The sequence below is a fragment of the Gibbsiella greigii genome (assembly GCF_039540155.1).
GTDB classification, from domain to species: Bacteria; Pseudomonadota; Gammaproteobacteria; order Enterobacterales; family Enterobacteriaceae; genus Gibbsiella; species Gibbsiella quercinecans.
Genome location: NZ_BAABEM010000006.1, coordinates 1 through 115,343, shown reverse-complemented (window position 1 = coordinate 115,343; position 115,343 = coordinate 1). Strand labels below are relative to the sequence as shown.

General features: G+C 57.1%; 101 protein-coding genes, 2 tRNA genes and 1 pseudogene (1 of these 104 running past the window's edge). 64 read left to right on the top strand and 40 right to left on the bottom strand.

Annotated elements, in window-relative coordinates; translation table 11 throughout:
- Window positions 1–644: the 3' portion of an arginase family protein gene (locus AC559G_RS03790; RefSeq protein ID WP_498911425.1), read on the top strand. It extends 301 nt beyond the left edge of the window; the window shows 644 of its 945 coding nt (coding positions 302–945); its start codon lies off the left edge, out of view; the stop codon is at window positions 642–644.
- 216 nt (window positions 645–860) lie between these two features.
- Here AC559G_RS03790 and AC559G_RS03785 read toward each other — a convergent pair whose 3' ends face one another.
- Window positions 861–1,109: a hypothetical protein gene (locus tag AC559G_RS03785; RefSeq protein WP_498911423.1), complete on the bottom strand. Its 249-nt coding sequence runs from the start codon at window positions 1,107–1,109 to the stop codon at window positions 861–863.
- A gap of 195 nt (window positions 1,110–1,304) precedes the next feature.
- On the opposite strand from AC559G_RS03785, the gene AC559G_RS03780 reads away from it, so the two are divergent.
- Together AC559G_RS03780 and AC559G_RS03775 are read left to right on the top strand one after the other, a co-directional pair.
- Entirely contained in the window at window positions 1,305–2,426 is a 1,122-nt protein-coding gene (locus AC559G_RS03780; RefSeq protein WP_498911421.1) for a PLP-dependent aminotransferase family protein, read from the top strand.
- Between the two features lie 231 nt (window positions 2,427–2,657).
- On the top strand, window positions 2,658–4,427 hold the full coding sequence (locus AC559G_RS03775; protein WP_498911419.1) for a sensor domain-containing phosphodiesterase: 1,770 nt from the start codon (window positions 2,658–2,660) through the stop codon (window positions 4,425–4,427).
- 34 nt (window positions 4,428–4,461) lie between these two features.
- On the opposite strand, the gene AC559G_RS03770 is transcribed toward AC559G_RS03775, so the two are convergent.
- Window positions 4,462–6,030 carry a sensor domain-containing diguanylate cyclase gene (locus AC559G_RS03770; protein ID WP_498911417.1) on the bottom strand — a complete coding sequence of 523 codons (1,569 nt, stop codon included), beginning with the start codon at window positions 6,028–6,030 and terminating at the stop codon, window positions 4,462–4,464.
- Between the two features lie 497 nt (window positions 6,031–6,527).
- On the opposite strand from AC559G_RS03770, the gene lpxL reads away from it, so the two are divergent.
- Window positions 6,528–7,451 carry a lysophospholipid acyltransferase family protein gene (gene lpxL / locus AC559G_RS03765; protein WP_498911414.1) on the top strand — a complete coding sequence of 308 codons (924 nt, stop codon included), beginning with the start codon at window positions 6,528–6,530 and terminating at the stop codon, window positions 7,449–7,451.
- A gap of 39 nt (window positions 7,452–7,490) precedes the next feature.
- On the opposite strand, the gene AC559G_RS03760 is transcribed toward lpxL, so the two are convergent.
- The 4 genes from AC559G_RS03760 to AC559G_RS03745 form a co-directional block, all read right to left on the bottom strand.
- Window positions 7,491–8,093 carry an alpha/beta hydrolase gene (locus AC559G_RS03760; RefSeq protein WP_498911412.1) on the bottom strand — a complete coding sequence of 201 codons (603 nt, stop codon included), beginning with the start codon at window positions 8,091–8,093 and terminating at the stop codon, window positions 7,491–7,493.
- A gap of 18 nt (window positions 8,094–8,111) precedes the next feature.
- The gene (locus AC559G_RS03755) at window positions 8,112–9,062 is read right to left on the bottom strand and encodes a glutathione S-transferase family protein (protein ID WP_498911410.1); all 951 of its coding nucleotides are present in this window, start codon (window positions 9,060–9,062) and stop codon (window positions 8,112–8,114) included.
- A 50-nt stretch (window positions 9,063–9,112) separates the two neighbouring features.
- Complete coding sequence (locus tag AC559G_RS03750; protein WP_498911408.1) at window positions 9,113–9,520, bottom strand: DoxX family protein; 408 nt, start codon at window positions 9,518–9,520, stop codon at window positions 9,113–9,115.
- A 90-nt stretch (window positions 9,521–9,610) separates the two neighbouring features.
- Window positions 9,611–10,540, bottom strand: coding sequence for a LysR family transcriptional regulator (locus AC559G_RS03745; RefSeq protein WP_498911406.1), 930 nt, complete (start codon window positions 10,538–10,540; stop codon window positions 9,611–9,613).
- A 498-nt stretch (window positions 10,541–11,038) separates the two neighbouring features.
- Here AC559G_RS03745 and AC559G_RS03740 point away from each other — a divergent pair, with 498 nt between their 5' ends.
- The 3 genes from AC559G_RS03740 to actS all read left to right on the top strand — a co-directional run bounded on the left by AC559G_RS03740 (window position 11,039) and on the right by actS (window position 15,268).
- A complete protein-coding gene (locus AC559G_RS03740; protein ID WP_498911404.1) occupies window positions 11,039–13,255 on the top strand; it encodes a TonB-dependent receptor in 2,217 nt (738 codons plus the stop codon).
- A gap of 63 nt (window positions 13,256–13,318) precedes the next feature.
- The gene (locus AC559G_RS03735) at window positions 13,319–14,320 is read left to right on the top strand and encodes an ABC transporter substrate-binding protein (RefSeq protein WP_498911402.1); all 1,002 of its coding nucleotides are present in this window, start codon (window positions 13,319–13,321) and stop codon (window positions 14,318–14,320) included.
- A gap of 195 nt (window positions 14,321–14,515) precedes the next feature.
- The gene (gene actS / locus AC559G_RS03730; protein WP_498911400.1) at window positions 14,516–15,268 is read left to right on the top strand and encodes an amidase activator ActS; all 753 of its coding nucleotides are present in this window, start codon (window positions 14,516–14,518) and stop codon (window positions 15,266–15,268) included.
- 51 nt (window positions 15,269–15,319) lie between these two features.
- Here actS and lldD read toward each other — a convergent pair whose 3' ends face one another.
- The 5 genes from lldD to AC559G_RS03705 form a co-directional block, all read right to left on the bottom strand.
- A complete protein-coding gene (gene lldD, locus AC559G_RS03725; protein WP_438596747.1) occupies window positions 15,320–16,462 on the bottom strand; it encodes an FMN-dependent L-lactate dehydrogenase LldD in 1,143 nt (380 codons plus the stop codon).
- 478 nt (window positions 16,463–16,940) lie between these two features.
- The gene (locus AC559G_RS03720; protein ID WP_498911398.1) at window positions 16,941–17,861 is read right to left on the bottom strand and encodes a LysR family transcriptional regulator; all 921 of its coding nucleotides are present in this window, start codon (window positions 17,859–17,861) and stop codon (window positions 16,941–16,943) included.
- 417 nt (window positions 17,862–18,278) lie between these two features.
- Window positions 18,279–20,021 carry an ABC transporter ATP-binding protein/permease gene (locus AC559G_RS03715; RefSeq protein ID WP_498911396.1) on the bottom strand — a complete coding sequence of 581 codons (1,743 nt, stop codon included), beginning with the start codon at window positions 20,019–20,021 and terminating at the stop codon, window positions 18,279–18,281.
- 199 nt (window positions 20,022–20,220) lie between these two features.
- Window positions 20,221–20,871 (bottom strand): DsbA family protein, encoded by a 651-nt coding sequence (locus tag AC559G_RS03710; RefSeq protein ID WP_498911394.1) that lies wholly within the window; start codon window positions 20,869–20,871, stop codon window positions 20,221–20,223.
- A 31-nt stretch (window positions 20,872–20,902) separates the two neighbouring features.
- Window positions 20,903–21,784: an MBL fold metallo-hydrolase gene (locus tag AC559G_RS03705; protein WP_498911393.1), complete on the bottom strand. Its 882-nt coding sequence runs from the start codon at window positions 21,782–21,784 to the stop codon at window positions 20,903–20,905.
- Between the two features lie 106 nt (window positions 21,785–21,890).
- Here AC559G_RS03705 and AC559G_RS03700 point away from each other — a divergent pair, with 106 nt between their 5' ends.
- Window positions 21,891–22,799 carry a LysR family transcriptional regulator gene (locus AC559G_RS03700; protein WP_498911391.1) on the top strand — a complete coding sequence of 303 codons (909 nt, stop codon included), beginning with the start codon at window positions 21,891–21,893 and terminating at the stop codon, window positions 22,797–22,799.
- Between the two features lie 313 nt (window positions 22,800–23,112).
- Window positions 23,113–24,276: an MFS transporter gene (locus tag AC559G_RS03695; RefSeq protein ID WP_498911389.1), complete on the top strand. Its 1,164-nt coding sequence runs from the start codon at window positions 23,113–23,115 to the stop codon at window positions 24,274–24,276.
- Here AC559G_RS03695 and AC559G_RS03690 read toward each other — a convergent pair.
- Window positions 24,273–25,196: a LysR family transcriptional regulator gene (locus AC559G_RS03690; protein ID WP_498911387.1), complete on the bottom strand. Its 924-nt coding sequence runs from the start codon at window positions 25,194–25,196 to the stop codon at window positions 24,273–24,275. The two genes, AC559G_RS03695 and AC559G_RS03690, sit on opposite strands and share 4 nt — an antisense overlap.
- A gap of 121 nt (window positions 25,197–25,317) precedes the next feature.
- Here AC559G_RS03690 and lysA point away from each other — a divergent pair, with 121 nt between their 5' ends.
- Window positions 25,318–26,574, top strand: a complete 1,257-nt coding sequence (lysA, locus tag AC559G_RS03685; RefSeq protein ID WP_498911385.1) for a type III PLP-dependent enzyme domain-containing protein — start codon at window positions 25,318–25,320, stop codon at window positions 26,572–26,574.
- A gap of 38 nt (window positions 26,575–26,612) precedes the next feature.
- On the opposite strand, the gene AC559G_RS03680 is transcribed toward lysA, so the two are convergent.
- Entirely contained in the window at window positions 26,613–27,626 is a 1,014-nt protein-coding gene (locus tag AC559G_RS03680) for a LacI family DNA-binding transcriptional regulator (protein ID WP_498911382.1), read from the bottom strand.
- Window positions 27,627–27,687: 61 nt separating this feature from the next.
- Window positions 27,688–28,701 (bottom strand): HTH-type transcriptional regulator GalR, encoded by a 1,014-nt coding sequence (galR, locus tag AC559G_RS03675; protein ID WP_438596738.1) that lies wholly within the window; start codon window positions 28,699–28,701, stop codon window positions 27,688–27,690.
- A gap of 588 nt (window positions 28,702–29,289) precedes the next feature.
- On the opposite strand from galR, the gene aas reads away from it, so the two are divergent.
- Together aas and lplT are read left to right on the top strand one after the other, a co-directional pair.
- Window positions 29,290–31,446: a bifunctional acyl-ACP--phospholipid O-acyltransferase/long-chain-fatty-acid--ACP ligase gene (gene aas, locus AC559G_RS03670; protein ID WP_498911380.1), complete on the top strand. Its 2,157-nt coding sequence runs from the start codon at window positions 29,290–29,292 to the stop codon at window positions 31,444–31,446.
- The gene (gene lplT, locus AC559G_RS03665) at window positions 31,443–32,642 is read left to right on the top strand and encodes an MFS transporter (protein ID WP_498911378.1); all 1,200 of its coding nucleotides are present in this window, start codon (window positions 31,443–31,445) and stop codon (window positions 32,640–32,642) included. The genes aas and lplT overlap by 4 nt, the downstream gene beginning before the upstream one ends.
- Window positions 32,643–32,664: 22 nt before the next feature.
- Here the strand turns inward: lplT and AC559G_RS03660 are convergent, their stop codons facing one another.
- From AC559G_RS03660 to mutH, 4 genes are all read right to left on the bottom strand, one after another.
- Window positions 32,665–33,705, bottom strand: coding sequence for an NADP(H)-dependent aldo-keto reductase (locus AC559G_RS03660; RefSeq protein WP_121525538.1), 1,041 nt, complete (start codon window positions 33,703–33,705; stop codon window positions 32,665–32,667).
- A 187-nt stretch (window positions 33,706–33,892) separates the two neighbouring features.
- Window positions 33,893–34,111, bottom strand: coding sequence for a YgdI/YgdR family lipoprotein (locus tag AC559G_RS03655; protein ID WP_095847409.1), 219 nt, complete (start codon window positions 34,109–34,111; stop codon window positions 33,893–33,895).
- 129 nt (window positions 34,112–34,240) lie between these two features.
- Window positions 34,241–34,957 carry a TerC family protein gene (locus AC559G_RS03650; RefSeq protein WP_095847410.1) on the bottom strand — a complete coding sequence of 239 codons (717 nt, stop codon included), beginning with the start codon at window positions 34,955–34,957 and terminating at the stop codon, window positions 34,241–34,243.
- 96 nt (window positions 34,958–35,053) lie between these two features.
- Window positions 35,054–35,740 (bottom strand): DNA mismatch repair protein MutH, encoded by a 687-nt coding sequence (gene mutH, locus AC559G_RS03645; protein ID WP_498911374.1) that lies wholly within the window; start codon window positions 35,738–35,740, stop codon window positions 35,054–35,056.
- A gap of 697 nt (window positions 35,741–36,437) precedes the next feature.
- On the opposite strand from mutH, the gene rppH reads away from it, so the two are divergent.
- The 12 genes from rppH (at window position 36,438) to recD (ending at window position 55,114) form a co-directional block, all read left to right on the top strand.
- Window positions 36,438–36,965, top strand: a complete 528-nt coding sequence (rppH, locus tag AC559G_RS03640) for an RNA pyrophosphohydrolase (protein ID WP_095847413.1) — start codon at window positions 36,438–36,440, stop codon at window positions 36,963–36,965.
- 12 nt (window positions 36,966–36,977) lie between these two features.
- Window positions 36,978–39,224 carry a phosphoenolpyruvate--protein phosphotransferase gene (gene ptsP, locus AC559G_RS03635; protein WP_498911372.1) on the top strand — a complete coding sequence of 749 codons (2,247 nt, stop codon included), beginning with the start codon at window positions 36,978–36,980 and terminating at the stop codon, window positions 39,222–39,224.
- 233 nt (window positions 39,225–39,457) lie between these two features.
- On the top strand, window positions 39,458–40,321 hold the full coding sequence (lgt, locus tag AC559G_RS03630; RefSeq protein ID WP_438596995.1) for a prolipoprotein diacylglyceryl transferase: 864 nt from the start codon (window positions 39,458–39,460) through the stop codon (window positions 40,319–40,321).
- A gap of 16 nt (window positions 40,322–40,337) precedes the next feature.
- A complete protein-coding gene (thyA, locus tag AC559G_RS03625) occupies window positions 40,338–41,132 on the top strand; it encodes a thymidylate synthase (protein ID WP_498911369.1) in 795 nt (264 codons plus the stop codon).
- Between the two features lie 227 nt (window positions 41,133–41,359).
- Entirely contained in the window at window positions 41,360–41,845 is a 486-nt protein-coding gene (locus tag AC559G_RS03620) for a prepilin peptidase-dependent protein (protein ID WP_498911367.1), read from the top strand.
- Complete coding sequence (locus AC559G_RS03615) at window positions 41,839–42,414, top strand: prepilin peptidase-dependent protein (protein WP_498911365.1); 576 nt, start codon at window positions 41,839–41,841, stop codon at window positions 42,412–42,414. Before AC559G_RS03620 ends, AC559G_RS03615 begins: the two co-directional genes overlap by 7 nt.
- Window positions 42,411–42,854 (top strand): YgdB family protein, encoded by a 444-nt coding sequence (locus AC559G_RS03610; RefSeq protein WP_498911363.1) that lies wholly within the window; start codon window positions 42,411–42,413, stop codon window positions 42,852–42,854. The genes AC559G_RS03615 and AC559G_RS03610 overlap by 4 nt, the downstream gene beginning before the upstream one ends.
- Window positions 42,832–43,218, top strand: coding sequence for a prepilin-type N-terminal cleavage/methylation domain-containing protein (locus tag AC559G_RS03605; protein WP_413541328.1), 387 nt, complete (start codon window positions 42,832–42,834; stop codon window positions 43,216–43,218). Before AC559G_RS03610 ends, AC559G_RS03605 begins: the two co-directional genes overlap by 23 nt.
- Window positions 43,219–43,245: 27 nt before the next feature.
- Window positions 43,246–46,626, top strand: coding sequence for an exodeoxyribonuclease V subunit gamma (gene recC, locus AC559G_RS03600; RefSeq protein ID WP_498911361.1), 3,381 nt, complete (start codon window positions 43,246–43,248; stop codon window positions 46,624–46,626).
- A 201-nt stretch (window positions 46,627–46,827) separates the two neighbouring features.
- Window positions 46,828–49,716 (top strand): pitrilysin, encoded by a 2,889-nt coding sequence (ptrA, locus tag AC559G_RS03595; RefSeq protein WP_498911945.1) that lies wholly within the window; start codon window positions 46,828–46,830, stop codon window positions 49,714–49,716.
- Window positions 49,713–53,261, top strand: a complete 3,549-nt coding sequence (gene recB, locus AC559G_RS03590) for an exodeoxyribonuclease V subunit beta (protein ID WP_498911359.1) — start codon at window positions 49,713–49,715, stop codon at window positions 53,259–53,261. The genes ptrA and recB overlap by 4 nt, the downstream gene beginning before the upstream one ends.
- Window positions 53,258–55,114 (top strand): exodeoxyribonuclease V subunit alpha, encoded by a 1,857-nt coding sequence (gene recD / locus AC559G_RS03585; RefSeq protein WP_498911357.1) that lies wholly within the window; start codon window positions 53,258–53,260, stop codon window positions 55,112–55,114. Before recB ends, recD begins: the two co-directional genes overlap by 4 nt.
- 23 nt (window positions 55,115–55,137) lie before the next feature.
- On the opposite strand, the gene argA is transcribed toward recD, so the two are convergent.
- Window positions 55,138–56,463 carry an amino-acid N-acetyltransferase gene (gene argA / locus AC559G_RS03580; protein ID WP_462614293.1) on the bottom strand — a complete coding sequence of 442 codons (1,326 nt, stop codon included), beginning with the start codon at window positions 56,461–56,463 and terminating at the stop codon, window positions 55,138–55,140.
- A 226-nt stretch (window positions 56,464–56,689) separates the two neighbouring features.
- On the opposite strand from argA, the gene amiC reads away from it, so the two are divergent.
- The gene (gene amiC, locus AC559G_RS03575) at window positions 56,690–57,946 is read left to right on the top strand and encodes an N-acetylmuramoyl-L-alanine amidase (RefSeq protein WP_498911355.1); all 1,257 of its coding nucleotides are present in this window, start codon (window positions 56,690–56,692) and stop codon (window positions 57,944–57,946) included.
- A gap of 91 nt (window positions 57,947–58,037) precedes the next feature.
- Here the strand turns inward: amiC and AC559G_RS03570 are convergent.
- A tRNA-Met gene (locus AC559G_RS03570) sits at window positions 58,038–58,114 on the bottom strand.
- Window positions 58,115–58,179: 65 nt separating this feature from the next.
- Window positions 58,180–58,256, bottom strand: a tRNA-Met gene (locus AC559G_RS03565).
- A 213-nt stretch (window positions 58,257–58,469) separates the two neighbouring features.
- Between AC559G_RS03565 and mltA the strand changes: the two genes are divergently transcribed.
- Together mltA and tcdA are read left to right on the top strand one after the other, a co-directional pair.
- The gene (gene mltA / locus AC559G_RS03560) at window positions 58,470–59,609 is read left to right on the top strand and encodes a murein transglycosylase A (RefSeq protein ID WP_438598139.1); all 1,140 of its coding nucleotides are present in this window, start codon (window positions 58,470–58,472) and stop codon (window positions 59,607–59,609) included.
- A gap of 101 nt (window positions 59,610–59,710) precedes the next feature.
- On the top strand, window positions 59,711–60,517 hold the full coding sequence (gene tcdA / locus AC559G_RS03555) for a tRNA threonylcarbamoyladenosine dehydratase (RefSeq protein ID WP_498911352.1): 807 nt from the start codon (window positions 59,711–59,713) through the stop codon (window positions 60,515–60,517).
- Here tcdA and csdE read toward each other — a convergent pair.
- Window positions 60,508–60,942 (bottom strand): cysteine desulfurase sulfur acceptor subunit CsdE, encoded by a 435-nt coding sequence (csdE, locus tag AC559G_RS03550; protein WP_498911350.1) that lies wholly within the window; start codon window positions 60,940–60,942, stop codon window positions 60,508–60,510. The two genes, tcdA and csdE, sit on opposite strands and share 10 nt — an antisense overlap.
- Before the next feature lie 16 nt (window positions 60,943–60,958).
- The gene (gene csdA / locus AC559G_RS03545) at window positions 60,959–62,164 is read right to left on the bottom strand and encodes a cysteine desulfurase CsdA (RefSeq protein ID WP_498911348.1); all 1,206 of its coding nucleotides are present in this window, start codon (window positions 62,162–62,164) and stop codon (window positions 60,959–60,961) included.
- Between the two features lie 193 nt (window positions 62,165–62,357).
- Here csdA and AC559G_RS03540 point away from each other — a divergent pair, with 193 nt between their 5' ends.
- The 4 genes from AC559G_RS03540 to rlmM all read left to right on the top strand — a co-directional run bounded on the left by AC559G_RS03540 (window position 62,358) and on the right by rlmM (window position 65,415).
- Window positions 62,358–62,582: a YgdI/YgdR family lipoprotein gene (locus tag AC559G_RS03540; protein ID WP_498911346.1), complete on the top strand. Its 225-nt coding sequence runs from the start codon at window positions 62,358–62,360 to the stop codon at window positions 62,580–62,582.
- Window positions 62,583–62,960: 378 nt separating this feature from the next.
- Window positions 62,961–63,878 carry a transcriptional regulator GcvA gene (locus AC559G_RS03535; RefSeq protein WP_095847431.1) on the top strand — a complete coding sequence of 306 codons (918 nt, stop codon included), beginning with the start codon at window positions 62,961–62,963 and terminating at the stop codon, window positions 63,876–63,878.
- Window positions 63,879–63,926: 48 nt separating this feature from the next.
- A complete protein-coding gene (locus tag AC559G_RS03530) occupies window positions 63,927–64,322 on the top strand; it encodes a DUF423 domain-containing protein (RefSeq protein ID WP_438598150.1) in 396 nt (131 codons plus the stop codon).
- On the top strand, window positions 64,315–65,415 hold the full coding sequence (gene rlmM, locus AC559G_RS03525; RefSeq protein ID WP_438598142.1) for a 23S rRNA (cytidine(2498)-2'-O)-methyltransferase RlmM: 1,101 nt from the start codon (window positions 64,315–64,317) through the stop codon (window positions 65,413–65,415). Before AC559G_RS03530 ends, rlmM begins: the two co-directional genes overlap by 8 nt.
- Before the next feature lie 236 nt (window positions 65,416–65,651).
- On the opposite strand, the gene xni is transcribed toward rlmM, so the two are convergent.
- From xni to queF, 3 genes are all read right to left on the bottom strand, one after another.
- Window positions 65,652–66,410, bottom strand: coding sequence for a flap endonuclease Xni (gene xni, locus AC559G_RS03520; RefSeq protein ID WP_462614289.1), 759 nt, complete (start codon window positions 66,408–66,410; stop codon window positions 65,652–65,654).
- A gap of 94 nt (window positions 66,411–66,504) precedes the next feature.
- The gene (gene ppnN / locus AC559G_RS03515; protein ID WP_498911343.1) at window positions 66,505–67,872 is read right to left on the bottom strand and encodes a nucleotide 5'-monophosphate nucleosidase PpnN; all 1,368 of its coding nucleotides are present in this window, start codon (window positions 67,870–67,872) and stop codon (window positions 66,505–66,507) included.
- A 196-nt stretch (window positions 67,873–68,068) separates the two neighbouring features.
- The gene (gene queF / locus AC559G_RS03510) at window positions 68,069–68,914 is read right to left on the bottom strand and encodes an NADPH-dependent 7-cyano-7-deazaguanine reductase QueF (RefSeq protein ID WP_438598145.1); all 846 of its coding nucleotides are present in this window, start codon (window positions 68,912–68,914) and stop codon (window positions 68,069–68,071) included.
- 62 nt (window positions 68,915–68,976) lie between these two features.
- Here queF and syd point away from each other — a divergent pair, with 62 nt between their 5' ends.
- From syd to AC559G_RS03490, 4 genes are all read left to right on the top strand, one after another.
- On the top strand, window positions 68,977–69,528 hold the full coding sequence (gene syd, locus AC559G_RS03505; protein ID WP_498911341.1) for a SecY-interacting protein Syd: 552 nt from the start codon (window positions 68,977–68,979) through the stop codon (window positions 69,526–69,528).
- Between the two features lie 800 nt (window positions 69,529–70,328).
- A complete protein-coding gene (locus AC559G_RS03500; protein WP_498911339.1) occupies window positions 70,329–70,790 on the top strand; it encodes a helix-turn-helix domain-containing protein in 462 nt (153 codons plus the stop codon).
- Window positions 70,791–70,861: 71 nt separating this feature from the next.
- A complete protein-coding gene (locus AC559G_RS03495) occupies window positions 70,862–71,032 on the top strand; it encodes a hypothetical protein (RefSeq protein WP_498911337.1) in 171 nt (56 codons plus the stop codon).
- Between the two features lie 96 nt (window positions 71,033–71,128).
- Entirely contained in the window at window positions 71,129–71,365 is a 237-nt protein-coding gene (locus tag AC559G_RS03490) for a VapC50 family PIN domain-containing toxin (RefSeq protein WP_498911335.1), read from the top strand.
- A 10-nt stretch (window positions 71,366–71,375) separates the two neighbouring features.
- Here the strand turns inward: AC559G_RS03490 and AC559G_RS03485 are convergent.
- Window positions 71,376–71,927 (bottom strand): annotated as a pseudogene (locus AC559G_RS03485) (LysE family translocator); the annotation flags it as partial.
- A gap of 189 nt (window positions 71,928–72,116) precedes the next feature.
- Here AC559G_RS03485 and AC559G_RS03480 point away from each other — a divergent pair.
- Window positions 72,117–72,626, top strand: coding sequence for a GNAT family N-acetyltransferase (locus AC559G_RS03480; protein ID WP_498911333.1), 510 nt, complete (start codon window positions 72,117–72,119; stop codon window positions 72,624–72,626).
- A 90-nt stretch (window positions 72,627–72,716) separates the two neighbouring features.
- Here the strand turns inward: AC559G_RS03480 and AC559G_RS03475 are convergent, their stop codons facing one another.
- Window positions 72,717–73,955: an MFS transporter gene (locus AC559G_RS03475; protein WP_498911331.1), complete on the bottom strand. Its 1,239-nt coding sequence runs from the start codon at window positions 73,953–73,955 to the stop codon at window positions 72,717–72,719.
- A gap of 441 nt (window positions 73,956–74,396) precedes the next feature.
- Here AC559G_RS03475 and AC559G_RS03470 point away from each other — a divergent pair, with 441 nt between their 5' ends.
- Genes AC559G_RS03470 through AC559G_RS03460 form a run of 3 tightly spaced genes read left to right on the top strand, consistent with a single transcriptional unit; the run spans window position 74,397 to window position 75,979 of the window.
- A complete protein-coding gene (locus AC559G_RS03470) occupies window positions 74,397–74,726 on the top strand; it encodes a YqcC family protein (RefSeq protein ID WP_183096509.1) in 330 nt (109 codons plus the stop codon).
- Window positions 74,726–75,499, top strand: coding sequence for a tRNA pseudouridine(65) synthase TruC (gene truC / locus AC559G_RS03465; RefSeq protein ID WP_498911328.1), 774 nt, complete (start codon window positions 74,726–74,728; stop codon window positions 75,497–75,499). Before AC559G_RS03470 ends, truC begins: the two co-directional genes overlap by 1 nt.
- 30 nt (window positions 75,500–75,529) lie before the next feature.
- Window positions 75,530–75,979, top strand: a complete 450-nt coding sequence (locus tag AC559G_RS03460) for a flavodoxin (protein WP_279029793.1) — start codon at window positions 75,530–75,532, stop codon at window positions 75,977–75,979.
- A gap of 57 nt (window positions 75,980–76,036) precedes the next feature.
- Here the strand turns inward: AC559G_RS03460 and AC559G_RS03455 are convergent, their stop codons facing one another.
- The 4 genes from AC559G_RS03455 to map all read right to left on the bottom strand — a co-directional run bounded on the left by AC559G_RS03455 (window position 76,037) and on the right by map (window position 81,084).
- Window positions 76,037–76,423 (bottom strand): DUF3461 family protein, encoded by a 387-nt coding sequence (locus AC559G_RS03455; RefSeq protein WP_279029787.1) that lies wholly within the window; start codon window positions 76,421–76,423, stop codon window positions 76,037–76,039.
- Between the two features lie 186 nt (window positions 76,424–76,609).
- Window positions 76,610–77,434, bottom strand: a complete 825-nt coding sequence (gene dapD, locus AC559G_RS03450) for a 2,3,4,5-tetrahydropyridine-2,6-dicarboxylate N-succinyltransferase (protein ID WP_095847449.1) — start codon at window positions 77,432–77,434, stop codon at window positions 76,610–76,612.
- A 42-nt stretch (window positions 77,435–77,476) separates the two neighbouring features.
- The gene (glnD, locus tag AC559G_RS03445) at window positions 77,477–80,155 is read right to left on the bottom strand and encodes a bifunctional uridylyltransferase/uridylyl-removing protein GlnD (RefSeq protein ID WP_498911325.1); all 2,679 of its coding nucleotides are present in this window, start codon (window positions 80,153–80,155) and stop codon (window positions 77,477–77,479) included.
- Window positions 80,156–80,289: 134 nt separating this feature from the next.
- Window positions 80,290–81,084: a type I methionyl aminopeptidase gene (map, locus tag AC559G_RS03440; protein WP_498911323.1), complete on the bottom strand. Its 795-nt coding sequence runs from the start codon at window positions 81,082–81,084 to the stop codon at window positions 80,290–80,292.
- 407 nt (window positions 81,085–81,491) lie between these two features.
- Here map and rpsB point away from each other — a divergent pair, with 407 nt between their 5' ends.
- The 21 genes from rpsB (at window position 81,492) to AC559G_RS03335 (ending at window position 105,938) form a co-directional block, all read left to right on the top strand.
- Window positions 81,492–82,217, top strand: a complete 726-nt coding sequence (gene rpsB, locus AC559G_RS03435; RefSeq protein ID WP_279029098.1) for a 30S ribosomal protein S2 — start codon at window positions 81,492–81,494, stop codon at window positions 82,215–82,217.
- A gap of 180 nt (window positions 82,218–82,397) precedes the next feature.
- Complete coding sequence (gene tsf / locus AC559G_RS03430) at window positions 82,398–83,249, top strand: translation elongation factor Ts (protein ID WP_279029102.1); 852 nt, start codon at window positions 82,398–82,400, stop codon at window positions 83,247–83,249.
- Between the two features lie 147 nt (window positions 83,250–83,396).
- Window positions 83,397–84,122, top strand: a complete 726-nt coding sequence (gene pyrH / locus AC559G_RS03425; RefSeq protein WP_279029103.1) for a UMP kinase — start codon at window positions 83,397–83,399, stop codon at window positions 84,120–84,122.
- A gap of 174 nt (window positions 84,123–84,296) precedes the next feature.
- Window positions 84,297–84,854, top strand: a complete 558-nt coding sequence (gene frr, locus AC559G_RS03420) for a ribosome recycling factor (RefSeq protein WP_279029104.1) — start codon at window positions 84,297–84,299, stop codon at window positions 84,852–84,854.
- Between the two features lie 158 nt (window positions 84,855–85,012).
- Window positions 85,013–86,209 (top strand): 1-deoxy-D-xylulose-5-phosphate reductoisomerase, encoded by a 1,197-nt coding sequence (ispC, locus tag AC559G_RS03415; protein ID WP_438599739.1) that lies wholly within the window; start codon window positions 85,013–85,015, stop codon window positions 86,207–86,209.
- 279 nt (window positions 86,210–86,488) lie between these two features.
- Window positions 86,489–87,247: a (2E,6E)-farnesyl-diphosphate-specific ditrans,polycis-undecaprenyl-diphosphate synthase gene (gene ispU / locus AC559G_RS03410; protein WP_279029257.1), complete on the top strand. Its 759-nt coding sequence runs from the start codon at window positions 86,489–86,491 to the stop codon at window positions 87,245–87,247.
- Window positions 87,248–87,256: 9 nt separating this feature from the next.
- Window positions 87,257–88,105, top strand: coding sequence for a phosphatidate cytidylyltransferase (cdsA, locus tag AC559G_RS03405; protein ID WP_498911319.1), 849 nt, complete (start codon window positions 87,257–87,259; stop codon window positions 88,103–88,105).
- 29 nt (window positions 88,106–88,134) lie between these two features.
- A complete protein-coding gene (gene rseP / locus AC559G_RS03400; protein WP_498911317.1) occupies window positions 88,135–89,490 on the top strand; it encodes a sigma E protease regulator RseP in 1,356 nt (451 codons plus the stop codon).
- 35 nt (window positions 89,491–89,525) lie between these two features.
- Window positions 89,526–91,931, top strand: coding sequence for an outer membrane protein assembly factor BamA (bamA, locus tag AC559G_RS03395; protein ID WP_438599737.1), 2,406 nt, complete (start codon window positions 89,526–89,528; stop codon window positions 91,929–91,931).
- 214 nt (window positions 91,932–92,145) lie between these two features.
- Complete coding sequence (gene skp / locus AC559G_RS03390; RefSeq protein WP_095847460.1) at window positions 92,146–92,643, top strand: molecular chaperone Skp; 498 nt, start codon at window positions 92,146–92,148, stop codon at window positions 92,641–92,643.
- Window positions 92,644–92,646: 3 nt separating this feature from the next.
- Window positions 92,647–93,675 (top strand): UDP-3-O-(3-hydroxymyristoyl)glucosamine N-acyltransferase, encoded by a 1,029-nt coding sequence (lpxD, locus tag AC559G_RS03385; protein ID WP_498911314.1) that lies wholly within the window; start codon window positions 92,647–92,649, stop codon window positions 93,673–93,675.
- A gap of 355 nt (window positions 93,676–94,030) precedes the next feature.
- The gene (gene fabZ / locus AC559G_RS03380; protein ID WP_145957819.1) at window positions 94,031–94,486 is read left to right on the top strand and encodes a 3-hydroxyacyl-ACP dehydratase FabZ; all 456 of its coding nucleotides are present in this window, start codon (window positions 94,031–94,033) and stop codon (window positions 94,484–94,486) included.
- Window positions 94,487–94,489: 3 nt separating this feature from the next.
- On the top strand, window positions 94,490–95,278 hold the full coding sequence (gene lpxA, locus AC559G_RS03375) for an acyl-ACP--UDP-N-acetylglucosamine O-acyltransferase (RefSeq protein WP_438599734.1): 789 nt from the start codon (window positions 94,490–94,492) through the stop codon (window positions 95,276–95,278).
- Between the two features lie 3 nt (window positions 95,279–95,281).
- A complete protein-coding gene (gene lpxB / locus AC559G_RS03370) occupies window positions 95,282–96,430 on the top strand; it encodes a lipid-A-disaccharide synthase (RefSeq protein WP_498911312.1) in 1,149 nt (382 codons plus the stop codon).
- Window positions 96,427–97,023 (top strand): ribonuclease HII, encoded by a 597-nt coding sequence (gene rnhB, locus AC559G_RS03365; RefSeq protein WP_462614282.1) that lies wholly within the window; start codon window positions 96,427–96,429, stop codon window positions 97,021–97,023. Before lpxB ends, rnhB begins: the two co-directional genes overlap by 4 nt.
- A gap of 74 nt (window positions 97,024–97,097) precedes the next feature.
- On the top strand, window positions 97,098–100,586 hold the full coding sequence (gene dnaE, locus AC559G_RS03360; RefSeq protein ID WP_498911309.1) for a DNA polymerase III subunit alpha: 3,489 nt from the start codon (window positions 97,098–97,100) through the stop codon (window positions 100,584–100,586).
- Between the two features lie 12 nt (window positions 100,587–100,598).
- Window positions 100,599–101,558: an acetyl-CoA carboxylase carboxyl transferase subunit alpha gene (gene accA / locus AC559G_RS03355; RefSeq protein WP_279026771.1), complete on the top strand. Its 960-nt coding sequence runs from the start codon at window positions 100,599–100,601 to the stop codon at window positions 101,556–101,558.
- A gap of 154 nt (window positions 101,559–101,712) precedes the next feature.
- Entirely contained in the window at window positions 101,713–103,875 is a 2,163-nt protein-coding gene (locus AC559G_RS03350) for a lysine decarboxylase LdcC (protein ID WP_498911307.1), read from the top strand.
- A gap of 22 nt (window positions 103,876–103,897) precedes the next feature.
- Window positions 103,898–104,290: a VOC family protein gene (locus tag AC559G_RS03345; RefSeq protein WP_438599729.1), complete on the top strand. Its 393-nt coding sequence runs from the start codon at window positions 103,898–103,900 to the stop codon at window positions 104,288–104,290.
- Between the two features lie 11 nt (window positions 104,291–104,301).
- Window positions 104,302–105,624, top strand: a complete 1,323-nt coding sequence (tilS, locus tag AC559G_RS03340; protein ID WP_498911304.1) for an adenine nucleotide alpha hydrolase family protein — start codon at window positions 104,302–104,304, stop codon at window positions 105,622–105,624.
- The gene (locus AC559G_RS03335) at window positions 105,621–105,938 is read left to right on the top strand and encodes a c-type cytochrome (protein WP_438598725.1); all 318 of its coding nucleotides are present in this window, start codon (window positions 105,621–105,623) and stop codon (window positions 105,936–105,938) included. The genes tilS and AC559G_RS03335 overlap by 4 nt, the downstream gene beginning before the upstream one ends.
- A gap of 64 nt (window positions 105,939–106,002) precedes the next feature.
- On the opposite strand, the gene rof is transcribed toward AC559G_RS03335, so the two are convergent.
- Window positions 106,003–106,266, bottom strand: a complete 264-nt coding sequence (gene rof / locus AC559G_RS03330) for a Rho-binding antiterminator (RefSeq protein WP_095847471.1) — start codon at window positions 106,264–106,266, stop codon at window positions 106,003–106,005.
- On the bottom strand, window positions 106,253–106,453 hold the full coding sequence (locus AC559G_RS03325) for a YaeP family protein (protein WP_095849075.1): 201 nt from the start codon (window positions 106,451–106,453) through the stop codon (window positions 106,253–106,255). Before AC559G_RS03325 ends, rof begins: the two co-directional genes overlap by 14 nt.
- Before the next feature lie 205 nt (window positions 106,454–106,658).
- On the opposite strand from AC559G_RS03325, the gene AC559G_RS03320 reads away from it, so the two are divergent.
- From AC559G_RS03320 to nlpE, 3 genes are read left to right on the top strand one after another with little or no spacing between them, the layout of a single operon-like run.
- Window positions 106,659–107,207 (top strand): YaeQ family protein, encoded by a 549-nt coding sequence (locus AC559G_RS03320; protein WP_498911301.1) that lies wholly within the window; start codon window positions 106,659–106,661, stop codon window positions 107,205–107,207.
- 3 nt (window positions 107,208–107,210) lie between these two features.
- On the top strand, window positions 107,211–107,624 hold the full coding sequence (gene arfB, locus AC559G_RS03315) for an aminoacyl-tRNA hydrolase (protein WP_498911299.1): 414 nt from the start codon (window positions 107,211–107,213) through the stop codon (window positions 107,622–107,624).
- Between the two features lie 38 nt (window positions 107,625–107,662).
- Window positions 107,663–108,349, top strand: coding sequence for a copper resistance protein NlpE (nlpE, locus tag AC559G_RS03310; RefSeq protein ID WP_498911297.1), 687 nt, complete (start codon window positions 107,663–107,665; stop codon window positions 108,347–108,349).
- 78 nt (window positions 108,350–108,427) lie between these two features.
- On the opposite strand, the gene proS is transcribed toward nlpE, so the two are convergent.
- The 6 genes from proS to metN all read right to left on the bottom strand — a co-directional run bounded on the left by proS (window position 108,428) and on the right by metN (window position 114,168).
- Window positions 108,428–110,146 carry a proline--tRNA ligase gene (gene proS / locus AC559G_RS03305; RefSeq protein WP_498911295.1) on the bottom strand — a complete coding sequence of 573 codons (1,719 nt, stop codon included), beginning with the start codon at window positions 110,144–110,146 and terminating at the stop codon, window positions 108,428–108,430.
- 120 nt (window positions 110,147–110,266) lie between these two features.
- Window positions 110,267–110,974, bottom strand: a complete 708-nt coding sequence (tsaA, locus tag AC559G_RS03300) for a tRNA (N6-threonylcarbamoyladenosine(37)-N6)-methyltransferase TrmO (RefSeq protein ID WP_416260807.1) — start codon at window positions 110,972–110,974, stop codon at window positions 110,267–110,269.
- Entirely contained in the window at window positions 110,971–111,384 is a 414-nt protein-coding gene (rcsF, locus tag AC559G_RS03295; protein ID WP_498911293.1) for an envelope stress sensor lipoprotein RcsF, read from the bottom strand. Before rcsF ends, tsaA begins: the two co-directional genes overlap by 4 nt.
- Window positions 111,385–111,498: 114 nt before the next feature.
- Entirely contained in the window at window positions 111,499–112,314 is an 816-nt protein-coding gene (locus AC559G_RS03290) for a MetQ/NlpA family lipoprotein (protein WP_438598719.1), read from the bottom strand.
- Window positions 112,315–112,490: 176 nt separating this feature from the next.
- Entirely contained in the window at window positions 112,491–113,144 is a 654-nt protein-coding gene (locus AC559G_RS03285; protein WP_095847479.1) for a methionine ABC transporter permease MetI, read from the bottom strand.
- Window positions 113,137–114,168 carry a methionine ABC transporter ATP-binding protein MetN gene (metN, locus tag AC559G_RS03280; protein ID WP_095847480.1) on the bottom strand — a complete coding sequence of 344 codons (1,032 nt, stop codon included), beginning with the start codon at window positions 114,166–114,168 and terminating at the stop codon, window positions 113,137–113,139. Before metN ends, AC559G_RS03285 begins: the two co-directional genes overlap by 8 nt.
- 187 nt (window positions 114,169–114,355) lie before the next feature.
- Between metN and gmhB the strand changes: the two genes are divergently transcribed.
- Entirely contained in the window at window positions 114,356–114,919 is a 564-nt protein-coding gene (gmhB, locus tag AC559G_RS03275) for a D-glycero-beta-D-manno-heptose 1,7-bisphosphate 7-phosphatase (RefSeq protein WP_462614275.1), read from the top strand.
- Window positions 114,920–115,343 lie beyond the last annotated feature (424 nt).

Genomic DNA, 115,343 nt, shown 5'->3' with positions numbered 1-115,343 from the left:
CCACCAATCTGCTGCAAACCCTGGAAAATATCTCGCAGATGACTCGCCAGCTACGGCGTAAAGGGGTGATACCGGTGGCGATAGGCGGGGATCATTCCGTCTCGTATCCGTTGATTCGTGGTATTGAAGAACCGATACATGTGATTCAGTTTGACGCACACCTGGATTTTGCGCCGGTGCAAAAACAGATGCACTATACCAATGGTCAGCCTTTCCGCCATATAGCAGCCCTGCCGCAAGTGAAAAGCCTGACCCAGGTCGGTATCCGCAGCCTGCGTGTTCGCCCGGAAGAAGTCGCCGATGCCCGTGCGCAAGGCAGTTGCATCGTTCCCATCAATGATTTCCGTAAAAGCAGCCCGCAACAGATCGCGTCATTATTACCCGCCGGTGAGAAATGCTACGTCAGCATTGATATCGACGTGCTGGATATGGCGCTGGTACCCGGCTGCGTTTCCGCCGAGCCTGACGGCATGAGCTATGCACAGTTACGCAACACATTGTGCGCGCTGGCGGAGCGGATGGAGATTATTGGTTTTGACCTGGTCGAGGTTAACCCGTTGCTGGATGTCGGTACGGGCATGACTTCCTATCTGGCGGCCCATACGATGGTGGAGTTTATCGGCCATATTTTTGCTCACCGTTGAGGTAGCCACCCGCCGTCAAAAAGCGGATTGACGATGCGGCCAGCAACTCTGTGTTCCAACGTGATGGCAGCCAGGCAAAATCTTCCGGGCTCCTTTCCCCCAGCCGCTGTTGCCCCCATAAAAGTGGGGCAGCGGGGCGCTGCACCCAACGCGCCGCATTCCCTCATCATGCGGCGCTCTTTTGCTGCTATTGCTAAGAAAAACCGGCGTTTTCCTTTATGCGGGATAAAATACGTTCAGATCGCAATGCCGAGGGAAAAATTCATTTAGATCGTCCTGATGGGTAATGGCGATGACCGTACAGCCGGGTAGCGCCGTTTTTATCAGCGTCAGCATCGCGGCGGCGGCCGCCGGATCGAGATTGCTGGTGGCTTCGTCAAGATACAGCGTATCAGGCTGGACGATCAGCGCGCGGAAATCCGCCTCAACACGCTGTTGATGATAATTGAAGAAGAGGCGGCGCACTTGCAGCTTAATACCGGCCTGTTGCGGATGCGGTCACGAGTGTTCAACACCGAGCCTAGAGGAAGAAGATTGAGGCGATCTCTGCGTTCTTCATGATGTGCATTCGCTGGAAGACGCCGGCGTTAGTGATATTCTGTTGCCACGACGTATCTTGATGCTGGCGTTTCGCCATCCGTTTTAACCAAGGAGATTTCTGTGAAACTAACCCCACCGGCAGAACTGCTGCCGGGCGATCCCCGCTTTGGCTGCGGCCCGTCGTTGATCCACCTGGACGATCTGTCCGCCCTAAAGGATTTTGGGCCGCATCTGCTGGGTACCAGCCACCGTAAGGCGCCAGTGCGTGCGCTGTGCGGCAGCATTCAACAAGGGCTGCGGGAACTGTTGTCCGTTCCGGAAGACTACAGCATTGTGCTTGGCAACGGCGGCGCGACGGCGTTGTTCGACATGGTTGGGCTGGGGATGGTGAAATCCCGCATTGTTCATCATGTTTGCGGCGAGTTTTCCGATAAGTGGTTTAAAGCGTCCAAACGCATCCCGTGGATCAGCGCGGAGGCACAGCGGGTTGAGTATGGCCAGGGCTTTCATGAGTTCGTTACCGCCGGTGCAGACGTGGTGACGACGACACTGAACGAAACGTCCACGGGCGTAATGAATACCGCATTGCCGCAGGTGGGGGACGATTGCCTGTTGGCGGTGGATGCCACCAGCGGCGCCGGGCAAATTCCCTGCGATCTTTCCCGCGTCGATCTGTTTTTCTTTTCGCCGCAGAAGGTTTTCGCCAGCGAAGGCGGATTATTCGTGGCGATATTGTCACCGAAAGCCAAAGCGCGCATTGCGGAGATTGCCAGCGACAGCACGCGCTATATCCCGGCCTTCGCCGACTGGACGTTAGCGCTCAGCAACAGTGAGCAACAACAGACCTATAACACACCGGCGGTGGTCACCCTGTTCTTGTTTGCAGAACAGTTGAAACGTATGAATGCGCTGGGCTTTGCGGAAGTGCAGCGCCGGGCCGCGCGCAAAGCTGAACTGCTGTATCAGTGGGCGCAGGAGCGGGAATATCTCAGCGCCTATGTGGCGGAGCCGGGCTTGCGCTCAACCACCGTCGCCACCATCGATGTGGACGCGCGGATTTCCGCGAGCAAACTGATCGCTTACCTGGACGCGCAGGGCTATGCTCACGGCATTGATGGCTACCGGGTATTGGGCCGCAATCAGTTGCGCATTGCGTTATTCCACAATATAGCTTTTGACGATCTGCAGAAGCTCACCGCCCTGATCGATTTTCTGGTCGCCAGCGGTGAATTCGCCGCTTAAACTCCCCGTGGCACAGCAATGTGCCGCCTTTTCTCCGCGGCTGCCATGTTCAGCACGCCGCGGCAACCGTCGAATGTCTTCCCAAACTGGCCCAGCGCATCGGCCAAACACTCCGCGCTTTATCTTTTGCAGATAGCGTGCACAGTGGCATAAAACCATTACACTAGAATGGACTTCTTTTTTTCATAAGCGCAGATTGACCATAACGTCTGCAAACGGATAAAAATCAACGTGTTTACTGGCCTGAACAAAAACGAAGAAAAAAAACTGGCAACACTTGAGCTGCTCAAGGCCGAAGACAGCGTGCGCGATCGGGCTCTGGGGGAGTTTGCATGGCTGGCGAGCAAGGTCATGGGCGTGCCGGGTTATTTCGTGACGATTTTTGATAATGCCTATCAAAATATCAAATTTGCAAAAAATGTGCCTTTCTCCGTTGGCCGGCAGCCGATGGCCAAAGCCCTGTATCAGCAGGCGCCGGCGGCGGACGGCCCCGTTATCTGCCCAGATACGCGTACCGATCAGCGGTTCAAAAACCACCGCGTGGTTAACGATGGCTCCGTTATTTTTTATGCGGCGGCGCCGTTGCGCACGCGGGATGGCTATGTGCTGGGTTCGCTCTGTGTGGTTGATCGCTGCCCGCATCATCCGTCGCCAGAGGATATCGACAGCTTTCTGCGCATTGCTGCGCTGGCCAGCGTTTATCTTGAGTCCCGCTACTCGGTTGGCCGTATCGATGCCTTTACCGAGTTACCGAACCGGCGGCAACTGCATCTGGACATCGAAAAATTGGTAGAAGAAGGGGGGCATACCTCTTACAGTTTGATCCTGTTCGACTGTATCGACATGCCCACAGCCTATGAACTTTCCCGTTATCTTGGCGTTGCAGCGGTGGAACGAATGTTGAAAGACTTCAGTTCATTACTGCGCCTGCGGCTTAATCTGCGGAAAAAAACGGTGTTATATGCCTTCGCCACCGGCAGGTATGCGGTATTGGTTAAATCGCGCAGTGCCAAACGGCTTATTCAAAAAGCGGCATCGCTAGTGTCAACGGATGCAAAAATCACCACCGACGTGAATGTCACGCTTTATATTCATGCCGGTTATGTTTCGTTTAAACCGGTTCAGGCTTCGGTGCATGAGGTGTTTCGCCATGCGATCAGCGCCCTGCATGAAGCCATCAGGCAGAGGCAGCCTGTTCAGCCCTTTGATATTGAACTGGATAAAAGAAGAAACGATGAGTTCAGGCTGCTGTACGATCTCGGTGAGGCGATAAAATCCGAAGGGCAGATTTACCTGGTCTACCAGCCGAAAGTCTCACTGGCGGATGGCCATATGGAGGGCGTGGAAGCCCTGTTGCGCTGGCAACACCCGGCCAGGGGGAATATCTCCCCGGCAACGATCATTGCGCTGGCGGAGAAAACCAGCGTGATGGCCGATATTACCAAATGGGTTATCGCCAGGGCGCTGGCGCAACTTAAAGAATGGCGCGCAATGGGCATTCGCATCCCTATTTCGATCAACGTGAACGTCAGCGATTTATCGCAGCCCGGCTTTGCCGGCCGGCTGGAAGAACAGGTGCACGCCGCCGGCCTCATCCCCGCCGATCTGCGCATTGAGTGCCTGGAAACGGAAAAGGTGCTGGAAAGCACTGTCGCCCTGCATGAACTGGGGTTGCTAAGGCAAATAGGTTTCTGGATTTTGCTGGATGATTTCGGTGCCGGGTATAGCAATATCAACTATTTGCGCCGTATACCATTGGATATTATCAAGCTCGACAGCTCGTTAATCAGCCGGATCACCACGGATCCCGGCAGCCGTATTATTGTCAGAAATGTCATCGTGATGCTGAAAGAGTTGGACTATATCGTGCTTGCCGAAGGGGTTGAGGATGAGGAAACGGCGCTGATGCTCAAGGAATTCGGCTGTGATGAGGCGCAAGGCTATTATTTTTCCAAACCGGTTTCACCCAAGCAAATCCAAGCCTTGCTGTTAGGCCCGTAGTCAGCGGGCGCTATCACGTTTTCTCACACGGCGTTTAGATGGCCGGCAATCGACTGTAGACGATCACGCGGTTACGCCCGCCAGCCTTGGCACGATACAGTGCCTGATCGGCATAGTTGAGTACGTCGTCGGGGGTGGCGTTATCCTGGCTGAATGCCACGCCGACCGAGATGGTGACCGTGTGCCCGGCGATCAGGCTATTCGCTTCGATTCCGGCGCGCAGGCGCTCCGCGATATCATGCCCCTGAGCCGGAGCAGCGTTTGGCATCAGCACCAGGAATTCCTCTCCCCCCAGGCGGAACACCATATCTTCTTCACGGCAATAGCGGGTCAGCAACTGCGCCACCTTTTTGATGGTTTCGTCGCCGGTTTCATGGCCCCAGGTATCGTTAACCTGTTTGAAATGGTCAATATCTATCGCCAATGCGGTGAAGTCTTGCTTGATAACCTGCCACTGCTCCAGCTTGAACTGCAGCCCCCGCCGGTTCAACAAGCCGGTCATGGGATCGGTCAGCGTTTCTTGGCGTAATTCGTTCATATTTTTGTTCAGCAGCGTCAGGCCGACAAGCAGCGCACGTTTAATCTCGCGGGACTCGAAATACCATGAGCGAATAATACTGATGTTTTCAATCGTCTTCGGCGAATTCATTTGCCGGGCCTGTACGGCAAGCTGCCATAACGGTCTTGCCAGGAACAGCGAGATGATCAGCGCCAAAATGGTGGTGAGGATGCCCCAGGGCGCGGCGTTCCAAATCACGCGCTGTTGTAAAATGGTGAGTGGATGCAGGGTGGTCGATACGGGTTTATCCACCAGCACCGTCCAGCCGGATGAGGGGATCAACGCAAAGCCGGCCAGCGTTTGCTCCTGTGTCGAGCTGCCAAGCAACGCTGAACCGCTGGTTTCGTGGTCAAACAGGCCAGAGGACCACGGTTCCAATTTTCCGCCCTTTTTATCGTTGTCATACAATACGTTGCCGTTGGCATCCATCACGCGCAGGCGCGTGCCGTCGCGGTAGTATTGCTGGCCGAGCAGCAGGTTCAAAATACTGTTCTTTTCAAGATAAATAGAGCCGCCAACCAAGCCAAGCCTTTCCCCATTCTTATTCTTTATTGGGGCGGTGATCAGTACCACATAGTTATGATTTGCGGTGACAAACGGCGGGCTGACTGCCGGTGCGTCTAAATGGAGCGCCTTATCCAGCGCATCGTTGGCCGCCACTCTTCCTTTGGCATTCAAATTTTCCGGCGCAATGGTGCGAACCAACCTGTAGTTATTCAGCACCAACACCGAATTGAAACTGCTGGTTTGCCCGTGTAGCCGGCGGACTTCGCTTTCCAGCAGTGCGTCATTATTAAAGTCGTTACCGAGTATTTTTGCGCTCCAGCTAAGCTGTGCGAAGGCGTTTTGCAAGAACAGTTCGGTGGTATTAGCCAGCTTTACTGCCGCCACGCGGTTTGATTCCTGCGTGTTGTTAAACATCACCTCGCGCTGCACGTGAAATGCCGCCAGCAGTATGTTCAGTGCAGTGATGATAATGCTGGCAATAACCAGGCAGGTGATGAGATAGCGGAGATCAATCCGTGGCAACAGCTTATGGAACATAATGATCGCCTCTGACTGGTGGGTAAACGTGAAGCGATATGGCGGTTTGCTGCCGTATCCGCATGCCATGGTGTGGGCCGAGAGGCGTGTAAGGATGACCGTAAATGGCATCTGTCTCGGGCTGGCTGATAAATGCTTCGGATGATCTTAGGATCGCAATCTTCTGTCAATGAAAAACGGCTTAATGTTACCCACTATCGCCGCGGTGTTTGGCGCAGTTTTCTATGTGCGGTGATTGGGTTATTGGGCTGCAAGAGAAGCGGCATTCGCCCACACGGCGGGCAGGAATAAATATTTCTGACGAAAACCGGCGGTGTCACGATAAATATGGGGGAAGTGTGCCACACTGTGCGTGGCAAAACTGCACAAATTTTCGCCGGGTGAAAGGTTGTGTTCTGGCGATGAATCACAGAAGTTGGCTTGCATCGCCCAATACCACGGCTGCGACCGGAACCTGTGCTCATATTGAACATTATCCATCACAGAGATAAATAATTATGGCTCGATGGCCTGCGTTGCAGCTGTGTCATTTCCATCCCCGCTATTGGAGCCTGTGGTTTGGGCTGGCGGTTCTCTTTTTACTGGTTCAATTGCCTTATGCGTTTTTACTGGCGTTAGGTTGCCGTCTGGGGCGCCTTTCCATGCGCTTTATGAAGCGCCGCGTCGCGATTGCCAAACGCAATCTGGCATTAAGTTTCCCCCATCGTTCCGCCAGCGAGTTGGAAACGCTGCTAATGGATAATTTTTCTTCACTGGGTATAGCGTTGATGGAAACCGGGATGGCCTGGTTCTGGTCCGATCGGCGCATCAAAAAGTGGTTCAGCGTTACGGGGGCGGAGCATTTGGCGTCCGCTAGCGCTTGCCAGCGTGGCGTGATCGTCATCGGCGTGCACTTTATGACGCTGGAGCTGCATTTCAGGCTGCTTGGGCATTGCCGGCCGATGACGGTCATGTACCGGCCGCATAATAACGCTGTGTTGGAAATCATGCAGAAATGGGGGCGTGAGCGTTCCGGCAACACGTTGATTAACCGTAAAAACCTGATCGGCATGGTGCATCTTTTGCGCAACGACGGCGTTGTCTGGTTTGCCCCCGATCATGACAATGGGCCGAAAGGCAGCGTGTTCGTGCCGTTTTTTGCCGTCAAGCAAGCGGCCACCAGCAACGGGACGTTCACCATCGCCAGGCTGGCAAAACCGGCGTTGATCAGCGCCGTGGTGGTGCGTAACGCCGACGGCTCTGGGTATCAGCTCAGTATCTCGCCGGAGCTACATCATTTCCCGTATGACGATAATCTGGCGGCGGCAAACTATGTGAACCGCGTTATCGAGCAGGAAATTATGAAAGCGCCGGAGCAGTATCTTTGGCTGCATCGCCGTTTCAAAACCCGCCCGCCCGGCGAGGCTTCTTGCTACCCGTAAAACATGCGCATCGCTCGCCACATAGCGGGCGATGCGCCGTCAGTGGCCAACGCGGGTAATAAACGTTTCCGCCAGGCTAACGCCGGTGGCGGACAGGCTATGGCCAAGCCCTGGCAGCACGTGCAGTTCGCTGTCTACGCCCGCCTGTTGCAGTGCATGCTGCGCCCGTTCGCTTTCCTGCCACGGGATCACGTTGTCTGCGTCGCCATGGATCAACGCGACCGGCGTATCCAAGGCGAACTGGGCGGCGGCAGGCGGCACCAGCCGGCCGGAAAAGGCCACAATGGCTCCGTAGCGGCTGCGGCCAGACGCGACGGTATCCAGCGCCATAATCGATCCCTGGGAAAAGCCCACCAGTACCACCTGCCGGGGGCGATCGGCCAGGCCGTGCTGGGCTATGATCTGGGCAATGGTCTGGTCGAATGCCGCACGGGCGGCTACGATGCGCTCCAGGCGGTTGTTTTCGGTCACGCCGTCGACGCTAAACCATTGGTAGCCGCCGCCGTAATTGAACGGCCACGGCGCATTGGGCATGGCGAAACGGGCATTGGGCCAGCGCTGCTGCCAGATCTGCGCCAGTTGCGTAAAATCGTCGCCCCGGCTGCCAACGCCGTGCAAAAAGATGATCAATGATGGGGTCATCGGTTTTCCTCGTTGCCGTTATTCAGCCAACATCGGCCCGATGGGCACGATGCCATTCGGGTTCAGCGCCTTGATGGAATAATACCCCTGCTTGATGTGATCAATATTGACCGTCTCTTTAACACCGGGGATAGCCAGTATCGCCATCATATAGCGATGCAGCGCAGGGTAGTCTTTGAGCTGGCGCAGGTTGCATTTAAACAGGCCGTGATAGGCCACATCGAAGCGCACCAGGGTGACGAACAGGCGAATATCCGCCTCGGTAAACTGTGTGCGCAACAGCCAGGGGCCGGCCTGTGTCAGCCGCGCTTCCAGTTCGTCCAACATGGCGAATACGCCGTTGGCCGCTTCCTCGTAGGCCGCCTGGGTTGTCGCAAAGCCCGCGCGATAGACGCCGTTGTTCAACTGCGGGTATATGCGCGCATTCAGTGCGTCAATTTCCGGCGCCAACGCGGCCGGGTAAAGCGAGTAGTCATCGCTGGCCAGCGGGCCGAACCCGCTGTCCAGCATGCGCAAAATATCGGCCGATTCATTATTGACGATGGTTTGGCGCTTTTTATCCCATAGCACCGGCACCGTGGCCCGGCCGGTATAGTGGGCGTCCGCGCGGGTATAAAGTTCGTGAATATAATCGGCACCGTTCAGGGTATCGCGAGTGGCACCCGGGTAGTCGCCGAAGCGCCAGCCCTGATCGCCCAGATAGGGCTCCACCACCGAAACGGTGATCGCCTGTTCCAGCCCTTTCAGTTTCCGCACCATCAGGGTACGGCTGGCCCAGGGGCAGATCAGCGCCACATACAGATGATAACGGCCCGGCTCCGCCTGGAAGCCGGCATCGCCGGTTGGGCCAGCGCTGCCATCAGGCGTGACCCAGTGGCGAAAGCTTGATTGTTGGCGCAGAAAGCGCCCTTGCTCATCTGAAGCCTGCACTGGGTGCCATTCCGCCGTCCACTTACCGTCAACTAACATGGTTTCCTCCTGCCTGGGCCACAGCGGGCGATGCAGCCTGCCTGCATGGGTTATTTGCGTTTGCAGCTTGGTTTCAGAGCATAAGGGCCGTCGCCAATCAGCGCCAGGGAAATCAGGCCGACAATCCACAGCGCCGGGAATTCCCAACCGCCGTTCGGGTTATTGAAGAAGAACCCTGCGTGAATGTGCACGCTGAAAATCGCCCCAAGCAGGATCGGGATCGAAAGCAGCGCGGTAATGCGGCTCCAGATGCCGAGCAGCAGCGTTACGGCGGTAAACAGTTCCCACAAAATGGTCACGTAAGCCAGCCAGCCCGGCAGGCCGATGGAACCAAAGAAAGCCGCGGTGCCGCTTGGCGTAAAGACAAAAATCTTCATCCCGGCGTGGGCAAAAAACAGAATGCTTAATGCTACACGCAGCAGCAGGGCGGCATACGGGGCGGTTTTGCTGTCGATCATGTTGGTATCCTCAAATTAACGTCATTGCTGTAGGCAACAAGATACTCTCTTTCCTGTATTCGCATTAATCCGCCAAAATGAGATTTATTATTACGTTTTTGGTAACAATGGCTGCCAGCCTTGGTCCCATGCCGGCTCCCCACGGTAATGTTCAACCAGAAAGTTGATCAGTGCACGCACTGTGCCGGCCAACGAACGGGCCGCCGGGTAAACGGCATAAATACCGAGCGCGGGCGATTCCATGGTTTGCAACACGGCGGCCACTTCACCGCGCTGCAGGCTAGGGCCGGCGATAAAGCTGGGGATACGGGTGATGCCCAGCCCCTGTTTGGCTGCGACCAGGCAGGCTTCGGCGTTGGAAAAGTGCAGGCGGCCGGGAATGGTCACCGTTTGCTCTTTGCCCGCCAGGGTGAATTTCCAGCTAAAGGGATCGTGGAAGTTGGTATCGATAATGCAACTGTGCTCCAGCAGCGCCTGCGGGGTTTGCGGCACCCCGCAGCGGGCCAGATAGGCCGGGGAGGCCAGGTAAACGATGCGCGCATCGCATAGCCTGCGGGCGATCATGCTGCTGTCGGCCAGATTGCCGATGCGTATTGCCAGATCATACCCCTCATCGACCAGATGCACCAAGCGATCGGAGAAGTTCACATCCAGATGGATATCTGGGTACAGGCTGGCAAACGTGGTCAGCGCCAAGGTTAACTGCGCGGAGCCGAACGAAATGGGGGCGGAAAGGCGAAGGCGGCCAGAGGGCATCGCCGCTTCGTTGCGGATCGCAATATCCAGCGTGTCCAATTCTTCCAGCAGCAGCTTGATGCGCTCATAATAGGCTTTGCCCACGTCGGTTGGCGCCAGCGCGCGGGTGGTACGTTTGAATAACTGCACGCCAAGATAGGCTTCCAGGCGGCTAACCAGCCGCGAAGCCTGGGCTGCGCTGGTATTCATCCGCTCAGCGGCCTTGGCAAAACTGCCGAGTTCATAGATCGCGACAAACATGCGATCGCAGCTCAAGCGCTCCATCTTGATTCCACCCCGTTTATTTACCCGCGATTACTGTAACACAGGCGTTCATCTGCGCGTGAAATTGAGATTACGGCTTCGAGTAAATAAATATACCCTTCATACTTCGAGCCGCAGGTGCATTGGCTTTCCTCGCTCACCCCAGTCACTTACTGGAGTAAGCTCCTGGGGATTCGCTGCGTTGCCGTATGATTCGGCCATACGGCCTCACCCCTTCGGGGCCAGCGCTAGCGCTGTTCAAAAACGCTTTTGCGTTTTTGTCCTGCAACTCGAATTATTTTCGGTATAGCGTTATATATAATTTAATCGGTCTCCTTTATATTGATTATATAAATACTACTTTGTGGTTATTTAATTTAAGGCCGTTGAGTAATACCGATAAATTAATTCCCATGCCGGTGTGAATAATAATTTATGGATAAAAAAAGCATGATCGCGATCATTAAAATAAGCGTTTGCCAAACGTAGTATAATATTTTATACAACGCTGGGTGGGATATGAATAATAATCAAAGGAAGGCGCTCTTATTATGTGCGCTGGCCAGTCTGCTATCGCCTTTAGCACTGGCTGAAACAGCTAAAAAAAATGCCGATCAGAAAGTGGCTGCCGGCAGTGCGAACCAGGAAGAACAGATGGTGGTAACCGCCAAAGACGCGGCGCAACCGTCGACGGAAGACGCCGCCGCCGGGGCGGGGTTTGTCACGCCGGATATCAATTTAGGGCCGATAGGGGATAAAGACTGGGTAGATACGCCATATTCGACCAATACCATTACCCGGAATATGATCGATAACCAGCAGGCGAAAAGCGTAAGTGAAATGCTGAAATATACGCCCAGCACCCAGATGCAGGCGCGGGGGGGCATGGATGTTGGCCGGCCGCAAAGCCGCGGCATGCAAGGCAGCGTGGTGGCCAATAGCCGTATGGATGGGTTGAATATTGTTTCCACCACTGCCTTCCCCGTGGAAATGCTGGAGCGGCTGGATATTCTCAACAGCCTGACCGGTGCGCTTTACGGCCCCGCCAGCCCCGCCGGGCAATTTAACTTTGTGCAGAAACGCCCCACGGATCAGCCGTTGAACCGGGTGACTCTGGGTTATCAAAGCCGCAGCGCCATTTCCGGCCATGCCGATCTGGGCGGCCACTTTGACGATGAGAAAAAATTCGGCTATCGCCTGAATGTGCTGAATGAAGAAGGCGAAGGCAACGTGGATGACAGTACGCTGCGCCGCAAACTGGCCGCCATCGCGCTGGACTGGAATATTCAGCCGGGCACCAAGCTGGAACTCAATGCCAGCCGGTACGAATTCGTGCAGAAAGGCTACGTTGGGAGTTTTAGCTACGGCAAAGGGATCGATCTACCGAAAGCGCCGGATCCCAAACAAAAAGCGCTTGCTCTGAGCAGCGCCGGGATGGATCTCACCACCACCACCGCCAGCACGCGCCTGATTCATTACTTCTCACCCGACTGGTATATGACCGCCGGTGTGGGCTACCAGCAGGCCGATCGCGCCATGCGTTCGGTCAGCAGCACCATTATTAACAACCAGGGCGATATCAGCCGTTCGATCAGCGATTCGCCTGCGGCCGGGCGTTTTCGGGTACTTAGCAACACCGTAACTTTAAATGGCCACGCCGATACCGGCAGCATCGGGCACGATCTGGCCTTTGCCACCACGGGGTATAAATGGTCTATCTATACAGCCAAAGACAGCAGCACGCGCTATGATCTCGGCACCACGAATATTTACGCCCCGTCGGCGCTGGAAGAGCCTTCCGATGGCAAAATCCGCAAGCACGGCGCACGTTACAAATCCAGCGATACCAGCCAGCAGAGCATTACCGTGGGCGATACCATCACCTTTACCCCACGCTGGTCGGCGATGTTTTACCTCAGCCAAAGCTGGCTGGAAACGCGCAGCTACAACAGTACCGGCAGCAAGAAGAGCCAGGGTAATCAAAACGGCCTGAGCCCGACGGCGGCGTTGATGTACAAAATCACCCCGGCGGTGATGGCCTATGTCAGCTATGCCGATTCTCTGGAGCAGGGCGGCACCGCGCCGACCGGCCAGGGGGTAAAAAACGAAGGCCAGACGCTTAATCCCTATCGCAGTAAACAGTTGGAAGCGGGGCTGAAGGCCAACGTCGGCGGCATGAATTTAGGCACGGCGGTGTTCCGCCTGAAACGCCCCTTCGCCTTTGTTGATCCTGACGATCTGGTCTACAAGGAGCAGGGTGAGCAGGTGAATAACGGCCTGGAGCTGACGGCCAGCGGTGAAGTTTATCCGGGGCTGAATATCTACAGCGGCATCACGCTGCTTGATCCGAAGCTGAAAGACACCGTATCGGCCAGCACCAGCAACAAACGGGTGGTCGGGGTGCCGAAAGTCCAGGGCAACCTGCTGGTGGAATACGGCCTGCCTTCGATGCCGGAGCTGGTCTACACCGCCAACGTGCATTACACCGGCAAACGTGCGGCCAACGACACCAACACCACTTGGGCAGACAGCTATACCACGCTGGATCTCGGCGTGCGCTACAGCCACAAAATCTCGAATGTGCCGGCCACCTGGCGGGTTGGTGTGAATAATGTCACCAACGAGCATTACTGGGCCTCTATCTTCCCTGGGGATACCGACGGCAGCGGCAGTTCCGCCAGTGCGTTCCTTGGCAACGGCCGTGAAGTTCGGGCTTCTGTCACTTTTGATTTTTAATCAATTATCATGATAAGGAACACCGCCTGTCCCCGTTCACGGGGGCAGAGGTGTCTGGAAACTATGCGTCTCTCTTTTCTTCGCCGTTGTTGTGCCGCCCTGTTGGCGGCCGGTGTATTACTGGCGCCGGTATGCGGCCAGGCCCAGCCGCCGGCCAGCGCGGTTCGCATTGCTTCGCCGTGGCCGGCGCAAAATACCATTATCGCCATGCTGGGGTATGGGCAGAATATCGTCGGCACCTCGCTTATTGCCCAGAAAATCCCACTATTCAGGCAGGCGTTCCCAGCCATTGTGGATGTGCCGGCCATCAGCATGAATAGCAACCACGAAATTAACCCAGAACAGATCATCGGGCTGCGCACGGAGCTGCTGTTCGTGCCGGAAAACATGCAGTTGCCGCAAAAAGAGATGCTGGCCGCCGCCGGGGTGAAGGTGCTGGCGTTTAAGGCCAATTCAATGCAGGCGTTGGTCGAACGGGTGCTGGCAACCGGCAAGGTGCTCGGGCCTGACGCACAGGCCAAAGCGGTGAAGTATCAACAATACTTTGCTGACAATGTGCGGCGGGTGCGCATGCGCTTGCAGGGGCTCCCGGCAAATGAAAAGGTAGCGCTTTATCACAGCATGGGGAGCGCGCTCATCACCACGGGCCGGCCTTCACTGAACCAGGACTGGATGGATCTGGCCGGCGCGCAAAACGTGGCGGAAAACTGGTTCCGCGGCAAGCCGAACAGTTCAGGCGAGGTGCCGATGGAAACCGTCGCGCAGGCCAACCCGGATGTGATCGTGGTGATGAACAAGAAGGACGCCGAGATCATGCAGCATTCCCCGCAGTGGCAAGGGATCAACGCGATAAAAAATCACCGTGTCTACGTCAATCCGCGGGGAATGTTCTGGTGGTGCCGGGAAAGCAGCGAAGAGGCGTTGCAGTTTCTTTGGCTGGCGAAAACCCTGTACCCCGCGCGTTTCGCCGATATCGATATGGTGCAGGAAACCTGGCATTTCTACCATGAGTTCTTTGGGCTTGCGCTAACGCCCGCTGAGGTGAAGGCCATCCTGAATCCGTAGGGAACAGCCGGCGGCCTTGCTGTTATACGCCGTTGTTTAACCCATAATAGTTAAATTAAATCAATGTATTATGGGTTTTGGCTGCGTGCAGGTAAATAACCGCCTCAAGTTTTTGACTGCCAAACCGCAGATGTTAATATGGCTGCTTTCTACGCCGCTGACATATTGTGTAATCTGCTGATTGGGGATGGAATATTGAGCACTGGAAGCAAGCGGGTTTTACTGCAACGAATAACCCTATGCCTGTTGGCAGGGCTACTGCTGGCAGGTTGTTCCAGCAAAAATAGCTATAACCGCAATTATGACACGCTGCCGAAAGGCACCTACAGCGGCAAGACCTACACCGTCAAGCGCGGCGATACGCTGTATTACATTGCCTGGATCACCGGGAATGAAGTGGGTGAACTGGCGCGCATCAACAAAATCCGCCCGCCCTATAGCCTTGAAGTGGGGCAGGTGCTGCGGTTGAACGCATCGGCGCCGGCGCGTGCTTCATCAGGCAGCCGCAAGGCCGCCGCTTCGGCGATCGTCACTACACCGCCGCCGGGCACATCCCGCTGCTGGCGCTGGCCGACCAACGGCCAGGTGGTGCTTAAGTTTTCCACTACCGACGGCGGCAACAAGGGGATTGATATCGCCGGCCGCCGCGGCCAGCCGGTGTACGCTTCGGCAAAAGGCCGGGTGGTGTATGTCGGCAACCAACTGCGTGGTTACGGTAACCTGATCATGATTAAGCACGGTGAAGAGTTCATCACCGCCTATGCGCATAACGACACCACGCTGGTGCGCAACGGGCAGGACGTCAATGCCGGGCAGAAGATCGCCACCATGGGCAGCACCGGCACGGATTCCGTGCGGCTGCATTTCCAGATCCGCTATCGCGCCACCGCCATCGATCCGCTGCGTTATTTGCCAGCGCAGGGCACCACACCGCGCTGTAGCCGTTAAAGCCAAACGCCGCGGGGCTGCCGCGGCGTTTATCAATCCCAGCGCGGCGGTTTAGCCGCGGCCGTTAACCAGCGAATCGGCATTAATATCGGCGATGGATTTCGCGCCGGTGAGCGTCATCGCCACGCGCATCTCTTTATCGATCAGCTCCAGCAGGTTGCTTACCCCGGCTTCGCCGGCCGCCGCCAGTGCGTAAACAAAGGCGCGCCCCAGCAACACGCTGTCGGCGCCGAGCGCGATCATGCGTACCACGTCCAGCCCGGTGCGGATGCCGGAATCGGTCAGGAGGGTAATATCGCCTTTCACCGCATCGGCGATGGCGGGCAGGGCGCGTGCGGTCGAGAGCACGCCGTCAAGCTGCCGGCCGCCGTGGTTGGAGACGATAATACCGTCGGCCCCAAAACGCACGGCGTCTTTGGCGTCTTCAGGATCCAGGATGCCTTTAATGATCATCGGCCCTTTCCAGAATTCGCGGATCCACTCCAGATCTTTCCAGGAAATGGAGGGATCAAAGTTGGCGCCGAGCCAGCCGATGTAATCTTCCAGTTTGGTGGGTTGGCCGCGGTAGGTCGAGATGTTGCCCAGATCGTGCGGTTTGCCGTTAATGCCGACGTCCCATGCCCACTGCGGGTGCACCATTGCTTGCAGAATACGGCGCATCGCGGCATTCGGGCCGCTCATGCCGGAGTGGGCGTCGCGGTAACGGGCGCCGGGCACCGGCATATCCACGGTAAACACCAGCGTTTTCACCCCGGCCGCTTGGGCGCGTTCCAGTGCGTTGCGCATAAAGCCGCGATCTTTGAGCACATACAGTTGGAACCACATCGGCCGATCGATGGCTGGCGCTACCTCTTCGATTGGGCAAACAGAAACGGTGGAAAGGGTGAACGGAATGCCTTTTTTGGCGGCGGCCCGCGCCGCCTGCACCTCACCGCGCCGCGCATACATACCGGTTAATCCGACCGGCGCCAGTATCACCGGCATCGCCAGCTTTTCACCGAACAGCGTGGTTTCCAGGCTCAGTTCCGACATGTTGCGCAACACGCGCTGGCGCAGGGCGATATCTGCCAGATCGGCAGTATTGCGGCGCATTGTATGTTCGGCATAGGCGCCGCCATCAATATAGTGAAACAGGAAAGGCGGCAATTTTGCCTGAGCGGCGGCACGGTAATCGGTTGAAGCGGAGATAATCATAGTTTGTATCCTTATGCGTTAACTGAAAGCCCCCAGCTGGTTGAACCCCGCGGTGCCGGTTGGGGCGGCTTTAACTTCCCTTTGCATGACTGGCCTGCTCCGTTGCGGAGCGAACCATCCCTGTGCCCGTGAGCGGCAGAATAGAATCTGTTGCGCGGGCTTATTGCGTTATCCGTATTTTTTCTGCGGCAACCCATGCCGCTTGCAACAATATCTTATTCTAATCACAACCATTATTAATGTTCCATGCTTCAATTTTTTAACAAATTAATGGAGGGCATATTGTCTGCATGCTGTGGGTATTTGATTTATAGGGTTATTTATTTAATGACATTAAAATCAGTTAATTAGCTTTTTTTATTGCGAGAGGGGAAATAGGGGAACCGTGATTACGCCGTAATTTTCACGAGATTATGTCTAAAAATGCAGTAATTAACGCCCGGATTGCGGCCGGGTGAGAATAATAATGTGATCAGCTTCAAAAATAATGGCCGATGTTTTTATAGGCGATGATCAGATGTTCAATCAGCAGGCGTATTTTTAACGGCAGGTTGCGGGTATACGGATAAACGGCATAGACGCCCAGCACCTTGCCGCAGTGCCCGGCCAGTATTTCCACCAGTTTTCCTGCCATCAAATCTTCGTACACCATGCAGCGTGGAACCATCGCAATGCCATAGCCGCTGAGCACGGCTTTGCGGATTGCGCGGGCATTGTTGGCGGAAAAGTTGCCGTTGACCCGCAGCTCATAAATTTCGCTGCCGCCGGGGCGCTTCATCAGCCAGTTGGCGGTGCCGTTTTCCTGATAGGTATAGGTCAGGCAGTTATGGCTGAGCAGATCGTCCGCCGTTTGCGGCTGCGGGTGCTGTTGCAGGTAACTGGGTGAACAGACAATCACCCAACGTGAATCGAGAATCGGCCGGGCGATCAGACTGGAGTCCGGCATGGTGCCGGTGCGGATGGCCAGATCGATACCTTCGTTGACCAGATCGGCAAAGCGGTTTTCCAGGCGCATTTCTACTTTTAGCTGCGGGTGGCGGGCACAAAATTCCGCTACGCTTTCACTGAGCAGCAGTTCGCCGGAAATGGTAGGCACCGACATGCGGATCACCCCGGTGAGTTCGTCGCTTTTCTCGCTGACGGCATACAGGGCGCCCTGGATTTGCTGGCTGATATCTTTGGCTTGGCGATACAGCGCCTGGCCGTTTTCGGTCAGGGTCAGGCTGCGTGTGGTGCGGTAAAGCAGACGTGCGCCGAGGGATTTTTCCAGGCGGCCGATGCGTTTGCTGACGACGGAACTGGTGATGCCCGCGGCTTCCGCCGCTTTGCTGAAAGAGCCGCAGTCGACAATCAGTGCGAACAGCAGCAGGTCGTTGGCGTATTCGTGACTGGCTAACATAACGCTCCGTGTTTTCAAGGCGGGTTGGGCGTAAGTTTACGGCATGCCGGTCAGTAATCAATCACTTCGCGCGCCGCCCGTTGGGCAAAGCGAATCGGCCGCGGCGAACATGCACCATAGCGGTACGGCGCCGAAACATAGTATATTAATGGCTTAACGCCTGTGTCATTGAGGAGACTGCATGTCGTTTTATAGCCCGCGTCGCATAGTCCTTTATACCGCAGCGGTGATCGCCATCCTGGTTATCGTCGGGTTGGTGACGCATTTTACCGTTGGTTGGTTGAACTGAATTTAGCGTTTCTTTCTACCGAGCCGGGCATTGGGCACGCCGTTCGGGCGTATCCCCGGCAAGCGCAGATAACAACATACAGCACCGTTTTGCCGGCAGCCGGGCTTTCATCGCCCGGCTGCTTGCGTTTACGCCCCGCCTGGCAGCGGGTTAACTGTCATGATGGCCGGTTGATTTTCCTGGCGGCAGAAGCGCCAGCAGGTCTGATGATACTTCGCCACGCTGTTGCGGTGTGCGACGCTAATCAGTGTAACTTCCGGTAGCTCGCTCAGCAGCAGGCTGTACATTAGTTGTTCGGTTTCATCATCCAGCGCGCTGGTGGCCTCATCCAGGAACAGAATATCCGGCCGGGTGAGGATCGCCCGTGCAAACGCCAACCGCTGCTGCTCGCCGGGCGAAAGCCGGTGGCTCCAGTTGGCGGCGGTATCCAGCCAGCGTTGCAGGTGCTTCAACTGGCATTTTTCCAGCGCGGCCAGCAACTGCTCATCGTTGTATTCTGCCGCCAGGTGCGGGTAGCTCAGCGCCTCGCGCAGCGTACCGATCGGGATATAGCTGCGCTGCGGCAGGAACAGCGTGCTGGCGGTATCATCAATCCCGATAGTACCCGAGCCGTAAGGCCAGATCCCGGCGATAGCGCGCAGTAGCGTGGATTTGCCGCAGCCGGATGGGCCGACGATCAGCACCCGCTCACCGCGTTTAGGCGCCACGTTGGCGTTGGCCAACAGTGCCTGGCCGTCCGGCAACTGCAGCCCCAGGTTATGCAGCGCCAGCGGCGCATCGTCTTCATACTGGGTAGTGATACCGTAGGACTGGTGGTGTACCTGATCGATGGCGGCGTTGAAGCCGGCTAAACGGTTGACGCAGGCTTTCCAGGTGGCCAAATTGTTGAACGCATCGATAAACCAGGACAGCGCGCCCTGCACCTGGCCGAAGGCCGAGGCGATCTGCATCAGCCCGCCCATTTGAATGGCGCCAGAAAAATAACGCGGTGCCGCCACCAGGATCGGGAAAATATTGGCGAACTGGCCATAGAAGTTGGAGGCGATATTCAACCGCCGGGTGACGCGCATGATCGCCCACCAGTTGTTGCGGATCGCGGCAAAGCGGCCGCTCAGCTGCTGTGCTTCGCTTGGCTCGCCGTGATAAAGCGCGATGGCGTCGTTATTTTCGCGGATGCGAATGAGGCCAAAACGGAAGTTTGCCTCATAGCGTTCCTGGTTAAAGCCCAGCAGCACCAGCGGCTTGCCGATCCACCAAATCAACAGTGAACCCAACACGGCATACAGCAGGGCAAACCATACCATGTAGCCCGGAATGGAAATGCTGTGATCGCTGATGGCAAAGGTGAGCGGGCCGCTGATGTTCCACAAAATAGTAATAAAGGAAAACAGCGTGACCAGGCTGGAAAGCAGCCCCAGCGACAGCGACAGGGTGTACTGGGTGAGCACGTCCAAATCTTCGGCGATACGCTGGTCCGGGTTATCTATCGTCTGCTGCTGTTCGGTATGGTAATAGGCCTGATGCGCCAGCCACTTATCCATGTATTTGTGGGTCATCCAGTTGCGCCAATGCATCTGCAGGCCCTGCGTCAGATAGACCTTATACACCGCCAGCACGATAAAAATCAGCGCCAGATAGGTGAAGCGCCATAGCTGCTGCTTGAACACCGGAAAGTTTTTATTTTGCAGCGCATCGTAGAACACTTGGTTCCACTGGTTCAGCAACACGCTGATGTAAACCAGGCCCAGAGAGAGGGCGATGATGGCGACCAGCATTGCCCAGGCGCGCCATTTTTCTTCGGATACCCAAAAGGGTTTGATTAACTGCCAAACAGCATGTTTAGGGGCGGTATTTTCGTGTGTAGTACTCATACTCTTCCAATTAAATCAGCAGATTGCCAGGCCACGGGGGGCGAGAGCCGCTGCTTTTCAGCATGGGCGTGGCAACGGTAACAAACAAACGGTGTGTTGTAAGTAGTTTTTTCGTTACCAGGCGTTTGCATGATTATGGCGTGTGGAAGAGGCCTGCGGGTGTGCCTGATCGGGCACGGGGCAATGCGCGGCTGCCCGGTTACGCCGGGGGCAGCGCGTTTTTCAGCATCGCTTTCCAGCCTTCGGCGTCGCCCAAATAGGGCGCCAACGGGAGTTGCCGCAGTTGCCCGCCGCTATCCTCCAGGGCAACGGTCGGGAAACCCTGGCCGCGCACGCGGGCCAGCAGCTCGCGGCTTTGTGCAATGTGCTGATGCGTTGTTTCGCCGCGCTTAAACCGCATTTCGGCGATGAACATAGCCGAGGGCAGGCCAAGCTCTTTTGCCAGCGATTCCAGCACCGGGGTATCGGCAATGCGGCGCCCTTGCTGATAGAGCGCCTGTTGCAGCCGGTGCAGCATCGCCAGCCCATGGCCGCCGAGCGCTTCGGCCGCCAGGATGGTGGTGATCGGCGGCTCGGAATCCAACACTGCCGTGGTGTCATGCAGCAGGCCGTTAAAATACGCTTCGCCAAAGGGCTGGCCGGTCAGTTGTGCGATGCGCTTGTCATGCGGCAGCACATGGCGGCGCCATTCATCATCGATGTTGCGGCGATTATCGCCGGCCATCATGCCGCCGGCGTGTAACGCTATACGCAAGCCAGGCAGGTTTTGCGCCGCCCGGATCAATGGCGCGGCGCCATAGCACCAGGCGCACAGCGGATCGAAAATATAGTGCAGCGTTGCCGTACTCATGATGTCACCTCCGCGGTTCCCGTTCGCCCGTTTACTGCGGCCATTGCATCTCGCCCTTCAACACCTTGGCGCTCATTTCCAGGCTCGATTCGTCTTGCAGGGCGGGATAGTGCTTTTTCATCGCCGCGATCAGTTCGGCGGCATTACGGGCTTTGGGCAACTCAGCTTCAAGCGTGCTCAGGTAGCGTTGGGTAAAGGTGACCGATTCCAGGGTTTGCGCCGCGCCCGGCAGATAATGCCCCGGTACTACCGTCTGTGGTTGCAACGCCTGGATGCCGGCAAGGGTTTGCTGCCAGTGAACGCGCGAGGCTTTGGTTTGCGTATCTGCCATCCACAGATGGATGTTGTTGCCGGAAACCGGCACCCCGCCGACCACCGCCTTCAGCACCGGGATCCACACATAGGTGCGGTCCGGCGTTGGGCCATTCAGGCCCTTGATCGCGATCTTTTGGCCGTCAACGCTAAAGCTGTCGCCCTGCAACGGCTGCGGCACAATCAACTTGCGTGGCGCGTTTTCTTTCAGGATGGGCCCCCAATAGGCCAACTTGCCGTCTTTGCTGGTGTTGATCGCGTTGATGGTCGCCGGCGAGGCGATGATTTTCGCCGCCGGGAAGGCGGCCTGAATCACGTCCAGGCCGAAATAGAAATCCGGATCGGAATGGCTGATGTAGACGGTAGTCAGTTTCTTGCCGCCGGCCTTGATCTTTTTCACCAACGCTTCAGCGTCATTGCGCTGAAACTGCGCATCGATCAGCGCCACTTCGTGTTGGCCGCTGATAATTTCGGATGATACCGGGAAGATGCTTTTTTCCCCTGGGTTATAAACTTCCAGCGTCAGTGGCGGCGTGATGGCGGCGGCGCTTAACGTGGTGGTGGCGCTGAGAGCCAGCGCCAGAAAAAGGTGTTTGAACATGTGTGGTGCCTTATATGTGATGACGTTAGCGCTATAGGATAGGTTGCATAAAACGAACGAAAAACTGGATAATCTGCAATTATCAATTGCGTAAATCGAGCGAATTATGGATCGCATTATCGCGGCAGAGGTCTTCGTCGCCATTGTCGAGCGCGGCAGCATGATTGCGGCGGCCGAAGCGTTGGGCATGTCGCGCGCCATGGTGACGCGTTATCTGGCGCAGATGGAGCAGTGGGCCGGCGCACGCCTGTTGCACCGCACCACGCGCCGCCTGAGCCTGACGGATGCCGGCGAACGCACGTTAGAACGCTGCCGCCGGATGTTGGCGCTGGCCGGTGAGATCGATCTGGCCAATGGCGAACAGGGGGATGCGCTGCGCGGTTTGCTGCGTATCAGTTGTTCGCAGTCGCTGGGGCAAAGCGCATTGGCCCGCGCGGTGGTGGAATATCAGCGGCATTACCCGCAGGTGGCGGTCGATATGCAGATGAGCAACCGCACGGTGAACCTGGTGGAAGAGCGGATTGATTTGGCATTGCGTATCACCAACGAACTGGATCCCAACCTGATCGCCCGGCCGCTCTCCACCTGTGATTCAGTGGTCTGCGCCGCACCGGCCTATTTGGCCGCGCACGGCATCCCGCGCCAGCCGCAGGATCTGGCGCTGCATAACTGCCTGACCTATTCCTATTTCGGTAAAAGCCTGTGGCACTTTAACCATCCTGATGGGGAAACCGCAGTGGCGGTGAGCGGCAACCTGAGCGCCAATGAATCGATGGTGTTGATGACCAGCGCCCTGCAGGGCGCTGGCATTACGCTTCAGCCTTACTATTCGGCGGCGCCGTTGCTGGCCAGCGGCGAACTGGTGGAACTGCTGTCGGCATACCGGCCGCGGGCGATGGGGATTTATGGCATTTATACCTCACGCCACCAAATGCCGGCGGCGGTGCGCACCATGCTGGATTTTCTGGTGGCGTGGTTCGCCAATGATGCGCAGTGGCGTGCCGGGTTACGCTAATGTTATTAACGCTATTGTAACATTTGCACACATTTTTCATCATTAGCCCATTCAATCGCTTAGCGCGCCGCCAGTGGTTTTTTCTGCGCTGCGGGCGTTTTGCTACTGGCGGACTTTTTACCTGCCATGCTATTGCTATAAATGGGAACACGCTGTTTTTCCTGGGTTATATCTATCTTGCAAGCCGCTGGGGCGCTTCGCCGTGCGGCGTCTTTGTTTTCATCTTGGCGGCCGTCCGGCCGTTCACCGCGTTTCGTCTTTAATCTGCTCTGCGCACGTTGCAGCGGGGCGTTGTTGATTGGGAGCGTAATACATGCCGGTTTCACTGTTTGCACTGGCGCTAAGTGCATTTGCCATTGGCACGACTGAATTTGTCATTATGGGGCTGTTGCCGGAGGTGGCCGGCGATTTGCAGGTGTCGATTCCCAGCGCCGGCTGGCTGATCTCCGGCTATGCGCTGGGGGTGGCGATCGGCGCGCCGATCATGGCGTTGCTGACCGCCCGCCTGCCGCGCAAAAAAACGCTGTTGTTGCTGATGACGATTTTTATCGTGGGCAATCTGATGTGCGCGCTGGGCTACAGCTACGGTTTCCTGATGTTGGCGCGGGTGATTACCGCACTGTGCCACGGCGCTTTCTTTGGCATCGGCGCCGTGGTGGCGGCCAACCTGGTGGCGCCGAACCGCCGGGCCTCTGCGGTGGCGATGATGTTTACCGGGCTGACGCTGGCGAACGTGCTCGGCGTGCCGTTGGGGACGGCCCTGGGGCAGATGTTGGGCTGGCGTTCCACATTTTGGGCGGTATCGCTGATTGGGGTGCTTTCCCTGCTGGCGCTGTATACCAAACTGCCGGAGGTGCGCGATGAAGCGCCGGCCGAATTGAAAAAGGAACTGGCGGCGCTGCGCAGCGGCGGCATTTGGCTGTCGCTGCTGATGACGGTGGCATTCGCCGCATCGATGTTTGCGCTGTTTACCTATATCGCGCCGCTGTTGACGGAAGTGACCGGCGTAGCGCCCGCCGGGGTCAGTTGGACGCTGCTGTTGATGGGGGTTGGCCTGACGCTGGGCAATATCCTCGGCGGCCGCCTGGCGGACTGGCGCCTGGGGGTGACGCTGACCGGCGTTTTCCTGGCGATCGCTTTTTTCTCCGCATTGTTTCACTGGACCAGCCATTCGCTGGTGCCGGCCGAGTTAACGCTGTTCCTGTGGGCGGCGGCCTCGTTTGCCGCGGTGCCGGCGCTACAGATTAACGTAGTGGCCTACGGCAAAAAAGCGCCCAACCTGGTTTCCACCCTTAACATTGCCGCCTTTAACCTGGGCAATGCGCTGGGCGCCTGGGCCGGTGGCCGGGTGATTGCGCATGGCTTCGGGCTGACCGCGGTGCCGCTGGCGGCGGCGTTGATCGCCGCGTTCGGCCTGGCGTTGTGCCTGCTGACCTTCGGGCGCATGCGGCGTATTCGGGCGCAGCACGGCGCTTAGCGTGCCGTTACCTCCGCCAGGCGGGCGGGCAGTTGTTCAACCTGCTGCTGCAGATGCTGAATAAAGGCGGTGACCAGCGCCGAAGACGGGCGGTGCAATGGCCGGATCAGGCTGACGGTAAAGGGCACCGCCGTACTGAATGGGCGCACGTGCACGCCGTTGCCGGCGTAATCCAGCGCCGTCAACGGGTTGACGATGGAAAGACCGACCCCCGCTTTTACCATGGCGCATACCGAAGCGGCGCTGTGGGTTTCCATCACCAGCCGGCGATCAACCCGCTGCTCCTGGAACAGGGCGTCAAGCAACTGGCGGTAGCTGTCGGTGCTGGACAGGCTGATGTAATTCTCGCCGTCGAAATCCTGCGGCGTCAGGATTTTTTTGGCCGCCAGCGGGTGCCCGGCGGGCAAGACGCACACTTCATCCAGCGCCATCAGCGTTAGCCGCTCTGTGCCGGCGGGGGTATGCGGGTTTTCCGTCAGGCCCAGATCGTGGCGCTGTGCCGACAGCCACTCTTCCAGCAGCGGCGACTCCTGCGGGATCACGCTGAAGCTGACCTCTGGATAACGGTCGATAAAAGGTTTGCAGATCGCCGGCAGCAACGATTGCGAAAATACCGGCAGGCAGGCGATGGAAAGTTGCGCCTGTTGGAACTGTCGGATGCCAGCAGCGGCGTTGATGATGCGCTCCAGCCCGTAATAGGAGCGCTGCACTTCTTCATACAGCCTCAGCCCTTGCACCGTCGGGTATAGGCGGCCGCGCACCCGATCGAACAGCTGCAGCCGGATCAGTTTTTCAAAGCGCGCCAGCTCGCGGCTGACGGTCGGCTGGGAGGTTTGCAGCAATGCCGCGGCCTCGGTGAGGTTGCCGGTGGTCATCACCGCGTGGAAGATCTCAATCTGGCGCAGGGTAATGGTGTGCATGGGGCTCTCTGCTGGCGGCTAAAGCCATATCATAAATGAATAGACTATGGCGAAATAGATATTTTTCAGCCGTAACGGCTTACGGCATGATGATGAAAATCGTTATTTTAGGATGACTGCCATGCCACGCGCATTGAATGACACCACCACCGCTTTGAACGCCGCTAACCTGCTGGCGTTGCCGGCCCGCTTTGGTTGCCCAGTCTGGGCTTATGACGCCGAAATTATCAAACAACAGATCGCCCAACTGCGGCATTTCGATGTGATCCGCTTCGCCCAGAAGGCCTGTTCCAACATCCACATTCTGCGCCTGATGCGTGAGCAGGGCGTGAAGGTGGATTCGGTGTCGCTGGGGGAGATCGAGCGTGCGTTGCAGGCTGGTTTTCAGCCGGGCGGCGATGAGATCGTATTTACCGCCGATCTGCTCGATCAGGCGACGCTGGCGCGCGTCAGCGAGCTGAAAATCCCGGTCAACGCCGGCTCCATCGATATGCTGGAACAACTGGGGCAGTGCGCCGCCGGGCACCCGGTATGGCTGCGCGTTAACCCTGGGTTTGGCCACGGCCACAGCCAGAAAACCAATACCGGCGGCGAGAACAGCAAGCACGGTATCTGGTATGAAGATTTACCACAGGCGATTGAAAAGATTCAACGCCACGGCCTGCAACTGATCGGCGTACATATGCATATCGGTTCCGGCGTGGATTACCAGCACCTGGCGCGCGTTTGTGATGCCATGGTGCAGCAGGTGATTGCGCTGGGGCAGGATTTGCACGCCATCTCCGCCGGCGGCGGCCTGTCGATTCCCTATCAGCAAGGGGATGAGGCGATCGATACGGAAAACTACTTCGGTCTGTGGGACGCCGCACGGGCGCGCATTGCCGCGCACCTTGGCCACCCGGTGAAGCTGGAAATCGAACCGGGCCGTTTCCTGGTGGCGGAAGCCGGCGTGTTGGTGGCGCAAGTCCGCGCGGTGAAAGACATGGGCAGCCGCCACTTTGTGCTGGTGGACGCCGGGTTTAACGATTTGATGCGCCCTTCCATGTATGGCAGTTACCACCATATCTCGCTATTGCCGGCGGATGGCCGCACGCTTGCCGGGCAACCGCTGCGTGAAACCGTGGTTGCCGGGCCGCTATGCGAATCCGGTGATGTGTTTACCCAGCAGGCCGGCGGCGGCATTGAAACCCGCGCGCTGCCGCCGGTGCAGGTGGACGACTATCTGGTGTTCCACGATACAGGGGCCTACGGCGCTTCGATGTCGTCCAATTACAACAGCCGCCCGCTGTTACCGGAGGTGCTGTTTGAGCATGGCGTACCGCGCCTGATCCGCCGCCGGCAGACCATTGAAGAGCTGATCGCGCTGGAGCGGGTTTAGCCGAAGCCCGTGGGCCGGTGATTGCCGCCGGGCCATGGCTACTGCTCGGCGTAAGGCCCCGGCGCCACGGAATCACGCAGCCGCAGTTCGCCGGTAAACGGCGTCAGCGGCTGCGTTTTTTCATGGTTAATCAGGCGGAAGGCCTGCGTGATGGCGGCTTCAATCATTGCATCAATCGGCAGGTAGACGGTGGAAAGCGCCGGGTGCAGGTACGCTGCGCTGGGTTCATCGTCAAAGCCGAACAGCGAAACCTCCTGCGGCAGGCGTTTCCCCGCTTCATTCAGGGCTTTCATCGCGCCAATCGCCATATCGTCATTGCTGGCAAACAGGGCGCTGAACGCCACCTTGCGCGCCAGCAGCTCGCGGCAGCCGTGGTAGCCGCTGGGCACGCTGCTGTCGCCGTGGGCGATCAACTGTTCGTTATACGGCAACCGCTGCTGCTGCAAAGCTTGGCGATAGCCGGCCAGGCGCGCCTGGGCGGTTGGCGTGGCGATCGGCCCGGTGATGCAGGCGATCTCACGGTGCCCCTGGCGGATCAAATAGTCGACGGCGTTGAAGGCGGCGCGCTGCTGCTCAAAAAAAACGCAGCGTTCGCGCGCCTGGGGCAGATCGCGGTTGATGATCATCAACGGAACCGGCAGGGTGTTCAGCAGCGCCATCAGCGCGGGTTCGGACATAAAGCGGGTATAAAGAATAATCGCGTCGCAACGGCGGTCTGCCAGCAACTGCACCGCCTGCCGTTCATCCTCCGGCGAGTCATGGCCGTCGGTCACGATCAGGTGCTTGCCGCTGGCTTCCACCTGCTTGGCGGCCTGGCGTAGCAGGCGGCCAAAGTAGGGGCCGTCGAAGTTGGAAACCACCAACCCAATGCTGTTGGAGCTTTTATTGGCCAGCGACTGGGCGAGAAAATTCGGCCGGTAGCCCAACTCATCCATGGCTTTGAATACCGCGTCGCGGGTGCTTTTTTTCACCTGGCCGGTGCCGTTTAATACGCGTGATACCGTGGCTTTAGAAACCCCCGCGCGCAGGGCGACATCCAACATGGTGATCATCTGTGGCTAACCTCTTTCAACGTGCGCTATGACAAATTTTGCCGAGTTTAACATAGCGGCGTCAGCGATCGGCGCCCGTCAGGCTGGCGACCGAATGGCGGCGCACCAGCGTTGGGCTGAACATGTGGGTGGTCTCCGGCAGCGGCTGATTATTGGCCAGCGCTAACGCCAGCTCGGCGGCCTGGGTGGCCATCGCCACCACCGGATAGCGGATGGTGGTTAAGCGTGGGCGCAGGTAACGCGAGATCAACACATCGTCAAAGCCAATCAGCGAAATTTTTCCCGGCACGTCGATGCCGTTGTCGCTCAGTACAGAAAGAGCGCCGGCGGCCATCGGATCGTTATAGCAGGTGGCGGCGGTGAACGGTTTACTGCGCCCCAGCAGCTCGATCATCGCCTGTTCACCGCCGACCACGTCCGGCTCGCCATAGACAATCAGTTTTTCATCCAGCGCGATGTTGTGCTCTTGTAAGGCATCCAGATAGCCCTGCAAGCGGTCGGCCGCATCGGAAATCTTGTGCGTGGAGCAAAGGATCGCGATGCGCCGGTGCCCTTGTTGGATCAGATGGCGTGTGGCGAGCCTGGCGCCATAGCGATCGTCGAGCGCCACGCAGCGCTGCTCAAACCCCGGCAAGGTGCGGTTAATCAGCACCATACCTGGGATTTGCTCCATCCACACGCTCAGTTCGCTGTCGCTCAGCGCTTTGGCGTGCACTACCAGTGCGCCGCAACGGTGGCGCACCAGTTGCTCAATCGCCTGGCGTTCTTTTTCGGCATCGTGATAGCCGTTGCCAATCAGCAGGAAGTTGTGCGTGGCATAGGCCACTTGTTCCACCGCCTTGACCATCGTGCCGAAGAACGGATCGGAAACGTCGCTAACCACCAACCCCAGGGTTTCGGTGGATTGCTGTGCCAGCGCGCGCGCGTTGGCGTTGGGGTGGTACTGCAGTTGTTCCATCGCTGCCAGCACGGCGTTGCGCGATCCTTCGCTGGCTTTGGGCGAATTGTTGATGACGCGTGATACCGTGGCTACGGAAACGCCCGCAAGCCTGGCAACATCCTTTATCGTGGCCATAGTTTTCAATGATCCTGGGTAACCGCTTACACGCCCACAGTCTTGCGGAAAAAAACCGGCGCTGCAAGCGGCGGCAGCGCCAACTGTGGTGTTACCGGCATAATTGGCGCTTTACACCGCTCGTTACACTTTGCACGCTAATGTTTCGATTGTTCGTTGGCCGCCTGGCCGGACCACGCGCTACAGTATTCGGACCCAGAGGTATTGATTGGTGAGTGTCAACATTCGTGTTGAACCCATTGTCCTTGCACCAACCTACGCGGATGCGTAGGTTTTTTTTTACCTGCCGTTTCGCCATCGCCGCAGTGCATTTCTGCTGATTTCATGAGTTATTTCCAGCCGGTGCGGGATATTTACAGCTGGTTGCATTTAGAGCGGAACGTTTGCGTTTCCGCGGTAGTTTCTTACGTGGCCTTTCTCTAGAGTAGGTAATCCCAGAGGTATTGATTGGTGAGAAATCAGCATACCCGGTATGCTGATACCATTTTCAATTGCACCAACCTACGCGGATGCGTAGGTTTTTTTTTGCCCCGCCCCAGCCATATAGTATTCTTTGCCCCTACAACCATTTAGCCAAGGAGAAGGGGCATGATGTATGCCATATTACGCACACTGTTCCGGGTGTTGTTTCGCGTGCGCGTTGAAGGTGACCTAAACAACGTGAATCAGCAAAAATTGCTGATCACCCCCAATCACGTCTCTTTCCTTGACGGCGCACTGTTAGCGCTGTTCCTACCGATCAAGCCGGTGTTTGCCGTCTACTCCAGCGTTTCCGACCGTTGGTTTATGCGTTGGCTGAAAAACTATGTTGATTTTGTCTCGCTCGATCCCACCAAGCCGATGGCGGTGAAGAACCTGGTGCGCGAAGTGCAAAAAGGCCGGCCTATCGTGGTGTTCCCGGAAGGGCGCATCACGGTGACCGGTTCGCTGATGAAGGTCTATGACGGCGCCGGGTTTATCGCCGCCAAATCCGGCGCCACCGTGGTGCCGGTGCGTATTGACGGCCCTGAATACAGCCCGTTTGGCCGCATGGCCGGGGTGTTTAAAATCCGCTGGTTCCCGTCGATCACTCTGTCGATCTTGCCCCCTTGCCAATTGCCGATGCCGCAAGCGCCGCGCGCCCGCGAGCGCCGCATGCTGGCGGGGGAAAAGTTGCACCAGATCATGATGCAGGCGCGGATGGACACCCGCACGCCGCAAACGCTGTTCGGCGCGCTGCTGGCCGCCAGCCAACGCTATGGCTACGGCAAGCCCTGCATTGAAGACATCAATTTTCAGGAAGACAGCTATCGCGGGCTGATCAAAAAGTCGCTGGGCGTCAGCCGTATCCTGCAACGTTTTACGGCGGAAAGGGAACACGTCGGGTTGCTGTTGCCGAACGCCACCATCACCGTGGCGGCGATTTTTGGCGCCTCGCTGCGCAACCGCATCCCGGCGATGTTGAATTACACCGCGGGCGCCAACGGGCTGAAAAGCGCGATGACCGCGGCGACCATCAACACCATTGTCACCTCCCGGCAGTTCCTGGAAAAGGGCAAGCTCACCCACCTGCCCGAACAGGTGCCGCAGGCCAACTGGGTCTATCTGGAAGATCTGAAAGACACGGTTACCCTGGCGGATAAACTGTGGATCCTGCGCCACCTGCTGCAGCCCGCCCGCGCCATGCTGGCGCAGCGGCCGGACGATGCGGCGCTGGTGTTGTTCACCTCCGGTTCTGAAGGCACGCCGAAGGGCGTGGTTCATTCCCATGCCAGCTTGCTGGCCAACGTCGAGCAGATTCGCACGATTGCCGATTTCACCCCGCGCGATCGTTTTATGTCGTCGTTGCCGCTGTTTCACTCCTTCGGCCTGACCGTCGGGCTGATTACGCCGCTGATCACCGGCAGCCGGGTTTTCCTCTACCCAAGCCCGCTGCATTACCGGGTGGTGCCAGAGCTGGTTTACGATAAAAACTGCACGGTGCTGTTTGGCACGCCGACCTTCCTGAACAACTACGCGCGCTTTGCCCACCCGTATGATTTTGCCCGCCTGCGCTACGTGGTTGCAGGCGCGGAGAAACTGGCGGACAGCACCCGGCAAATCTGGCAGGACAAGTTCGGTATCCGCATTCTGGAAGGCTATGGTGTGACCGAATGTGCGCCGGTGGTGTCGATCAACGTGCCGATGGCGGCCAAAGTGGGCACCGTCGGGCGCATCATGCCGAAGATGGAGGCGCGCCTGATCGCCATGCCGGGGATTGAGCACGGCGGCCGCCTGCAGTTGAAAGGCCCGAACATCATGAAAGGCTATCTGCGCGTCGAACGCCCAGGCGAACTGGAGCCGCCGGCCGCAGAAGACCAACACGGCAACGTGCAGCCAGGCTGGTACGACACCGGCGATATCGTCACGCTGGATGAACAGGGGTACTGCGCTATCCGTGGCCGGGTGAAGCGCTTCGCCAAGCTGGCTGGGGAGATGGTTTCGCTGGAGAGCGTCGAACAGTTGGCGCTCAGCGTATCGCCGGATGGCCAGCACGCGGCGACGGTGAAAAGCGACAGCAGCAAAGGCGAAGTGCTGGTGCTGTTTACCACCGATGCCGCGGTTACCCGCGATGCGCTGTTGCGCGCCGCGCGCGAGCAGGGCATCCCGGAGCTGGCAGTGCCGCGCGATATTCGCATACAGAAAACGTTGCCGGTGCTGGGCAGCGGCAAACCCGATTTTGTGACCCTGCGTAAAATGGCCGAGCAGCCGGAGAATGCCCAATGAATACCTCGTCGCATAATGCGGATGCGCCGTTGCTGTCACGCAGCATGATGGCGGTGATCTGCGCCCAGTTCTTTTCGGCGTTTGGCGATAACGCACTGCTGTTCGCTACGCTGGCGCTGATCAAACAGCAGCACTACCCGGACTGGAGCCAGCCGGTGTTGCAGATGGCGTTTGTCGCCACCTACATCATTCTGGCGCCTTTTGTCGGCCAGATCGCCGACAGCTTCTCCAAGGGGCGGGTGATGATGGTGGCCAATGGCCTGAAGCTGGCCGGCGCGCTGGCGATTTGTTTCGGCTTTGACCCATTCCTCGGCTATACCCTGGTGGGGATTGGCGCGGCGGCTTATTCGCCGGCCAAATACGGCATCCTGGGGGAAATCGCCCGCGGCGATCAGTTGGTGAAGGCGAACGGCCTGATGGAAGCGTCGACCATCGCGGCGATCCTGATAGGTTCCGTCGCCGGCGGGGTGTTGGCGGACTGGCATATTATCGCCGCGCTGGCGGCGTGCGCACTGGTGTATGCCGCCGCGGTGGTGGCGAACTACTACATTCCGTATCTTGCGGCGGCGCACCCCGGCACCTCCTGGCGGCCGCTGGCGATGGGCCGGGCGTTTTTCAGCGCCTGCAAAACGCTATGGCACGATGGCCAGACGCGCTTCTCGCTGATTGGCACCAGCCTGTTCTGGGGCGCCGGCGTGACGCTGCGTTTCCTGCTGGTGTTGTGGGTGCCGGTTGCGCTGGGCATTAGCGATAACGCCACGCCGACGTTGCTCAATGCCATGGTCGCCGTGGGGATCGTCGCCGGCGCTGGGGCGGCGGCGCGCTTCGTGACGCTGGAAACGGTAAAGCGCTGTATGCCGTCCGGGATCCTGATTGGCGTGGTGGTGGCGATCTTTGCACTGCAGACCAGCATGCTCAATGCCTACCTGTTGCTGTTCGCTATTGGCGTGTTGGGGGGCTTTTTCGTGGTGCCGTTGAATGCGCTGTTGCAGGCGCGCGGCAAGCTGTCGGTTGGCGCGGGCAACGCGATCGCCGTGCAGAACTTGGGCGAAAACGCGGCGATGTTGTTAATGCTGGGCCTGTATTCGCTGGTGGTGAAAATGGGCGTGCCGGTGGTCGGGGTCGGTATTGGGTTCGGCGTGGTGTTCGCGCTGGCGATTGCCGCACTGTGGTTTTCGCAGCGGCGCGCGGCCTAGACCGCGCACCGAGGATTACAGATTAAGGCGCGGGGATGGTAAAGCGGCTGTGGATTTCTTCCAGCGCCTGCAATACCTCTTCACCTAACGTCAGGTTGAAGCTGTCGATGTTGGTTTTCAACTGTTCCAGCGTGGTGGCGCCCAACAGGGTGCTGGCGACAAACGGCTGCTGGCGCACGAACGCCAACGCCATCTGCGCGGGATCCAACCCGTGCTTTTTCGCCAACGCCACGTATTCAGCGATCGCCTGCTCGCTGTGCGGCGAGGAGTAGCGGGTAAAGCGGCTGAACAGCGTATTGCGTGCGCCGGCCGGCTTGGCGCCGTTCAGGTATTTGCCGGTCAGGGTGCCGAAGGCCAGGCAGGAATAGGCCAACAGTTCCACCCCTTCATGCTGGCTGATTTCCGCCAGGCCGACTTCAAAGCTGCGGTTCAGCAGGCTGTAGGGGTTCTGGATGGTCACAATGCGCGGCAGCTCGTGTTTTTCCGCCAAGTGCAGGTAGCGCATCACGCCGTAGGGCGTTTCGTTGGAAACGCCGATATAGCGGATTTTGCCGGCGCGCACCTGTTCGTTCAGCGCCTCCAGCGTTTCCAGCAGCGTGACCGCCGCTTTTTCATCGCTATAGCTGTAGTTCAGCTTGCCGAAAAAGTTGGTGGCGCGCTGCGGCCAGTGCAACTGGTACAGATCCAGGTAATCGGTGTTCAGGCGTTGCAGGCTGGCGTCCAGCGCCGCACGGATGTTTTTTCGATCCAGCGCCTGGTTGGGGCGAATACCGTTGTCGTTGCCGCGTACCGGCCCGACCACTTTGCTCGCCAACACGATCTTTTCGCGGTTGCCGCGCGCTTTTATCCAACTGCCGATGTACTGTTCGGTCAGGCCCTGTGTTTCCGGGCGCGGGGGAACCGGGTACATTTCCGCAGTATCAATCAGGTTGATACCCGCAGCTAAGGCATAATCCAGCTGCGCATGGGCATCGGCTTCGCTATTTTGTTCGCCAAAGGTCATCGTGCCCAGTCCCAGCACACTCACTTCTAAAGAACTATGGGGAATTCGGTGATATTGCATTAACGGCCTTCCTTAATAGAGCGCTTAACAGGAGCCTGGTGAAAGATGCGACGCAGGGCGCCTTTTCCGACTATAACCAAGCCGCGAACGGGGGGGAAGAGGATTAAAGCGGGGCAGAGCAGAAAGCTATCACGCCGTGAGGGCGCGATAGCGCAATGAAGCAGGCGGTGCACTGCCTGGGCTTAACTTAGCGTTCGATGATTTGTGAAACCTGATCGCTGTTAATCTGGCGGTTATTGCCTTGTTCGTCCGTATAACTGATTAAGCCGGTGTCGCTATCCATCTGTGGCTTGCCCTGGGTGAGGATCATGTTCCCCTCTTTGGTCGCCATCACATAATTGCTGGAACACCCCGCCAGCACGGCGATCGTCAGCAGCGCTGATGCCGCCATTACCCATTTTTTCATTGCGCGAATCCTCATCTGTGTCAAAGAGTCGCTGTTAAGATTAACAAATTTCGGCCGGCGAAAGTTTCGGATAAGTCTTTATCTGGCGCTGGTGCCGTTCTGGCCCCACACAAGGGCCAGGCGCACGGCTTAATCCGCCGTATGGCTTTTCCTGTTGCGCACCAGGTTCAACGCTTCGACCGACATTGAGAAGAACATCGCAAAGTAGATATAGCCTTTTGGCACGTGGATCTGGAAGCTTTCCAGCATCAGGGTAAAGCCCACCAGGATCAGGAAAGAGAGCGCCAGCATTTTTACCGAAGGATGGCGGCTGACGAATTCGCCAATCGGCCGGGCGGCGAACATCATCACGCCCACGGCAATCACCACGGCGGCCATCATAATGAACAGATGATCGGACAGCCCGACTGCGGTAATCACCGAGTCCAGGCTGAAGATAATATCCAGCAGCATGATCTGAATGATGGCGCCCCAAAAGCTGTGCACTTTGGTGTGGTGTTCTTCTTCCGTGCCTTCGATGGTTTCGTGGATCTCTTTGCTGGCTTTCCAAATCAGGAACAACCCGCCGAAGAGCAGAATCAGATCGCGCGTGGAAATATCAAAGCCAGCGACGCTGAACAACGGGTGCGTCAGGCGGACAACCCAGGCAATGGAAGCCAGCAGCGCCAGGCGCATCAGCATCGCCGCCGCCAGCCCCATGCGGCGCGCTTTGTTTTGCTGCGCCTTCGGCAGTTTTGCTACCACCAGTGAAAGAAAAATAATGTTATCGATACCCAAAACGATCTCAAGGATGGTCAGCGTACCTAATGCCAACCAGGCATTGGGATCCATAATCCATTCAAACATTGCCCAGAACACCTCAAAAAATGCAAAGTAGCGATTATACGCGTTTCTGAAAGCCGTGACACCGCGTTGCCTGCAATGGCGTGCGGCTAACAGCCTTTAAACCGTGAAATGCCGGGCCAGCAGGGCCGCGGTGAAACGCTTTTTCAGATAGAAACCGCGTGGCAAGGTCAGAATGGGTTGGCCCTGTTCGCCGATTGCTTCGGTCAGGGCTTTACTGTTGGCCGCCTTGGGCCGCAGTTGCAGCACTTCGCCATGGCGCGCGGTGATACGCTCAACGTGGCCGAGCACGATCAGATCCATCAGCTCTTCCCAGTCGCGGCGCAACATCTCTTCTTCTTGCTCATTGGGGCTCCAAAGCAGCGGCGAACCGACCCGGCGCTGCGCCAGTGGAATTTGGCGTTCGCCTTCAACCGGGATCCACAGCACCCGTGCTAGCTTGTGGCGCACGTGGCTGCTTTCCCAGGTTACCCCACTGTTGCCGGTCAGCGGCGCAACGCAGACAAAGGTGGTTTCCAGCGGATTGCCGCCGGCATCGACCGGAATGGTCTTCAACTCAATGCCTAGCTCCGGGAAATCTTGTTCCGGTTTGCTGCCGGCCATTGCGCCCAGGTAAAGCTCCAGCAGCATGCCCACCCAGCCTTTATCCCGCTTCAGGTTGTTGGGGATGGCGATTTGCGCCTGCGCGGCTAGTTCGCCGAAGCTAAAGCCGGCCAGCGCCTGTGCGCGCTCAAACAGCTGGCGTTCGTTTTCCGGCGGGGCGGGCAGTGGGGATAAAAAAGCCATAAATCAAAGCCTGTTAATGCTGGTCAAAAAACACACTGACTTTACGCACCGCAAATCATAGCCGGGTACGATAAGGGGAAAGTGTAATAGTAGCATGATTTTCCATGGTTTTTTTCTTCGTTGGCGCTGGATTGCCGAACCTTGCCCGCGCTTGTGCACCTGAAGCCACCGACAATGAACAGGATCTTACACCTATTTATCCACAGATTTATGGGATAACCCAAAATTTTCCCGATCACTGGTTCGATTTACAGCCTTGACGTGGCGGGTTTATTGCGAAATTGCCCGTTTTGTGCGTAACTCCGGCGGATAATCTGTGGATAAAAAAGGCGTTGGTGGATCTTTCGCCAGTCTAAGATCCTAAGCGTGCATAGATCACATTTTTCCCCTGTTCATAACTGAAGTAATCGATTTACTTATTTGTTTTTAAAGTAAATGTGTAAAATTTTTTTTGGCGGTGATTTTGTGCTGCCTGGAGTTTTACCCGTTTATTCATTGAGTTCTACACACACCTATCCACAGAAAAAGTGAATAAAAGCCCCCTGTGAGGCCAGTGCGTGTTTATAACTTTGCCATTATCTGTGAGTTATCCAAATGTTATCCGGCGCGCACGGCTGCAAAGCAGTGGTTTACCGCCTGTGGCATGTGTGAAACAATCAGGTCATCTATACGAATTTATGCTTATCGAGGTAGTCCGGTGATCGATGATGATGGCTACCGCCCGAATGTTGGTATCGTAATCTGTAATCGTCAGGGGCAGGTCCTATGGGCCCGCCGTTACGGTCAACACTCTTGGCAGTTTCCTCAGGGCGGCATAAACCCTGGCGAAACGCCTGAGCAAGCGATGTACCGTGAGCTGTTCGAAGAAGTGGGCTTGAGCAGAAAGGATGTGCGTATCCTGGCTTCAACCCGTAACTGGTTGCGCTATAAATTGCCAAAACGTTTGGTGCGTTGGGACACAAAGCCGGTATGTATCGGCCAAAAGCAAAAATGGTTTCTGCTGCAGCTTATGTGCAACGAAGCGGATATCAACATGCAGCGCAGCGGCACGCCGGAGTTTGATGGCTGGCGCTGGGTGAGCTTCTGGTATCCGGTGCGGCAGGTTGTGTCGTTCAAGCGTGATGTCTATCGCCGGGTGATGAAGGAATTCTCCGTGACCGTCATGCCGATGCAGGAGCCGGCGCCGCAACGGCAGGCTCCCGCCTACCGTAGAAAGAGAGGTTGAGTTAAGCAGACTATGCTGACGCGCTTGCGAGAAATTGTTGAAAAGGTGGCTGGTGCGGCCAGTTTGGCAGAGTCGTTGGATATTCTGGTCAACGAAACCTGTCAGGCGATGGATACGGAAGTGTGTTCTATCTATCTGGCTGACAATGATCGCCGTTGTTATTACCTGATGGCGACGCGCGGGTTGAAAAAACCGCGCGGGCGCGCCGTGGCGCTGGCATTTGATGAAGGCGTGGTCGGGCTGGTGGGGCGCCGGGCGGAGCCCATCAACCTGGCGGATGCGCAGAGCCACCCCAGCTTCAAGTATGTGCCGCAGGTAAAGGAAGATCGTTTTCGATCCTTCCTCGGGGTGCCGATTATCCACCGCCGCCAACTGCTTGGCGTGTTAGTGGTGCAGCAGCGTGAGCTGCGCCAGTTCGATGAAAGTGAAGAATCCTTTATGGTCACCCTGGCCACGCAGATGGCCGGGATCCTCTCGCAGTCGCAACTCAATGCCATTTTTGGCCAGTATCGCCAAACGCGCGTGCGTGCGCTGGCCGCCGCGCCGGGCGTGGCGGTGGCGGAAGGCTGGCAGGACAGCAGCCAGCCCACGCTTGAGCAGGTGTACAAGGCTTCTACGCTGGATACCGCCAGGGAGCGTGAGCGCCTGACGCACGCGCTGGAAGAGGCCGGCGCGGAGTTCCGCCGTTTCAGCAAGCGCTTTAGCGCCGGCGCGCAAAAAGAAAGCGCGGCGATTTTTGATCTTTATTCCCACCTGTTGAACGATTCCCGCCTGAAGCGTGAACTTTTTGCCGAAATTGACGCCGGCTCGGTGGCCGAATGGGCGGTGAAACAGGTGATCGAGGCCTTTGCCGAACAGTTCGCCAAGCTGAAGGATACCTACATGCGCGAGCGCGCCAGCGATCTGCGCGCGCTCGGCCAACGCCTGCTGTTCTACCTTGACGACACCACCCACGGTGCCACCCAATGGCCGCAACGCTTTATTTTGGTGGCCGAAGAACTGAGCGCCACCCTGCTGGCGGAAGTGCCGCAGGATCGGCTGGCTGGCGTGGTGGTGCGCGATGGCGCCGCCAACTCGCACGCGGCGATCCTGGTGCGCGCCATGGGCGTGCCGACGGTGATGGGGGCGGATATTCAGCCCGCGCTGCTCAGCCAGCGGCTATTGATCGTCGACGGTTACCGCGGCGAGTTGCTGGTGGATCCGGAGCCGGTACTGGTGCAGGAATACCAGCGGCTGATTACCGAAGAACAAGAGCTCAGCAAGCTGGCGGAAGGGGACGTTGAGCAGCCGGCGCAGTTGCAAAGTGGCGAACGGGTGCAGATATTGCTCAACGCCGGCCTGAGCCCGGAGCATGAACAACTGCTTGGCGGCCGTGTCGACGGCGTGGGGCTGTACCGCACCGAAATCCCGTTCATGCTGCAAAGCGGCTTTCCTTCCGAAGAGGAGCAGGTCGCGCAGTATCAGGGCATGTTGCAGCTTTACCCGTCAAAACCGGTAACGCTGCGCACCCTGGATGTCGGCGCGGATAAGCAACTGCCGTATATGCCGATCAGCGAAGAGAACCCCTGCCTCGGTTGGCGCGGCATTCGTATTACGCTCGATCAGCCGGAGATATTCCTGATCCAGGTGCGCGCCATGTTGCGCGCCAACGCCGGCACGGGCAACCTGAGCATCTTGCTGCCGATGGTCAGCAGCCTGGATGAGATCGACGAGGCGAAGCGCCTGATCGATCGCGCCGGGCATGAGGTGGAAGAGATGCTCGGTTATGCCATTCCCAAACCGCAGATCGGCGTGATGCTGGAAGTGCCTTCGATGATCTTCCTGATCCCGCATTTGGCCGGGCGCGTGGATTTTATTTCCGTCGGCACCAACGATCTCACCCAGTATCTGCTGGCGGTCGATCGCAACAATACCCGCGTGGCCGCGTTGTACGATGGCCTGCATCCTTCCATGTTGCGCGTGCTGCAACTGATCATCAGCCAAGGGGAAGCCGCTGGGCTGCGGGTGGCGCTATGCGGTGAGTTGGCCGGCGATCCGATGGGGGCGCTGCTGCTGGTCGGCATGGGGTTCCGCAACCTAAGCATGAACGGGCGCAGCGTGGCGCGCATTAAGTACCTGCTGCGGCACATTGCCTTGCCGGATGCGCAGGTATTGGCCCAGCGCGTGCTGAATGCCCAGATGACCAGTGAAGTGCGCCACCTGGTGGCGGCGTTTATGGAGCGGCACGGTATGGGCGGCCTGATCCGCGGCGGCCGCTGAAGGCAGCGGCTGTCTGATTTTTTTACAGAACTTTTCCCAGCGGGCCAATCCGGTCGGGGTTGTGCTTGTGCTATCATGCGCGTCTTTGGCCGTCATACCGTTCTGTTTTGGTTGGCAGGTTCCACTGGCTGTGTTGAAGGCAGCGGCAAGATGATTTATCGCAGCTGTGTTTCGCCGTATTTGGCACCATCCGCCTGCGGATGGGTAGAACAATAGACTTATTGTGGTGATAGATGAGCAATAGCTATCTGGCGTTTCCTGAGTTTGATCCGGTGATTTTCTCGCTCGGCCCGGTGTCCCTGCATTGGTATGGGTTGATGTACCTGGTGGGGTTTGTTTTTGCCATGTGGTTGGCCATTCGCCGCGCCAATAAACCGGGCAGCGGCTGGACCCGGGATGAGGTGGAAAACCTGCTGTACGCCGGTTTCCTCGGTGTGTTTGTCGGCGGCCGCGTTGGCTATGTGCTGTTTTACAACCTGCCGCTGTTCCTGGATAACCCCCTGTATCTGTTCAAAGTGTGGGACGGCGGTATGTCGTTCCATGGCGGCCTGATCGGCGTTATTCTGGTGATGTTTTGGTTTGCCCGCCGCACCGGGCGCAACTTCTTCCAGGTGTCTGATTTTATCGCCCCGTTAATCCCGTTTGGCCTGGGCGCCGGCCGGCTGGGCAACTTCATCAACGGCGAACTGTGGGGGCGTGTCACCACCGACGTGCCTTGGGCGATGCTGTTCCCGGGCTCGCGCACCGAAGATATGGCCATCGCCGTGGCCGATCCTAAATGGCTGCCGCTGTTGAATCAGTACGGCGTTTTGCCGCGCCACCCGTCGCAACTGTACGAGTTGCTGCTGGAAGGGGTTGTGCTGTTTATCATTCTGAACCTGTTCATCCGCAAGCCCCGCCCGATGGGGGCCGTTTCCGGGCTGTTCCTGATTGGCTATGGGGCGTTTCGGATTATCGTCGAAGCGTTCCGCCAGCCTGACGCCCAACTCGGTCTGTTTGATAACCTGATCAGCATGGGGCAGATCCTGTCGATTCCGATGGTGCTGGCCGGTATTATTATGATGATTTGGGCGTACCGTCGTCGCCCGCAGCAATAACCGTTTGTGAGGAAAAATGAAACAGTATCTGGAGTTAATGAAAAAAGTGCTCGCTGAGGGCACCCCTAAAGCCGACCGTACCGGCACTGGCACGCTGTCGATTTTCGGCCACCAGATGCGTTTCAACCTGCAGGAAGGTTTCCCGCTGGTGAGCACCAAAAAATGCCATCTGCGCTCCATTATCCACGAACTGTTATGGTTCCTGAATGGCGACACCAACATTGCTTATCTGCACGAAAATAAGGTGAGCATTTGGGATGAGTGGGCGGACGAAAACGGCGATCTGGGGCCGGTTTACGGCAAACAATGGCGTGCCTGGGGCGCGGCCGACGGCCGGCAGATCGACCAGCTCAGCACCGTACTGCAGCAACTGAAGCAAGATCCTGACTCGCGCCGTATCATCGTTTCCGCCTGGAACGTGGGCGAGCTGGATCAAATGGCGCTGGCGCCGTGCCATGCCTTTTTCCAGTTCTACGTGGCGGATGGCAAGCTCTCATGCCAACTGTATCAGCGCTCTTGCGACGTGTTCCTCGGCCTGCCGTTTAACATCGCCAGCTATGCGCTGCTGGTGCACATGATGGCGCAACAGTGCGATCTGGCCGTAGGCGACTTTGTTTGGACCGGTGGCGATACCCACTTGTACAACAACCATATGGAGCAGACCCAACTGCAGTTGACGCGTGAGCCACGCCCGCTGCCAAAACTGATCATCAAACGTAAGCCTGAATCGCTGTTTGATTACCGCTTCGATGATTTTGTCATTGAAGGTTACGATCCACACCCGGCGATCAAAGCACCGGTTGCCATCTAAGCCGGGCGATACACCGCTTTCCTCTCAGGGGCGCAACCACGTTGCGTCCCTGTTTTTTTGGCTGCTGCCGCCAGGCGGATAGTTTGTTTTTTGCGGCGCACGCCGCATAGCGGCCGGTTTCCCAGGCGGTTGCAACATCTTTTCGCCATGTCTTTCCCAACCTGAAAACAATCCGCTGCCGCTGATGCTGCCGGGCGAGTATCCTCACGCCCATGAAGATCAAACGGATGGAAAGCCTTCGGCAGCAGCGAGGGTTCACGCTGCTGGAACTGCTGGCCGTTATGGCGCTGGTGGCGATACTGACCGGCTGGGGGGTTGGCCAGTGGCGCCGTCAGCAACAGGCCCTGCGGCTGGAACACACGGCCCAGCAACTGCTGGCGTTTCTTACCCGGCTGCAGGCCGATGCCAATTGGCGCAACCGCGCGGCGCTGCTGTGGTTCCGGCAGGGCGATCCCTGGTGCATTGGCAGCGGTGGCAGTGAGCAGCAGTGCCGGCCGGGCAACGCCTGGCTGTTTATTCCCGCACACCCCGATGTGGCGCTTAAGGAGGTTACCCAAAAGGAGATGGGGTTCTATGGATTGCGCAACAATGCCCAGGCTGGGCACATTACGCTTGGCAACGGGGCGGGTAACGTGCAGGTGGTGCTGTCCGCTAAAGGGCGGCTGCGGCTGTGCAGCGAGGGGGGAGCGATCGGAGGAATAACCTCATGCTAGTACGGGAAGACGGCTTCACCCTGCCGGAGGTGTTGCTGGCCATGGCATTCGGCAGCCTGATTGCGATAGCGGCGGCAAAAACCTATCCTTTGCTGCGCCAGCAAACTTTGGCGCTGGGGCAACATTATCGCCTGGAAGTCACCCTGCGCCAAATCGCTTTCGGTATTGAAAAGGATCTGCGCCGCGCCGGTTTTTGCGCAGGCCAATGCACGGGGGAACCATTGTTGATTGGCAATGCCGAAGGCGAAGCCCCCGGCAGCTGCGTTATTGTCGTTTACGATTTGAACCGCAACGGCCGCTGGGAAGACACCGGCAGCGATGCGGAGCAGTTTGGCTACCGCTTGCGCCGTGGGGCGCTGGAAACGCAGCGTGGCGTAACCCACTGCCGCGGCAATGGCTGGGAGCGGGTATTTGATCAGGACGATATTATCATCGAGGCCTTTACCGTGGCGGTTAGCCCAGGGATGAGGGGGAAAACGCAGGTGGCGCTGGCATTAACCGGTCGCTCGGCGTTTAACGCCGACATCCGGCGCAGCATGAGCTGGGCGATCGCCCTGGCGGCGCGATGAACGTGCCGGCGCAACAGGGGGGCAGCACGCTGGCGGCGGTGCTGTTGCTGTTAGCCATGGGGCTGATGCTATTGACGGCGCAGCAGCGGCAACTGGATAACGCATTGTTGATGGCGGCCGATCAGCAGCAATATCTGCGGGCCTATAATCAGGCGGCCTCTGCGTTAGCCTGGGGCTTAACGCAGCGTTGGCCCCAGGCCGAGCTGCGCGCCGGCGCCTGGCATTGCCGGCAACAGGGGAGCGATAACCTGAAAGCCTGCGCCATGCCCGCCTCGCGGGAAGGCGTCGTGGTGTTGCGCGGTATGGGGGAAATGCGCAATGCGTCACCGTTTTGGCTGTATGCGCTAACGGTGCCGGGCGCCGGCGATCTTTTGAGCGCTGAACCGGGGGGCTGGCTGGATTTTTGCCCGGAAAAGAATGCGGCTGACTGTGATGGCTGATCGGCGTGCCTGCCCCGCCAATGGGCGAGCGTCAACGCAACGCGGGTTCAGCCTGCTGGAGGTTTTGGTGGCGGCGTTGCTGTTCGCCGTTTCGCTGCTGGGCCTGTTACAATACCAGCAGGTTTTATTGCAGGGGTTCCAGCGCCAGTGGCAGTATCGCCAGGCCTGGGCATTGGCGCACCGGCAGTTGGAAAGCGTTGCGGCGAGCGGGCAAACGGAAAACGCCGCACCGTTGCCCGCGGGCTGGCAGGCTGATATTCAGCGCGTTATCGTTGATCCGCCCTGCCAGCGGGTGGTGGTCAGGATACGTACCCCCTTGCGGCAAGAAGCGGCGCTGAGCCGCTGGTTTTGCTCGCCCGGTTAAGCCGGCCTCAAGCTGTTAAGGAGCCTCATGTTTACGGTTTACCATTCCAATCAGTTGGATCTGCTCAAGACGTTAACCTGTGCGTTGATCGCCCGTGAGCCGCTGGCGGATCCATTCCAGCAGGAAGTGGTGCTGGTGCAAAGCCCCGGCATGGCCCAGTGGCTGCAGATGCAGTTGGCCGAGCAATTTGGCATCGCCGCGAATATAGCTTTCCCGTTGCCGGCATCCTTTATCTGGGACATGTTTACCCGGGTGTTGCCCGATATCCCCAAGGAAAGCGCATTCAGCAAAGATGCCATGACCTGGAAGCTGATGTGGCTGCTGCCTGAGCTGCTGCCGGAGCCCGCGTTTGCGCCGCTGCAGCATTACCTGACCGACGACGGCGACAAACGCAAAATTCACCAGTTGGCCGGCCGCGTGGCGGATCTGTTCGACCAATACCTGGTTTATCGCCCCCAGTGGCTGGAGCGCTGGGAGCGGGGGGAACGCGTTGAAGAACTGGCCGAAGCCCAGCAGTGGCAGGCGCCGTTGTGGAGCAAATTGGTCGAGTATACGCGGGTGCTCGAGCAGCCTGAATGGCACCGTGCCAACCTGTATCACCGCTTTATTTCCGCGCTGGAAAAGGCGGATACGTGCCCGCCCGGCCTGCCGCCGCGGGTCTTCATCTGCGGGATTTCCGCGTTGCCGCCGGTGTACCTGGATGCCTTACAGGCGCTGGGCAAACATATTGATATCCACCTGATGTTCACCAACCCTTGCCGCTATTACTGGGGGGATATTCAGGATTACGCTTTCCTGGCGCGGCTGCAAAGCCGGAAACGCCGCCGCTATCATCAGGCGTTGGAGCAGGGATTATTTCGGCAGCCGGAGCAGGCAGCGCAGCTGTTTGACGCCGAGGGGGAGCAACAGCTAAGCAACCCCTTGCTGGCTTCCTGGGGCAAGCTGGGGCGCGATCACTTGTATCTGCTGGCGCAGATGCCAGCCACGCAGGAAGTGGACGCTTTCGTTGATATTGCGCCGGATAACCTCCTGCATGCGGTCCAGCACGATATGCTGGAGCTGGAAGACCACGCCGTTATCGTAACCAGCCAGAGCGCCTTGGCATCCAGCAACGGTAAGCGCCTGTTGGATCCTGACGATCGTTCCATCAGCCTGCACGCCTGCCACAGCCCGCAGCGCGAGGTGGAAGTGCTGCACGACCAGCTGTTATCCATGCTGGCTGACGATCCGCAGCTCACGCCGCGCGATATTATCGTGATGGTGGCGGATATCGACAGCTATACCCCCTACATTCAGGCGGTGTTCGGCAATGCGGCGCAAGAGCGCTACCTGCCGTTTGCCATTTCCGACCGTAAGGCCCGCCAGGCGCACCCGGTGCTGCAGGCTTTTATCGCGCTGCTGGATCTGCCGCAAAGCCGCTTCACCGCTGAACAGGTACTGGCGCTGCTGGAAGTGCCTGCGCTGGCGGCGCGTTTCGCCATTCAAGAGGATGGGCTGCGCCTGCTGCGCCACTGGGTGGCGGAATCCGGCGTGCGTTGGGGACTGGACGATGACAACGTGCGCGAACTGGCGCTGCCGGCCACCGGCCAGCATACCTGGCGCTTTGGCATTACGCGGATGCTGCTGGGCTATGCGATGGACAGCAACGCAGGGGATTGGCAGGGCGTGTTGCCCTATGATGAATCCAGCGGCCTGGTGGCGGAACTGGCGGGCCAGTTGGCCGAACTGCTGGCGCAGCTCAGCCAATGGCGCCTGCGGCTGGGCGAAGCGCGCACGCTGGCGGAGTGGTTGCCGCTGTGCCGCCAATTAATGAACGCTTTCTTCAGCACCGACAGCGATACCGAAGTGGTGCTGGCGTTGATTGAGCAACAGTGGCAACAGGTGATTGGCTATGGGCAGGCCGCGCGCTACCCGGATGCGGTGCCGCTGACGCTCTTGCGTGATGAACTGGCGGCCAGGCTTGATCAGGAGCGCATCAGCCAGCGTTTCCTCGCTGGGCAAATTAATTTCTGCACGCTGATGCCGATGCGTTCTATCCCGTTCAAAGTGGTTTGCCTGCTGGGGATGAATGACGGCGTTTATCCGCGCACGCTGCCGCCGTTAGGGTTTGATCTGATGGCGCAGCAGGTTCGGCGTGGCGATCGTAGCCGCCGTGATGACGATCGCTATTTGTTCCTGGAGGCAATCCTGTCTGCGCAGCAAAAATTGTATATCAGCTTTATCGGCCGTTCTATTCAGGACAACAGTGAGCGCTACCCTTCGGTGCTGGTGGCCGAGCTGCTGGAATATCTGCAACAGAGCTATTACCTGCCCGGGGATGAAACGCTGGATGCCGATAGCTGCGCGCGCAAGGTTGCCGAACATCTGCTGTGTTGGCATGCGCGCATGCCGTTTGCCGCGGAAAACTTCCTGCCGGGCAGCGAGCGGCAAAGCTATGCCGCAGAATGGCTGCCGGCGGCGGGCGGGCATGGCGCGCCGTTGCCGCCATTTAACCAACCGCTGTTGCCGGACGAGCGGGTGCAGTCGCAGGTACTTTCGCTGGACCAACTGCAGCGTTTTTATCGCCACCCGATTCGGGCGTTCTTCCAGTTGCGGCTTGGCGTGAACTTCATTTTGGAAGAAACCGAACTGCCAGACGAAGAGCCCTTCACGCTGGATAATCTCAGCCGTTATCAGTTCAATAGCCAATTGCTGAATGCACTGATTGATGGGGAAGACGCCATGCGCTTGTATCAACGGGTGCGTGCCGGCGGCGGCTTGCCTTATGGCGCCTTTGGTGAAATTTACTGGCAAAAACAACAGGAAGAGATGGCTGAACTGGCACAGCGGGTGTCTGAAGAGCGCCGCGAGGGGGCCAGCCTGGAGTTGGATATCCAGGTTGCCGGGGTACAGATTAACGGCTGGCTGCACCAGGTGCAGGACGATGGCCTGTTGCGCTGGCGCCCGGCCGCGCTTTCCGCCGTCGATGGCATCCTGTTATGGCTGGAGCACCTGGTGTATTGTTGCGCGGGCGGCCATGGTGAAAGCCGTATCTACGGGCGCCAAAATACCGCCTGGCGTTTTGCCCCGTTAGCGGTTGAAGAGGCGCAGCAACAATTGGCTGAACTGATCGCCGGTTACCAACGCGGGCTGTGCCAGCCATTGATGCTGCTAAATAAAAGCGGTTGGGCATGGCTGAGCCAATGTTACCAGCCGGAAACCCAACAGATTGACTGGGATGAGGCGGTGCAGGCCAAGGCGCGCGTCAAACTGCTGCAGGTGTGGCAAGGGGATCTGCGCATTCCGGGAGAAGGTGAAGATCCCTATATCCAGCGCGTATTCCGGCAAATTGACAATGTGCACCTGGCGGAAATTCTGGCGGAAACAGAGCGTTATCTTTTGCCGGTGATCAGGCACAATCTGGGCTAGTTTTTGGCCGGTGGTGCCGGCCTGGGGGAAGTGGTAAAAGAAGTATCTCGCCAGCGTAATGCGCGTTGCAGAAAAGCTAACGCCGCGGCGGTTTAACGTATGGCGGGGAGTAAAGAGCATAGCGTTTGGGTGATTTTTTTATCGCACGGTAGGCGTCAGGGAATGGCGCAGGCGGTGTTTGCATAGGGGTTTATTTTGGATATGCGTAAACAGTTGGCTCGCATTGCCGGGTTAATCTTATTCGTGGTGTTTTTGGCGCCGTTAGCCTGGGCAGAACAAGGATGGCAGCCGCAGACGGAAACCATTCATAAAAGCGCCTATGATAAGCGCCAGTACCAGGCGATCACGCTGGCAAACGGCATGACGGTGCTGCTGGTTTCCGATGCGCAGGCGACGAAATCTTTGGCGGCGCTGGCGTTGCCCGTGGGTTCGCTCGAAGATCCCAATAGCCAGCTTGGGCTGGCGCATTATCTTGAACACATGGTGCTGATGGGTTCCCAGCGTTATCCCGATCCGGAAAACCTCACCGAGTTCCTGAAAAAGCACGGCGGCAGCCATAATGCGAGCACTGCGTCTTATCGCACCGCCTATTATCTGGAGGTTGAGAACGATGCGTTGCAACCTGCTGTCGATCGCCTGGCGGATGCGCTTGCCGCGCCGTTACTGGATCCGGTCAACGCCAACAAAGAGCGCAATGCCGTTAACGCCGAGTTGACCATGGCGCGTTCCCGCGACGGTATGCGCATGGCGCAGGTGGGGGCGGAAACGCTCAACCCGGCGCATCCCAGCGCCCGCTTTTCCGGCGGCAACCTGGAAACGCTGCAGGATAAGCCTGGCAGTAAGCTGCACGATGAGCTGACGGCGTTTTACCAACGCTACTATTCGGCGAACCTGATGGTCGGCGTGTTGTACAGCAATCAGCCATTGCCGCAGTTGGCGGCGCTGGCCAGTAGCACCTTTGGCCGCGTGCCCAATCGCAACGCCAGCGTGCCGGCGATCGCCGTGCCTGCCGCAACTCAGGAACAGAAAGGCATCATTATTCATTATGTGCCGGCGCAGCCACGCAAACAGTTGAAGGTGGAGTTCCGCATTGACAACAACAGCGCGGAATTTCGCAGCAAAACCGATACCTACATCGGTTACTTGATCGGTAACCGCAGCCAGAACACGTTGTCTGATTGGCTGCAGCAGCAAGGGCTGGCCGATGCGATTAACGCCGGGGCGGATCCGATGGTCGATCGCAACGGCGGGGTGTTTGTCATCAGCGTTTCGCTAACGGATAAGGGGCTGGCGCAGCGCGACAAAGTCGTGGCTGCAATTTTCAACTACCTGACGATGTTGCGCAGCGAAGGCATCAAACAAAGCTATTTTGATGAAATAGCCCACGTGCTGAATCTGGACTTCCGTTACCCGTCCATTACGCGCGATATGGGATATATTGAATGGCTGGTGGACACCATGATGCGGGTGCCGGTTGCGCATACCCTGGATGCGCCTTATCTGGCTGACCGTTTCGATCCTAAAGCGATTGCCGCCCGCCTGGATGAGATGACGCCGCAGAATGCCCGTGTCTGGTTTATTAGCCCGGATGAACCACATAACAAAACCGCCTATTTCGTCGGCGCGCCGTATCAGGTTGATAAAATCCCGGCGTCGCGCTTTGCACAGTGGCAGCAGATCGGCCAGGGCATCAGCCTTTCTCTGCCGGCGCTGAACCCTTATATCCCAGACGATTTTACGCTGACCAAACCTTCGCGCACGTTCACGAAACCGGAGCTGGTGGTGGATCAACCCGGGTTGCGCGTGTTGTATATGCCAAGCCGCTATTTTGCCGACGAACCGAAAGCCGATGTCACCGTGGCGTTTCGCAATGCCAAAACCATGGATTCGGCGCGCAACCAGGTGCTGTTTTCGCTGACCGACTACCTGGCCGGTATTGCGCTGGATGAGTTGAGCTATCAGGCATCCGTTGGCGGGTTGAGTTTTTCCACCGCGCCGGACAACGGCCTGTTGTTCAACGCCAACGGCTTCACCCAGCGCTTGCCGAAACTGCTGACAGCGTTAATCGAAGGGTATGCCAGCTTTACCCCGACGGCGGATCAACTGGCGCAGGCCAAGTCCTGGTACTTGGAGAAACTGGATGCCGCAGAAAAAGGGAAAGCGTTTGAGCTGGCTATTCAGCCGATCCAGGCGCTGTCCCGCGTTCCTTATACCGAGCGCCAGGCGCGCCGGGAAATGCTGAAATCCATCACTCTGGAAGAGGTGATCGCCTATCGCAACAGCCTGCTGGTCGATGCCACCCCCGAACTGTTAGTGGTGGGCAACATGAGCAAACAGCAGGTAGATACGCTGGCCTCAACGTTGAAACGCAGCCTGGGGTGCACCGGCCTGGCCTGGTGGCACGGTGAAAACGTGCAGGTGGTGAACAAACAGTTGGCCAACCTGCAGCGCGCGGGCAGCAGCACCGACTCGGCGTTGGCCGCGGCCTATGTGCCGACCGGCTACGATGAGGTTGCCGGCATGGCGCACAGTTCGCTGCTGGGGCAGATTATTCAGCCCTGGTTTTACAGCCAACTGCGCACCGAAGAACAACTGGGCTATGCGGTATTCGCCTTCCCGATTTCGGTTGGGCGCCAGTGGGGGATTGGCTTCCTGCTGCAAAGCAACAGTAAGCAGCCCGGCTACCTTTATCAGCGCTATCAGGATTTTTACCTGAAGACCGAAAAACGCTTGCGAGGGATCGGTGCGGCGGAGTTCGAACAGTATAAACAGGCCGCGATCAACGAACTTAAACAGCGGCCGCAAACCCTGAGCGAGGAAGCCGGCCGCGTTAGCAACGATTTTGATCGCGGCAATTTCGCCTTTGATACTCGTGAGAAGTTGATTGCTCAGATAAAAACGCTGTCGCCAGCGGCGCTGGCGGACTTTTTCCACCGGGCAGTGCTTGAGCCGCAGGGGCTGGCGGTGCTTTCACAGATCAGCGGTAACGGGCAGCAAGCTGCCGAATATGCGGTGCAGGACGGTTGGGTAACGTACCCCAGCTCGTCTGCGTTGCAACAGACCTTGCCGCGCAAGGTGGCTACGCCATGACGGTGGCACCACAGGCGCTTGATCCGCTGGCGCTGCCGCTGTTTGGTGAACGGCTGATCGAAGCATCGGCGGGGACGGGCAAAACCTTTACCATCGGCGCTCTGTATTTGCGCCTGCTGCTTGGCCTGGGGCAAGCCTCGGCGTTTCCCCGGCCGTTGACGGTTGAAGAAATCCTGGTGGTGACCTTCACCGAAGCGGCGACCGAAGAGCTGCGTGGGCGTATCCGCAGTAATATCCATGCACTGCGTATCGCCTGCGTGCGTGGCCACAGTGACGATCCGCTGATGGCATCGCTGCTGGCGCAGATTGGCGATCACGCCGATGCGGCGGCCCAATTGCTGGCGGCCGAGCGGCAAATGGATGAAGCGGCGATTTACACCATCCATGGCTTTTGTCAGCGAATGCTTACCCACAATGCCTTCGAATCCGGCATTCTGTTTGAACAAACCCTGGTGCAGGATGAGTTGCCGCTGCGCCGCCAGGCCTGTGCGGACTTCTGGCGCCGCCATTGCTACCCACTGCCGCTGGCTATCGCCCGCGTGGTGAGCCAGGAGTGGAGCGGCCCCGAGGCGCTGCTGGCCGATCTGGCCGGCTTCCTGCACGGTGAAGCGCCGGCGCTGCGCCAGCCGCCGCCGGCCGATGAGACCGTGCTGATGCGCCATGCGCAGATTGTCGCGCACATTGACGCCGTGAAAAGCCACTGGCAAGCGGCGGCCGGGGAAATCGAAGCGCTGATCGTTGCCTCTGGCGTTGATAAACGTAGCTACAGCGCACGGTATTTGCCTAACTGGCTCAGCAAGGTCAGCGAGTGGGCCGGCCAGGAAACGCAGGATTACCAACTGCCGAAGGAGCTGGAAAAGTTCCGCCAGTCGGTGCTGCTGGATAAAACCAAAAAGGGCGAGGCGCCAAGACATGGGCTGTTCACGGCGATTGACGCGCTGTTTGATGAGCCGTTAACCCTGCGTGACTTAATCATGGCGCGGGCGCTGAGTGAGATCCGCACCTCCATCCAGCAGGAAAAGCGCCAGCGGGCTGAGCTGGGCTTTGACGATCTGCTTAGCCGCCTGGACGCCGCCCTGCAAGGGCGCGGCGGCGCGGCGCTGGCGCAGGCGATCCGCCAGCGCTACCCGGTGGCGATGATTGATGAATTCCAGGATACCGATCCGCAGCAATACCGCATCTTCCAAACCCTTTACGTCGGCCAGCCGGAGTGCGGCCTGTTGCTGATTGGCGATCCCAAGCAGGCGATTTATGCCTTCCGTGGCGCCGACATTTTTACCTATATGCGCGCCCGTTCAGAGGTGAGCGCCCACTATACGCTTGAGACCAACTGGCGCTCTTCCCCGGCGATGGTCGGCAGCGTTAACCGGCTGTTCACCCGGCAGGAAAACCCATTCATTTTCAGCCAGATCCCCTTTATCAACGTGGCGGCGGCGCCGAAGAATCACGGGCTGGGGTTTGTGCTTGACGCCCGCCTGCAGCCGGCGATGCAGTTTTGGCTGCAGCAGGGCGAGGGCGTGGGGGTAAGTGATTACCAACAAACCATGGCGCAATTGTGCGCGGCGCAAATCCGCGACTGGCTAAGCGCCGGGCAGGCCGGCCGCGCCTGGTTGGTCAACAGCAATGTGTGCCGGGCCGTGCAGGCATCGGATATTACTATTCTGGTGCGCAGCCGCGCCGAAGCAGCGTTGGTGCGCGATGCCTTAAGCCAACTGGCTATTCCTTCGGTTTATCTGTCGAACCGGGACAGCGTGTTTGATACGCCAGAGGCCAAAGATTTGCTATGGCTGTTGCAGGCGGTGCTGGCGCCGGAACAGGAGCGCACCTTGCGCAGCGCGATGGCCACCGGCCTGTTGGGGCTGGATGCGCCGGCGTTGGATGCGCTGAACCGCGATGAACGCGCCTGGGACGCCCTGGTTAATGAATTTGACCGCTACCGAACGCACTGGCTGGCGCGCGGGGTGCTGCCGATGCTGCGCGAGGTCATGAAGCAGCGCCATTTGGCGGAAAACCTGCTGGCAAGCCCCGGCGGCGAACGGCGCCTGACCGATGTGTTGCACCTGGGCGAGCTTTTGCAGGAGGCGGCGGCCCAGCTTGACAGCGAACATGCGCTGGTACGTTGGTTGGCGCAGCAAATTGCGCAGCCGAACCGCCAGTCCGATAACCAGCAACTGCGGCTGGAAAGCGATCGTCACCTGGTGCAGGTGATCACCATCCACAAATCGAAAGGGTTGGAATATCCGTTGGTGTGGTTGCCGTTTGTCGGTAACTTCCGCCTGCAGCAGCAGGTTCTGTATCACGATCGCAGCAATTTCCAGGCGTTGCTTGATCTGAACGCCGATGAAGACAGCAAAAAATGGGCGGAAGAGGAGCGGCTGGCGGAGGATTTGCGCCTGCTGTATGTGGCGCTGACCCGTTCGGTTTACCACTGCAGCATCGGGATTGCGCCGCTGATTCATGGCAACCGTAAAAAGCAGGGGGAAACCGATCTGCACCACAGTGCGCTGGGCTATCTGGTGCAGGCGGGCAACGCTGGGGATGCGGTTTACCTGCAAACGTGCCTGCAACAGTTGGCCGGCGACGGTATCGCGCTTTCGCTGGTTGAAGCGCCGGATGAACAAGCCTGGCAGCCACAGCAGGATGCGGCGGTGGAATTGGCAGCAAAACGCTTTTCCCGCCGGGTGCAGGACAATTGGCGCGTAACCAGCTATACCGGCCTGCAGCAGCACGGCGCGGGCCTGATGCAGGAGCTGCTGCCGCGTCTGGATATCGATGCGGCCGGCGAACAAGCGCAACAGGCTGAGCCAGCGCTTACCCCGCACACCTTCCCGCGCGGCGCAGCGCCCGGCACGTTTTTGCACAGCCTGTTTGAAACTTTGGATTTCAGCCAGCCGCTGGATGAAGGCTGGCTACAGGAACAACTGCAGCAGAACGGTATCGACGAACAGTGGCTGCCGGTGCTGGCGCAATGGATGCAGGCGTTGCTGAACACCCCGCTGAATGACGCCGGGGTCACGCTGGCGGCGCTGGCGCCGCAGCATAAACAGGCGGAGCTGCAGTTTTATCTGCCCATTAGCCGCATGTTGCAGGCGCACGATCTGGACGCGCTGGCAAAACGCTACGATCCGCTCTCCGCCAACTGCCCGCCGTTGGATTTCCAGCAGGTGCAGGGGATGCTGAAGGGGTTTATCGATCTGGTGTTCTGCTGGCAGGGCAAGTTTTATCTGCTGGATTACAAATCCAACTGGCTGGGCGAAAGCAGCGCGGCCTATACGCGGCCGGTAATGGAACAGGCGATGGCGGAGCACCGCTACGATTTGCAATACCAGCTCTATACGCTGGCGCTGCACCGCTATCTGCGCCACCGTCTGCCGGGCTATAGCTACCAGCACCACTTTGGCGGGGTTATTTACCTGTTTTTGCGCGGTGTGGATGTTGAGCATCCCGGCAATGGCATTTTTGCCTGCCGCCCGGCGCAGGAACTGGTCGAGGGGATGGATAGCCTGTTTGGTGCTGCCCCGGCCGCAGAGGAAAATGAATCATGATCGATCTGCTGGAACAGGCGGTGGAACTGGGGGCACTGCGCCCGTTGGACGTGCAGTTTGCCCGCGTAGTGGCGGGCGAAGATGAGCCGGAGCGCCTGCTGGCCGCCGCTTGCCTGAGCGCAGAGGCCGGCGCTGGCCATGTTTGCCTGGCGCTGGATCAACTGCAACCGGCGCTGTTGTTTGAAGGGCGTTTCCCGGCGTTGGCGCAGGCTTTGTGGGCGGCGGCCGGGCAGCCGGGGGCTGAAGGCTGGCAGCAAAGCCTGGGTGCCTGGGCAGCGGTTAGCGACGGCAGCCAGGCCACGCCGCTGGTGTTGCAGCGCCAGCGCCTGTATCTGCAACGCATGTGGCAAAGCGAAGGTGAGGTGGCGGCGTTTATCGGCCGCGAAAGCGTGCCGGCGGCGGTGGATGAACAACGCCTGCGTGACATTCTCGATCGCCTGTTTGGCCCCGCCGCCGGGGAGCCGGATTGGCAGAAGATCGCCGCGGCGGTGGCCGCCACGCGCCGGATCGCGGTGATCTCCGGCGGGCCGGGCACCGGCAAAACCACCACCGTCGCCAAACTGCTGGCGGCGCTGGTGCAGTTGGCCGGCGAGGCGCGCTTGCGCATTCAACTGGCTGCGCCGACCGGTAAAGCGGCGGCGCGGCTGACCGAATCGCTGGGGCGGGCCAGCCGCAAGCTGGCCCTGACGCCGGCGCAGCAGGCGTTGTTCCCGCAGGAGGCCGCTACCTTGCACCGTTTGTTGGGTGCGCAGCCAAACAGCCAGCGGATGCGTTACCACCGCGGTAACCCGCTGCACCTGGACGTGCTGGTGGTGGATGAAGCCTCAATGGTGGATTTGCCGATGATGGCGCGCCTGATCGCCGCCTTGCCCGCCCATGCACGGGTGATTTTTCTTGGCGATCGCGATCAGTTGGCGTCGGTGGAGGCGGGGGCGGTGTTGGGCGATATTTGCCGCTTTACCGAACAGGGCTACACCACGGCACGGGCGAGCCAACTGGCCCGGTTGACCGGTTACGTGGTGCCTGGGCAGGATAGCGCGGGCAGCGCGGCGGTGCGCGATAGTTTGTGCCTGCTGCGCAAAAGCTACCGCTTTGATGCCGGTTCGGGTATTGGGCAACTGGCGTTTGCCGTCAACGCCGGCGACGGCAAAGCGGCGTTGGCGGCGCTGGATGGCCGTTTTGGCGATCTCCACGGTTATCCGCTGGCGGAAACCGCCGATTATCAGGCGCTGTTGGCCGCCAGTGTGGCGGGTTACCGTGACTACCTGGCGCAGATGGCCGCCGGGGCGGATGCCGGGCAAACCCTGGCAGCCTTCGGCCGTTTTCAAGTGCTGTGCGCATTGCGTGAAGGGCCGTTTGGCGTAGTGGGGTTAAATGAACGGATTGAGGCCGGGCTACAGCGCGCGGGGTTGATTAGCCGGCCCAGCGGCAGCTTGGCGCGCTGGTACCCGGGCCGCCCGATCATGATTGGCCGCAACGACAGCGCGCTAGGGTTGTTTAACGGCGATATCGGCATTGCATTACCAGAGCCGGGCAGTGGCGAGCTGCGCGTGCACTTCCCACTGCCGGACGGCAGTATCAAATCGGTGCAGCCGAGCCGCCTGCCGGCGCATGAAACAGCCTACGCGATGACGGTGCATAAATCGCAGGGCTCGGAGTTTGATCACACGCTGTTGGTGTTGCCGAACCATATGCTGCCGGTATTAACGCGCGAGCTGGTGTATACCGCTATTACGCGCGCGCGCAGCCAGCTTTCTCTCTATGCGGTGGACACAGTTTTGCTCAGCGCCATCAAAACGCCGACTCAGCGCCGCAGCGGATTGGCCGAGCGCCTGCTGCCGGCGGAAGGGTAGGGGCGCAAGCGCCCCTGGTGGATTTACAAATCGGCCAGCAGGATTTTTGAACGCCGCTGATAGTTGTACAGCGCCTGTTTACGCATCGGTAGCACATCGACATCCGCCGGGGTAAAACCACGCTCCTGGAACCAGTGGATGCTGCGGGTGGTTAGCACGAACAGCTTTCTTAGCCCCATTTGCCGCGCCTGGCTCGCCACCCGTTGCAGCAGGATTTCACCGCGCGACGAGCTGCGATAGTCGGGATGCACCGCTACACAGGCCATTTCGCCGATCTTTTCTTCCGGGAACGGATAGAGGGCGGCACAGGCAATGGTCAGATTATCGCGCTCAATGATCGTGAACTTGTCGATCTCCATTTCCAGCTGTTCGCGTGAGCGGCGCACCAGGATCCCCTGTTGCTCCAGCGGGCGGATCAATTCCAGAATACCGCCGATGTCGTTGATGGTCGCGCGCCGCACCTGCTCGGCGCTTTCCATGACGATCTGGGTGCCGATACCATCGCGTGAGAACAGTTCCTGTACCAGCGCACCGTCTTCCTGGTAGCTGATCAGGTGGCTGCGGCGCACGCCGCTGCGGCAGGCTTTTACCGCGCCACGCAGGAACCGGACGGTGCCGGACAGGTAGTCGCCGCTTTCTTCCTGCTCTTCAATGCGTTTTTGCGCGTCGTTCGGGAAAAGTTCGGAAACGATGTTGCCATCGGCATCGGTCACGCCTTGCGAAGAACAAAAGCCGATCATTTTCTCTGCTTTCAATTTGATCGCCAACTGGGTGGCCACTTCTTCCGAGGTCAGGTTGAAGCTTTCGCCGGTAACGGAAACTGCGACCGGGCCAATCAACACGATGGCGTTGCTGTCGAGCTGGCGATGGATGGCGTCTTCATCAATACGGCGGATGCGGCCGCTGTGGCAGTAGTCCACGCCGTCATCCACGCCGAGCGGCTGAGCGATCACAAAGTTGCCGCTCACCACATTAATATGCGCGCCCTGCAGCGGCGTATTGTTCAGGCTCATGGAGAGCCGCGCGGTGATGTCCAATTGCAGCAGGCCGGCGGCCTGCTTCACCAGTTCCAGCGTTTGGGCATCGGTTACCCGGGTATATTTGTGGTAAACCGGCTCAAGATGATGCTCCGCCAGGTTACTGTCGATCTGCGGGCGTGCGCCATACACCACCACCAGGCGGATACCCAGGCTATGCAATAGGCCAATATCGTTGACGATATTGGAAAAGTTTTCATGTTCAATGGCTTCACCGCCCAACATGATGACAAATGTCTTGCCACGGTGCGCATTGATATAGGGAACTGAGTGACGGAATCCTTGAACCAGCTCTGTACTACGTTCCTTCACGGCAAAACCTCTTTTGCATATTTATACGATATTTTTGTATTTTTATTCTTTCTTGGCGCAATGGCAAGTGGGAATTATCTTGGATTTACGAACCATGAATGCTAACTCATTAATAAACTGAAAAAACATCGATATATTTTCTGATGACAGCGTATGGCGGATTAGTTAAAGTTTTGGGCATTGTAACCATTGGTGTTTTTTTAGCCTATTTTTATGTCGGAGCCGCATGCCAAACGCTAATCACAATCTGGGTCGCCGCCGTTTTCTGCAGGGCGTAACTGCAACCTGGTTGCTGAGTGTGAGTCGCGTTGGTTTGGCTGCCGTATCGCACATCGTCGCCGTGCGCGTCTGGCCTTCTTCTACCTATACCCGTATTACGCTTGAATCCAATATTGCGCTTAACTATAAACAGTTCGCGCTCACCAACCCCGATCGCATCGTGGTCGATATTGAAGGCGTGCACCTTAACAGCGTCCTGAAGGGCATTGCCGGGCAGGTGAACGCCAACGATCCTTACCTGCAGCAAGCCCGCGTTGGGCAATTCGATAAAAATACGGTGCGGCTGGTGTTGGATCTGAAACAGCCTGTGGCGCCCAATATCTTTACCTTGCCGCCGGTGGCGGAATACCGCAACCGCCTGGTGATGGATCTGTACCCCACCGGTGGAACGGCGCAGGGTGAAGAATATGATCCGCTACTGGCGTTGCTGGAAGATTACAATAAAGGGGATCTTGAGCGCACGCTACCGGCGCGGGCGCAGGCCACCCAGGCCGGTAAGGCCGGGCGCGATCGGCCGATCGTCATTATGCTGGATCCCGGCCACGGCGGTGAGGATCCGGGGGCGATCGGCAAATACAAAACCCGTGAAAAAGACATCGTACTGCAGATTGCCCGCCGCCTGAGCAGCCTGATCAAGCGTGAACCTAACATGCGGGTGTATATGACGCGCAACGAAGACGTGTTTATTCCGCTACGAGTGCGGGTCGCCAAAGCCCGTAAACAGCGTGCCGATCTGTTTATCTCGATTCATGCTGACGCCTTTACCAGCCGTGCGGCGCGCGGTTCCTCGGTGTTTGCCCTGTCGACCAAAGGCGCCACCAGTTCGGCGGCAAAATTCCTGGCGCAAACCCAGAACGAATCGGATCTGATTGGCGGCGTCAGTAAAAGCGGCGATCGCTATCTGGATCACACCATGTTGGATTTGTTGCAAACCGCCACCATCAACGACAGCCTGAAGTTTGGCAAGGAAGTGCTGGGCCGGATGGGGAAAATCAACCGCTTGCATAAAAACCGCGTTGAACAGGCCGGGTTTGCCGTATTGAAAGCGCCGGATATTCCGTCCATTCTGGTGGAAACGGCCTTTATCAGCAATCTGGAAGAAGAGCGTAAATTGAAGACCAGCCATTTTCAGCAGCAGGTGGCCGAATCTATTCTGGCAGGGATCAAGGCATACTTCGCGAACGGTGGCGTGCGGGCGCAGTAAACGCCGGTGCGTGTGCCCGTGGGAAGGGCAGTTTCATGGATGGCAGATACAAAAAAACACCCGTTAAGGTGTTTATTGTCATTCATTAAAATGGTTGCGGGGGCCGGATTTGAACCGACGACCTTCGGGTTATGAGCCCGACGAGCTACCAGGCTGCTCCACCCCGCGTCCGTCTTAATGCTTATGTTATCGAAACCAACTTTTTACTGTGATGCTGCTGGTACAGCATCGGTTGGTTGCGGGGGCCGGATTTGAACCGACGACCTTCGGGTTATGAGCCCGACGAGCTACCAGGCTGCTCCACCCCGCGTCCGATGGATGCGCACTATACGCTGCATGGATTATCTTGCAACCCCTTTTTGCAATTAATTGAACGCAAGCTGTTTTTTTGTTGAATTTCTCCCCAATTCGCGTTCTTTTTCATCGTTATCCGCGTGGGGTTTTTTTATTTGCAGCGATTCCTTTATCTATAGGGGTTTGTTATCGTTCGCCGGTGGGCTAATTCAGTGTGAGAGCAAGCGTAATGAAAGGACGTTGGGGCAAATATCTGCTGGGCGGATTGGTAATAGCGGTGTTGGCGGGTTGTTCGTCCAAGCCGACGGATCGAGGGCAGCAGTATAAGGACGGCCACTTTGATCAGTCGTTGGAGTTGGTCAATAGCCCCAATGCGCAGGGCATGCCGGCAAACGCCAAGGATTATTCGAATCAACTGATGGAGATCCAGTACGCGTCGCCTGCTTTGTTTAACCGTAATACGGCAACCTATGAGGCGGTGCAACGTTGGGTCGCCGCCGGCGGCGATACGCGCCAACTGGGCCAGTTTGGGCTGAGTGCTTTCCAAATGGAAGGCGTCGACAACTATGGCAACGTGCAGTTTACCGGTTACTACACGCCGGTGGTGCAGGCGCGCTATACCCGGCAGGGCGAGTTCCGTTACCCGCTGTACCGTATGCCGCCCAAAGGCCGTAGCCGTCTGCCCGATCGCGCCGGTATCTATTCTGGCGCTCTCGACGATCGTTACGCGATTGCCTACACCAATTCGCTGATGGACAACTTTATGATGGAAGTCCAGGGCAGCGGCTATGTGGACTTTGGCGACGGCCAACCGTTGATGTTCTTCGGCTACGGGGGCAAAAACGGCCATGCCTACCGCAGCATCGGTAAAGTGCTGATCGATCGCGGCGAAGTCGCCAGGGCAGATATGTCCATGCAGGCGATTCGCCACTGGGCGGAAACCCACAGTGAAGCGGAAGTGCGTGAACTGCTGGAGCAGAACCCGTCCTTCGTCTTCTTCCGCCCAGAAGCTTTTGCGCCGGTGAAAGGGGCAAGCGCTGTTCCGCTGATCGCCAAGGCTTCCGTGGCTTCCGATCGTTCCTTGATCCCCGCCGGCACCACGCTGCTGGCGGAAGTGCCTTTGCTGGACAACCAGGGGAAATTCACGGGAAAATATGAGATGCGCCTGATGGTGGCGCTGGACGTCGGCGGCGCGATTAAAGGGCAGCACTTCGATATTTATCAGGGGATTGGGCCAGAGGCTGGCCACGCGGCGGGTTATTACAACCACTATGGCCGCGTTTGGGTGCTGAAAGGGGCGAATACGGGCACGTTGTTGAGTGCCAACTCGCCGGCATCCGGCGGCGGTTCACTGTTGGTCAACCGCTGAGCACTGCTGTTTCCCTCGGCGATCCCATGTGGGGCTGCGCCCAAAGCCAGGGCCGGATCTTCCGGCCCTTGTCATTTAATCGTTAAGGTAAGTAACGCGTTATGAGTACACCCTATTCGGAAGCCTATCTGCAGCGTTTTGGCGGCACGGCACGTTTATATGGCCAGCAGGCGTTGGCGCTGTTTGCGCAGGCGCATGTGTGCGTGATCGGCATCGGCGGCGTGGGCTCATGGGCTGCGGAGGCGCTGGCGCGCACCGGTATCGGCGCCATCACCCTGATTGATATGGACGATGTGTGCGTAACGAACACTAACCGCCAAATTCATGCGCTGCGCCAGCACGTGGGCCAGTCGAAAACCGAGGTGATGGCGGCGCGTATTCAGGCCATCAACCCCGAGTGCCGTGTGACCTGCGTGGATGATTTTATTACCCCGGATAACGTTGCCGAACTGCTGGCGCAAAACTTCAGCTATGTGATTGACGCCATCGACAGCGTGCGCCCAAAAGCGGCGCTGTTGGCCTATTGCCGCCGTTTTAAGATCCCGGTGGTCACCACCGGCGGTGCGGGCGGGCAGATCGACCCAACGCGCATTGCCGTGGCCGATCTTGCCAAAACCATTCAGGATCCGCTGGCCGCCAAACTGCGCGAGCGCCTGAAGCATGATTTCAACGTGGTGAAAAACAGCAAGGGCCGCCTGGGGATTGACTGCGTGTTCTCCAGCGAACCATTGGTTTACCCGCAACCGGATGGCGCGGTGTGTGCGTCACGCAGCACGGCGGAAGGGCCAAAACGGATGGATTGCAGCGCCGGCTTTGGGGCTGCGACTATGGTGACCGCCACCTTTGGTTTTGTGGCGGTTTCCCACGCGTTGAAGAAAATGCTGGCGAAGGCGGCGCGTCAGGCGTAGCGCGCCGCTGCGGCTTTGACGCCGGCGGCCAGCGCCGCCAACCCGCTGGCCCGGGTGGCGCTAAGCTGAGCGCGCAGCCCCAGGCGATCAAATAACGCCAGGGGATCCTGCGTTAACACTTCAGCGGGGGTTTTGCCTTCGATGGCGGTGAGCAACACCGCCAGCAAACCCCGCACGATACGGCCTTCGCTGTCGCCATAAAAGTGCAGCGTGCCGTCTTCCTGTAGTTGGTGCCCCAGCCATACGCGGTTCTCACAGCCGCTCAGTTCAATATCCGGCGTGCGTAGCGCCTCCGGCAGCGGCGGCAATTGTTTGGCCAACAGGATAACCTGGCGATAGCGATCTTCCCATTGGCGCAGCGGGGCGAACCGGTCGGCCAGCGTCTCTGTGGTTAGGGTATTGCCAAACGGATGAGGGGCGAGCATGGTACCTCCGGTCATGTTAATCGGCCAGCAGCGCGATGGCGTTGATCATGGCGTTGACCAGCGCATCGGCGTCTTCCGGCGTGTTGTACGGGGCGAAGGAGGCGCGCAGCAGACCGTTCACCCCCAGCGCCGCCATCAGCGGTTGGGCGCAGTGCTGGCCGGCGCGTAGCGCAATGCCCTGTTCGGCCAGCAGGGTGACGATATCGCTGTGATGAATCCCGGCGATGTCAAATGCCAGCAGGTTGGCGCCGGGGCTACGGAAGCTGCGAAAACCGGGCAACTGCGCCAGGCGCTGCTGCGTATTCGCCGCCAGTTCGCTGCTGTAGCGTTCGGCTCCGGCCATATCCTGCGTGCGCAACCACTCCAGCGCGGCCGCCAGGCCGATCACGCCGGCAATATTCGGCGTTCCCGCCTCAAAGCAATGTGGGGGCTTTTGCGGGGTGAAGCCGTTAAAGGAAGCCTGAGTGAGCATTTTCCCTCCGCCCTGCCACGGGGCCATCTGCGCCAGCAACTCGCTTTTGCCATACAGCGCGCCGATACCGGTTGGGCCATACAGCTTGTGGCCGGAGAAAGCGTAAAAATCGATATCCAACTGCTGCAGATCCACCGGGCGGTGGACTATCCCCTGCGCGCCGTCGATCACCACCACTGCGCCGGCCATATGGGCAAGGTTGATCGCTTGTGCCAGATCGGGGCAACCGCCGGTGACGTTGGACATCTGCGTCAGCGCCAGCAGGCGGGTTTTTTGGGTCAGTAGCGTTGGCAGTTGCGCCAAATCGGGTAGCAGATCGCCCCCTAGCGGCAGCTTAACCACCCTGGCGCCGGTCTGTTCGGCGACGATCAACCATGGGATCAGGTTGGCATGGTGTTCCGCTTCGCTGACGATGATCTCATCACCCGGCTGCAGGCGTGGGCGGGAGTAGCTTTGCGCCACCAGATTGATCGCCTCGGTGGCGCCGCGCACCCAGACGATGTCTTGCGCTGAAGGGGCATTGAGCCATTCGGCCACCCACTGGCGCGCCAGCTCGAAGCGGGCGGTCAGATCCTGTGCGGCACGGTGTTGGCTACGGTGTACGGTGGCGCCGCTGCTGCAATAGAACTGCTGCGTGGCGTCGATGACAGCTTGCGGCTTCAACGCCGTGGCGGCGCTATCGAGATAGATACCGCTTTGGCGGAGCGCCGGGAACTGGTTACGGAAAAGCGTGGGGTTAAATGGCGACATACCCTGATTATCACTGGCCTGAAGATGGGGTGATCCTGTCCTATTTTGTCTTTTCAGACAAGTTACCCCGAACAATCGGCCCATTTTATGGAAAACTGGTGAAGGTTTGTTATGCTGTTATAGACGGCATGTAGCAGTTTCTTAGATGAATAAGAAGTTTTATAACAGAATTTTTATCTACAAGGAGTGCCAAATGAAGAAAACAGCCGCAGTTATCTCTTCCCTGATGTTGGTGTTTACGCTGGCCGCGTGTTCCAGTAACTATGTTATGCATACCAACGATGGGCGTACCATTGTAGCAGATGGAAAACCCAAGGTAGATGAAGATACCGGGATGATCAGCTACAAAGACGCCAACGGCGTACAGCAGCAAATTAACCGCTCTGAGGTAAAAGAGCTGCTCGAAACCGACCAGTAAACGCCAGGTAAAAAAAAAGCACCGCAAGCTTGCGGTGCTGCAAAAAATCACTATGGACAGACAGGGTAAATGTACAGGAAGTGAAAAAAGTAGCTTGGCTACCATGTCCGAAAAGCCGGACAACTTGCAAACACAACATCACAACCACAGGCCAAAAGTTCATCAGTGCCTTGAACACCCAATCCCTTTTCGTTCCGGCCCAGGAAGTGCCGCCACTATAGGTATTTGCTGGCGTAGCCTCAACGGACAATTTATAATGCCTCGGATAAAAAAAACTAATATTAGCGGTTTCTGCCGACGCCGTAGCGGCGAACGCCTGATGCCGCCTGATTTTTTACGCAGCTTAATCCGATAAATTGGTAAAAAAGCCGATAATTCATGTCAAAACGCTTACCCCCCCTTAACGCGCTGCGGGTCTTTGATGCCGCCGCCCGTCATCTCAGCTTTACCAAAGCCGCTGAAGAACTGTTTGTTACCCAAGCGGCAGTGAGCCATCAGATCAAATCGCTGGAGGATTTTCTGGGGCTCAAACTGTTTCGACGGCGCAACCGGTCACTGTTGCTGACGGAAGAAGGGCAGAGTTACTACCTGGATATCAAAGAGATTTTTTCTTCCATCAACGAGGCCACCCGCAAACTCCAGGCGCGCAGCGCCAAAGGCGCATTGACCGTCAGCGTGCCGCCCAGCTTTGCCATTCAATGGTTGGTGCCGCGTCTTTCGGGCTTTAACTCCGCGTATCCAGGGATCGACGTGCGTATTCAGGCCGTTGACCGCGAAGAGGATAAGCTGGCGGATGACGTTGACGTCGCGATTTTCTACGGGCGTGGCAACTGGCCGGGGCTGCGGGCCGAGCGCCTGTATGCGGAATACCTGCTGCCGGTTTGCTCCCCGGCGCTGCTTGGCGGTGAGCACGCATTAAAATCACCGGGCGATCTGGTTTATCATACCCTGTTGCATGATACTTCGCGCCGTGACTGGCAAACCTACACCCGCCAACTTGGGCTACAGCATATCAATGTGCAGCAGGGGCCGATCTTCAGCCATAGCGCGATGGTGGTGCAGGCGGCGGTGCATGGGCAGGGGGTTGCCCTGGTGAATAATGTGATGGCGCAAACGGAAATGGAGGCAGGGCGCTTGGTCTGCCCGTTCAACGACGTGCTGGTAAGTAAAAATGCCTATTATCTGGTATGCCATGACAGCCAGGCAGAACTGGGTAAAATAGCCGCCTTTCGCCAATGGATACTGACGCGCGCCGCCAGTGAGCAGGAGAAATTTCGTTTCCGCTATGAACAATAAGGCCGGTGGCGGCGCCACCGCCGGTAAAGACCAAAAGGTAAAATAATGATGACGAGTCGTTCCATGTTTATTTTTGCCGCGATCAGCGGTTTTGTTTTTGTCGCTCTGGGGGCGATAGGGGCCCACGTATTAAGTAATACGCTGGGCGCTAATGAAATGGCCTGGATCCATACCGGGCTGGAATATCAGGGCTTTCATACCCTGGCGATTTTGGCATTAGCCGTGGCGATGCAGCGCCGCGTCTGTTTGTGGTTTTACTGGAGCGCCGCGTTGTTGGCGTTGGGCACCGTGCTGTTTAGCGGCAGCCTTTACTGCCTGGCGCTTTCGCACCTGAAGCTCTGGGTTTATGTCACGCCAATCGGGGGCGGGTGCTTCCTGATCGGTTGGATACTGATGTTGATTGGCGCTTTGCGTCAGAGGAAAAAGGCCGAGCGCCATGAATAAGATTGCACTGTACTGCCGCCCGGGCTTTGAAAAAGAGTGCGCGGCGGAGATCACCGATAAAGCCGCACAGCGCGAGGTGTTTGGCTTCGCCAGGGTGAAAGAGAACAGCGGCTATGTGCTGTTCGAATGTTACCAGCCGGAAGATGCCGATCGCCTGGCGCGCGAGCTGCCGTTCCGCGAGATGATTTTCGCCCGCCAGATGATCGTGGTGGGCGAACTGTTGCGCGATCTACCGCCGGAAGATCGCGTTACGCCGATCGTCGGTATGCTGATGGGCGTGGTGGAGCGCGCTGGCGAGCTGCGGGTGGAAGTGCCGGATACCAACGAAAGCAAAGAGCTGATGAAGTTCTGCCGCAAGCTGACGGTGCCGCTGCGCGCGGCGATGCGGCAGGAAAAGGTGCTGATGGCGCGTGAGGACCCAACCCGCCCGGTGGTGCACGTGTTCTTTATTGCGCCGGGCTGCTGCTACGTGGGCTACTCCTACAGCAACAACAATTCGCCGTTCTATATGGGCATCCCACGGTTGAAGTTCCCGGCTGATGCGCCAAGCCGCTCCACGTTGAAGCTGGAAGAGGCGTTTCACGTGTTCATTCCCGCCGATGAGTGGGATGAACGTTTAGGCAGCGGGATGCATGCGGTGGATCTGGGCGCTTGCCCGGGCGGCTGGACGTATCAATTGGTGAAACGCAGCATGATGGTTCATGCGGTGGACAATGGCCCGATGGCGCCCAGCCTGATGGATACCGGGCAAGTGACTCACCACCGCGCCGACGGCTTCAAGTTTGAGCCGACGCGCAGCAACATCTATTGGCTGGTGTGCGATATGGTAGAGAAGCCGGCGCGCGTAACGCAGTTGATGATCGACTGGCTGACCAAAGGCTGGTGCCGCGAGGCGATTTTCAACCTGAAGCTGCCGATGAAAAAGCGCTATGAAGAGGTTTCGCAAAACCTGCAGACGATCCGCGAAGCGCTTGATGCATTTGGTATTAATTCAGAGATTCATGCCCGGCATTTGTATCATGATCGCGAAGAGATCACTGTGCACGTGCGCCGTATCTGGTCGGCGATCCCAGGGCGCCGCGACGAGCGTTAATCTTTTCTTTGCCCCTCACCCTAGCCCTCTCCCACCGGGAGAGGGGACCGTCCGGTGCACAATGAATAGCTAACTCACTCGGGCTGCTCCCTCTCCCTGTGGGAGAGGGCGGGGTGCGGGCTTATCTGTGCACATCAGCAACAACACAGTCTGCCGTCCTCTTACTGCCATAGCCCTGTACTCACTCGGGCTACTCCCTCTCCCGGTGGGAGAGGGTTGGGGTGAGGGGAAGGGCATTATCTTGCCGGCAAGCGCAGTTGCTGCAGGTTGCCGCTGAGCTGAAGATCGGTACGCAGCGTGGCAACCTGCTTGCAGGCGTAGGCCATTTCACGCTGTTGCTCCAGTTTGGTTCGCCACTTCGTTGGCACGCTTGCCAAATCCTGATAAAGCCTGTCGAGATCGCCGGCCTGTTGCAACAGCAACGCGGCGGTTTTGGCGCCAATGCCGGCAACTCCAGGGATCTTGCTGCTGCTTATGCCCGCCAGCCCCCAGAAATCCGGCAGTTGCTGCGGCAGCACGCCAAACTCACGCTGAACAAAAGGCATATCCAACCAGCGTTTCTGAAAATAATCGCGCAGTTGTACGCTGGGCGCCAACAGTTGGCAGTAGCCTTTATCGGTCGAAACAATCGTGACCTGATGGCCGCTTGCGGCCACTTTTGCCGCCAGCGTGGCGGCCAGATCGTCCGCTTCATTCCCAGGCGAATGCCAGCAGGCCACGCCGCTGGCTTCAAAGGCCTGGCGCAGTTGCGGCATCTCTTGCTGCAGGTTTTCCGGCATCGGCGAACGGCCGGCTTTATACTCAGGCAGGCATTGATGGCGCCAGCTGTCGCGGCGATCGTCTTCATCAAATACCGCCACCGCGTGTGTGGGCTGGCTGTGCTGGATGAGCTGTTGCAGCGCATGGCGGCAGGCATCCACGCAGGGGGACCCCTGTACCGCATGAATACGGCGGATCAGGTTCAGGGCGTCAACAATCAGTAAGTGTATAGGCATCGTTAATCGCTGTCGGAGTATTGGCCGGCAACGCCATGATAAGCGTTATTAACGGCGGGCGGCGTTGACCGCCCGCATGCTGGGCTGGAGACAATCAGGCAATGATTTCATAGCAGGGCACATAGGCCGTGCCCGGCAGCTTCATCCGGTGCTGGACGACAAAACCCTGCAGCAGTTGGTCCATTTGCTTCATCATTTGCCGATCGCCATGCAGCTTATAGGGGCCGAATTGTTCAATGGCCTGGATGCCGTTTTCTTTCACGTTGCCCGCCACGATGCCGGAAAACGCGCGGCGCAGCGCCGCCGCCAACTCTTCCGCTGGCTGGGCCGGCGACAGGTTGAGATTAGCCATGTTTTCATGGGTCGGCTCAAACGGCAATTGTAGATCCGGCGCAATGCGCATTGACCAGTTGAAGCTGTAGGCATCACCGGTATTGCGGCGATTTTCTTTAACCAACGGCATGGTGTTACGCATGCGACGCGCAACCTCGGCCGGATCGTCAATGATGATCTGGTAGTGGCGGCGGGCCTGTTCACCCAGCGTATTGCCGATAAACTCATCCAGAACGCGGAAGTAGTCGGCGCTCTCTTTTGGCCCGGTCAGGATCAGCGGCAGCACCTGCTCGCTGTTTTCCGGGTTCATCAAGATCCCCAGCAGATAGAGCAATTCTTCGGCGGTGCCAACGCCGCCCGGGAAGATAATGATGCCGTGCGCAATGCGCACAAAGGCTTCCAGCCGTTTTTCAATATCCGGCATGATTACCAGTTCATTAACCAGCGGGTTAGGCGGCTCGGCGGCGATGATTGAAGGCTCGGTCATGCCGATAAAGCGGCTGTTGCGGTAACGCTGCTGGGCATGGCCCACCGCGGCGCCTTTCATTGGCGCTTCCATCGCACCGGGCCCACAGCCCGTACAGATGTTCAGCTCTCGCAGGCCCAGCTCGCTGCCCACTTTGCGCGCATACAGGTATTCGGTCGGGTTGATGGAGTGGCCGCCCCAACAGACGATCATATTCGGATCTTCATCCAGATGCAGCGTGCGGGCGTTGCGCAGGATAGAGAACACCAGGTTGGTGATGTGCGTGGAGTTTTCCAGGTTTAAATTTTGGAAACGGCCGGCGGCGTTGGCGATCTGACCATGCACAAACAGAATATCACGCAGCACGGCAAACAGATTGGCTTGCAGTGAACGGATGATACGGCCATCGACGAAGGCCTCTTCCGGCGGGTTAATCAGTTCCAGTTTAACGCCGCGTTCACGGCGCAACACGTTGATGTCAAAGTTTTCATAGCGTGACAGCAGTTGCTTGCTGTTATCGGTCTGGCTACCGGAGTTCAATACGGCCAGTGAGCAGTTACGGAACAAACGGTACAGGTCGCTGCTGGCGGTACGCTTGAGCATGTCTACTTCCAACTGCGACAACAAATCCATAGAGCCGAGTGGGCTGATATGTGTAATCAAGATAACTCCTTTGCGCCCTGGCTGGGCATTAGCAATCCATACAGCAGCTTGTTATTGTGTGCGAGCATCGCGCTTGGCGCCAGCGTGCCGGAACGCATTCCACGGCGGCGGAGACTCTGATTTAACCTTACCGCCGTCCCTTGATTTTTACCAATACAACGCAGCGCGTTAGCGCAGTCGTTGAGCAACGGTTGGCTTACTGGCGGGCCAGGCGCCCGGTATTCGGGGTGAATGCGGTATTGCTGCGCCAGGGGTTGATATCCAGCCCGCCGCGGCGCGTGTAGCGCGCGTATACCGATAACTGCTCCGGTTGGCAAAAGCGCAGCACATCATTAAAGATGCGTTCAACGCATTGCTCGTGGAACTCGTTGTGATGGCGGAAAGACACCAGGTAACGCAGCAGTGCTTCTCGATCGATCTGCGGCCCGCGGTATTGGATCTGCACTGAACCCCAGTCCGGCTGATTGGTGATCAGGCAGTTGGATTTCAGCAGGTTGCTGACGAGTGTTTCTTCCACCAGCGGGCCGGTGTTGGCGCCTTGCAGATAGCCGGCGTTGAAGTCATAGTTATCGATAGCGATGTCCTGTTCGTCGATGCATTCCCCCGCCAGCATGGCGATCGGCTGCCCGGCCAGTTGTTCCAGGCGGAACAGGGTGACGCTGACTTCGCCTTGCGCGCAGGCCGCCAGATCGCGCTGCAAGGTGCTGCGCACGGCGTCCCAATTAGCAAAGCGCGTCTGGTTGAAGCTGTTGAGATACAGTTTGAAGCTTTTGGATTCGATCAGGTTGGCGCTGTTGGCGTTCAGGCTGATTTCCCCCACGGCCACCTGTGGTAGGCCTTTATCATTCAGCCAGGAGAGTTCGTACAGCGTCCAGATATCGGCGCCGTGGAAGGGCAGGTTCTGCGGATACAGCCCCAGAGGCTCGCGGTTCAGGCTGCGCGGCACCGGCTGTAGCAGCGTGGCGTCGTACTGATCGTGATAGGCGGTGGGTTTACCGAGTTTCAGGCCAGCGAGTGCCTGATTGTTTTGATATGTGGACATAGATGTCACCTTGGTCCCAGAACGATACAATGGCCGCCAGTTTACCGTATATGGGATAAAATATGGACCATGATGTAGCACAAGCCCTGCGTGAATTTACCCAGCGTTATGTTGCGCTTTGGCAACAGCAGCGCGGGCATGCGCCGGCCAGTAGCGAACTGTACGGCGTGGCCTCGCCTTGCATTGTGGAAAGCCGCGCTGACGATGTGCTGTGGTTGCCGCAGCCGTTCACGCCGGCGACGACGCTGGCCCGGGTGGAAACCGCGCTTGAACTGCGGCTACAGCCGGATATCCATACTTTCTACACGCAGCAATATGCCGGCGATATGACCGCTCAGTTTGGCGAGCAGCACCTGACATTGTTGCAGGTATGGAGTGAGGACGATTTCATTCGCCTGCAGGAAAACCTGATCGGTCACCTGGTGACGCAAAAACGCTTGAAACTCTCACCCACGCTGTTCCTCGCCACCACGTCATCAGAGATGACGGTAGTATCACTTTGCAACCTCAGCGGTAACGTGGTGCTGGAGCAGTTCGGCAGCAGTAAACGCACGCTGTTGGCGGCCTCGCTGGGCAATTTCCTCGACGCGCTGCGGCCAACCCTCTCTGATTAATGACGTTTATAGGTAATGCGGTGTAAGAGATATCTCACATTACGTGTGAGATATCGCTTTTTATTTTTTTCGAAATTTGTTCCAGATCAACATCATCTATTTGTTTATCAATGGGTTGTTTTTGATCTCTTCGTGTTTGTCCCTCATCCGTCCGTTAGCCGCGTTCTCGGTATATTGTGCAACAATGAAAATTAAGCGATCTTAATGTTTATAGGATATATGAACTTGAAACGGATAACGGCAGGCGCCGGGCGTTTTAAGGGCAGCACGAACAAGCCCCGTTCTGGGCAAAAGGCAACCTATCAGGCAAGGGCCTTGCGATTTTCAGGATGAACTCGGGACACCTCCAGGAAGGAGATCGGGAGCCGATAACGGAATATTGGCGGGCCATGAAAGGCTATAAGGAACCACGCTGGGAAGGCGTTCAGGGATTTGCACGGATGTTGGGCCAGGATGGTCATAGGGAAAAGTTTTCAGGGATGAGCAGGGAGCACACTTTGTAGCTGGATGGCTATAAAACGAACTGGGGGCACTGTTAACGCAGTGCCCCTATTTTTTACCCATTCACTGTGTCCGGGAGAATGTGATGAGCGCGCGCGCGGTAGCCAATAATCGAAGGCAATACGCCTTATCCACAGCCAGCACACCGTACCGGTAACCATTCCCATCTAAATTTACTTTCGTCTGTTTCGTTTGTTGTGTTTTTCGTTTGTTTCGAATAATCTGCCATCAATCATTGCTATCAACACTAAATCGTAAAACTGAAACTCATAAACTAAACTTAACTATTTGATACTTAAATGAAAAGCTCAATTCTTGATAGCCTGAGCCTTCCAGCTCAAGGGGAGATTGAGGCAGCTGTTCGTGGACAAAGGGAGCTTGCTGCCTACCTCTCCACGAAAATGGAAACACAAAAAATTTCGATTCAGGACGCAGATAACAACACTCGCCAGATCGAGTTGCCAACGTCTTCATTGACGCTACTTATGTCGATTTTAGGAGAGTTGGCCGTCGGTAACGCGGTTCAGGTTGTTCCTGTGCATGCTGAATTAACAACGCAGGAAGCTGCCAACATCCTGAATGTTTCTCGCCCTCATATGGTGAAACTACTGGAAGATGGGAAGCTACCTTTTCACAAAACAGGTCGCCATCGCCGCGTGCTTTTCGCCGATTTAATGAGGTACAAAGATCAGCGAGATAGCGAAAGCCACAAAGCAATGCAGGTATTGGCAGATCATAGCCAGGAACTTGGATTTTACTGATGACTCCCTCACCTTATCCCGTAGTATTAGATGCTTGCGTACTCTATCCATCTTTACTACGGGATTTATTGATGCATGTGGGACTGACCGGGCTGTATCAACCGAAATGGTCGGCCATTATCGAAGAAGAATGGCAGCGTAATTTGATTAAGGATAGACCTGACTTAAATTCTGACCAAATCAAACAAACTGGGGAGCTTATGAATCGGGCATTGCCTGATGCAATGGTTACAGGTTTCTAGCCGCTCGTTGCCAGTATCGATCTTCCTGATGCTGATGACAGGCATGTTGTTGCTGCCGCCATTTGCAGCAATGCTGAAATCGTCGTTACGTTCAACTTGAAAGATTTCCCACGACAATATCTGAATAATTTCTGCATTGAAGCATTACATCCAGATGATTTTATTACTGATTTGTTCGATTTGAATCAGGCACTTGTTCTGGCGGCCGTAAACAAGCAGCGCCGCAATATGAGAAAGCCGCCGAAATCGGTTGATGAGTATCTTGATGCGTTACTTCGCCAGGCTTTACCACAAACAGTAAAAGAATTGAGTAAATTCCGCGCCCTTATTTAGTCAGCTTGCATTTAAGCACACGGTGACCAAGTAGCCTGCCACCAAAGCTACCGACCAGGCACAGCACACAGGTCCAGAACACGCCCGCAATAAAGAAGCCACTTAAAAACCAGGATGATGCCGTTATGCTGTGTTGCCCCATCCGGGAAATCAGCGCACCTTCCACGGTAGCAAACCACAGGATGGCCGTGGGAGAGGACATTGCGAGCAAGACTCCTTGTCCGAATTCGTGCAGTAGTGAACGGTATTGAGGGGTTTCGTTCACGCTAAGCTCTGCTGCCTTCCGGAAAACTGCAACGAGCATTTTGCCTGCGAACCACAACAGCATCGCGCCGCCCTCAATCCATAAGGCCCAGCGTACGGCTTCATACTGGAGCAATAGGGTCATTCTTGCCAGCGCCAGAAACGCATAGGCTAAATCGCCCACGCAGGTGCCAATTCCCAGCCAGAAACCATGAAAATATCCACGTTGCATGGCCAGCGTAATCATCGCGATATTGGCAATGCCGATATCGAGACACAGCGAAAGGCTCAGTAAAAAACCATTTGAAAACGGGATTATAAAGTGAAGCCTTTGATTTTAAGCATGCCGAGACGTTTACTTAACCATTGCATGCGTAACCGGTATTGGAAGGAATTGCACTGAGTGTATGAAATGATACTGTCTTTTTAGACAACAGGTTATTTCCTTGCCGGAGCCTTACTCATACGCCGTACTACCGGCATTGCCAAAATATGGATCAACCCAATCATGGACATCACCATCAGTCTGGCGCGAAATGAACACCTGGCCGCGCTTCGCATCATTGAGTTAGCGTCGTTTGAGACGCTACGCGCAGGTGGCGCAGTTACAGGGGCTCCTATTGCTGGCAGCATTGATGACTTCAGCCAGTTATGCCATGAAGGACTGCTCTTTGTTGCCTTGGTCCCAGGCGATATCCCGGTAGGATTTGCTGGAGCTTTACTCATTGATAATTGGCTGCACATTTCAGAAGTTGACGTGCACCCGAACTGGCAGCGCCGTGGAATAGGCCGCCGCCTGATGAATACGCTTCTTTCTGCAGGGCAGGCTCGTGGTTTCACCGGTGCTACTTTGACCACCGATCGCTACGTGCTTTTCAACGCGTCTTTTTACGCCTCTCTGGGGTTTAAGATTGTCGAAGGGAAGGGAATTCAACGGCGGCTGAAAGACTTGCTCGATAAAGAAGCCGCATCGGGCATGGATCCGCAACGTCGCGTCGCCATGCAATTGCACTATTAGAAATTATTATTTTCAACGCTGAATCCGCCTATCATATCCGGATAGAGCCCTGAGCCGTAAAATGCCAGCTCAGGGCTAAGCCCATACCTATTAACCAATAGCGCCCAGCGTATCGCCCTGGCTTTGTTTCTTCGGCAGCAGGAACAGCGTGGCGTAAATATCCAGCAGATAAATTGCCGCCAGCAGGCTAATGGCCGCAGTGAAGGAAATCTGGCTGGCCAATGCGCCAATTACCCAAGGCCCCAGGCCGCCGACGCCGCGGCCAAAGTTGAACAGGATATTCTGTGCGGTGGCGCGCGCTTCAACCGGGTAGGTATCGGAGATCAACGCGCCGTAGCCGCCGATCATACCGTTCACGAACAGCCCCATGACCGCGCCGGCAAACAGCATCAGGGTGGGATCGCTAAGCTGGGCGTAGCAAATAACCATCACCACGGCACCAATCTGATAAGCAACGAAAATTTTCCAGCGGGCGAAATGGTCAGCCAGCACGCCAAACAGCCATATGCCGAAGGTCATGCCAATCACCGTGACCGCGGTCCATACCCCAGACTTCGTCAGTGAAAAGCCAAAGTTCTTTGCCAGATAGGTGGGCATCCAGATCATCAGGCCATAGTAGCCGAAGTTCTGCACCGAACAGAGAATGAAAATACCCAGGCTGGCCTTGCTGGTGGCGCTATCTTTAAACAGTAGCCGGATGCGCTGGCCGAAAGACAGCGTGTGGCTGTGGCTTTTCCGCTGGGCAAAGGCTTGGGGTTCCCCCATGGTGCGGCGGATCAGAAACGATGCCAGCGCCGGCAACAGGCCGACCAAGAACATGCCGCGCCAGCCAATGTACGGCAGCAGTAATGGCGTTAAAAAGGCCGCGGCCAATACGCCAAGCTGCCAGCCCATGCCGACGTAGGCGGAAGCGCGGTTGCGTTTTTCCGCGGGCCAGGCTTCGGCGATCAACGCCATGCCGATGCCGAATTCGCCACCCAGGCCGATACCGGCCAGCGTGCGATAGGCAAGCAAATCCCAGTACCCCTGCGCGATGGCACACAGGCCGGTGAAGAGGGAAAACATCAAAATCGTGACGGTGAGAACGCGGATGCGGCCAAAGCGATCGCTAAGATGGCCGAAAATCACGCCGCCGAGCACCGCGCCGATTAACGTCCAGGTAACCAGCGAGCCAGCCTCTGAAGAGGTGAGCTGCAGTTCAGCGGCGATAAGCGGCAGCATAAAGCCAAGGATCAGTAAATCGAAGCCGTCCATGGCATAGCCGCTAACGGAAGCCAGCATCGCCTTGCCGGGTGTTGCATGATGATTACGCTGTGTGTGGTTGGGCATATTTTTTATCTTGTTGTTTATCTGGAGCAGGTATTGTGCCGCCGAGCGCGCTGAGTCTCCATAATAAATTCAGTAGGCTAGGCTGTGTCCCGTAATAGTGCGTGAGTGCCGCTGGCGGTCATTGGGCTGCGCGTCAAGGCGCAAGCCGTGAGGTTTGGCGGGCCCAAATAAACGGCGAGCAACGCAGGAGCGCGGCCCAATGGCCCCAGCCCGGAGGGTCGTGCCCCCAAAGCCCGTCTTCTGCGTTATCGGGCTTGAACATAGGCCCACTATGCCCTGCGCCCGAAGCCTTGATGACGGGCTTTGGACGCAACGACGGCACCACGACCTATTGCGGGACACAGCCTAGCAAGGGTTTGGGCGCACACCGGGAAAATGCTATGCTTTGCCGCCCTTCAGCCAGGCCGCTGAAGATCATGATTTACACAATCGGGAATGCAGATGAGTATAGAAAATCAGGTTCGCCAATGTTTGCTGGCGATTGAGCAGTCAATGCGCGATTTGGCGCTGTGGCAATCGGCGCCGCCGGAGCCTGAGGCTTTCACTAGCGTGGAACCGTTCTGCGTTGACAGCATGCAGGCGGAAGAGTGGCTGCAATGGGTCTTCCTGCCGCGGATGTATGCGCTGCTGGATGCGAACGCGCCGCTGCCCACGCGCTTTGCCATCACGCCTTATTTCGAAGAAGCGCTTAAGCACCGAGAGCCGGTTTGCCTGCCGCTGCTGGTGGTGCTGCAGCGCCTGGACAACATGCTGAATCAAGAATCGCCGTAATGCTGGAGATTCTTTATCAGGATGCGCATCTGGTGGCGGTGAATAAGCCGGCCGGTTGGCTGGTGCATCGCAGTTGGCTGGATCGCCACGAGACGGTTTTTGTGATGCAGACCGTGCGTGACCAGATCGGCCAGCATGTGTTCACCGTGCACCGCCTCGATCGGCCCACCTCCGGCGTGCTGCTGTTGGCGCTCTCCAGCGAGGTGGCGCACCGGTTGTCGCAACAGTTTGAACAGCATCAGGTGCAGAAAACCTATCACGCGGTGGTGCGCGGCTATGTGCATGACGCTGCCACCTTGGATTACCCGCTCACGCAAGAGCGGGATAAAGTCGCCGACAGGTTCGCCAGCGCAGACAAAGCGCCCCAGTCTGCGCTCACGCACTATCGGCCGCTGGCGCGGGTGGAAATGCCGGTCGCGGTGGGCCGCTATGCCAGCGCCCGCTATACGCTGATGGAACTGCGGCCGGAAACTGGGCGCAAACACCAGTTGCGCCGCCATATGGTGCATATCAGGCACCCAATCGTCGGCGACAGCAAGCATGGCGATTTGCGCCAGAACCGGGCGATGGCGCAGCACTTTGGCTGCCGGCGCCTGATGTTGCACGCCAGCCACCTGCGCCTGGCGCACCCAATCAGCGGTGAGCCGCTGCAGATTTCTGCGCGCTGGGATAGCCCGTGGCAGCGGGTGATGTCACAATTTGGCTGGCTGGACGTTATCCCTGAACTTGCCAGGGTTGAGTTTCCCCCGGTAAGCGGTCAGGATACCCCGTAATTTTTATGGATCATCAAGGGAGTTTGAGCGATGGCTCAGGTCGGTATTTTCGTCGGGACGGTTTACGGTAATGCTTTGCTGGTTGCGGAAGAGGCGGAAAACATTCTTAACGAGCAGGGGCATACGGTCAAACTGTTCGAAGAAGGCACGCTGGAAGCCTGGCAATACTATCGCCAGCACTATGCGCTGGTGATCACTTCCACCACCGGGCAGGGCGATCTGCCCGATAATATCGCGCCGCTGTTCGCCGCGATCCGCGATCAGGTTGGCTACCAGCCGGAGTTGCGCTATGGCCTGATTGCATTGGGCGATAGCAGCTACGAGCGTTTCTGCGGCGGCGGGAGGGCGTTTGACGCGCTGTTGCAGGAGCAGGGGGCGACACGGATAGGCGATGTGTTGGAAATTGATGCGGTTGAGCACCCGGAGCCGGAGGCGATCTCCTGCCCATGGGTTGAGCAGTGGAGCACGTTGCTGAAATAACCCGCGGCCGGAGAAGGGTCGGTGCGGATGCGCCGACCCGATGCAACACAGTGTAGGTTATTTCCCGTGCGTCAGTTTGTCCAGATCGGCTTCGATCTCGGCAATCTTGTTGGAAACCACGTTTTCCAGGTGGCGCAGATCGTCAAGAATTTTGCGTTTAAGATCGACGTCCGCCTGTTCGTGCTGGCATAGCTGATCGAGTTCATCGATCACGTAGCGCAGGTTTGGGTTGATTTCGTGGATTTCTTTGTAACCCTGGCTGCTATCCGAAACCACGGTTTTGCGCTGGCGTGGGTATTTGAACTTGACGCTTTTTGCAAAGAACTCGCCTTTATCCTTGCGGAAATAAATTTTGAGAATATCGTTATTGGCCTCTTGGCGAAGTGTATAACGATCGATGTCTTCCGGTTGGTTGATGCCTAAGCTTTTCAGATTATCGTACATAGAGCGCCCCTTTAGATTTTATACCCTTCATACCTGTACGCCGGCCGTGCCTGCCTGTTTGCCGCTCGCCTGCAATCCACGGGGCATACCGCATGTGGTGATTATGGCGTCTGCGCCCGCCCACGGCAGTGATCGCCCGCAGATTGAAGATAAAAAAATAGCGGGTAAAATACCCGCCATTTCATTTTAGTCGATCGTTCTCAATAACTCATTAATGCCGACTTTACTGCGCGTTTTCGCATCCACTTTCTTCACGATAACGGCGCAGTACAGGCTGTAGGTGCCATCTTTGGAAGGCAGGTTGCCGGAAACCACCACGGAGCCGGCAGGAACGCGGCCGTAATGAACTTCACCGGTTTCACGATCGTAAATACGGGTGCTTTGGCCGATAAATACGCCCATGGAGATCACGGAACCTTCTTCCACGATCACACCTTCAACCACTTCGGAACGCGCGCCGATAAAGCAGTTGTCTTCGATGATGGTTGGGTTGGCCTGCAGCGGTTCCAATACGCCGCCGATGCCGACGCCGCCCGACAGGTGAACGTTCTTGCCGATTTGCGCGCATGAGCCGACGGTGGCCCAGGTATCCACCATGGTGCCTTCATCCACGTGAGCGCCGATGTTGACATAAGAAGGCATCAGCACGGTATTGCGGGCGATGAATGCCCCTTTGCGTACGCTGGCCGGCGGCACCACGCGGAAGCCTTCTTTCTGGAAGCGGGCTTCGTCGTAATCGGCGAATTTCATGGGCACTTTATCGTAGAAACGGGTTTCGGCGCCGTCGATGACTTTGTTGTCGCTGATTCGGAAAGAAAGCAGCACGGCCTTTTTCAGCCATTGATGGGTGACCCACTGACCGTTGATTTTTTCAGCCACGCGCAGTGCGCCGCTGTCCAGCAGGGCGATCACCTGGTTTACCGCTTCACGCGTTACCGTGTCTACGTTCGCCGGGGTGATCTCCGCGCGGCGCTCGAAGGCGTTTTCAATAACGTTCTGTAATTGCTGCATTCTGTTTCTTTCCTGATTTTGTTAGCCAAAAGATTACTTGTATCACATTTTTTCGTTCGGGTTGAGCGCCTCGACCAGCCGCTGCGCCAACTTTTTGCGCGTTTCGCCATTCAGCGCCCGGCGATCGCTATCGGCAAGAATGAACAAATCCTCAACCCGTTCGCCGATGGTCGAGATACGTGCGCCGTGCAGCGAAACCCCCAGATCGGCGAACACTTCCGCCACCCGCGCCAGCAGACCGGGCTGATCGAGCGCCACCATTTCCAGGTAGCTGCGGCGATCGGTATGGGTCGGCAAGAAGGTGACCTCGGTCGGCACGCTGAAGTGGCGCAGCTTGGAAGAGGGACGCCGCGTCCGCGGCGGTTGGTATTCCCGCTGCATTAGCGCCTGCTCCAGCGCGAAACGCGTGGCCTCGTGGCGATCCGGCGCCAACGGGCTGCCGTCCGGTTCAAGCACGATGAAGGTATCCATCGCCATTCCGTCGCGGTTGGTAAAGATCTGCGCATCATGCACGCTCAGGTTGCGGCGATCCATCTCCCCGGCCACGGCGGCGAACAGGTACGGTCGGTCCGGGCTCCAGATAAAGATCTCGGTGCCCCCGCGCGTGGCCTGCGGGCTCAATAACACCAGCGGTTTGGTGGAGTCATGGGCCAGCAGATGGCGCGCATGCCAGGCCAGCTGGTTCGGCGAATGCCGCAGGAAGTAATCGGCGCGGCAACGGCTCCAGATGCGGTGCAGCGCCTCTTCGTCGATATTATCCATACGCAATAGCGCCAGCGCCTGCAAGCGGTGGTGGCGCACACGTTCGCGCAGATCCGGGCCGTTTTGCATGCCGCGGCGCAACTGTTTTTCGGTGGCGAAATACAGCTCGCGCAGCAGGCTTTGCTTCCAACTGTTCCACAGGCTTTCGTTGGTGGCGCAGATATCCGCAACCGTCAGGCAAATCAAATAGCGCAGACGGGTTTCGTTTTGTACTTCGTTGCTGAACTGTTGGATAACGGCGGGATCCTGAATATCACGGCGCTGGGCGGTGACCGACATTAACAAGTGGCAACGCACCAGCCAGGCGACCAGTTGGGTTTCGCGCACATTCAGGCCGTGCTGCTGGGCGAATTCCGCTACGTCCTGTGCGCCGAGCAGCGAGTGATCGCCGCCGCGCCCCTTGGCGATATCGTGGAACAGGGCGGCAATCAGCAACAACTCCAAATTCGGCAGCCGCGTGTACAGCTCGACGCACAATGGGTGGCTTGGCCGGTTTTGATTATCGGCGAAGCTTTCGAGCTTTTGCAGCACGCGGATCGTGTGTTCATCCACGGTATAGGCGTGGAACAGATCAAACTGCATCTGGCCGACGATATTGCCCCACTGCGGCATATAGGCCGACAGCACGCTGTGACGGTGCATCGGCACCAGCGCGCGCGATACGGCGCCCGGGTGGCGCAAAATGGCCATAAACAGCTCCCGCGCCTGCGGGATCGTGCACAGCGGCTGTTTCAGGTGGCGGCGGGCATGGCGAAGTTGGCGCACAGTGGTGGAATAGATGCCGGCGATTTCGCGATTGCGCACCATCACGTAGAACATACGGATGATGGCTTCCGGCTGGCGGATAAACAGCGTTTCGTCGCGCAGATCGATCAGGTTGCCGCGCAGTTGGAAATCCTCGTCCAGCGGCCGCGGCTTCTCGGTGGCGTCGAGGGCCAGAATCGCTTCGTCGAACAACTGCAACAGCATGTGATTAAGCTCGCCGACGCGGCGCGTCATGCGGTAGAAGTCTTTCATCATGCGCTCAACGGGCTGGTTGCCTTCGCCTTCGTAGCACAAGAGCTGGGCCACGCTCAGTTGGCGATCGAACAGCAACCGGTTATCGTAGCGTGGCAGCACCAGGTGCAGAGCAAAGCGAATGCGCCACAGGAAGCTCTGGCATTCATTGAGTTCGTTACGTTCGGCTTGCGTCAGAAAACCGAAGCCGACCATTTCGTCAAGCGAGGTGGCGCCGAAGTGACGCCGGGCGACCCATAGCAGGGTATGGATGTCGCGCAGGCCACCGGGGCTGCTTTTGATGTCCGGCTCCAGGTTGTAGCTGGTGCCGTGGTAGCGTTGGTGGCGTTCGTGCTGCTCCGCCACTTTGGCCGGGAAGAACTTGGACGAGGGCCAGAAGCCGTCGCTGAAGATGTGTTTTTGCAGTTGCAAAAACAGCGCCACGTCGCCGCAGATCATGCGGGATTCGATCAGGTTGGTGGCGATGGTCAGATCCGCCAGCCCTTCCAGCAGGCACTCTTCCAGCGTACGCACGCTGTGGCCGACTTCCAGCTTCAAATCCCACATCAGGGTGATGAATTTGCCCACCCGCGCCGCTTGCTGGTCGCTTAAACGTTGTTGGCTCAGCACCAACACATCAATATCGGAAAGCGGGTGCAGTTCGCCGCGGCCGTAGCCGCCCACCGCCACCAGTGCGGTGGCCGGGATATCCTCAAAACCGTAGAACAACCACAGCCGCCGCAACAGCCGATCGATAAACTCGCAGCGTGCGGCCACCAGGCTTTCCACGCTGGCGCCGGCGTTGAAAGCTGCGGCCAGCCAAAGCTGGAATTGCTCAAGGCGCTGTTTCAGCGCAATGCAATTAATTTCCTCATCGCCATAGGCGTTGGGATATTCCGGCTGCTTCGGTATGGCCTGTGAGGGGATGGCCGGCGCGGCCTGTTGGCGAAAATTTTCAGACATAGTAGTAAGCAGCCCATAAAAAAGCCGGTTATACCACCGCCGTTGTTTCAGCCGCCGCCAGTGCGGGGCAGAGCCAACGCTCAGATATAAAGCCGGCTTATCACAAGAAACGGCGGCAGCGGGCCGCCTTTTCTTTATTGTTCGTGCGTAATGATGTTGGGGATAGTTTCATCCTTGCGCAACGTCATTATCTCGCAGCCGTTATCGGTAACCACAATAGTATGCTCGTACTGCGCCGACAAGCTGCGATCCTTGGTTTTTACCGTCCAGCCGTCTTTCATGGTGCGGATGCGGTAGTCACCGGCGTTGACCATCGGCTCGATGGTGAATGCCATGCCCGGTTGCAGTACCACGCCGCCGTCATCGGCGTCATAGTGCAGCACCTGCGGCTCTTCGTGGAACCCTTCGCCGATGCCATGGCCGCAATATTCACGCACCACGGAGAATTTTTCCGCTTCAACGAATTGCTGAATGGCTTTACCCAGTGAGCGCAGGCGGATGCCCGGTTTCACCATTTTCAGCCCCAGATACAGGCTCTCTTGCGTTATGCGGCAGAGCCGCTCACCCAGAATGGTGGGTTTGCCGACGATGAACATCGTGGACGTATCACCATGGAAACCGTCTTTGATGACCGTCACATCAATGTTGATGATGTCGCCGTCTTTCAACACTTTTTCATCGCTGGGGATACCGTGGCAGACGACTTCGTTAACGGAGATGCACACTGACTTGGGAAAACCGTGGTAACCAAGGCAAGCAGAGACCGCGTGCTGTTCGTTAACAATGTGGTTGTGGCAGATACGGTCGAGTTCGCCGGTGGTGACGCCGGGTTTTACGTATGGCCCAACGATTTCCAGCACTTCGGCGGCCAGGCGGCCGGCTACGCGCATTTTCTGGATGTCTTCTGATGATTTAATTGAAATTGCCATGAAAGTTGTCCGCAAGGGTCTGTATTATCGACAATGAGAAGCAGTACCCTATGGTACCAGCCCAGCCGGGCCGCTGCCAAATTTCATTTCTTTCCATGGCCGGCGGGAACCGGGCGAAAGCGTGAGCCATCGGGGGCCTGGCCGTGATGAAATCGCCGCTGAAAGCGCAACAAAAGTTGGAGTCGCGGGCGGGTTTATGGTATAAAGCGCGCCGGCAGATCCATTGATGTTGCTCTTCATGGCAACGCCGGTTCTGGCCGAAAATACTGAACTGCACTCACATTGTGTAAATAACACACACGTATCGGCACATGCGCCGGGGTGCCTGAAAGCGGTCTGCGCTTTTTGGGTCGGCGTTATGGGATACGTGGAGGCATAACCCCAATTAATCTATAGAGGTTTTAATCATGGCAACTGTTTCCATGCGCGATATGCTCAAGGCCGGTGTTCACTTCGGTCACCAGACCCGTTACTGGAACCCGAAAATGAAACCTTTCATCTTCGGTTCTCGCAACAAAGTTCACATCATCAACCTTGAGAAAACCGTACCAATGTTCAACGAAGCGCTGGCTGAATTGAGCAAGATCTCTTCCCGTAAAGGCAAGATCCTGTTTGTTGGTACCAAACGCGCAGCTAGCGAAGCGGTAAAAGAAGCTGCAACCAACTGCGATCAGTTCTTCGTGAACCACCGTTGGCTGGGCGGCATGCTGACCAACTGGAAAACCGTTCGTCAGTCCATCAAGCGTTTGAAAGATCTGGAAACTCAGTCTCAAGACGGCACCTTTGACAAGCTGACCAAGAAAGAGGCGCTGATGCGTACTCGCGAACTGGACAAGCTGGAAAACTCCCTGGGTGGTATCAAAGACATGGGTGGCCTGCCAGACGCTCTGTTTGTTATCGATGCCGATCACGAACACATCGCGATCAAAGAAGCCAACAACCTGGGTATCCCGGTATTCTCTATCGTTGATACCAACTCTGATCCGGACGGCGTTGACTTCATCATCCCTGGTAACGACGACGCAATCCGTGCAGTAAGCCTGTACCTGACCGCCGTTGCTGCCGCTGTACGTGAAGGTCGTTCTCAAGATCTGGCCGTTCAGGCGGAAGAAGGCTTCGTAGAAGCTGAATAATAAGGCAAGCTCGCAACCCGAGCCCTTATTAACCAGGTATTGACATATGTTGGTTAGGGGGGCCTGAAAGGCCCCCTTTGCTTATCTGAATGAGAACCATGCCCGATAACTTTCATGTTGCGGCAACGCGGTATGAAAGATGAAGGGCTATCTCCGTGCGAGATAACCGAGGAAAATAAAATGGCTGATATTACCGCTGCCCTGGTAAAAGAACTGCGTGAACGTACTGGCGCAGGCATGATGGAATGTAAGAAAGCGCTGGTTGAAGCTAACGGCGACATCGAACTGGCCATCGACAACATGCGTAAATCCGGCCAGGCTAAGGCTGCCAAGAAAGCAGGCCGTGTGGCTGCTGAAGGCATCATCCTGACCAAAATCGACGGTAACTACGCGGTTATCGTTGAACTGAACTGCGAAACCGACTTCGTGGCTAAAGATGCTGGCTTCAAAGCCTTCGGCGAAGAAGTGATCAACGCTGCCCTGGCTGGCCGCATCACCGACATCGAAGCGCTGAAAGCGCAATTCGAAGATCAGCGTACCGCGCTGGTGGCTAAAATTGGTGAAAACATCAATATCCGCCGCGTTGCCGCGCTGGAAGGCGATGTGCTGGGTTCTTACCTGCACGGCGCACGTATCGGTGTTCTGGTTGCTGCAACCGGCGCTGACGAAGAACTGGTTAAGCATATCGCGATGCACATCGCGGCAAGCAAACCAGAATACGTGAAGCCTGAAGACGTTCCTGCTGAAGTGGTTGAACGTGAACACCAGATTCAGCTGGATATCGCCATGCAGTCTGGCAAGCCACGCGAAATCGCAGAAAAAATGGTTGAAGGCCGTATGCGTAAGTTCACCGGCGAAGTTTCTCTGGCCGGCCAGCACTTCGTTATGGACCCAAGCAAAACCGTTGCTCAGCTGCTGAAAGAACACAACGCTGACGTGAAAGGTTTCATCCGCTTTGAAGTGGGTGAAGGCATCGAGAAAGTTGAAACTGACTTTGCTGCTGAAGTTGCAGCAATGAGCAAACAGTCTTAATGCCTGTAAACGGAACCGCCGGTCAGGCGGTTCCGTTTTATCCAGCCAGAAATCGCCGACGATGACCCCTGTCGCGCTATACTCAGACAGGCGCTGCTTGTCGGCTAAAATCCCCAATACTATTACTGCTTCTTAGGACAAAACACCATGGCAACCAATGCAAAACCCGTATATCAGCGTATCCTGCTCAAACTGAGCGGCGAAGCCCTGCAAGGTGCAGAAGGCTTTGGTATCGATGCTAGCATTTTGGATCGCATGGCTCAGGAAGTGAAAGAGCTGGTCGAACTGGGCATTCAGGTCGGTGTAGTGATTGGCGGTGGCAACTTGTTCCGCGGTGCGGGCCTGGCGCAAGCCGGCATGAATCGCGTAGTAGGCGACCATATGGGGATGCTGGCGACCGTAATGAACGGTCTGGCGATGCGTGATGCGCTGCACCGCGCCTATGTGAACGCCCGTCTTATGTCGGCAATCCCGCTTAATGGCGTGTGCGACAACTACAGCTGGGCAGAGGCGATCAGCCTGCTGCGCAACAACCGCGTAGTGATTTTTTCCGCCGGCACCGGTAACCCGTTCTTCACCACCGATTCCGCCGCTTGCCTGCGTGGGATTGAAATTGAAGCGGACGTAGTATTGAAAGCGACTAAAGTGGATGGTGTATACTCTGCTGACCCGGTGAAAAATCCGGATGCAACGCTTTATGAACAATTAACCTATCAGGACGTGCTGGAACGCGAGCTGAAAGTGATGGACCTGGCGGCGTTTACGCTGGCCCGGGATCATGGCCTGCCGATCCGCGTATTCAATATGAACAAGCCTGGCGCGCTGCGCCGCGTGGTGATGGGTGAAAACGAAGGTACTCTGATCAGCAAGTGATTGCCGATCGCATGATTTTAATGAGCGGGAACGGCAGCGCCCGGTGCGCGATGTTCTGTTCACGCTTTTGAGTCTATGCCAGGCCAAACGGCACGCGGGATAGGCGCCAAGTGAAACGCACGGGCTGTAATGCGTTATGGCCTGCCAAGTAACCAGCTTCCAAGGGTTCGCAACGTGATCAACGACATCAGAAAAGATGCGCAAGCACGCATGGAAAAAAGCGTCGAAGCATTTAAAAACCAAATCAGCAAAATTCGCACCGGCCGTGCTTCTCCAAGCATTCTGGACGGCATCATGGTGGAATACTATGGCGTTGCTACGCCGCTGCGCCAACTGGCTAACGTGACGGTTGAAGACTCCCGCACGCTGAAAATCAACGTGTTCGACCGCTCCCTGAGCCAGGCCGTTGAAAAAGCCATCATGACATCCGATCTGGGCCTGAACCCATCCTCTGCCGGTTCTGACATTCGTGTTCCGCTGCCGCCGCTGACGGAAGAGCGCCGTAAGGATCTGATCAAAGTGGTGCGTGGTGAGGCTGAGCAAGGCCGTGTGGCCGTGCGCAACGTGCGTCGCGATGCCAACGACAAAGTGAAAGCGCTGCTGAAGGATAAAGAGATCAGCGAAGACGAAGAGCGCCGTTCACAAGATGATATTCAGAAACTGACCGACGTCTACATCAAGCAGGTTGATGCCGCCCTGGCGGACAAAGAAAAAGAGTTGATGGATTTCTAATCAGCACTTAGCGGTTATCAAGCGTCGCCTGTGCGGCGCTTTGTTTTTTATGAAGCAGATCCCGTTTCACCGTACTGAAAGATCATAGACAAGCGGTAGCGAAGGTTTCAAACTGGTGCACCTCCGATCTGATTCAGACGGTTATTCAGAGCGAACTCATGAAGCAACTGACTATTCTGGGCTCCACCGGCTCTGTGGGCACCAGCACCCTGGCCGTGGTCAGGGAAAACCCCGAGCGTTTCGCGATTAAGGCCCTGGTGGCCGGGCGTAATGTCGCGGTAATGGCTCGTCAATGCATGGAATTTCGGCCGGACTACGCGGCCATGGCGGACGAAGGCGCCGCGCGCGAACTGCGTGCCGTGCTGGCGGAAAACGGTGTGAAAACCGAGGTGTTGGCCGGGGAACAGTCTGCCTGTGAACTGGCCGCGCTGAGTGGCGTTGATCAGGTGACGGCGGCTATTGTGGGCGCAGCCGGCCTGCTGCCGACTATGGCGGCGGTGCGCGCGGGCAAGCAGGTATTGCTGGCCAATAAGGAATCCCTGGTGACCTGCGGCCGTTTGTTTATGGATGCGGTGCAAAAGAGTAAAGCGCAACTGCTGCCGTTGGATAGCGAACATAACGCGATTTTTCAGAGTTTGCCCGAGAGCATTCAGCGCCAGTTGGGATATGCTTCTTTGCAGGATCATGGGATTTCACGCATCGTACTGACCGGCTCTGGCGGGCCGTTCCGCACGACGCCGCCAGAACAACTGGCGGACGTGACGCCGGATCAGGCCTGCGCCCACCCCAATTGGTCGATGGGGCGCAAGATATCGGTCGATTCCGCCACCATGATGAACAAAGGTCTGGAATATATTGAAGCCCGCTGGTTATTTAATGCCTCGGCTGAGCAAATGGAAGTGATTTTGCACCCGCAGTCGGTGATTCACTCGATGGTGCGCTATGTTGACGGCAGCGTGATCGCGCAGTTAGGCACGCCGGACATGCGTACGCCGATCGCGCATGCAATGGCCTATCCGCAGCGCGTCAGCTCGGGCGTGGCGGCGTTGGATTTCTGCCGCATGGGAGCGCTGAGCTTCTCTGAGCCCGATCCCAAACGCTACCCTTGCCTGTATCTGGCGATCGAGGCTTGCGATGCCGGCCAGGCGGCGACCACCACGCTCAACGCCGCCAATGAAATCGCGGTCGCGGCGTTTTTGCAGCATCAAATCCGCTTTAGCGATATTGCATCGGTTAACCGCCGCGTGGTTGAGCAACTGGCGCTGCCGGAACCGGCCAGCATCGACGAAGTTCTGGCGATCGATCGCCAGGCACGCGAAACCGCTGCCGGCATGGTGGCGGCTCTGCGTAATTAGCGTTCGATATTTCCTGATTTTTGGCGGTTAATAGTGTGGCTGAAGTGGGGTTGTTTGTTCGTGTCCTGCTGAGGTGATATAGTCTGCGCCACCTGTCAGCGGATATACCGTTGAATAATGGCCGGTCTGGCGATGTCGCCAGGCGATTTCCGGGGGCTTTCTGGGGCATTGGCGGGCAGACTAAAAAGCCGTGTCGGGCACGCGGCTTTTTTTGCGCGCGCAAGGGCTCTTTATTCCGGGAAGGCTGTTGTATTTCTATTGAGGAAATAAGTACGAGTTATGTCGTCCGCAAATCAACAAGAGGCTAATCCGTCCGCACCTGGGCCACGTCATGTCGCTATTATCATGGATGGTAACGGGCGTTGGGCTAAACGTCAGGGTAAATTACGTGTCTTCGGTCATAAAGCAGGAGTGAAATCCGTGCGTCGGGCGGTCAGTTTCGCTGCCAGCCACCATTTGGATGCGCTCACGCTTTATGCCTTCAGCAGCGAGAACTGGAATCGTCCGGCTCAAGAAGTCTCTGCATTGATGGAACTGTTTGTCCGTGCGTTGGACAGCGAAGTAAAAAGCCTTCATAAACATAATGTCCGGTTGCGTGTTATCGGCGATACCAGCCGTTTCAGCGAGCGGCTGCAAGAGCGGATCCGCCGTTCTGAACAGCTGACGGAAAATAACGATGGGCTAACGCTGAATATCGCTGCGAATTATGGCGGCCGTTGGGATATCATTCAGGGTGTCAGGCAACTGGCTGAGCAGGTGCAGGAAGGCATGCTGCGCCCGTCCCAAATCAGTGAGCGTTTACTGAGCGAAAAAATTTGTATGAGCGATTTGGCGCCAGTGGATCTGGTGATCCGCACCGGTGGCGAGCATCGCATCAGTAATTTCCTGCTGTGGCAGATTGCGTATGCTGAACTGTATTTTACCGATGTGCTCTGGCCCGATTTTGATGAACTTGTCTTTGAAGGTGCGCTGAATGCGTTTGCACAACGTGAGCGTCGCTTCGGGGGAACAACACCTATCGGCACCCATGTGTCCTAGGGGGAACTTTTGCTGAAGTATCGCCTCATTACCGCTCTGATTTTAATACCGGTTGTTATTGCGGCTTTGTTCTTGCTGCCGCCGCTTGGCTTTACGCTGGTCACGCTCGCGGTGTGCATGTTGGCCGCCTGGGAGTGGGGGCCGCTGGCCGGCTTCGCTTCCCGTTCCCAGCGCATTTGGCTGGCCGTGTTGTGCGGCCTGCTGTTGGCGCTGATGGTGCTGAGCATTCCTGCTTATCAACATTCCGTCCATTTGCTGCAGATAGGCGGCTCGCTATGGCTGTCGCTGGCCTGGTGGCTGGCCGCATTGTTACTGGTGCTGTTTTACCCTGGCTCTGCCGGCATGTGGCGCAATTCGCGCTCGCTGCGCCTGATTTTCGGCCTGTTGACCATCGTGCCGTTCTTTTGGGGCATGTTGGCGCTGCGCCAATATGATTATGCCCAAAACCCGTTTACCGGCGCCTGGTGGCTGCTGTACGTGATGCTATTGGTGTGGGGCGCGGATTCCGGCGCCTATATGTTTGGCAAGCTGTTCGGTAAACACAAGCTGGCGCCGAAGGTTTCGCCAGGCAAGACTTGGGAAGGGCTGATTGGCGGTTTGGTTACCTCGGCGGTAATTTCCTGGCTGTTTGGCCGTTATGCGCCGCTGAGCGTGGTGCCAGTGACGCTGCTTGTCTGTTCGGTGATCGCCGCGCTGGCCTCGGTGCTGGGCGATCTGACGGAAAGCATGTTCAAACGCGAAGCGGGTATCAAAGACAGCGGTAGCCTGATACCTGGGCACGGCGGGATACTGGATCGTATCGATAGCCTAACTGCGGCAGTGCCTGTATTTGCTTGCCTGATGCTGTTAGTGTTTTAATCCGTCAGTAGCGGCGAAGTGGAGATAGAATGGTCAGTGTGCTCTGGAACCTGGTAGCGTTTATTATTGCTCTCGGTGTGTTGATCACTGTGCATGAGTTTGGGCACTTTTGGGTGGCTCGCCGCTGCGGTGTCTACGTTGAACGCTTTTCAATCGGTTTTGGCCGCGCGCTATGGCGGCGCACCGATCGGCAGGGCACAGAATATGTGATTGCGCTCATCCCGCTGGGCGGCTACGTCAAAATGTTGGATGAACGCGTTGATACGGTGGCTCCGGAGCGGCGCCATAGTGCCTTCAACAACAAGACCGTCTGGCAGCGTGCGGCGATCGTCAGCGCCGGGCCTGTCGCCAACTTTCTGTTCGCCATTCTTGCTTACTGGCTGGTGTTCATCATCGGTGTGCCCAGCTACCGCCCCGTGATCGGTGAAATATCGCCGCAATCCATCGCCGAGCAGGCGCAAATTTCTCCTGGAATGGAACTAAAGTCCGTTGACGGTATCGAAACGCCTGATTGGGAATCTGTTCGTTTGGCCCTGGTCGGTAAAATCGGCGATGCGCAAAGCGATGTGGGTATCGCGCCGTTTGGCAGTTCGCAAGTGGTGCATAAAACGCTGGATTTGCGCGATTGGCACTTTGAACCGGACCAGCAGGATCCCGTGGTATCGCTGGGTATTATTCCACGCGGTCCACAGATAGAATCGGTACTGGCTGAAGTACAAACCGGGTCGGCGGCGCAAAAGGCGGGTTTGCAAGCTGGGGACAGGATCGTTAAAGTCGATGGGCAACTGTTGGGGCGTTGGCAAACGCTGGTGAAGCGAATCCACGACGGCCCGGGGCAAGCGCTGGCTTTAGAGATTGAAAGAAACGGCGCCCCCTTGTCTTTAACGCTGATTCCGGATACAAAGCCGGTGGGCAAAGGCAAGGTGGTTGGATTTGCCGGTATAATTCCGAAAGTGTTGCCGCTGCCGGATGAGTACAAAACGATTCGTCAGTATGGGCCGTTCCAGGCGCTGTATCAGGCCGGGGACAAAACCTGGCAACTGATGCGGCTTACGGTCAGCATGCTGGGTAAATTAATAACCGGTGATGTAAAGCTGGATAACCTAAGCGGCCCTATCTCTATTGCACAGGGAGCAGGGGCGTCAGCCGGGGTCGGGTTTGTGTACTACATGATGTTTCTGGCGTTGATTAGCGTCAACCTCGGGATCATCAACCTGTTCCCCTTGCCGGTATTAGATGGTGGGCATCTTCTCTTCTTGGCGATAGAAAAGCTGAAGGGAGGGCCGGTTTCTGAGCGAGTGCAGGACTACAGCTACCGCATTGGATCGATCGTGCTGGTGTTGCTGATGGGGCTTGCGCTTTTCAATGATTTTTCTCGCCTTTAGGGGCGGGGACAGGTTAGGAAGAACGCATAACAACGATGGCGATGAAAAAGTTGCTCATAGCGTCGCTGCTGTTTGGCAGCGCCACCGTATACGGTGCAGACGGGTTCGTAGTGAGAGATATTCATTTCGAAGGCCTGCAACGGGTTGCCGTCGGTGCGGCGTTACTCAATATGCCGGTTCGCGTAGGCGATACCGTCACTGACGATGACATCAGTAATACCATCCGCGCGTTGTTTGCCACGGGCAACTTCGAGGACGTCCGCGTCCTGCGTGATGGGAATACGCTGATCGTCCAGGTGAAAGAGCGCCCAACCATTGCCAGCATCACCTTCTCCGGCAACAAATCGGTGAAAGATGACATGCTCAAGCAAAACCTGGAAGCCTCCGGCGTCCGGGTGGGGGAAGCACTCGATCGCACCACGATTTCCAGCATTGAAAAAGGCCTGGAAGACTTCTACTACAGCGTCGGTAAGTACAGCGCCTCGGTGAAAGCCGTGGTTACGCCGTTGCCGCGCAACCGTGTCGATCTTAAACTTGTCTTCACGGAAGGGGTTTCCGCCAAGATTCAACAAATCAATATCGTGGGGAATCATGCCTTCACCAACGATGAGCTGATTTCCCGCTTCCAACTGCGTGATGAAGTGCCGTGGTGGAACGTTGTCGGCGATCGTAAATACCAGAAACAGAAACTGGCAGGGGATCTTGAAGTCCTGCGCAGCTTCTACCTGGATCGCGGCTATGCGCGTTTCAATATCGATTCGACGCAGGTCAGCCTGACGCCGGATAAAAAAGGCATCTATATCACCATCAATATCACCGAAGGCGAACAGTACAAACTGTCCGATGTAGTGGTGAACGGCAGCCTGGCCGGCCACTCGGCGGAAGTGACGCAGCTGACCAAAATCGAGCCGGGCGAGCTGTATAACGGCAGCAAAGTGACCAAGATGGAAGACAACATCAAGAAGATGTTTGGCCGTTATGGTTATGCTTACCCGCGCGTACAGACCCAGCCGGAAATCAACGACGCGGATAAAACCGTCAAGCTGCACGTCAACGTTGATGCCGGCAACCGTTTCTATGTGCGCCGGATCAAGTTCGAAGGCAACGACACCAGTAAAGACTCGGTGCTGCGTCGCGAAATGCGTCAGATGGAAGGCGCATGGTTGGGTAACGATCAGGTTGAGCAGGGTAAAGAGCGTTTGAACCGCCTGGGCTACTTTGAAACCGTTGATGTTGAAACCCAGCGCGTTCCCGGCACCGCCGATCAGGTGGACGTGACCTACAAGGTGAAAGAGCGCAATACCGGTACCTTGAACTTCGGTATCGGTTACGGTACGGAAAGCGGCGTCAGCTTCCAGGCGGGCGTTCAGCAGGATAACTGGCTAGGTACCGGCTATTCTGTCGGGATCAGCGGCACCAAGAACGACTACCAGACGTATTCCGAACTGTCGGTAACCAACCCCTACTTCACCGTTGACGGTGTCAGTCTGGGTGGCCGCATCTTCTACAACAGCTTTAAAGCATACGACGCCGATCTGTCGGACTATACCAACAAGAGCTACGGCCTTGACGGCACGTTGGGCTTCCCAATCAACGAGTTCAACTCGTTGCGCGCCGGCCTGGGCTACGTGCATAACTCGTTGTCGGATATGCAGCCGCAGATCGCCATGTGGCGTTACCTGGAGTCCGTGGGCCAGAATCCAAACGACACCGATCGCGCCAGCTACAAGGCTGACGACTTTACGCTGAACCTGGGTTGGACCTATAACAACCTTGACCGCGGCTACTTCCCAACCGCCGGTAACCGCACCACGCTGAACGGTAAGGTGACGATCCCAGGCTCTGACAACTCCTACTACAAGCTGACGTTAGACAGCGTGCAGTATGTGCCGATCAACGAAGATCGCACTTGGGTGCTGTTGGGCCGTGGCCGCTTGGGCTACGCCGACGGGCTAGGCGGCAAAGAGATGCCGTTCTATGAAAACTTCTATGCCGGTGGCTCCAGTACCGTACGTGGCTTCCAGTCCAATACCATCGGGCCGAAAGCGGTATACTACAATTCCAATTCGTACAGTTGCTCCGGCAGCACCACGATCTGTAACTCTGACGATGCGGTGGGCGGTAACGCCATGGCGGTTGCCAGCATGGAATTGATTACGCCAACGCCGTTCATCAGTGAAAAATACGCCAACTCTGTGCGTACCTCGCTGTTTGTCGACGCCGGTACCGTGTGGGACACCAAGTGGCAGAACACCGATCTGACGCGGATGTATGATATTCCGGATTACAGCAAGGCGGGCAATATCCGCGTTTCTGCCGGTATCGCGCTGCAGTGGATGTCGCCGTTGGGGCCGCTGGTGTTCTCGTACGCCGATCCTATCAAGAAATATGATGGCGATAAGTCAGAGCAGTTCCAGTTTAACATCGGCAAGACCTGGTAACGGGCCGGTTCCTCTTTGAGGGGCGCCGATGACAGGTTGCAGGAAAGCCTTCTGCAACCTGTAGAACGAAGGTATAAGCAGTAGCTGAGCATCACATTGCCGGGCCTTGCCCTGCCAGAGAGGGATAATTCTCATTGTCTGGCGGAATGTGTCTGGCAAATTGTGTACTTCAAAGTGTCGTATGACACATATGGGTGATGGTAAGGAGTTTATAGTGAAAAAGTGGTTGTGTGCCGCAGGCCTCGGTTTAGCAATGGCTGCTTCGGCTGGCGTTCAGGCTGCAGATAAAATCGCTGTAGTGAACGTAGCCAGCATTTTCCAGCAATTACCGGCACGTGACACCGTGGCTAAGCAGTTGGAAAATGAGTTCAAAGGCCGTGCGGGCGAACTCCAGAACATGGAGCGCAGCTTGCAGACCAAAATGCAGAAGCTGCAGCGCGATGGTTCTACCATGAAAGCCAGCGAACGTACCAAACTGGAAAAAGACGTGATGGCGCAGCGCGAGCAGTTCTCTCAGAAAGCCCAGGCTTTCGAGCAGGACAACCGTCGCCGCCAGATGGAAGAACGTAACAAAATCCTGAGCCGTATTCAGGACGCGGTGAAATCTGTCGCCAGCAAAGAAGGCTATGACGTGGTGATCGACGCCAACGCCGTTGCTTACGCAGGAACGTCTAAAGATATTACTGCTGACGTGCTGAAACAGGTTAAATAAGACATGCCTTCAATTCGACTGGCTGATTTAGCACAGCGGTTGGATGCACAATTGCACGGTGATGGCGATATCGTCATCACCGGCATTGCTTCTATGCATTCGGCACAGGCTGGCCAAATCACGTTTTTGTCAAACAGCCGTTATCAAGAACAACTGGCGGTCTGCCAGGCGAGCGCTATCGTGCTTACCGAGGCGGATTTACCGCACTGCAAGTGTGCGGCGCTGGTAGTGAAAAATCCCTACCTCACCTACGCGCGTATGGCGCAGTTGATGGATACCACGCCTTCACCGGCGCAGGACATCGCGCCAAGCGCCGTGATCGCCGCCGATGCCCAACTGGGGCAGAATGTTGCTGTCGGCGCGAACGCGGTTATCGAATCGGGCGCGGTGCTGGGTGATAACGTTGTTATCGGCCCCGGTTGCTTTGTTGGGCAACGCGCGCGCATTGGCGCGGGGTCTCGCCTGTGGGCGAATGTTACGGTTTATCATGAAGTTGAGATTGGCCAGCACTGCCTGATCCAATCCGGTACGGTGATCGGCGCCGATGGCTTTGGCTATGCCAATGCCAATGAACGCGGCAACTGGGTCAAAATCCCGCAGTTGGGGACAGTGATTATTGGCGATCGCGTGGAAATCGGCGCCTGTACCACCATTGACCGCGGCGCGCTGGATAACACCGTGATTGGGAATGGTGTTATCATCGACAACCAGTGCCAGATTGCGCACAACGTGGTGATTGGTGAGAATACCGCCGTTGCCGGTGGTGTGATCATGGCGGGTAGCCTGAAAATCGGTCGTTACTGCCAAATCGGCGGCGCCAGTGTGATCAATGGTCATATGGAGATTGCCGATCAGGTTGTGGTGACCGGCATGGGAATGGTTATGCGACCAATCACCGAACCTGGGGTATACTCTTCGGGGATTCCGCTCCAACCCAACAAAGTTTGGCGTAAAACCGCCGCGTTGGTGATGAATATCGATGAGATTAGCAAGCGCTTAAAAGCTGTCGAACGAAAAGTCGGAAAAGACTAGTCACTACCGCCCGTCATTCTGGGTAAAACGAATGCGTTGGCCGCGAGGCCAGGAACCGGTTCAAACAGGCCATTTACCAGCCATTTGGACAGGGGCCGAGTTGAGACATGCTGGCATCTGGCAGCCTTGTTAACACTCACTCTGGTGAGCGATACGGATAAAATTTGCGTACCTTGCGTGCGTTCCCGGTTTTTCCGCGCTCGCCAAGCCTACACTGTCTGCGATAATAACGCCGATTGAACAGGTTCCCCAAGCGTATTGCGTTGTTAATTTGCGGCCTGCCTGACTCCCTCTTTTGGGGATAAATGCAGGCCGTGTTGTTGATATCATAAGTTTTTTAGACAGGAAGAGTATTTTGACTACTGACACTCATACTCTAGATATTGCAGAGATTTTGGAACTGCTTCCTCATCGTTATCCGTTCCTATTGGTTGACCGTGTACTGGAGTTCGAAGAACATAAATATCTGCGTGCAGTGAAGAATGTTTCCGTAAACGAACCGTTTTTCCAGGGGCATTTTCCTGGTAAGCCGATTTTCCCGGGCGTGTTGATCCTGGAAGCGATGGCGCAGGCCACCGGCATTCTGGCATTCAAAAGCGTCGGTAAACTGGAGCCAGGCGAGCTGTACTACTTCGCCGGGATTGACGAAGCGCGATTCAAGCGCCCCGTTGTGCCAGGGGATCAAATGATCATGGAAGTCACTTTCGAAAAAACTCGTCGTGGTCTGACGCGCTTTAAAGGGGTCACGACCGTCGACGGTAAAATTGCTTGTGAAGCAACCATGATGTGTGCCCGTAGCCGGGAGGCTTAATCTGTGACAGACAAAACCGCCTTTATCCACCCAAGCGCGATTGTTGAAGAGGGCGCCGTGATCGGCGCTGGCGCGCATATCGGTCCCTTCTGCTACGTCGGCTCCCAGGTGGAAATCGGCGAAGGTACGGTGCTGAAATCCCATGTCGTGGTGAACGGTATTACCCGTATCGGCCGCGAAAACCAGATCTATCAGTTTGCTTCCATCGGTGAGGTAAACCAGGATCTGAAATACGCGGGCGAGCCCACGCGTGTGGAAATCGGCGATCGCAACAGCATACGCGAAAGCGTCACCATTCATCGTGGGACGGTACAAGGTCACGGTGTGACCAAAGTCGGCAGCGGTAACCTGCTGATGGTCAACGTGCATGTCGCTCATGACTGCGTGGTGGGCGATTCGTGCATTCTCGCCAACAACGCGACGCTGGCAGGCCACGTGGAAATTGACGATCACGCCATCATTGGCGGCATGACGGCAATCCACCAGTTCTGCATCATTGGCGCCCATGTGATGGTTGGCGGCTGTTCCGGCGTTGCGCAAGACGTACCTCCTTTTGTCATTGCACAGGGCAACCATGCGACGCCTTTCGGCATCAACGCCGTCGGCCTTAAACGCCGTGGTTTTGATAAAGATGAAATGCAGGCGATTCGCACTGCCTACAAGATCATCTACCGCAGTGAGAAGACGCTGGATGAAGCTAAAGCAGAGCTTGCTGAACTGGTGAAACAACAGCCGGTGGTGCAGCAATATCTCGATTTCTTTAGCCGTTCCACCCGCGGCATTATTCGCTGATTTATGCCTAATCGTCCATTGACTATCGGTTTGGTTGCCGGGGAAACCTCCGGTGATATCCTGGGCGCCGGATTAATCCGCGCGCTTAAGGCGCAGTGCCCCGGCGCGCGTTTTGTCGGCGTTGCCGGCCCGCTGATGCAGGCCGAAGGGTGCGAAGCCTGGTACGACATGGAAGAGCTGGCGGTGATGGGCGTGGTGGAAGTGCTTGAACGTTTGCCACGCTTGTTGAAGATCCGCCGCGATCTTACCCGCCGGTTCAGCGAGTTGAAGCCGGATGTGTTTGTCGGTATCGACGCTCCGGACTTCAATATCACCCTGGAAGGCCGCTTGAAACAACGCGGCATCCGCACCATTCATTACGTCAGCCCCTCCGTTTGGGCATGGCGCCAAAAGCGCGTTTTCAAAATCGGTAAAGCGACCAATTTGGTATTGGCGTTTCTCCCTTTTGAAAAAGCGTTTTATGATCGTTTCAACGTTCCCTGCCGCTTTATCGGCCACACCATGGCCGATGCCATGCCGCTGCAGCCGGATCGGCAGGCAGCCCGCGCGGCGTTGGGCATTGCGCCCGGTGCGCGTTGCCTGGCGCTGCTGCCGGGTAGCCGTAACGCCGAAGTGGAAATGCTGAGTGCTGATTTCCTGAAAACGGCGCTGCAGTTGCGCAGCCACTATCCGGATCTGGAAGTGGTGGTGCCGCTGGTCAACGCCAAACGCCGTGCGCAGTTTGAGCGTATCAAGGCCGAGGTGGCGCCCGATTTGCCGGCTCATCTGTTGGATGGCAAAGGGCGCGAAGCGATGATCGCCAGCGATGCGGCGTTGTTGGCTTCCGGCACGGCGGCGCTGGAATGCATGTTGGCGAAATGCCCGATGGTCGTGGGCTACCGCATGCAGCCATTGACCTTCTGGCTGGCGGAGCGGCTGGTGAAAACCCCTTATGTTTCATTGCCCAACCTGCTGGCCGGGCGCGAGCTGGTTACCGAGCTGTTGCAGCATGACTGTGTGCCGGTCAAGCTGGCGGCGGCGTTGCAGCCATTGCTGGAAGACAGCCCTGAATCCGCACGCTTGAAACAGACTTTCCTTGAGTTGCACCAGCGCATTCGCTGCGGTGCCGACCAACAGGCTGCTCAGGCCGTTTTGGAACTGGCGAAATCATGATAGATCCCTTTATTTACCCTGCCGCGGCCCGGTTAATCGCCGGCGTAGATGAAGTCGGCCGCGGCCCTTTGGTGGGCGCGGTGGTGACGGCTGCGGTGATCCTCGATCCGGCCCGGCCGATCGTCGGGCTGGCAGATTCAAAAAAGCTGAGCGAAAAACGGCGGCTGGCGCTGTATGACGAAATCACCGATAAAGCCTTGGCCTGGAGCCTGGGGCGCGCCGAGCCGCAGGAGATCGACCAGTTGAATATTCTGCATGCCACCATGCTGGCCATGCAGCGAGCGGTAGCCGGTTTATCTGTGGTACCGGACTACGTGCTGATTGACGGCAACCGTTGCCCTGCCTTGCCGATGACGGCCCAGGCGGTGGTGAAGGGTGATAGCCGGGTGGCGGAAATCAGCGCCGCCTCTATTCTCGCCAAAGTCACCCGCGATCGCGAAATGGCCGAGCTGGACAAGGTTTTTCCCGCCTATGGTTTTGCCCAGCACAAAGGTTACCCGACGGCTTTCCACCTGGAGAAACTGGCGCAGCTGGGGGCGACGGAACACCATCGCCGCAGTTTTGCCCCGGTGCGCAGGGTGCTGGCATTGTAATGCCCCCTACAACTGGGCCCCGCGCTGCGGCATAATACGCAGGTTATTCACTCATTCGTTTCTGGTATCTGGATATGGCCGAACCCCGTTTTATTCATCTGCGTGTTCATAGCGACTATTCCATGATCGATGGGCTGGCTAAAGTCGGGCCATTGGTGAAACGAGCCGCCGCGTTAACCATGCCCGCCTTAGCCATTACCGATTTCACCAACCTGTGCGGCCTGGTCAAGTTTTATGGCAGCGCGCATGGCGCCGGGATAAAACCGATTATCGGCGCCGATTTCCATGTGCAAAGCGAAGCCCTGGGCGATGAGTTGGCGCAGCTGACGGTGCTGGCCGCGAATAACGAAGGTTATCAGAACCTGACGCTGTTGATTTCGCGCGCCTATCAGCGCGGCTACGGCGGCGAAGGCCCGACTATCGACCGCGATTGGCTGATCGAACACCGCAACGGCCTGATCCTGCTCTCCGGCGGCCGGATGGGCGACGTGGGCAAGTTTATCCTGCGCGGCAACCAGGCGGTGGTTGATCAATGCCTGGCGTTTTATCAGGAATATTTCCCGGATAGCTACTATCTGGAGCTGATTCGTACCGGCCGGCAGGATGAAGAAAACTACCTGCATGCCGCCGTGTCGCTGGCGGCCGAGCGCGGCCTGCCGGTGGTAGCGACCAACGATGTGCGCTTCCTGGTGGCCGATGATTTTGATGCCCACGAAATCCGCGTGGCGATCCATGACGGTTTTACCCTCGACGATCCGAAGCGCCCGCGTAACTATAGCGCACAGCAATATATGCGCAGCGAAGAGGAAATGTGCGAGCTGTTTGCCGACATTCCGGAAGCGCTGCTAAACAGCGTTGAGATCGCCAAACGCTGCAATGTGACCATTCGCCTGGGCGAGTACTTCCTGCCGCAGTTCCCGACCGGTGACATGACCACCGAAGATTTCCTGGTTGCCAAGGCCAAGCAGGGCCTGGAAGAGCGCCTGGAATTCCTGTTCCCCGATCCAAATGAACGCGCCAAGCGCCGGCCGGAATACGATGAGCGTCTGGAGATCGAACTGCAGGTTATCAACCAGATGGGCTTCCCCGGCTACTTCCTGATCGTGATGGAGTTTATCCAGTGGTCCAAGGACAATAACGTGCCGGTTGGGCCGGGGCGCGGTTCCGGCGCGGGTTCGTTGGTGGCCTATTCGCTGAAAATCACCGATCTTGATCCGCTGGAATTCGATCTGCTGTTCGAACGTTTCCTGAACCCGGAACGTGTCTCAATGCCTGACTTCGACGTCGATTTCTGCATGGAAAAACGCGATCGGGTCATTGACCACGTAGCGGACATGTACGGCCGCGATGCGGTTTCGCAGATCATCACCTTCGGCACCATGGCGGCGAAAGCGGTTATCCGCGACGTTGGCCGCGTATTGGGGCACCCGTACGGTTTTGTCGATCGCATCTCCAAGCTGGTGCCGCCCGATCCGGGCATGACGTTGGAAAAAGCCTTTGCCGCCGAGCCGCAACTGCCGGAAATCTACGAAGCGGACGAAGAAGTCAAGGCGCTGATCGACATGGCGCGCAAGCTGGAAGGGGTGACGCGTAACGCCGGTAAGCACGCCGGTGGGGTGGTGATCGCACCGACCAAAATCACCGACTTTGCGCCGCTGTACTGCGATGCTGAAGGGAACCACCCGGTTACCCAGTTTGATAAAAACGACGTTGAGTATGCCGGCCTGGTGAAGTTCGACTTCCTGGGCTTGCGTACGCTGACCATCATCGACTGGGCGCTGGAGATGATCAACGCTCGGCGGGCCAAGGCAGGGCAAGAGCCGATAGACATCGCCGCCATCCCGCTTGATGACAAGAAAAGCTTCGACATGTTGCAGCGTTCGGAAACCACAGCGGTATTCCAGCTTGAATCGCGCGGCATGAAGGATTTGATTAAGCGCCTGAAGCCCGACTGCTTCGAAGATATGATCGCGCTGGTGGCCCTATTCCGCCCCGGGCCGTTGCAATCCGGCATGGTGGATAACTTTATCGACCGTAAGCACGGGCGCGAAGAATTATCTTACCCGGATATTCAGTGGCAGCATGAATCGCTGAAGCCGGTGCTGGAACCGACCTACGGCATCATCCTGTATCAGGAACAGGTGATGCAGATAGCCCAGGTCTTGGCGGGCTATACGCTGGGCGGCGCAGATATGTTGCGCCGTGCCATGGGTAAGAAGAAGCCGGAAGAGATGGCGAAACAGCGCTCGGTGTTTGAAGCCGGCGCCAAGAGCCAGGGCATCGACGGCGAGCTGTCGATGAAAATCTTCGATCTGGTGGAAAAGTTTGCCGGCTACGGCTTTAACAAATCCCACTCTGCGGCTTATGCGCTGGTTTCCTACCAGACGCTGTGGCTGAAGGCGCACTATCCGGCCGAGTTTATGGCCGCGGTGATGACCGCCGATATGGACAACACCGATAAGGTGGTTGGCCTGGTGGATGAGTGCTGGCGTATGGGGCTGAAAATCCTGCCGCCGGATATCAACAGCGGTCTGTATCATTTCCACGTTAACGATGACGGGGAAATCGTCTACGGCATTGGCGCCATTAAAGGCGTTGGCGAAGGCCCGATTGAAGCGATTATCGAAGCGCGCAACAGCGGCGAGCAGGGCTATTTCAAAGACCTGTTCGATCTGTGCGCCCGCTCGGATATTAAAAAGCTCAATCGCCGGGTGCTGGAAAAACTGATCATGTCCGGGGCGTTCGATCGGCTAGGGCCGCACCGCGCCGCGCTGATGAATGCGCTGGGCGATGCGCTGAAAGCGGCCGATCAGCACGCCAAGGCCGAAGCGATCGGCCAGGTGGATATGTTTGGCGTGCTGGCGGAAGCGCCGGAGCAGGTGGAGCAATCCTACGCCAGCGTGGCGCCATGGCCGGAGCAGGTGGTGTTGGACGGTGAGCGTGAGACTCTGGGGCTGTATTTGACCGGCCACCCGATCACACAGTATCTGAAGGAAATCGAACGTTACGCCGGCGGCCAGCGCCTGAAAGACATGCACCCAACCGAGCGCGGGAAAATGATCACCGCCGCCGGGCTGGTGGTCGCCGCCAGGGTGATGATCACCAAGCGCGGCAACCGCATTGGGATTTGTACGCTGGATGACCGTTCCGGGCGCCTGGAGGTGATGTTATTCACCGAGGCGTTGGAAAAATACCAGCATTTGTTGGAAAAAGACCGTATCCTGATCGCCAGTGGACAGGTCAGCTTTGATGACTTTAGCGGTGGGCTTAAAATGATGGCCCGCGAGCTAATGGATATCAGTGAAGCCCGTGAAAAATACGCTCGCGGGCTTGCTATCTCGCTGACGGACAGGCAAATTGATGACCAGCTTTTGACCCGTCTCCGTCAGTCGTTGGAACCCCATCGCTCGGGGACGATTCCAGTGCATCTCTACTATCAACGGGAAGATGCGCGCGCAAGGCTGCGTTTTGGGGCCGCATGGCGTGTAACGCCCACTGACCGCTTGTTGATAGATTTGCGGACTTTGGTAGGTAATGAGCAGGTGGACCTGGAATTTGACTAAAATAGGAATGCTATGAGTCTGAATTTTCTTGATTTTGAACAGCCGATTGCAGAGCTGGAAGCGAAAATCGATTCGCTGACTGCAGTCAGTCGTCAAGACGAAAAATTGGATATTAATCTGGACGAAGAGGTTCTGCGTCTGCGCGAAAAAAGCGTTGAACTGACGCGCAAGATTTTTTCTGATCTTGGTGCCTGGCAGGTTGCCCAATTGGCACGCCACCCGCGCCGTCCTTATACCCTGGATTATATCAAACACATCTTTACCGACTTCGAAGAGCTGGCGGGCGATCGCGCCTATGCCGATGACAAAGCGATCGTTGGCGGCATTGCGCGGCTGGATGGCCGCCCGGTGATGATCATTGGTCATCAAAAAGGGCGTGAAACCAAAGAGAAAATCCGTCGCAACTTCGGCATGCCGGCACCGGAAGGCTACCGTAAGGCACTGCGCCTGATGGAAATGGCTTCCCGTTTCAATATGCCGATCATCACTTTCATCGATACGCCGGGGGCATATCCGGGCGTGGGCGCGGAAGAACGCGGCCAGTCTGAGGCGATCGCCCGCAACCTGCGCGAAATGTCCCGGCTGAACGTTCCGGTGATTTGCACCGTTATCGGCGAAGGCGGTTCCGGCGGCGCGCTGGCGATCGGCGTTGGCGATAAAGTGAATATGCTGCAATACAGCACTTATTCGGTGATCTCGCCGGAGGGTTGCGCTTCGATCCTGTGGAAAAGCGCTGATAAAGCACCGCTGGCGGCGGAAGCCATGGGCATCACCGCGCCGCGTTTGAAAGAGCTGAAGCTGATTGACTCGGTGATCCCGGAACCGCTGGGCGGCGCGCATCGCGACGTGCCGGCGATGTCGGCCGCGTTGAAAGCCCAATTGCTGGCCGATCTGACCGATCTTGACGGGTTGAACACCGAAGAGTTGCTCAACCGCCGCTATCAGCGCCTGATGAGCTACGGTTACTGCTGATCCTGGCGTTTCTGCCGCAGTTGTAAAAAATGCCAGTCAGTTAAGCTGACTGGCATTTTTTTATCCGCCGCGCGCTGCCCGCCCTGGCGTCTGGGGTACACAATGGCGGTAAATCATGTTGTTATAAAGACCGTTAACCGACAGGAGTCGCCCGATGAACATCATCGCCATCATGAGCCCAATGGGCGTGTACTACAAAGATGAACCCATCCGCGAACTTCACCAGGCGCTGGCCGCCATGGGGTTTCAGTTGGTATACCCGAAGAGCAGCAGCGATTTGCTCAAGCTTATTGAACACAATGCGCGCATCTGCGGCGTGGTGTTTGACTGGGATGAATACAGCCTGGAGCTGTGCAGCGAAATTAACGAACTGAATGAATACCTGCCGCTGTATGCGTTCATTAATACCCATTCCACCTTCGACGTTAGCCTGCATGAAATGCGTATGGTGCTGTATTTCTTCGAGTACGATCTGCACGCGGCGGGTGATATCGCGCAACGTATTCGCCAGTACACCGACGAATATGTGGATACCATCACGCCGCCGCTGACCAAGGCGTTGTTCAACTACGTGAAAGAGGGGAAGTATACCTTCTGCACACCGGGGCATATGGCCGGCACCGCGTTTCAGAAAAGCCCGGTGGGCAGCCTGTTTTATGATTTTTTCGGCGCCAACACCATGAAGGCGGACGTGTCTATCTCGGTCACCGAACTGGGCTCATTGCTGGATCACACCGGCCCGCACCTTGAGGCGGAAGAGTATATCGCCCGCACCTTCAATGCTGAGCAAAGCTATATGGTGACCAACGGCACTTCGACGGCCAATAAGATTGTCGGCATGTATTCGGCGCCAGCGGGCAGCACGGTATTAATCGATCGTAACTGCCACAAGTCCTTGTGCCATTTAATGATGATGACCGATATCGTACCGATTTACCTGCGCCCGTTGCGTAATGCCTATGGCATCCTCGGGGGGATCCCGCAGCGTGAATTCACGCGCGACAGCATTGCCAAGCGGGTGGCGGAAACCGCCGGCGCCAGTTGGCCGGTGCACGCGGTGATCACCAACTCCACCTATGACGGCCTGCTGTACAACACCGATTACATCAAACGCACGCTGGATGTGCCTTCGATCCACTTTGACTCCGCCTGGGTGCCCTATACCAATTTTCACCCGATGTATGAGGGTAAAAGCGGTATGAGCGGCGAGCGCATTCCCGGCAAAGTGATCTATGAAACCCAGTCAACGCATAAGCTGCTGGCGGCATTCTCACAGGCATCGATGATTCATATTAAAGGTGACTATGATGAAGATACCTTCAATGAAGCCTATATGATGCATACCACCACCTCGCCGCATTACGGCATCGTGGCGTCCATGGAGACCGCCGCGGCGATGCTGCGCGGCAACCCTGGCCGGCGCATGATTTATCGCTCATTGGAGCGCGCGCTGCACTTCCGGCATGAGATACAGCGCCTGCGTGAAGAGAGCGACAGCTGGTTTTTTGATATTTGGCAGCCGGATGAGATCGGTGAAGCGCAATGCTGGCCGTTGAACCCGGATGATAACTGGCATGGTTTTGGGCAGACGGATCGCGATCATATGTATCTTGATCCGATCAAGGTAACCATTCTCACGCCGGGCATGAGCGAGGCGGGCGGCCTGGCGGATGACGGCATCCCCGCCGCGCTGGTGGCGAAATACCTTGATGAGCGCGGGATCGTGGTTGAGAAAACCGGGCCGTACAACCTGCTGTTCCTGTTCAGCATTGGCATTGATAAAACCAAGTCGATGAGTTTGCTGCGCGGCCTGACCGACTTCAAACGTTCTTATGATCTCAATCTGCGGGTGAGGAACATGCTGCCGGATCTGTACGCGGAAGATCCGGATTTCTACCGCACGATGCGTATTCAGGATCTGGCGGCCGGGATCCATAATTTGATCCGCCAGCACGATCTGCCGCGCCTGATGCAACGCGCCTTCGATGTGCTGCCGGAAATGAAAATGACCCCGCACCAAATGTTCCAGCAGCAGGTGCGCGGCAATGTCGAAACCTGCGAGATCGGCCAGTTGATCGGCAAAGTGGCGGCGAATATGATCCTGCCTTATCCGCCGGGCGTTCCACTGGTGATGCCGGGGGAAATGATCACCGAAGAGAGCCGAGCGGTGCTTGATTTCCTGCTGATGCTGTGTTCGATCGGGGAACACTATCCCGGCTTTGAAACCGATATTCACGGCACCAGGCTGACGGAAGACGGGCGCTACCTGGTCAAGGTGCTGAAAGCGCCGCAGCCTGAAGTGGAACCACAGCGGTAGTTATCCTGAAAGAGGGTGTTCAATGTTGGCATTACGCAAGCTCCATCACATCGCGGTTATTGCTTCTGACTACGCGGCCAGCAAGCATTTTTACTGCGACATTCTTGGCTTCACGCTGCAGGCGGAGGTTTACCGCGCCGAGCGTGATTCGTGGAAAGCCGATTTAGCGCTCAATGGCGAGTATACCCTGGAACTGTTTTCCTTCCCTTCGCCACCGGCGCGCGTGAGCCGCCCAGAGGCCTGTGGTTTGCGCCATTTGGCCTTCAGCGTCGCTGATATCGAACAGGCGATGGCGCATCTGCAGCAGGCGGGCGTTGTTTGCGAGCCGGTGCGTGTAGATCCTTACACCCAGGCCCGTTTCACTTTCTTTAGCGATCCGGACGGGCTGCCGCTGGAACTGTATGAACAACGGTGATAAACCCCACGATGGATAGTGAACGTTTAGCCGAACAGGTTGCTCAACGGTTGGCCGGGCACAATAAGCTGCTGGTGGCGTTCAGCGGCGGGCTGGATTCCAGCGTGCTGCTGCACCTGCTGGCGCAACTGCGTCAGCAACGCCCTGAACTGCAGGTGCGCGCGCTGCACGTGCACCATGGGCTGAGCCGTTTTGCCGACCAGTGGGTAGAACATTGCCGGCAGCAGTGCCTGGCATGGCAGGTGCCGCTGCAAGTGCAGCATGTGCAGGTTGACTGCCAGCATGGCGGTATCGAAGCCGCCGCCCGTAACGCGCGCTACGCCGCGCTGGCAGAGGCACTGGCCAGCGGCGAAACGCTGCTGACCGCGCAGCATCTTGATGACCAGTGTGAAACCTTTTTGCTGGCGCTAAAGCGCGGCAGCGGCCCGGCCGGGCTTTCCGCCATGGCGGCGCAAAGCCAACTGAGTGGGAAGCCGTTGCTGCGCCCGCTGCTGGATTTTTCCCGCGTGCAGTTGGAAGCCTATGCCCGGCAGCACGCATTGTGCTGGATTGAGGATGACAGCAATCAGGATGCGCGTTTTGATCGCAATTTCCTGCGCCTGCAGGTGTTGCCGTTGTTGCAGCAGCGGTGGCCGCACTTTGCCGCAGCGAGCGCCCGCAGCGCCAGCCTGTGCGCTGAACAGGAGCAGTTGCTGGATGAACTGCTGGCGGAAGATCTACACGCATTGCTGGCAAATGACGGTTCGCTGGCCATCGCGGGGCTGGTGGCCTGCTCAGCCGTGCGCCGCTTCGCCCTGCTGCGCCGCTGGATCGCCCGCTTTGGCGTGACCATGCCGGCGCGGGAGCAACTTCAGCGGCTGTGGGATGAAGTGGCGATGGCCCGGCCGGATGCCGCGCCACAGTTGCAACTGGGCCTGTATCAAATACGCCGCTATCGCCAGCACCTGTATCTGCTGCCGCAAATGGCCGATCTGCATGCGCTGTGCCTGCCGTGGCGGCCGCGATTGCCGCTGCCGGATGGCCTGGGCACGCTGATCGGCGGGGAAGGGGATATCCTGCTGCGTGCGCCGCGGCCGGGCGAGCAGGTGAGCGTGCGTTTTAGCGCAGAGGGCAAGCACCGTATTATCGGGCGAACGCATTCCCGGCCGATCAAAAAGCTGTGGCAGGAACTGGGGGTTCCGCCCTGGCTGCGTGAGCGCACGCCACTGATCTATTATGATACCCTGCTGATCGCCGCGCTTGGCGTCTTCGTGACTGAAGCCGGCAGCGTGCCGCCAGATGAGCAGCCGTGGCGTTTGCGCTGGGATAAAGAAGAAAATACCAAGGAGCAATGATGAAATGGGTAAGCGCCATGTGGTTGGCCGTTGGCTTCCTGAGCCTGCCGGCGATAGCGGCAGGAGATGCCGCCGTGGGCAAGACTAAATCTGCAAGCTGTATGGCCTGCCACGGTATGCAGGGAAAGGCCAGCGTACCGATGTACCCGAACCTTGCCGGCCAGAATGCCATGTATTTAGGGGCAGCGCTGCAGGCGTATAAGAAAGGGGAGCGTTCCGGGGGGCAGGCTGAAGTGATGCGGGCCTATGTTTCCGGCCTGTCCGATGATGACATCGCCGATCTGGCCGCCTACTATGCCAGCCTGAAACCCTGAGCGGCCGTAGAAACAAAGCAGGGCAGCCAATGGCTGCCCTGCTTGGTTGTAGTGTCAGCGCTGTTCAGTCGGACAGACTCACGACGACAGTGCCGATTTCCGGGTGGCTAAAGCTGTGGATATAATCCAGGCGCAGATCGCGTTGCTCGCCATTGAGCTCAATGGTCAGGTATTCAACACGTTTTTTTTGCAGCAAATCGAGGGCTTTGGCCTCGATCTCTTCGCCGTCGCGTAGCGCCAGCTTCAGTACAAGTTTATGCTGACAGGCGAGTTCCAGGTTGTCGTAGTCATCACAATTGATGGGTTGATACTCATCATTCATCAACATAGTCGCTCACCAATAAGTTAGCGGCGGCAAAAGCCGCCTGTTCCCTAACGGAGGACGGAAGTGCCTCATTTGCGGCAACATCGTCCAATGCCTTCAATACACATGTTAGTGCATCGGGCACGTAACCGAGATCTCCACTGCCTATCCCAGCGTAAAAACGGCGTACTAACTCACAGTATTGTTGCACAGTTTCCTCCCACAAGAGCCTCTGCATCATCGGGAAGCATTATCGTGATGAAGCGCAGGATCTTGGCGCTACCAACCTGACTTAGACGACTATAGCACAGCTATAGTTAAGTTATTAGCGGCTCGCATTGGCCGTTGCGCCGAGCTTTCACTGCGCCGGCGAGGGAAATCAAGTACACTATCGCCTGATAATTACGAGGTTTCTCATGGCGCTAAAAGCAACTATTTACAAAGCCACGGTCAATATCGCGGATATGGATCGCCATTTTTACTATGACGCCGCGCTTACGCTGGCGCAGCATCCTTCAGAAACCGAGCAGCGTATGATGCTGCGCCTGTTGGCTTGGATCTGCCATGCCAATGAGCGCCTGGTGTTCACCAAGGGGTTGAGCACTGCCGATGAGCCGGAAATCTGGCAGCGTAACGATCATAACGGCCTGGAATTATGGGTTGAGCTGGGGCTGCCGGATGAAAAACGCCTGCGCAAAGCCTGTAATCAATCGGCGCAGGTGGTGTTATATGCCTATGGCGAGCGCGCGGCCCAGGTATGGTGGCAGGGCATGCAGGCAAAAGCGGCCAATCACAAAAATTTGCATATACGTTTTCTGGGCGACGCACAGCTAGCCCGGCTGGCGGCATTGGCAAACCGTAATATGGTGCTGCAAGCCACGCTGCAAGAAGGGATGATCTGGCTGTCCGATGCTCAGAATAGTCTGGAAATTCAATTTGCCGAATGGCAACGGCCGCAGGTGTAATGGGTGTTGGTTTTATCAAGAAACGTGGTTATACCGGATTCGGAGATAGTCCTTACGGCAATTCGCGCCCAGGGAGCCGGTGGGCAGCACGTGAATAAAGCCTCAACGGCCATCCATTTGCGCTTTGACATCCGGGCCTCTAGCCTGCCAGAGTATTACAAACAAAGGCTATTGGCGCTAAACCACCATTTGGTGACGGCCGAAGGCGTGGTCATTATCAAGGCGCAGGAATACCGCAGCCAGGAGCTCAACCGCGAGGCGGCATTAGCGCGCCTCGCGGCGCTGATCGCTCAGGCGCTGGTGGTCGAAAAAACACGTAAAGCGACCAAGCCCAGCAAAGGGGCGAAATTACGCCGGTTAGAAGGCAAAGTTCGCAAAGGTGCAACCAAAGTACTGCGCGGCAAGATCCGCACCTGATGGAGTATGGGATACGGCAACACAGTAGGAGAAAAACTGTGAAAAATATATCAGTTGCCCTGTTTTTAGCAGCGGGCGCACTTTCATTACTGGGATGTAATAACCACTTTCAACCTAAAGAGCAGCCGCTCCAGCCGATGCAACAAAGCTATCAGGGGGTCTTGCCCTGCGCTGACTGCAGCGGTTTGGATACGTTACTGTACCTGGATACCGACGGTACCTTTGTGCTACAGGAAACCTATCGCGAAACGAAAGATGGCGATCAAACTTTTGCCGAGTACGGCAAATGGGAGCGTACCGCAGATAAACTGGTGCTTACCGGCAGCAACGGGGATAAGCGTTATTTCCGCCCGCTGGGTAAAAGCCTGGAAATGCTCGATCAAAGCGGTGTGCCTATTCGCTCGCCGTTGAACTACCAGTTGGCGCCGGTGGAAAAGACATTGCCGAGCACCCCGATGGCGCTGAAAGGCAGCTACACCTACATGGCCGATGCGGCGATCTTTAAAGACTGCGTCACCGGTAAAACCTTCCCTATCGATAGCAACGTCAGCCTGGAGCAGGGGTATGCTAGAGCCCGCAAAGCCGCAGGCGAACCGGTGTTTTTGATGCTTGATGGCCATTTTAGCACTCAGCCATCAACAGAAGACGGGCAGATGCACAAGGCGCTGGTGCCGGATGGCAATGCGGTGTTCGATAACGCCAAGCACTGCGACAGCGTATCGTAACGATAAAAAACAACCCGCCGTGGCGGGTTGTTGTTGTCAGCGTTAACCCATCGCCAAAGGGCGGTGGGTTTTTACCGGTTAACGTGCGATCTGCGCCAGCAGGAAATCAACGATCTCGCTGGTTTTGATCATCTGTTTTTCACCAATGCGGCGGTTCTTGTATTCGATCTCGTCGCTGTCAAGGTTACGGTCGCCAATCACGATAGAGTGCGGCACGCCGATCAGCTCCATGTCTGCGAACATCACACCTGGGCGCTCTTTACGGTCGTCAAGGATCACGTCGATGCCGTGGGCACGCAGTTCGGCGTACAATTTTTCCGCCAGCTCCTGCACGCGGAAGGACTTGTGCATGTTCATTGGCAGAATCGCCACCTGGAAAGGCGCGATAGCGTCTGGCCAGATAATGCCGCGATCGTCGTGGTTTTGCTCAATCGCCGCTGCGACCACGCGGGTCACGCCGATGCCGTAGCAGCCCATGGTCAGGATCTGGTTGCGGCCGTCTTCGCCTTGTACCGTTGCCTTCAGGGCTTCCGAATACTTGGTGCCCAATTGGAAAATGTGGCCAACTTCAATACCACGTTTGATCAGCAAGGTGCCTTTGCCGTCTGGGCTGGCGTCGCCTTCGACCACGTTGCGAATATCGGCAACCTGCGGCAGCGGTAAATCGCGCTCCCAGTTAATACCGAAGTAATGCTTGCCGTCGATATTGGCGCCGGCGCCGAAATCGCTCATTGCCGCTACGCTGCGGTCAATCACCACCGGCAGTGGCATGTTGATTGGGCCAAGAGAGCCAGGGCCGGCACCCACAATGGCTCGGATTTCTTCTTCGCTGGCGAAGGTGAGCGGTGCTGCCACCTGCGGCAGTTTTTCCGCCTTCACTTCGTTCAGTTCATGATCGCCACGCACCAGCAGCGCAACTAACTGGTGGCCGCTTTTTTCTTTGGCGCGAACCAGCAGGGTTTTCACCGTTTTTTCGATCGGCAGTTTAAACTGCTCAACCAGCTCGGCGATGGTTTTGGCGTTCGGCGTATCGACCTGGCGCAACGCTTCTGTGGCTGCCGCGCGCGGTTCTGCCGGGGCGACCGCTTCTGCCAATTCGATATTGGCCGCGTAGTCGGAGCCGGTGGAGAACACGATATCGTCTTCACCGCTATCCGCCAGTACCTGGAATTCATGCGAAGCGCTGCCGCCGATCGAACCGGTATCTGCCTGCACCGGGCGGAAATCCAGACCGATGCGGCTGAAGATCTTGCTGTAAGCGGCATACATGGCGTCGTAGGTCGCCTGCAGCGATTCCTGTGAGGTGTGGAACGAGTAAGCATCCTTCATCAGGAACTCGCGCGAGCGCATCACGCCGAAGCGAGGGCGAACTTCGTCACGGAACTTGGTCTGGATCTGGAAGAAGTTTAGCGGCAGCTGTTTGTATGAGCTGATTTCGTTGCGGATCAGATCGGTAATGACTTCTTCATGCGTTGGGCCAAGCACAAACGGGCGTTCGCCGCGATCGACAAAGCGCAGCAGTTCCGGGCCATACTGTTCCCAGCGCCCGCTTTCTTGCCACAAATCCGCGGGCTGCACTACCGGCATCGAGATTTCGATCGCATTGGCGTTATTCATTTCTTCGCGAACGATGTTTTCAACTTTCTTCAGAACGCGCAGGCCGGTGGGCAACCAGGTATAAAGACCGGAGGCCAGCTTGCGAATCATCCCGGCGCGGAGCATCAGTTGGTGGCTGATCACTTCGGCATCGGCAGGTGTCTCCTTCAAGGTGGAGAGCAGGTATTGGCTAGTACGCATGGTGTTTTGGTTCCGTTAGAACAGCAAGTAGCATCGGGCTGTCAGCATGGCAGCCGAAAAAAATAAAAGTGGTTTAGTTTACCAGCGTGAGCCGGCCGCCAAAAGAGAGCGGAAGGAATTTTAACGGGCCTCCAGGGCCAGCACTTCAGTTTGCCGATCAACCACCCGCCAACGCACGTTGAAATCCAGCAGCCAGACGGCATATTCGCGCTCGGCCGTTTCGTTCTTCCGGTAGGCCGGGCGCGGATCCTGTGCTAACACCTGGGTGATAAAACGGCGCAGCTGTGGGTAGCGCCGTTGATGCAATTGCAGGTGCTGCTCCGCCTGGGGCGAGAAGTAAACCGGCATATCGCCGGCCGGCGCTTCCTGAGCAAAGCCGGCGCGGGCCTGAGGCTGGCTTTCGGCGAACGGCAGGTAGGGCTTGATATCGATCACCGGCGTGCCGTCAACCAGATCGAGGCTGCCGAGTTCCAGCACTACATTTCCCCCCTGGGCACGAATGCCTTTTAATTCCACCAGGGACATGCCGAGCGGGTTTGGCCGGAAGGTGGAGCGGGTGGCGAACACGCCCATGCGGGCATTGCCGCCCAGGCGCGGTGGCCGAACCGTCGGCCGCCAGCCGCCTTCCATGGTCTGATGGAAAACAAACATCAGCCACAGGTGGCTGAAATCGTCCAGGCCACGCACCGCTTCTGCCTGATTGTACGGCGGCAACAGCACCAGCTCACCGCCGCCATCCTCCACCAGCCCTGGCTGGCGGGGAACGGCAAATTTCTCTTTATACGGTGAACGAATGGTGCCTATCTGGTTGAAATGAAACGCTGTCATTTGGAGGAAACGTTCAGCGCGGACCCCTGGCAAACGGCCTGTTGATAACACCCTGCCACGCCGCTGATGATTTGGCAGTCATGCAGCAACACGGCGTTGGCCTTCATGTAGGAAGCGCGGATCTGCATACGTTTGCGCGCCGTTGCCAGGTTTGGCGGGGAGTCTTGCGCAGTCGTCTGGCACGATTCACCGGAAACCTCGCCCAGATCGCGGAAGGGCTTGCCGACTAATTCTTCTGCATTCTTATAAAGCTTTACCGGTACCGGGCGCGGCGCCGGCGCCGTTTTAGCCGGGGCACTGCTGCTGGTAGCAGCGGGTTTGCTGGTCTTGTTTGCTGGGGTAGAGCCCCCGGGCAGCATGGAGCAACCGCTCAACGTAAGCGCGAACAAACAGAGAGGTAAAACACGCATAGAAATTCCTCTGCCTTTTTATATAAAGTGGCGCTATTGAAGCAAGCTATGGTGGAAATAACAAGACGGGCCGAAGCCCGCCTTACAATAAAACGCTAAAAGTGAATACTTGGCTTACCAGCCTTTCACCGCGCCGCCGTTGAAAATCTTGTTGGCCGCTTCGTTAACTTCATCCGTTTGGTAAGCTTGTACAAATTTCTTTACGTTTTCCGCGTCTTTATTATCTTCGCGGGCAACCAGCAGGTTCACATACGGTGAGTCTTTGTCTTCAACAAACAGGCCGTCTTTGGCCGGCGTCAGCCCAATCTGGCTGGCATAGGTGGTGTTGATGATGGCCAGCGTAATTTGCTGATCGTCCAGTGAGCGCGGCAACTGCGGCGCTTCCAGCTCTACCAGCTTCAGGTTTTTCGGGTTTTCAACCACGTCCAGCGAGGTCGGCAACAGGCCAACGCCGTCTTTCAGCTTGATCAGACCTTGTTTCTGCAGCAGCAACAGTGAACGCCCCAGGTTGGTGGGATCGTTTGGCAGGGCGATCTGCGCACCGTCTTGCAGTTCAGACAGTGACTTGATTTTTTTAGAGTAGGCGGCGATGGGATAAACAAAGGTGTTACCGACGGCAACCAGCTTGTAGCCGCGGTCTTTGATCTGCTGATCCAGGTAAGGCTTATGCTGGAAGGCGTTAAGATCGATATCGCCCTTGCTCAGCGCTTCGTTTGGCAGCACATAGTCGTTGAACGTCACCAGTTCCACGTCCAGGCCATATTTTTCCTTCGCAACCTTTTGCGCCACTTCGGCAACCTGCTGTTCCGCACCGACGATCACCCCCACTTTGATATGGTTCGGATCTTTTTCATCTTGCCCACAGCCGGCCAGAGCCAGAGTACCGATCAGTGCGCCGATTGCCGCAATGGATTTAAATTTTAACGACATATTCCTTCCTCAATTAGACTCGTATGTATACCCTTCATACTTCAAGTTGCAGGTGTGTTGGCTTTCCTCGCTCACCCCAGTCACTTACTTATGTAAGCTCCTGGGAATTCGCTGCGTTGCCGCCTTCCTGCAACTCGAATTATTTTGGGTAGATACGTTGCGTGTTTGCTATGAGCTTATTTATGGGTAACGGCCTTGGCGACGCGTTCACCACAAAACTGAATCAGATACACTAAAATAACCAGTAGCACTAATACGGTATTCATTACGGTCGCGTTGTAGCCGATATAACCGTATTGGTAACCGATTTGCCCCAGCCCGCCGGCGCCGACCGCACCGCCCATCGCCGAATAGCCTACCAGCGTAATGAGTGTGATGGTAGCAGCGTTCACCAAACCGGGTAACGCTTCCGGCAGCAGAACCTTCTTGATGATTTGCATCGGTGTTGCGCCCATGGCGCGCGCCGCTTCAACCAGGCCGGAGGGGATTTCCAGCAGGGCATTTTCCACCATGCGGGCGATAAAGGGCGCGGAGCCGACGGTCAGCGGCACGATGGCCGCCTGCAGGCCGATAGAGGTGCCGACAATCATGCGGGTAAAGGGGATCATCCACACCAGCAGGATAATGAACGGAATCGAGCGGAAAATGTTAACCAGCCCAGACAGCACCTTATACAGCGTGTTGTTGGCGACAATCTGCCCCGGGCGGGTGACATACAGCAGAACACCGACCGGCAAGCCAAGCACAAAGCCGAAGAAGCCCGAGACCAGCGTCATCATGACGGTTTCCCATACGCCTCGCGCCATTAACCACATCATTGCTTCAGACATACCCCAAAACCTCTACGTTAACCTGATTTTCCTGCAGGAACTGGATGGTTGCCGCCGTGCCGGCTTCATCGCCCTGCAGTTCGGCCAACATTACGCCGAATTTCACGCCGCCGGCATAATCCATTTGCGCGCTGATAATATTGTTGTTGACGTTAAAGCGGCGTGCCGCCTCCGAAAGCAGGGGCGCATCAACCGATTGGCCGGTGAACTCCAGGCGTAGCAGTGGTTTCAGGTCGCCCGTGCGCACCGGGTTGAGGCGCTCGGCATAGTCATTGGGAATATCCAGATGCAGGGTGGATTGAATGAACTGTTGCGCCAACGGTGTTTTGGGGTGCGAAAAGATTTCACTCACCGTGTCTTTCTCAATCAGCCGGCCTTGGCTGATGACCGCCACCTGGTCACAGATGCGTTTTACCACATCCATTTCATGCGTGATCAGCAAGATCGTCAGGCCCAGGCGGCGGTTAATGTCTTTCAACAATTCCAGAATCGAGCGGGTAGTGGCGGGATCCAGTGCGCTGGTGGCTTCATCGCACAGCAATACTTTAGGCTGGCTTGCCAACGCGCGGGCGATCGCCACCCGCTGTTTTTGCCCGCCGGACAGGTTGGCCGGATAGGCATCGTGTTTGTCCGCCAGCCCGACCAGATCCAACAAATCGGTGACGCGCTTTTTGATTTCAGCGCGTGGAGTCGTGTCCAGTTCTAACGGCAGGGCGACATTGCCGAATACGGTGCGCGACGACAGCAGGTTAAAGTGCTGGAAAATCATACCAATCTGGCGGCGTGCACGCGTCAGTTCGCTGTCAGACATGGCGGTGAGATCCTGGCCGTCAATCAGTACCTGGCCGGAGGTTGGGCGCTCAAGCATATTCGCACAGCGGATCAGGGTGCTTTTGCCCGCGCCTGATGCGCCGATAACGCCGAAGATTTGCCCGGCGGGGACATGAAGCGTGACGTCGGTGAGCGCGTTAATGGTGTGCGCCCCCTGCTGAAACACTTTAGTTATGTTAGAAAGTTTTATCATATTCTTCTAATTGTCGCGTGGTTGCCCGTGGCTAGATAACAGTTGACCTTGGCCTGGTACCAAGATGTGGGCCGATGCTAAGGTGTCTAGACGTCTAAGTCAACGGACATGCATATTATCCGGCGTTCTCAGCGGTGGGTAAAACATGCGATACTGTGGCCGATTTCAGGCCCTCAGGAGTAAACCGGTGACACAACGCGTTCCAGCTATTTTTTTAGACCGTGACGGTACCATTAATATAGATCATGGTTATGTCCATGAAATTGACGATTTTCAATTTATCGACGGTGTCATAGAGGCATGCCGTGAATTAAAAAAGATGGGCTATGTTCTGGTGTTGGTGACCAACCAGTCCGGTATTGCGCGCGGCAAGTTTAGCGAAGATCAGTTTATGCAGTTGACCGAATGGATGGACTGGTCATTGGCCGATCGTGATGTGGATCTCGACGGTATCTATTTCTGCCCACATTTACCGGATGCGGCAATAGAAGAATATCGCCAGGTGTGCGATTGCCGTAAACCGCAGCCGGGCATGCTGCTGCAGGCGCAGCAAGAACTGAATATTGATATGGCTGCTTCTTATATGGTGGGGGATAAACCGGAAGATATGCAGGCGGCGATTGCCGCTGGCGTCGGTACCAAAGTTTTGGTGCGTACTGGCAAACCGGTGACGCAAGCGGGTGAAGAATTGGCCGACTGGGTGCTAGATAGCCTGGCGGACTTGCCGAAAGCGATTAAATCGCGGGTTTAATAAACGCTCCGGCCGAATAATGAGCGGTTGAAAGAAAAGTGCAGATTATCGCTTGTCATTCTGAATCGGCTCCCTATAATGCGCCTCCATCGACACGGCGCAAGTGATTCACTTCACGAAGCGGCCGGGAAGAAAAGAGAAAATCCTGAAATTTGGGGTTGACTCTGAAAGAGGAAAGCGTAATATACGCCACCTCGAGTGAACGAGCCAGGTCTCGTAACTCATTGCTCTTTAACAATTTATCAGACAATCTGTGTGGGCACTCACAAGACGATATCCAGCACCTTCGGGTGCAAAAAAAATATCAAGTCTTGAAGAGTGACTAACTGAAGTAAAATTCATGCAGTAAATCTTCGAGCACGCTATTAACTTAGCAAATCAAGCTTTTAATTGAAGAGTTTGATCATGGCTCAGATTGAACGCT

Coding starts and splice junctions, on each gene's coding strand:
- AC559G_RS03690 (WP_498911387.1), bottom strand. CDS start 25,196: ATGCACACCATTACCCTGCGCCAGATTGAGATCTTCCACGCGGTGATG.
- AC559G_RS03535 (WP_095847431.1), top strand. CDS start 62,961: ATGTCAAAACGCTTACCCCCCCTTAACGCGCTGCGGGTCTTTGATGCC.
- mltA (WP_438598139.1), top strand. CDS start 58,470: ATGAAAGGACGTTGGGGCAAATATCTGCTGGGCGGATTGGTAATAGCG.
- queF (WP_438598145.1), bottom strand. CDS start 68,914: ATGTCCACATATCAAAACAATCAGGCACTCGCTGGCCTGAAACTCGGT.
- syd (WP_498911341.1), top strand. CDS start 68,977: ATGGACCATGATGTAGCACAAGCCCTGCGTGAATTTACCCAGCGTTAT.
- AC559G_RS03695 (WP_498911389.1), top strand. CDS start 23,113: ATGCCGGTTTCACTGTTTGCACTGGCGCTAAGTGCATTTGCCATTGGC.
- AC559G_RS03320 (WP_498911301.1), top strand. CDS start 106,659: ATGGCGCTAAAAGCAACTATTTACAAAGCCACGGTCAATATCGCGGAT.
- ptsP (WP_498911372.1), top strand. CDS start 36,978: ATGCTGACGCGCTTGCGAGAAATTGTTGAAAAGGTGGCTGGTGCGGCC.
- AC559G_RS03335 (WP_438598725.1), top strand. CDS start 105,621: ATGATGAAATGGGTAAGCGCCATGTGGTTGGCCGTTGGCTTCCTGAGC.
- lldD (WP_438596747.1), bottom strand. CDS start 16,462: ATGATTATCTCCGCTTCAACCGATTACCGTGCCGCCGCTCAGGCAAAA.
- accA (WP_279026771.1), top strand. CDS start 100,599: ATGAGTCTGAATTTTCTTGATTTTGAACAGCCGATTGCAGAGCTGGAA.
- rcsF (WP_498911293.1), bottom strand. CDS start 111,384: ATGCGTGTTTTACCTCTCTGTTTGTTCGCGCTTACGTTGAGCGGTTGC.
- lpxL (WP_498911414.1), top strand. CDS start 6,528: ATGGCTCGATGGCCTGCGTTGCAGCTGTGTCATTTCCATCCCCGCTAT.
- AC559G_RS03700 (WP_498911391.1), top strand. CDS start 21,891: ATGGATCGCATTATCGCGGCAGAGGTCTTCGTCGCCATTGTCGAGCGC.
- AC559G_RS03735 (WP_498911402.1), top strand. CDS start 13,319: ATGCGTCTCTCTTTTCTTCGCCGTTGTTGTGCCGCCCTGTTGGCGGCC.
- xni (WP_462614289.1), bottom strand. CDS start 66,410: ATGCCTATACACTTACTGATTGTTGACGCCCTGAACCTGATCCGCCGT.
- AC559G_RS03705 (WP_498911393.1), bottom strand. CDS start 21,784: ATGTTCAAACACCTTTTTCTGGCGCTGGCTCTCAGCGCCACCACCACG.
- AC559G_RS03750 (WP_498911408.1), bottom strand. CDS start 9,520: ATGATCGACAGCAAAACCGCCCCGTATGCCGCCCTGCTGCTGCGTGTA.
- AC559G_RS03350 (WP_498911307.1), top strand. CDS start 101,713: ATGAACATCATCGCCATCATGAGCCCAATGGGCGTGTACTACAAAGAT.
- mutH (WP_498911374.1), bottom strand. CDS start 35,740: ATGGCTTTTTTATCCCCACTGCCCGCCCCGCCGGAAAACGAACGCCAG.
- csdE (WP_498911350.1), bottom strand. CDS start 60,942: ATGCTCGCCCCTCATCCGTTTGGCAATACCCTAACCACAGAGACGCTG.
- AC559G_RS03500 (WP_498911339.1), top strand. CDS start 70,329: ATGAAAAGCTCAATTCTTGATAGCCTGAGCCTTCCAGCTCAAGGGGAG.
- AC559G_RS03770 (WP_498911417.1), bottom strand. CDS start 6,030: ATGTTCCATAAGCTGTTGCCACGGATTGATCTCCGCTATCTCATCACC.
- AC559G_RS03460 (WP_279029793.1), top strand. CDS start 75,530: ATGGCTCAGGTCGGTATTTTCGTCGGGACGGTTTACGGTAATGCTTTG.
- truC (WP_498911328.1), top strand. CDS start 74,726: ATGCTGGAGATTCTTTATCAGGATGCGCATCTGGTGGCGGTGAATAAG.
- rlmM (WP_438598142.1), top strand. CDS start 64,315: ATGAATAAGATTGCACTGTACTGCCGCCCGGGCTTTGAAAAAGAGTGC.
- lysA (WP_498911385.1), top strand. CDS start 25,318: ATGCCACGCGCATTGAATGACACCACCACCGCTTTGAACGCCGCTAAC.
- AC559G_RS03650 (WP_095847410.1), bottom strand. CDS start 34,957: ATGTTTGAATGGATTATGGATCCCAATGCCTGGTTGGCATTAGGTACG.
- AC559G_RS03615 (WP_498911365.1), top strand. CDS start 41,839: ATGCTAGTACGGGAAGACGGCTTCACCCTGCCGGAGGTGTTGCTGGCC.
- AC559G_RS03285 (WP_095847479.1), bottom strand. CDS start 113,144: ATGTCTGAAGCAATGATGTGGTTAATGGCGCGAGGCGTATGGGAAACC.
- lgt (WP_438596995.1), top strand. CDS start 39,458: ATGAGCAATAGCTATCTGGCGTTTCCTGAGTTTGATCCGGTGATTTTC.
- AC559G_RS03530 (WP_438598150.1), top strand. CDS start 63,927: ATGACGAGTCGTTCCATGTTTATTTTTGCCGCGATCAGCGGTTTTGTT.
- AC559G_RS03495 (WP_498911337.1), top strand. CDS start 70,862: ATGCATGTGGGACTGACCGGGCTGTATCAACCGAAATGGTCGGCCATT.
- AC559G_RS03540 (WP_498911346.1), top strand. CDS start 62,358: ATGAAGAAAACAGCCGCAGTTATCTCTTCCCTGATGTTGGTGTTTACG.
- tilS (WP_498911304.1), top strand. CDS start 104,302: ATGGATAGTGAACGTTTAGCCGAACAGGTTGCTCAACGGTTGGCCGGG.
- rseP (WP_498911317.1), top strand. CDS start 88,135: ATGGTCAGTGTGCTCTGGAACCTGGTAGCGTTTATTATTGCTCTCGGT.
- AC559G_RS03745 (WP_498911406.1), bottom strand. CDS start 10,540: ATGGAGCGCTTGAGCTGCGATCGCATGTTTGTCGCGATCTATGAACTC.
- thyA (WP_498911369.1), top strand. CDS start 40,338: ATGAAACAGTATCTGGAGTTAATGAAAAAAGTGCTCGCTGAGGGCACC.
- AC559G_RS03345 (WP_438599729.1), top strand. CDS start 103,898: ATGTTGGCATTACGCAAGCTCCATCACATCGCGGTTATTGCTTCTGAC.
- recC (WP_498911361.1), top strand. CDS start 43,246: ATGTTTACGGTTTACCATTCCAATCAGTTGGATCTGCTCAAGACGTTA.
- AC559G_RS03680 (WP_498911382.1), bottom strand. CDS start 27,626: ATGATCACCATGTTGGATGTCGCCCTGCGCGCGGGGGTTTCTAAAGCC.
- recB (WP_498911359.1), top strand. CDS start 49,713: ATGACGGTGGCACCACAGGCGCTTGATCCGCTGGCGCTGCCGCTGTTT.
- AC559G_RS03470 (WP_183096509.1), top strand. CDS start 74,397: ATGAGTATAGAAAATCAGGTTCGCCAATGTTTGCTGGCGATTGAGCAG.
- AC559G_RS03715 (WP_498911396.1), bottom strand. CDS start 20,021: ATGAGTACTACACACGAAAATACCGCCCCTAAACATGCTGTTTGGCAG.
- ispC (WP_438599739.1), top strand. CDS start 85,013: ATGAAGCAACTGACTATTCTGGGCTCCACCGGCTCTGTGGGCACCAGC.
- AC559G_RS03760 (WP_498911412.1), bottom strand. CDS start 8,093: ATGACCCCATCATTGATCATCTTTTTGCACGGCGTTGGCAGCCGGGGC.
- AC559G_RS03755 (WP_498911410.1), bottom strand. CDS start 9,062: ATGTTAGTTGACGGTAAGTGGACGGCGGAATGGCACCCAGTGCAGGCT.
- tcdA (WP_498911352.1), top strand. CDS start 59,711: ATGAGTACACCCTATTCGGAAGCCTATCTGCAGCGTTTTGGCGGCACG.
- rpsB (WP_279029098.1), top strand. CDS start 81,492: ATGGCAACTGTTTCCATGCGCGATATGCTCAAGGCCGGTGTTCACTTC.
- bamA (WP_438599737.1), top strand. CDS start 89,526: ATGGCGATGAAAAAGTTGCTCATAGCGTCGCTGCTGTTTGGCAGCGCC.
- csdA (WP_498911348.1), bottom strand. CDS start 62,164: ATGTCGCCATTTAACCCCACGCTTTTCCGTAACCAGTTCCCGGCGCTC.
- lpxD (WP_498911314.1), top strand. CDS start 92,647: ATGCCTTCAATTCGACTGGCTGATTTAGCACAGCGGTTGGATGCACAA.
- rnhB (WP_462614282.1), top strand. CDS start 96,427: ATGATAGATCCCTTTATTTACCCTGCCGCGGCCCGGTTAATCGCCGGC.
- metN (WP_095847480.1), bottom strand. CDS start 114,168: ATGATAAAACTTTCTAACATAACTAAAGTGTTTCAGCAGGGGGCGCAC.
- AC559G_RS03720 (WP_498911398.1), bottom strand. CDS start 17,861: ATGTTAGCCAGTCACGAATACGCCAACGACCTGCTGCTGTTCGCACTG.
- ispU (WP_279029257.1), top strand. CDS start 86,489: ATGTCGTCCGCAAATCAACAAGAGGCTAATCCGTCCGCACCTGGGCCA.
- lpxB (WP_498911312.1), top strand. CDS start 95,282: ATGCCTAATCGTCCATTGACTATCGGTTTGGTTGCCGGGGAAACCTCC.
- ptrA (WP_498911945.1), top strand. CDS start 46,828: ATGCGTAAACAGTTGGCTCGCATTGCCGGGTTAATCTTATTCGTGGTG.
- galR (WP_438596738.1), bottom strand. CDS start 28,701: ATGGCCACGATAAAGGATGTTGCCAGGCTTGCGGGCGTTTCCGTAGCC.
- AC559G_RS03605 (WP_413541328.1), top strand. CDS start 42,832: ATGCGGCTGACTGTGATGGCTGATCGGCGTGCCTGCCCCGCCAATGGG.
- map (WP_498911323.1), bottom strand. CDS start 81,084: ATGGCAATTTCAATTAAATCATCAGAAGACATCCAGAAAATGCGCGTA.
- AC559G_RS03610 (WP_498911363.1), top strand. CDS start 42,411: ATGAACGTGCCGGCGCAACAGGGGGGCAGCACGCTGGCGGCGGTGCTG.
- AC559G_RS03740 (WP_498911404.1), top strand. CDS start 11,039: ATGAATAATAATCAAAGGAAGGCGCTCTTATTATGTGCGCTGGCCAGT.
- AC559G_RS03455 (WP_279029787.1), bottom strand. CDS start 76,423: ATGTACGATAATCTGAAAAGCTTAGGCATCAACCAACCGGAAGACATC.
- proS (WP_498911295.1), bottom strand. CDS start 110,146: ATGCGTACTAGCCAATACCTGCTCTCCACCTTGAAGGAGACACCTGCC.
- AC559G_RS03480 (WP_498911333.1), top strand. CDS start 72,117: ATGGACATCACCATCAGTCTGGCGCGAAATGAACACCTGGCCGCGCTT.
- recD (WP_498911357.1), top strand. CDS start 53,258: ATGATCGATCTGCTGGAACAGGCGGTGGAACTGGGGGCACTGCGCCCG.
- glnD (WP_498911325.1), bottom strand. CDS start 80,155: ATGTCTGAAAATTTTCGCCAACAGGCCGCGCCGGCCATCCCCTCACAG.
- AC559G_RS03655 (WP_095847409.1), bottom strand. CDS start 34,111: ATGAAAAAATGGGTAATGGCGGCATCAGCGCTGCTGACGATCGCCGTG.
- AC559G_RS03475 (WP_498911331.1), bottom strand. CDS start 73,955: ATGCCCAACCACACACAGCGTAATCATCATGCAACACCCGGCAAGGCG.
- AC559G_RS03660 (WP_121525538.1), bottom strand. CDS start 33,705: ATGCAATATCACCGAATTCCCCATAGTTCTTTAGAAGTGAGTGTGCTG.
- rof (WP_095847471.1), bottom strand. CDS start 106,266: ATGTTGATGAATGATGAGTATCAACCCATCAATTGTGATGACTACGAC.
- pyrH (WP_279029103.1), top strand. CDS start 83,397: ATGGCAACCAATGCAAAACCCGTATATCAGCGTATCCTGCTCAAACTG.
- AC559G_RS03290 (WP_438598719.1), bottom strand. CDS start 112,314: ATGTCGTTAAAATTTAAATCCATTGCGGCAATCGGCGCACTGATCGGT.
- dnaE (WP_498911309.1), top strand. CDS start 97,098: ATGGCCGAACCCCGTTTTATTCATCTGCGTGTTCATAGCGACTATTCC.
- tsf (WP_279029102.1), top strand. CDS start 82,398: ATGGCTGATATTACCGCTGCCCTGGTAAAAGAACTGCGTGAACGTACT.
- aas (WP_498911380.1), top strand. CDS start 29,290: ATGATGTATGCCATATTACGCACACTGTTCCGGGTGTTGTTTCGCGTG.
- AC559G_RS03620 (WP_498911367.1), top strand. CDS start 41,360: ATGGAAAGCCTTCGGCAGCAGCGAGGGTTCACGCTGCTGGAACTGCTG.
- amiC (WP_498911355.1), top strand. CDS start 56,690: ATGCCAAACGCTAATCACAATCTGGGTCGCCGCCGTTTTCTGCAGGGC.
- tsaA (WP_416260807.1), bottom strand. CDS start 110,974: ATGACAGCGTTTCATTTCAACCAGATAGGCACCATTCGTTCACCGTAT.
- lplT (WP_498911378.1), top strand. CDS start 31,443: ATGAATACCTCGTCGCATAATGCGGATGCGCCGTTGCTGTCACGCAGC.
- dapD (WP_095847449.1), bottom strand. CDS start 77,434: ATGCAGCAATTACAGAACGTTATTGAAAACGCCTTCGAGCGCCGCGCG.
- AC559G_RS03710 (WP_498911394.1), bottom strand. CDS start 20,871: ATGAGTACGGCAACGCTGCACTATATTTTCGATCCGCTGTGCGCCTGG.